Here is a 115,343-nt window from a genome sequence, read left to right on the forward strand (position 1 = left end):
GGCGATAGGACGCCCTAATGTAATATCTCTTGAAATATGCAGTAATTCTAGTGCAGGGTCATTAATCAGAATTATACGTCCTTTGCGATCGGTCGCGATAACGCCATCTGTCATATTAGTCAGAACCGAATCTAGCTTTCGACGTTCGGCTTCTGTTGTCGATTGTGCTTCTTGTAAACGATTGGTTAAATGATTAAAGGTAATGGCTAGCTGTCCTATTTCATCCGTACCGTATACTCGTACTTTCCGAGAATAGTTCCCCTTTGCCATCGCCTGAGCCTGCTTTCGCATATCAGCAATTGGCTGTGTAATCGTTCGTGCAACAAGAATACCTAAGAAGATGGTAATAACTAAGGACATAGCCGTACCACCAAGGAAAATTCGGTTAATGTCATTCATTTGTTCAAAAACGGATTCAATATTAGCTTCAATATAGAGAACACCGATAATTTCATCGTCTGGTCCTGCACCAGCTCTAATCGGATTCGCTAATACCCACACTCGATTTCTCGTTTTATTGTCTAGTTTAATGATGTCAAAGAGTGTTTCAGCAGATATGGCTCGACGCACTAGATCCGTATTAGAACGTTGTCCGATTAAATTTTGATTTTCAAGCTCCGATGTGGCAAGAATTCTTTGTCTATCATCAATAACACGAATTTCTAAAATATCTCCATTCGAAACATCCTTTAAACCAGTAGAAAACTCCATCACAATGGATTTTAGACTTTCTTCTAATTTAGGCATGCTTTCATCGCGTTCCTTTAATATTTCTTCACGAATACTATATTGCATCAAGTCGACACGCTGAAAAATGGAATCTTGGAAGTTGCTCTTCAAATTTCGTTCTAATTCACGAGCGAAATAGATACCGATAATTTGTAAGGCAAGCAATATTAATAAAATATAAATCAGCACTAGTTTGACATGAATGGATTTAAAGAAGCTCACTTTCTGCATTCCTATTACTCCTGTTCAGGATTTCGTAAATAATAACCTACACCACGTCGTGTAACGATCCAAGCGGGATGACTAGGATTATCCTCAATTTTTTCCCGTAAACGACGAATTGTTACGTCAACTGTTCGTACATCACCAAAGTAATCATAGCCCCATACTGTTTGTAGTAAGTGCTCTCGTGTCATGACCTGACCAATATGTTTTCCTAAATAATGAAGTAATTCAAATTCACGATGTGTCAGTTCAATTGCTTCATCACGCTTCATTACTAAATAAGCATCTGGTTGGATAACAAGAGATCCCACAACAATCTCATTAGACTCTTCCTCAGCCTCTTCTGCTGCAGGAGCAACAACTTGTAGACGGCGCATATTAGCCTTCACACGTGCAATCAGCTCTCGTGTACTAAATGGCTTTGTGACATAATCATCTGCGCCCATCTCTAATCCTAATACTTTATCAATCTCAGAGCCCTTAGCAGTTAGCATAATAATAGGGAAATCGTATTTTTTACGTACTTCTCTACACACTTCCATTCCATCGCGCTTTGGTAGCATGATATCTAAAAGCATTAAATCTGGTTGCTCTTCCTCTACTTTTTTTAATGCCTCATCACCATCATAAGCACAAATAACTTTATAGCCTTCTTTTATCAAATTAAATTGCAAAATATCTGCGATTGGTTTTTCATCGTCAACAACTAAAATGGTTTTGTTCATTCATTCTCTCCCTTTCGCTTTTTATCTATTCTTAAACAATGTGTATTTGTAAATTCACTACTCTTAACTCTATCATGCTTTCGAGTTCTATGCATTAATCGATATTCAATCCATCTTATACAGTGACAGAAAATGATATATTCCAACAATTATTTCTCGGGAAATAATTGAAAAAAGACAGCCCACCATTTGGACTGCCTTCTATTCCACATGTTTATCGACCTACATAAGATAACGGATTCTCTAATGAACCGTTCTTTTCAACTTCAAAGTGTAAATGTGTACCTGTCGAATTTCCAGTAGAACCCATTATTCCAATTACAGAACCCTTTTCCACTACTTGGCCCACTTCAACATTAATTGAAGATAGGTGCCCATAAAGTGTCGTATAGCCATTATTGTGATTGATAACAATGCGATTACCATAGCTGCCTGAAGTACCAGCTGCAACAACTACGCCATTATCAGCAGCTAAAATATTGTAGTTACTTGGACGAGCGATATCAATACCTCGATGGAAGGCTCCCCAACGTTCACCCATGCCACTTGAAATATAGCCTCCTACTGCTGGCCATGCAAATTCACCAGTTCCTCGTGAAGAAATTACCTTTGTACCAACTACTTCAATTTGATCTACTGGTTGTTGAATAACTTTTTCTGCTAATGCAACTTTTGAAGTTTGTGCTCCATTTTCAGACGTTAATGCATAGGTTGTTTCTTTTTTTCCATTAGCGCCTTCTTGTTTAATTACTTTTTCGCCTTTATACATTGTAGGGTCTTCTTTGACCACTTTTTTAAATGGAATTTCATCTGCAACTTTCTTTTCTTTTTTCACTTCAAGTGTTACAAACGGTTTTGCCACTGTAACATTTAGTGCTTGTCCAATTTGTAAAACTGTATCCACTGTAATGTCAGGATTCAATGCTAATAGTTCGCTTGTTGTTAAATTGTGTTTTTTAGCAACCGACCCTAACACATCACCTGATTGAATGTTATATGTCTCTTGCTCAAGATAGCCTGTCATTAAATATTTTACCGCTTGCTCAGGCGATACAATTTCAGTCGGTGTAACTTTTTGCGACAATCCCGAAACTCCCTGTTTAAACGAAATATCTAATAGACGAGATTCACCATTTTGTAATTCAGGTAAATTGTTAATAGCTTGCTGGGTTTCAGCAAGTTTATCTAATTCTTGCTGAGAAACATATTGTAGCTTTAACAATTGGACAGTCTTTTCATAAGCCTCTGTATTCTCTAATGATACAACTGGTTTATGATCAACTAATAATGTAAAAGCATCGGATTTTGCTACTAAAGATTGCTCAAGTTTGGATAACGTTTCCGCATCTTTTGTTTCATTCGCAAATACTTGCTCTGGGATTATTTTAACAGCTGAACTAGCATCAATCGATAATCCTTTGAATTGCTGACTCGCTACTTTTTCCTTTGAGGCAATAATTTCTTGAATAGCTTTCTCATCAGATACTGCACCAATATATTCATTTCCCACATAAACGTGGAAAATTTTATTTAAGTTTTCTTTATTATATTCCTTAGCAAAACCCATATTAATCGTTAGGCTGGTCATTAAAACTGCAACGATTGAAGCCTTTTTAAAAGAAGAAAAATTGTAGGTGAATCTATTGTTTTCTTCTTTTCTTTTCCAAAACGAATTCATCAATAAAGCCCCTTCCAACTTTACCCTATAGTAGGATGATTTACCCACAAGGATTTTTTGCACCCTTATAATTTACCATAAAGAAAATGGCGTTTGAATGATTTCACCCTTTTGTAATGTAAATGTATTATTTATCTACTAATTGTTACATAGAATAAATTTTATATAGTTAGTAATTACTGTATTTTTATTCATATATTAGGTTATAAAAAACACCTGCCTATAGAAGGATAAAATAAACTATATTGAGCCATTGGTATATTAATCTCTAAATTTTTTCAAGTGAATTTCGACTTAATACTTTTTACTTTTTTAATATTCCGATAAACTATAAAAGAAAATACATTATTTGATTGGAGCGATTAAATTGAGTGATTCACAAACCTCTGAGATCTCAACAAAAATGTTGAGAATGCAGAAAAATAATATGCGTAAAATTTTTCTTAGGATTATTATGGTTCCGCTAGGTGCAATAATAATGGCATTGGGCTTGGAGCTATTTTTAGTACCTAACCACATCATGGATGGAGGCATCGTAGGCGTTTCCATTATCACATCTCATTTATTAAATTTACCCCTTGGTATTTTCATCTTCATTTTAAACTTACCTTTTATTTTTTTAGGCTATAAACAAATTGGGAAAACCTTTGCTATTTCTACAGGGCTCGGTATTACTGTACTTTCGTTAGCAACACTTGCCTTACATAACATACATCCATTTACGGAAGACACACTATTGGCTACAGTTTTTGGTGGAATGATTTTAGGCGTTGGTGTCGGTATTGTCATTCGTTATGGTGGTTCATTGGATGGAACTGAAATATTAGCCATCTTATTTAATAGCAAGACACCGTTTTCAGTCGGGGAAATCATTATGATCTTCAACGTCATTATTTTTGCAGTGGCAGGTTTTGTTTTTAATTGGGAGCAGGCCATGTACTCCATCATTGCATACTATATTGCCTATAAAATGATTGATATTGTTATTCAAGGATTAGAAGAATCAAAATCGGTTTATATCATAAGTGATGAAATTGATGAAATTGGACAAACGATTATGGATCGACTTGGTCGTGGTGTTACCTTCCTTCATGGGGAGGGGGCTTATACGGGGAACGATAAGAAAGTTATCTTTACCGTTATTACTCGTTTAGAAGAAGCGAAGTTAAAATCAATTGTTGCAGAAATTGATGACAATGCATTTTTAGCCATCGGTAATATCGCCGAGGTAAAAGGCGGTCGCTTTAAGAAAAGGGATATTCACTAAAAATGGGCGTACCTCATATGGCACGCCCATTTCAATTTATTTTACTTTATTAGGCTTCCCAAACATCCACTAAAACATTTGTTTGCTCACGAGCAGGTCCCACTGAGAAAGTAGCAATTTGAATGCCAGTTAACTCACTGATGCGCTCTACATAGCGTCGTGCGTTTTCAGGTAGCTCTTCTAAAGTGCGGCAGCTCGTTACATCCTCTGACCAGCCTGGAAGCTCTTCATAGATCGGCTCACATTGTTCAATAATATGAAGATTTGCTGGATACTCCGTAATTGTTTCACCTTTATAGTTATATGCTGTACAGATTTTTACTGTTTCTAAACCAGATAAAACGTCAATAGAGTTAAGTGCAAGATGTGTAATTCCACTTACACGACGTGAATGACGAACAACGACTGTATCGAACCAACCTACACGACGTGGACGACCTGTTGTTGTACCGTATTCGCGACCAACCTCACGAATTTGTTGACCCACTTCATCAAATAATTCTGTTGGGAAAGGACCATCTCCTACACGAGATGTATAGGCCTTCGATACGCCAATAACACTTGTCACACGTGATGGACCAACACCTGCTCCAATCGCTACACCACCTGCAACTGGATTTGAAGATGTTACATATGGATACGTACCTTGATCGACATCAAGTAAAATTCCTTGTGCACCTTCAAACAACACTTTGCCGCCTTCATCAAGGACATCATTTAAGATTTTAGATGTATCTGCTACATATTTTGCGATTTCTTGTCCATAGCCATAGTATTCCTCGAAAATTTCTTCGAATGTTACGCCTTCAACTTCATAGAATTTCTCAAATAATTTATTTTTAATGGCTAAATTATGACGTAGTTTTTCTTCAAAGATTTCCTTATCAAGTAAATCAGCCATACGGATTCCAATACGCGCTACTTTATCTTGATAGCAAGGTCCAATCCCTTTACAAGTTGTGCCGATTTTATTATCGCCACGACTTTCTTCATCTGCAATATCTTGCTTAATATGATAAGGCAAAATAACATGTGCACGATTAGAAATACGTAGATTATCTGTATTAATGCCGCGCTCCTGTAAACCTTTAAGCTCTGTTACTAATGACTTTGGATTGACAACTAATCCATTACCAATTACTGAAGTTTTTTCTTTATAGAAGATCCCTGATGGAATTAAATGTAGTTTGTATGTTTCACCATCAATTTTAATGGTATGTCCTGCATTATCTCCACCTGCAAAGCGAGCGATTGCATCGGCTTTTTGCGAAAGGAAATCTGTAATTTTACCTTTCCCTTCGTCTCCCCACTGTGTTCCTACAACTACTACTGATGTCATAATCAGCACCTCCGTTAGATACCTTTGTATCTCAATTTTCAAGCCTCAATCATTGTAACAATGATAGAAACGCCCCGTCAATAAAAAATAGTGAAAAAACACGAACATAAAATCAAAAAATCTGATTTAACGTTCGTGTTTAATAACAGAATGATATGAATATTATCGAACATTCAGATTAATTTAATCTATGGGTAATATTGCATTACTTAAGAGGCAACTTATCTGAATAACGACTAATCACGTGGCGGTGGTGGTGGCATTTGAGACCAATCCACATTAATGAACTTATTGAATTCCTTTTTAAAGGCCAGTGTAACGGTTCCTGTTGGACCATTACGCTGTTTTGCAATAATAATTTCGATCATATTTTTACTCTCAGATTCTTTATCGTAATAGTCATCACGATATAAAAAGGCAACAATATCAGCATCTTGCTCAATACTTCCCGATTCACGTAAGTCACTCATCATTGGTCGTTTATCCTGTCGCTGCTCAACCCCACGAGATAGCTGTGATAGTGCAATAACAGGAACCTTTAATTCACGGGCTAGTCCCTTTAAGGAACGTGAAATCTCCGATACTTCTTGCTGACGGTTTTCTCCCGGTTTGCCACTACCTTGAATTAACTGTAAATAATCGATTAAGATCATTCCGAGTCCATTTTCCTGTGCTAAACGTCGACATTTCGCACGAATTTCATTGATTCGTACACCTGGTGTATCATCAATAAAAATTCCTGAATTCGATAAACTACCCATTGCCATAGTTAGTTTACCCCAATCATCCGTAGTTAAAGCACCTGTACGTAAAACTTGTGCATCAATATTGCCTTCTGCGCAAAGCATACGCATGACAAGTTGCTCTGCACCCATCTCTAAAGAAAATATTGCCACATTCTCACGCGCTTGTACGGCGACACTTTGCGCCACATTCAACGCAAAGGCCGTTTTCCCTACAGAAGGACGTGCTGCTACAATAATTAAATCATTGCGCTGGAAGCCCGCCGTAATATTGTCTAAATCACGGAAGCCTGTCGGTATACCCGTTACATCTCCCTTTTGTGATTGAAGTTTCTCAATATTATCGAATGTTTCCACTAGCACATCTTTAACATGCTTAAAGTCACCAGCATTCTTTCGATTGGCAACCTCCATCATTTTCTTCTCTGCTTCGCCTAATAATGCCTCTACCTCGTCCTCACGTGTGTAGCCGTCCTCAACGATTTTCGTAGCTACACGAATCAATCGACGTAATAGCGCCTTTTCCTCAACGATTTTGGCGTAATGTGCGACATTAGCAGCTGTAGGGACAGCATTGGCGAGCTCTAGTAAATAAGATAGCCCGCCAACATCTTCAATCTCTTTTTTAGCTGATAACTCTTCTGTAACTGTTACAACATCTATCGCTTTTCCTTGATCACTCAAGCGTAGCATCGTTTCGAAAATTTTCTTATGGGCATTTAAATAAAAATCATCCACCAATAAAATTTCGGATGCTGTTATTAACGCCTGTGGTTCAAGAAATATTGCACCGATAACCGATTGCTCCGCCTCCCGGTTATGCGGTGGAACGCGGTCCATCATCGGTTCACTCATGGATCGTCGCTCCTTATTCTTCCGTTACATGTACTTTTAACGTTGCTGATACTTCATGGTGCAATTTTACAGGAACATTTGTAAAGCCAAGAGCACGAATGCCATCAGGTAAAGTCATTTTACGTTTATCAATTTTAATGCCATGTACTTTTTGTAATGCATCAGCAATTTGCTTTGTTGATACTGAGCCGAATAAGCGGCCACCTTCACCTGATTTTGCTTTTACCTCAACTGTTAACGCTTCTAATTTCTCTTTTAATGCTTGTGCTTCAGCTAATTCAGCTGCTGCATTTTTAGCTTCTAATTTTTTTTGTCCATCTAATTGACTCAGTGCTTGAGCATTTGCTTCAGCAGCATAGCCATTTTTAATCAGGAAATTTTGTGCATAGCCATCAGCTACATTTTTAATTTCACCTTTTTTTCCTTTTCCTTTAACGTCTTTTAAAAATACTACTTTCATTAGTCAGAACTCCCTTCAAAGACCTCATTTATGGCCTCTTCTAAATGTTTTTTCACACCATCAATGGATTTAGCCTCTATTTGACAGGCAGCATTCGTTAAATGTCCACCGCCGCCAAGCCTTTCCATGATGAGCTGTACATTGACCTCCCCTAGAGATCGTGCACTTATACCAATTTTTCCATCTGCTCGATGTGCAATGACAAAGGATGCACTAACATCCTTCATGGTTAGTAAAATATCTGCTGTTTGTGCAATTAAAACAGAGTCATACACTTTCGATTCCTCTCCTACAGCAATAGCTACTCCAGGTTTTACAAATTGCACGGTTTGCACAATTTTGGAGCGCTCAATATAGGTGTCCACATCTTCTTTTAAAAGACGCTGCACCAATATTGTATCAGCACCATTCGTTCGTAAATAAGAAGCCGCTTCAAATGTACGTGCTCCTGTTCGAAGTGTAAAGCTTTTGGTATCGACAATAATGCCTGCCAGTAACGCAGTAGCCTCTAGCATATTGATCTTTGCACGCTTCGGCTGATATTCTAGTAACTCTGTCACTAACTCAGCCGTCGATGATGCATATGGTTCCATATAAACAAGTGTAGGATTTTCTATAAAGTCCTCACTTCGACGATGGTGGTCGATTACGACAACCTTTTCAGCTAGCTTCAATAAGTGTTCATCGATGACTAAATTCGGTTTATGAGTATCTACGATCACGAGCAATGATTTTTCTGTCATTTTCCCAGCAGCTTCCTCAGGTGTTAGGAAATTTTCATAGAAATCGGATTTACTCTCAATTTCATTCATGAGTCGTGTCACACTACCATTTAATTCATCAAAGTTTATAATGACATAGCCTTTTACATCATTCATCTGAGCCATTTTTCGTACACCGACAGATGCACCTATGGAATCCATATCAGGATTTTTATGTCCCATAACAAACACTTGGTCACTGTCTTGAATTAAATCACGCAATGCGTGTGAAATGACGCGAGCTCTAACTCGTGTACGCTTTTCAACTGGATTCGTTTTCCCACCGTAAAATTTAAGCTTTCCAGTAGGTTGTTTGATCGCCACTTGGTCACCGCCACGTCCTAATACAAGATCTAGACTCGATTGTGCCAATTCACCAAGCTCTACTAGTGATGATGATCCAGCCCCTACACCAATACTTAATGTTAATGATAAATTTTTCTGAGCTGTTTTTTCTCGAATAGTATCTAAAATAGCAAATTTTTTCTTTTCAAGCTCTGTTAAAATAGATTCGTTTAGTACCGCTAAAAAACGATCTGATGATATTCGTTTGACAAATACACCATGCTCAGCAGCCCATTCATTGACAATTGACGTAACCATCGTATTTGTTAAACTTCGTGGTTGGTCGTCCATAGCTTGTGTGATTTCATCATAATTGTCGACAAATAAGATAGCAATAACTGTACGATCTGCATAGTATTGCTTTTCAATGGCAATCTGTTCTGTTATATCAAAGAAGTATAGTAATCGTTCCTCTTTTTTATAATACACACGATATTTCCGATCACTTAGTGTAATCGTAGCCTCGTTTGTTTCCTCGGTCTTCATTAATACATAGATGTCGTCAGATATATCGACAATACCTTCTCCCACTAATGATTCCATATTTAAGATACCTTGCATATATGGATTCGACCATTCGATTTCATATTGCTCGTTAACGAGCAATATCCCGATAGGCATTTCAAGCAATGCCTCTTCGCCTACTTTTTTCATTCGGAAGGAAATGGATTCAATATGCTTTTCAGTTTCTTCAAAAGCAATCTTTTCTACCTTCCATGTGTAGGCCATTAATAAAATAAAACCTACCCCATAACCGATACCTATCCCGATATTCCAAATACATAGAAGCACGAACGTCACAATTCCAAATATGGAAAGAACAAAAAGCGGATAGCGAATTGGTCGTTTTCTAAAAGTCCCCATTACAATCAGCCCCTTATTCTTTAGTTTTCCCCTTTACAAGTGCACGTACGTCAAAACCTAAATCAACAATACCAAGTAAAATCATGAAGGATGATAACGGAATAGCTAATACGGTAGCTACCCATTTTACTCCCGTTGGCATGCCCTTTTTAGAAATGAAATAATGGATAAAAGATATCCCTTGTAGAATGAGTAAAATCCATAAAATATAAGAAACATTTAATACAATTATATCTAACGTGGAACCAGCCTCTGGACGCATAAACAGATTAATGCATAAAACAATCATGTAATACCATAAAATAGAGCGTGGTAATCTCATATTTTGGAACGGAGCAAACTTCGGTACATCTACTCCTAGTCGTTTTAAAGCTGGTAAATTTAACGTGATGATAATAAATGCAGCAAAAAATGCTGATATTGTTATCGTTGCAGGCATCGTCAGCTCGATTGTTTTAAGCATCGCCTCAAGCTGTTCTGGTTGTAAAGCTACTTGCCCCGTTACACTTTTTGCAAATTCATTAGATTGTTCATAATTTTTACGAACCATTTCTAAACTCATGCTAATGAAGTCAATTCCTGCAAGTTTTACATAGGCAAGATAAACCATTGCCATGGAGATTAGATTAGCAATCCCTGTTGACATAAATAAATAGAGCTTACTTTTCTTCAGATAAATTGCATTACCCATAATGACACCTAATAGCCCTAAAATAAAGGCAAACGGTAGCATGGTTATTCCACTCGTGATAGTGGTTAGGATACAGCCTACTATTGCGACGAGTATTGATGAGGAACGCTTGTAATTTGCACTATACCAAGCAATCGGTAGAGGAGCGAATAATAAAGCTACTATAAAGATGAATGGTACATATGCAGAAATCAGCATTAATATTGTAAAAAGTGCAACCATCATTGAGCCTTGTACAAGCGCTTTTGTTTGATTATTCGGCATTGAAAACCTTCCTTTTTTTCAGTCAAACTTACTACCCTTTATTGTACCATTTTTTCATAGTATTGAACAAAAATCACTTAGATCACTATATGCATTGCCATTAATTTTATCATTCTTGTTTAGTATTATTGCGCTTGCTTATAAAATACTTTGGTACATTACTGGTGCAAATTCAATGGTCCATGAAGAGAAAACGTATATTAGGCTTGAAAAAATGACTTTTACCTATAACAAAAAACCAGCATATACTGATTCGAATATCGTAATATGCTGGTTTTTAAGTTGATGTAAGGTCCGTTACCTTAACGTCATCAATCTTATTTATCTTCTGCTACGAATGAAAGTAATCCCATGATACGAGATACTTTGATAGCTGAAGTTAATCTTAGCGCTAGTGCCAGTTACGCGACGTGGTAAAATTTTACCTCACTCAGAGATGGATTTTTTTAATAAATCCACATCTTTATAGTCGATGTGCGTAATATTGTTTGAAGTGCAGTAGCAAACTTTGCGGCCTCCGTGACGTGGTGCCATAGTATGTCTCCTTCTTACCATACAGTATGTAATCCTTGTGTATTCAATTGATAACACTATCAAACAAAAAAACATGTATAATCTGAGTTTTATTATTCTAGACCAATCCCTCCTTTCTTCTTTGTATTTTAAACACAAAAAGCCCTTGAGGGATAGAATCATGTTAGATACAGAATTAGGCAGAGCTATCCTGTATTTGATGCAATCTCAAGGGCTGTTAAGTGTTAATTGCACGAGTTATCAACTCAAAAAAATAATGTCTACTTTTTTGTTGCAGATAAATATATTAATTACCAAAAAGAAGGAAATTTAGATTTGGTGTAGAATCAATAATTTGTAACAAAATACTAAAAATGGGAGGTTTTATTATGTCGATGGCAAAAAAAATGTATTTGCCAGTATTAATGATCTTTACTGTTTTTTGTTTAGGTTTGTCTCCAGCTAAAGATGTTTCTGTGCAAGCTGAGGATGCTCCGAGTATTGTTGTAGTTACCGGCAAACTTGCTAAGGAACTGGTTAATACAACGCTTCGTGCAGTCGAGAAGGGGAAAGTTGAGAATGTAGCTCCTGTGTCTGCATTTGATTTGGAAGGTTCGAGTGTGTACACTGTTGGTGGTGGAGTTACGGCGGTTACAGTTCCTTTGCATGGGGATTATAGCCTTCCTAGTAATATAACGGTATTCTTAGATGAGGATCATAATGTATTGCAGACAAATGAAATGCTGGTTACCCAGAATGAGCTAGGAAACTTCCAGGTTTCGACGTATTTGAATGGAACACTTGTTAAATCTCAGGATACTGGGATTGCTTATATGACGGATGAAGAATTACTTGCAGAAGAGCCATCTATGATTCAACCGATGGGTATAGGAGCAGTGGCAAGTTGTCTTGGAGCAGTACTTGGTGTCGGTGGTACGGTGGCTTATATTATTGCGGTTGCGTGTGGCGGTTCGTGTGCAGCACCGACACCAGTAACTGCTCCAATCTGTGCTGCATGTATTGGAGCATATGCTGTTATTGGTGCAGGGGGTATTGCTGGAGCGGTAGCTTGTTTCAACTACCTGTGAGGTGATTAGATGAATAAGGTTTTGGCAATCTCGATTTTAGGAATGGGTTTAACTGGTGCCGTTTTAATCATCTCGGTCGCCTTGTTGTTCAAATCTCCAATAGGAATTGTGTTACAGATGGTTACGGCTGCTTCAACATTAGCTTTCGTTATTTTCGCTGTCTCGGCTTTAGTATTTCGTCGGCGATTAGATGCAAAAAGAGAGTAATATATTTATCAAATGAATAAAGCCGTGGTATTAAGGAGTAGTCAACTTTGACTGCTCTTTTTTACTGAGGATGATTTTAAACAAGAGGTAAAAGAATACAATTTTATTTTGTCTAAGCGTTCGAAAATAAATTCCGACTTGTTCCTTCTAATTTCAGTTTATAAAACTGCTTAGTAAATATGTCCTCCAGCTATATCTTTTCATAGAAAAATATATTTAGAAAGTTTATACGAGATACATATTCAGATTAACTCACACTTTTAGTGTTTTAACTATAAAAGGAACTAGTTGTTGCTAAGTAACGATTTAATGTTGCAGGAGAAACCTTTTTACTAGCTTGACGATTATCAATAAACTCAATGAAGTTCGGTATATCTGCTGGTTTTACTTCATAGAATTTCAAACTCTCCTATTTAGCCATAAATAAAAAACCTTTAAATCTTCTAAATAACCTTTTACAGTATTTGATGATAACCCTTTTTGTTCTAAAGTATTTATAAAATCTAAGGCCTCTACAATAATCCGTAGCTATTGCTATAATATTTTTACATATATTTGAAATTAAGTACATAAAAAAAGTACAACAAAGGTTCAATAACCAATGTTGTACTTTTTTTAATATTATTTGTCTTCTGCTACGAATGGAAGTAATCCCATGATACGAGATACTTTAATAGCTGAAGTTAATTTACGTTGGTACTTTGCACTTGTGCCAGTTACGCGACGTGGTAAAATTTTACCGCGCTCAGAGATGAATTTTTTTAATAAATCTACATCTTTGTAGTCGATGTGCGTAATATTGTTTGAAGTGAAGTAGCAAACTTTACGGCGTTTGCGGCCTCCGCGACGTGGTGCCATAGTATGTCTCCTCCTTATCTTATTATAATTTTAGAAGCATTAGAATGGAAGATCATCCTCAGATACTTCTATTGGCCCTTTGCTATTCGCAAATGGATCCTCATCTACACGTGTATAATTCGGCTGATTCATAGGTGGTTGATTTTGCTGATAAGCATCGCCGCCATAGGAACCCTGTCCTGGCATTGCGCCGCCACCAAACTGTTGTTGTGGTTGACCACCGCCATATGACGGTTGGTTATTACCGTAAGTTTGTCCACCACCGTATTGAGGAGCAGGTGCACCGCTACCATTACGGGGTTCTAAAAACTGTACGCTATCTGCCACGACATCTGTTGTGTATACTCGCTTACCGTCTTGTCCTTCATAACTGCCTGTTTGAATACGGCCTTCTACCCCAATTAAACTTCCTTTTCGCATGAAGTTCGCTAGGTTTTCAGCCTGTTTTCGCCATGCAACACAGCTAATGAAATCAGCTTCGCGTTCACCTTGTTGATTTGAGAATGCACGGTTTACAGCAACTGTAAATCTTGTAGACGCAATTCCATTTGGTGTATAACGTAGCTCAGGATCTTTTGTTAGTCTTCCGACTAATACGACACGGTTTATCATCAGAATGCAACCTCCTTTTCAGCGTTTTGTTAAAAATTAATTATTAAGCTTCTTGGCGAACTGCAATGTGGCGAATGATGTCTTCGCTGATGTTAGCAAGACGTGTATATTCGTTGATTGCATCTGAAGAAGCGTTTACTTTTACGATTTGGTAGTAACCTTCGCGGAAGTCTTTAATTTCATAAGCTAAGCGGCGTTTGCCCCACTCTTTTGATTCGATGACTTCTGCACCGTTAGAAGTTAAGATTTCGTTGAAACGTTCAACTAAAGCTTTCTTCGCTTCGTCTTCAATGTTCGGACGTACGATGTACATTAATTCGTATTTTCTCATCTGTTTACACCTCCTTATGGACTTAGGCTCTCCTATTGAAGGGAGCAAGGAGCAAGTAATTAATTATTACTCACATCAATGAATTGTAACATATAGATATATTTCTTTCAAGTCACAAACTAATAATTCATTATATAATGACAGTATATTTGAAAGGAGCGCCTTCATGCTAACTAATAATAAAGAGCCTATTGTTATCGAATTAGATTTAAAGAAATTAATGATCGACAATTTTGTGATCACTAGTGGTCTTGTCATATTATTTACAGCTATTCAATATATTTGCTTTAAAGATTTTCATTTCTCTGTTTGGAACATGGTTGGTGGCACAGCACTGTTCGTGGTGTTGTATATTATTTTTATTATCCTACATGAGGTTTTTCATTTAATTGGCTTTATGCTTTTTGGCAAAGTGCCCTTTAAGGCTTTAAAATACGGCATCAATTTAGAGCTTGGCATTGCCTATGCGACGACTGAACAGCCTCTTTTCAATCATGCTATGAAAAAGGCTCTATTACTGCCATTCTGGACAACCGGCATCCTTCCAACCATCGTTGGGTTTTATCTCAATAGTACGGTTTTGATCCTGATTGGGGCTTTTTTAATAGCAGGAGCAGTAGGTGATTTTGCCATGTATAAAGAATTACGAAAATATCCAAGAGATGCTTTGATACGGGATGATCCCAAATTGCCGAAACTTTATGTCTATCTACCACTGGAAAAGGATAGCTCACTAAAGTAACACTTCATCATTCAAAGAATCTGTAGCGTAGAAATGACTAGCTACAGATTCTAATTTAAGGCGTTAAAAATCCGTGCTGGGCCGCTGTGTATAAATTTCTCCAAATACGATTAATAGTGGATGTTTCTGTAATAGCATCCATACCAAGACTGCGTATTAAATTATTCGCTATCTCTAGGCAAGCTGCAGCAATATCCTTACTCATTTGTGTAAATTGTGATAAGTCCTCTTCGGATAATTGATCACCACATTGATGTAATTCCCAATATTTAGATAATGTTGTATAGAATTGTTCCTCGTATTGCTTGTAACGTTTCTGCTGTTGCATTAATAAAAACTGAAGGGATCCAATATGCTCAGCCCAGCTTCTATCATGATTTCGTTGCTTCATTAAAACGGTTGCTTCTTCTAAAAAATTCTCTGTTATCCCAAGACAAACACTTAAAAAGGAAGCTTCCGCAAAAGTGGTAAATGGAAAGCTATGTACTGAATCGCCATAATTATTTCTGATTGTACCTAATTGAAAAGTAGCTTCCTGTGGTACCCAAACATTGTTCACACGGATTGTATGACTTGCTGTTGCCTTCAAGCCCATGGCACACCAATCGTTCAAAATTTCAACATCTTGCGGGTTCACTGAGCAGCTAATAATTTTTTCTGTTTTGACACCATTTTCTTCAATATAGCAGTTCATTGTAAATGTTGACGCATAGTTAGAGCCACTACAATACTTCCACTGCCCCGTTATGTAGTAGCCTCCATCTGTTTTTACAGCTATTCCCGTTGGATAACCACTGCCTGCTATGACTGCTTCTTTAGGCATATAGATTTTCTCACAAATATCCTGGCTGAATGTTGGGATAAATGCATTTCCACCTGTACCAATAGTAATTAGCCAGCCGACATTACCATCGAGTGCAGACATTTGCTGAAATACTTTTACACCCTCTACTAAATCTAAATCCTTACCACCTAATTCTTTTGACGTGAACAATTTAAATAATTGTTGCTCATAAATAAAATCTAAGACGTCCTGTGGTAGCATCCCCAGTTGCTCAAACTCTAAACCACGTTCCTTAATTTGCAAAGCATTCATGCGTTAGTCGCCTCCATACGTTAAAAATTCTGATAATGATACAATCGAAAAAGGGCAACCATTTTCGATTGCCCTTGTCAGTTTTTATACATTAAAGCGGAACAGCATAATATCGCCATCTTGTACTTCATATTCTTTACCTTCAAGACGTACTTTACCAGCTTCCTTCGCTGCTGCTTGAGAACCTGCCTCTAATAGATCAGCATAAGCAACTGTTTCTGCCCGAATAAAGCCACGTTCAAAATCCGTATGGATGATACCTGCACATTGTGGCGCCTTCATCCCTTTACGGAATGTCCATGCACGTACCTCTTGTACGCCTGCAGTGAAGTAAGTAGCTAATCCTAATAAATCATAAGAAGTACGGATTAACTGATCTAAGCCTGATTCTTTAATTCCAAGTTCTTCTAAGAACATAGCTTTTTCTTCATCATCAAGCTCAGAAATTTCTTCTTCGATTTTTGCACAAATTGTAATAACTTGAGCACCTTCTGCTGAAGCATACTCACGTACTTTTTTCACATACTCATTATTGTCAGCATCTGCTACTTCATCTTCTGAAACGTTTGCTACATATAGCATTGGTTTAATTGTTAGTAAATGAAGACCTTTAATTATCTTTAGTTCATCATCAGAAAGCTCAGCCGCACGTGCCGGTTTACCGTTTTCTAATTGCTCTTTAATTTTTAGAAGAACTGGCTCTTCCACCATAGCCTCTTTATCTTTTTGTTTTGCCATTTTGCTAACACGTTGTAAACGTTTATCTACAGATTCTAAGTCAGCAAGTGCAAGCTCCAGATTAATAACCTCTATATCATCAATTGGGTCTACTGCACCAGATACGTGCGTAATGTTTTCGTCTACAAAACAACGTACAACCTGACAAATTGCATCTACTTCACGAATATGAGCAAGGAATTTATTCCCTAATCCTTCACCTTTGGAAGCACCTTTTACAATTCCTGCGATATCTGTGAACTCAAATGCAGTTGGTACAGTTTTTTTCGGTACAACTAATTCTGTTAATTTATCTAAACGTGCATCAGGTACTTCAACGATACCAACGTTTGGATCAATCGTTGCGAATGGATAGTTTGCAGCCAATGCGCCCGCTTTTGTAATTGCGTTAAATAATGTTGATTTTCCAACGTTAGGTAAACCAACGATTCCAGCTGTTAATGCCATGAATGGACACAACCTTTCTATACTCAGTTCAAATTTTTTCTCTCATATAACCTTATCTATTATATTGATTCACTCATAAAAAGTCTAATATGCCTGATGTTACGCCTCATTAGCAGAAATTAAAACCTTTTTCATTTTTTTCTCAAAGTCACGGCGTGGAATCATTACACTATGCTGACATCCTTCGCATTTGATACGTACGTCTGCCCCCATACGAATGATTTTCCATTTATTAGTACCACATGGATGTTGTTTTTTCATTTCAACAATATCATTTAAACCAAATTTTTTCGCTTCCATTATTCACTTCTCCCTTCTTCTTTCCCATAGAACATCATTTTTGGATAGGCCATTGGTATATTATTTTCTTCAAAAAGTTTGGTAACATCACGGCGAATACTACGTGCTACTCCATATTGCTGCTGCGGTAATGTTTCAGCAGCTATTCGTATCGTTACCTCTGTCCCTTTAACATTTTGCACACCTAAAAATACTGGCGTCGCTATTAGCTCCTTATGCATTTTTGGTAATGTTTCTAAATACTTATTAATTATTGCCTCTGCTTTTTCAAAATCAGCCTCAGTAGCCATTTGTAAATCTATAAAAATTTTGGAGTTGTTAACAGAATAATTGACGACCTCACCAATTGCACCATTCGGAATGATGAATTGCTCACCTGTAGCACCATTAATTTTCGTTGTACGTAAACCAATTTCTACAACCGTACCTTCTGCTGCGTTAATTTTTATATAATCCCCTACACCAAACTGATCTTCAAAGATAATAAAGAATCCAGTAATAACATCCTTCACTAAGCTTTGAGCGCCAAAACCAATTGCTAAACCAACAATCCCTGCACCAGCCAATAAACCTGCTACCTTTATTTCTAAGGAAGAAAGAATCCCAATAATTGCAGAGAAATAAACAACATAGGAAATCACACTTTGTAATAATCTTGCAATTGTTCGTTGGCGTCGCTCTGAGTGGTTTAATGGGGAACGCATTCGTATTAAAAACACTTTTTTAATAAATTTTTTACCTAATCTTACTGCAATCCATGATGCTAATAAAATGAGCAATATCTCTAAAGATGCATTAATAACCGATTCCCAAAGGTCCTCAGATGTGAGCTTATCCCAGTATCTCTCCATTAATTTTTTATTCTCTTCCATAATTACCACCTCTTGAATAACTTGCTAAAAATTTGCGTATACTGCATAAAAATTGAGCACTTCTAAAAATAAAAAGAAAGTGAGTTTTTTTATGAATACTATACCAAATTTGTTACTACCTTATTCCCTTCATCACGAGAGTAAAAATGCCGTTTGGCAATTAAGTACATTATTTTTAGAACATATACCGTTTCATCATGAACGACTAATTTTTTGTTGTATTGGCAGTGACCGTTGTACGGGTGATACACTTGGGCCATTAACAGGTAGCTTTTTAAAAAAATCTGTCAGCTTTCCCTATGAAATTGTAGGTTCTTTAGAAGATCCTTTACATGCTCTAAATCTTGATTCTACAATGCAACAGCTACACAATCATACTACAAAACCTTTCATTATTGCGATTGATGCCTGTCTAGGCAGTGAACAAAATGTTGGTCATATTTCAGTGCAAAGCGGACCCATCTTCCCTGGCAAGGCTGTAAAAAAAGAATTACCCCCAATCGGAGACATTTCCGTTAAAGGAATCGTCAATATTGGAGGCTTTATGGAAATGCTTGTTTTACAAAATACAAGACTTCATATTTCTTATGCTATGGCTGAAAAGCTTTCAAGAGCTTTATTATTGGCTGCCCATCGCTATTCATTGAAAAGTGTAGAAGATAGCCACCATAATACCAACAATGACGATACCTGGCAGCAAGTTAGCAGCTTTGATCTTAGCTAAGCCTGCAATATTTAACCCTATTGCCATAATCATAACACCGCCTACAGCTGTCATTTCTGTAATGTACATTTGTAGTGCAGCATCAGGTATAAAGGAACTGATAACGCCTGCAAAAAGTGCGATTAATCCCTGATAAACAAAAACAGGTACGGCGGATAGCAATACACCAATGCCTAAAGTGGATGCTAGAATAATGGATGTAAACCCATCTATTAATCCTTTTGTAATTAATACATTATGATCATTACGAAGACCACTATCGAGTGCACCGATTACAGCCATTGACCCAACAACAAAAATTAAGGAGGCAGTGACAAAGCCCTCTGCTATGCTAATTTGATTTTGGTCATTTCGTTTTGTACGAAATAAACTCTCTACCCATTTCCCTAGACGATTCATTTGTCTATCTAAATCTAACCACTCACCTATTACAGTACCTACTACTAAACTTACTACTAATATAATAAAATTATCACTTTCAAAGCCCATTTTTATCCCTAATAATGTGACTGCTAAGCCAATAATAGATAGTACAGTAGATTTCATAGATTCAGGAATATTTTTAAAAATGCGCCCTACTAATGCACCTGCTACTATTAGCACAGCATTAATCAATGCCCCTAGTAATACCACACTTAAGCCTTCCTTCTCTCTAAAAAATAGAGAGCGCCTGTTTGCTTGGCGCTCTGATTAAGTTATAGAAATGTATTTTATTCTTCCTGTAAATTTAGTATTTCTAAAATACGTTCTAAATCATCTTCAGAATAAAATTCAATTTCAATTTTCCCCTTATTATTTGTTTTTTTGATTTGAACATTTGTTCCAAAGTAGTCTCGTAATTGGGATTCCTTGGCTGATACAAATATATCTTTCTTCTTTGGTGGAATTGTTTCACGTGAAACTTCTTCATTTAAGTTTTGTACTAGCATTTCAACTTGACGTACATTCAACCCTAAATTAATGACCTTATTAGCCACTTCTGAGATTCTTCTTTTATTTTTCAGGCCAAGTAATGCTCGTCCTTGCCCCATCGATAAGGTACCATCATTCATAAATTTACGTACATCTTCTGGTAAAGCAAGCAACCGAACATGATTAGCGATATGTGGTCTACTTTTCCCTAACCGTTTCGATAATTCTTCTTGAGTTAAATGTAAGTTTTCCATTAGACTCTGATAGGCTTCCGCTTCTTCAATAACGGTTAAATCCTCACGTTGAAGATTTTCTAAAATAGCTAACTCCATCATTTGTGCATCTGATAGCTCTTTTATGATGACAGGAATAACCTCTAATTCAGCTAACAGACATGCTCTATAACGACGTTCCCCTGCAACAATTTCAAATTTGCGTCCTTTTTTGCGCACAGCAATTGGCTGCAAAATACCATGTTCTTTAATCGAATCTGCTAACTCTTGTAAACTTTCTTCATCAAAAATTTTACGAGGTTGAAAGGGGTTCGCCACAATTAAATCTAATTGAATTTCTTCCACTTGACCACTTTGTTCTAAAGACTCTCCTGGAAATAGTGCACCAATACCCTTTCCTAAACCTTTAGCCATTTTTAATCACTTCCCTCGCCATCTCCAAATAAACTTCTGCACCTCTCGATTTTGCGTCATAAGTGATGATTGGTTGACCATGACTTGGTGCCTCACTTAATCGCACATTACGAGGAATGATCGTCTTGTATACTTTATCTTGGAAATATTTTTTTACTTCATCAATAACTTGCAAGCCTAAGTTTGTACGTGCATCTAGCATTGTTAATAGAACGCCATCAATATAGAGCTGCTGATTTAAATGCTTTTGAACAAGGCGAACAGTTGAGAGCAATTGACTTAGCCCTTCCAACGCATAATATTCGCATTGTACAGGGATAATGAGCGCATCTGAAGCTGTTAAAGCATTAATAGTTAAAAGCCCTAAAGATGGAGGACAGTCAATAATTATATAATCGAAATCTTCTTTCACATTTTGCAGTGCATGTTTTAAACGCACTTCTCTTGAAATAGTCGAAACCAATTCAATTTCTGCACCTGCAAGTGAGATGGTTGCTGGCACGATTGATAAATTCTCTACGTTTGTTTTTTGAATGACATTTTCAACATCTTCATCATCAATAAGCACATCATAAATACAAGCTTGTATTTCTCCTTTATTAATACCAAGTCCACTTGTTGTATTCCCCTGAGGATCGGTATCAATTAATAGCACTTTCTTACCTAAATATGCTAGGCAAGCGCTCAAATTGACCGAAGTTGTTGTTTTACCTACGCCACCCTTTTGATTGGCGATTGCTATAATTCTACCCATTTAAAAGCACCTGCTTTCATCTATCAAACTTAACTTTGACAAATCATTTGTAAAATCACTATTTAATACGCTATCTAACTTTCATTCTATCAAAAAAATTGAAGAGAGTTGTATAAAATATTAAGAATATATACAAAAAAGGAGATATCTCATTTATTTTTCTGAGATATCTCCTCTGTTCAGTATTGGACATAACAATATATTACTTTTTTAAAATAATTTATTGCACCTTTTTCTTTTTAGGTATCTTCACTGTAATTTGATAGTATTCCTCTGTATCTTCTTCTTCTGTTTTTACTGTAATACCACTTTTCGTTACCATTGTTAGTGATTGTTTAATGGTATTTAAAGCAATGCGCACATCTTTACTTATAGCCTTACGTTTTGGTTTTGCTTTCTTTGGTACTGTTTCTTCTGGCTCGTCTGTGACTGGGTTTAATATGGCTTGAATTTGCTCCTCTAACTGACGTACATTCCATTCATTATCAATCGATAGCTGTAAAATTTCTAATTGTAATGGTTGATCCTTAATAGCAATTAATGCACGTGCGTGTCGTTCAGATATTTTACGCTTCAAAATGGCTTGCTGCACTTCATCCGGCAGCCTTAATAAACGCAATTTATTGGCTACAGTGGATTGTCCTTTTCCAAGTCTTTGGGCCAGAGCTTCTTGTGTTAGCTCATGAAGCTCTAATAATTTTTGATAGGCTACCGCTTCTTCAATTGCGGTTAACTCCTCACGCTGTAAGTTCTCTATTAGCGCAATAGAAGCTGTTTCCTTATCAGTTAAATTACGTACAATAGCAGGGACCTCTGTCCATTGTAGCTTTTTCATCGCTCGGTAACGGCGCTCACCGGCAATGATTTCATATTGATTTTCTGATGTTTTACGTACAACAATTGGCTGAATCACACCATGTGTATGAATGGTTCTTGATAATTCTTCAATTTTTTCATCATCAAAAATAGTACGTGGCTGAAAACGGTTAGGTACAATTTGATCAATAGGCAACTTTATGACTTCTTCCGCTGCATGAACCGCCTCTGCTTGTTCTACTTCATTTTTCACAATAGGCTCCGTTTTACTCCCGCCTCCAAAAAAACGTGAAAAAGGACTTTTCATCCAAGTGGCACCACCTTTAAGTAACTATCTTGCTAAGTGTCATTCTATTATTATTTATTATATTTCATCAAATGTATATAGTTCATAGATGTCTTTTGCGTGAACCATCCATAACTAGTATGTATGCTCAAAATAGAAAAAATATTTTCTACTTTGAGAAGTTTCACATGAAACACTAATTATTGAATTGGTGTTTTATTTGGTACACCTGGCTTACGCGGGTATTTTTTCGGTGTTCCTTTTATTTTATCAAATATATATAAAGTGCGGTCACTTTCTTCAACAGGTAGCTTGAAAGAAAATTCTTCTCTCAGTTTAACACCTAATGTTATTAAAGCTTTTTTAGCATCCTTTAATTCCTCTGCTCCTGCTGCAGCCTTTAAAGCAACAAAATAACCATCTTGTTTTGCTAAAGGTACGCATAGCTCAGATAACACTGATAAACGAGCTACAGCGCGTGCTGTTACCACATCAAATTGTTCACGATATTTTGTATTTTGACCAAACTCTTCTGCTCGTGCATGTACAAAATGCATATTCTCTAATTGTAGCTCATCACTTAAATGATTTAAAAATGTAATTCGTTTATTTAAGGAGTCGACAATTGTGACATGTAAATGCGGGAAACAGATTTTAATAGGGATACTAGGGAAACCAGCACCTGCTCCAACATCACAAACAGTAATTACTTTTGAAAAATCAAAATAAAATGAGGCACTGATCGAATCGAAGAAATGCTTTAAATAAACGCCTTCTAAATCTGTAATAGCGGTTAAATTCATTTTTTCATTCCACTCGACAAGTAATTCAAAATATTTTTTAAATTGAGCGATCTGCTTATCCGAAAGTTCGATGCCTTTCTCTTTCAGAGCCTCAATAAATTGTTGTTCGTTCATGTAAAGTCTCCTTTATCGATCTTACTATACTACTTCACTCAGCAGTATAACCTTAAAAATAGGAAGCGGGCACAAAGGTATGCCCGCCCCTTATTCACTTTACGCTGTTGATTAGCTGCTTACTTTCGCGATTTTACCTTGTTCAATATAAACAAGCAGAATGGAAATATCAGCTGGGTTAACACCCGAAATACGAGAAGCTTGTGCAATAGAAAGTGGTATAACTTGTTTTAACTTTTGACGTGCTTCTGTTGCTAAACCTGAAATCGCATCGTAATCAATATTCTCAGGAATTTTTTTGTTTTCCATTTTGTGTAGCTTCTCTACCTGTTGCAATGCTTTTTCGATATAGCCTTCATATTTAAGCTGAATTTCAATTTGTTCTTTTACTTCATCCGTAAACTCTATTTCTGCAGGAATTAAAGATGCGATTAACTCATAATGCATTTCAGTACGTTTTAATAAATCTGCGCCACGAATACCATCCTTTAATTCACTACCGCCAACAGAACGAATAACAGATTGGGTTGCTTCATTTGGCTTAATAATGATTTCACGAAGACGTGCAATTTCAGTTTCAATCAGTTCCTTTTTCTCAATGAACTTTGTATATCTTTCTTGTGGAATCATGCCCATTTTGTAAGCCAGCTCTATTAAACGTAAATCGGCATTATCGTGACGTAACAATAGACGATACTCTGCACGGGATGTTAATAAACGATATGGCTCATTTGTCCCTTTTGTCACCAAGTCATCGATCAAAACGCCAATATAGGCATCAGAGCGACTTAAAATTAACTCCTCTTTACCAAGTACATTAGCAGCAGCATTCATTCCCGCCATTAAGCCTTGTGCGGCTGCTTCTTCATAACCAGATGTACCGTTAATTTGACCAGCTGTATATAAGCCTTTAATGCGTTTTGTTTCTAATGTCGGCCATAATTGGGTTGGCACAATTGAATCGTATTCAATGGCATAACCAGCGCGCATCATTTCCGCATTTTCTAAGCCAGGAATAGATTTTAGTAAACGTGTTTGGACATGTTCTGGTAAGCTTGTTGACAAACCTTGAACATACACCTCACGCGTATTACGGCCTTCTGGCTCTAAGAAAATTTGGTGTCGAGGCTTATCATTAAAACGCACAACTTTATCCTCAATAGACGGGCAATAGCGTGGCCCTGTCCCTTTAATCATTCCTGAATACATCGGTGAAAGATGTAAATTTGCTTCAATAATTTCATGCGTTTCAGGGCTTGTATAGGTTAACCAGCAAGGTAGCTGGTCCATAATGAACTCAGTTGTTTCAAAACTAAATGCACGTGGAACGTCATCCCCTGGTTGAATCTCTGTTTTGTCATAATCAATTGTACGATTATTTACACGTGGTGGAGTACCTGTTTTGAAACGAACTAGGTCAAAGCCAAGCTCTTTTAAATTATCGGCTAAGCGAATCGAAGGTTGTTGGTTATTAGGACCGCTTGAATACTTCATATCACCAATAATGATTTCACCGCGTAAGAAAGTACCTGTTGTCACAACGACTGTTTTAGCACGATAAACGGCACCAATTTGTGTAATGACTCCTTTAACTTCCCCATCTTCAATAATCAGCTCTTCAACCATTCCTTGATGGATTGTTAAGTTTTCAGTTTCCTCCAACACACGTTTCATCTCTTGTTGGTACAAAACTTTATCCGCTTGTGCGCGCAATGCACGTACTGCTGGACCTTTCCCTGTATTTAACATTCTCATTTGTATATGTGTTTTATCGATAACTTTCCCCATGACGCCACCTAAAGCGTCAATTTCACGTACGACGATTCCTTTGGCAGGGCCACCAATAGATGGATTACATGGCATAAATGCAATCATATCTAAATTGATTGTTAGCATTAATGTGCTAGCGCCCATTTTAGCCGCAGCGTGTGCAGCTTCTGAACCTGCATGACCTGCGCCAATTACAATAACATCAAACGTGCCTGCCTCATATTTTGTTGGCATGCTCGTATCTTCCTTTCTCTTATCAATTTATTTTCCTAAGCAGAACTGTGAAAATAGCTGATTAATTAGGCTTTCTTGTACAGTGTCACCAATGATTTCACCAAGTATTTCCCATGTTCTTGTTACATCGATTTGTACCATATCAACTGGTACACCTTCCTGTGCAGCTGCTATTGCATCTTCAACCGTTGCCTGTGCTTGGTGCAGAAGTGCAATATGTCTTGCATTTGAAACATATGTTAAATCGCCCGCTTCGATTTGTCCTTCAAAGAATAAAGCAGCAATGGCTTCTTCTAGCTCTGTAATGCCTTCTTCCTGTAACAAGGAAGTCGTTACAATACGATGCTCATCAGCTAATTCTTCGACACGTGCTAAATCAATTTTTTGCGGTAAATCTGTTTTATTGACAATAACGATGTAATCCATCGCTTCAATTGTTTTGAATAGACGCTCATCCTCAGCAGTTAATTCATCTGCGTAGTTTAATACAAACAAAATTAAATCTGCTCCACGAAGAGCTTCTCGAGAACGTTCTACTCCAATTCGTTCAACAATATCTTCTGTCTCCCGAATACCTGCTGTATCCACTAAACGAAGTGGAACACCGCGTACATTGACATACTCTTCTATAATATCACGAGTAGTCCCTGCAATATCTGTCACTATGGCCTTATTTTCTTGTACTAAGCTATTTAAAAGAGAAGACTTCCCTACATTTGGACGACCTAAAATAACAGTTGATAAGCCCTCGCGTAAAATTTTTCCTTGAGAAGATGTTTGCAGAAGTTTACTAATTTCATTTCTTACCCATGTACATTTTTCTACTAATACAGGTACTGTCATTTCTTCTACATCATCATACTCCGGATAATCTATATTAACCTCTACTTGTGCCAATGTCTCTAGTAAAGCTTGGCGTAAATCACCAATAAGTCTCGATAATTTTCCATCCATTTGACCCAAAGCAACATTCATCGCACGATCTGTTTTAGCTCTTATCAGATCCATAACCGCTTCAGCCTGAGATAAATCAATACGTCCATTTAAAAACGCTCGTTTTGTGAATTCGCCAGGCTCAGCTAATCTTGCTCCATTCGTTAACGCAAGTTGCAATACACGATTCACTGAAACTAGTCCACCGTGACAATTTATTTCAACTACATCCTCACGTGTAAATGTTTTTGGTCCACGCATCAGTGATAGCATTACTTCCTCTACTACCTCACTTGTTTTAGGATCAACTAAATGACCATAATGAATGGTGTGCGAATCTTTCGTTGTTAAACTTTTCCCACCAGGTGATTTGAATATTTTATCTGCAATTGTCACTGCCTCGTCCCCACTTAAACGAACGATAGCTATGGCACCTTCACCCATAGGTGTGGATATCGCAGCAATTGTATCGAACTCCATTTAATGACCTCCTCAACGTTATCCACATGTGGATAATCGAAACCGACCAATACTTACTAACACCTTAGACTAACATATTTTCAACAAAATCTAAAGTAAGGATCATTTCCAAATGTGGATAATATCAATTTTTTAGGTTATCTTATTTTCGACAAAAATCACTATTCTTTGCCTCACTAAAAAAGGTCATTTTATCACGAAGATAAAATGACCTTTCAATATATAGTGTCTGTATGTTTACAGCAGCAGACTAATTATTATTTACTGGTTCAATCACTAAATAACGATTAGGCTCTGTGCCTTCTGAGTACGTTTCAAGATCTAGACGATTTGCTAATTGATTATGAATTATTTTTCGCTCGTAAGACGGCATTGGTTCAAATGCCACACGTTGATTTAAGCGTAATGCTTTATCCGCCATTCGATCTGCAAGTAATTCTAAAGCTTCTTGTCGACGTTCGCGATAGTTTTCTACATCCAATTTCACCATTAAAAACTGCTTAGCGCTTTTATTCAATACGAGTTGCGTCAATTGCTGTAAGGAATTTAGTGTTTGACCACGTTTTCCTATAAGCAGTGCAGCTTTCTCACTTTTTAGTTGAAATAATACATATTTCCCCTCGCGAGTCGTAGCAATATCAAGATCATCAATAGCCAACTGTTCAGCAATACTTTGTAAATAAGCTTTTGCCTCTTCAATTGGGTTTGCCGTGTCTTCTTCCTCATTTTGCTCTTTTACGATTTGTTGAACTTCTTCGATTTCACTTGGTTGTTCAGAAACTTGTGAACTTATTGTTTCAACATCATCTACTACTAATGGTTCGTCTAATTTAGTCGCATTTTGCGGTTCGGCTTTGTCACTTTCAATTGTCGGAACCTGAACTTCCTTTACTGTTACACGTACCTCTGCAGAACGTGCACCAAAACCTAAAAATCCTTTTTTACCTTCTTGTAAAACTTCAACATCTACTTGTTCACGGGTTTTGCCAAGTTTCTGTAACGCCAATGAGATCGCTTCTTGTGTTGTTGCGCCTATTTGCGTAAGTTGTTTCACTTTTTAGCCCCTCCATTTTGAGCAGGTTGTGTTTTATCTTTATTCCAAGGTTTATAAATATACAGGTTTTGGAAAATCGAAATAATATTCCCGATTACCCAATATAGTGATAATGCAGCTGGTAAGGCCATACCAAAACCAATGATCATGAATGGCATAATATACATCATGATTTTCATTTGAGGATTATCCATTGCTGGTCCTGTACGTAATACGATAAATTGCATTAAACCTGCCGTGATTGCTAATGCAGGTGCAGGATCTGCTAACGGGAAGATAAAGAAATTTCCTAAATCAAATGTAGATGTAGCATTCATACGACTAATTGCATGATAAAAACCAATTAAAATTGGCATTTGAATGATTACTGGTAAACACCCTGCTAGTGGGTTTACTCCAGATTCACTCATTAGCTTCATCATTTCTTGCTGATATTGTTGTTGTGTCTGAGCATCCTTAGAAGCATACTTCTTCTGCAGTTCCTTCAATTTTGGTTGAATTTCTTGCATCTTTTTAGAGCTCTTTGTTTGTTTAATCATCAAAGGTAAAATTGCTAAACGAATAATAATCGTTACGGCAATGATCCCCCATGCATACGTACCGAGCAAATCAGCAAAGTATTTTATCGCTGATACCAACGGCCAAACAATGAATTCATTCCAGAAGCCTGTGCTGTCTTTTGAAATTGGTTCATTGAATTCTGTACAACCAGAAAGTAGTAAGGCTACTGATACTAGTGACAAAATTACCCAATGTTGTTTTTTCAACCTTCTTCCCCCTACAATTACTATTCACTTTTTCTTCATTCTATATGCATTTCTTCATTCACTGGCAGTTTCCTACCTCAAGATCTGCCAGCTACTTTATCATGATTTAGCCAGCGTTTGGGACGTCCTCAATAAAGATAAAGTTATCAGTTATTTTATCACGCCTATAACGTTCACTCTACTAAATATTCTAACTACATATACTTATTCCTAAGTTATGTTGCGAATTTTACATATTTTTTTATGAAATCGCACGCTACAAATACCCCTACGCGTATATTCCTCTATTTATAATTGTATGCAAAACCGCTCTATTTCTACTCCATTACTAACAGTACAGGCGTATTTTCACCACTTGCTTGCATACATTACACTTTCTTCATTACCTTTGCGATTTGTAGTACATGCTGCAAACTTTGTTTCACTTCATGAAAATCCATAGTGGCCGCCGGATGTCTGGCGATAATAACATAATCCATATTCGGCTTTAAATCATCCTTTAATTCTTGAATACTTTGTCGAATATAGCGTTTTATTTTGTTGCGTGTTACCGCATTTCCAAGCTTTTTACTAACCGATAAACCTACACGAAATTCTGTTTGCCCTTCTTTTGCTAAAAAATAAACAACAAACTGACGATTAGCGAAAGATTTACCTTTTTTAAACACCTTTTGAAAATCATCATTTTTTTTCACTCTTTGGCGTTTTTTCATTTCTTTCACCTGCTATTAGATAATATCTTTTGATCCTCATTTCTAGGTTTACCAAAAATAAAGAAAAAAAAGACCACTGATGTGGCTCAGTGGACTTATTTTATGCTGATAAAACTTTTCTTCCTTTACGACGACGAGCAGCAAGAACTTTGCGACCGTTTTTCGTGCTCATACGTGCGCGGAAACCGTGAACTTTGCTGTGCTTACGTTTCTTTGGTTGGTAAGTACGTTTCATTTATATAGACACCTCCTGATATGAGTTGAATTTTTCAACATACAGACTCGAATATTATATAAAGTTTCTAGTTATTTTGTCAATGTATTTCATAAATTTCTTTTAACCAGCTAATCTATGTATCAAAATCAATCTATTGCATCTTCCCTCATTGGGCGTTTGGATCTTTACTAATTCAAAGATTATTTATTGCATGAACATAAAATATTTATCCACAGAGTACTTGTTTTTTTTACACAGAGTTGTGTATAGTATTTTTTGCATTATTTTTTATCCACAACGATTATCTACAGCTTTTTCACATAAGCAGTGCTTGTGGACAACTCTAAAGTGCATAACTACAAGCTATGTGGATAAGTTTCATAAACTATTGAAATAGCTTTGTTTTTCTGATACGATTACTGTGCTTCACTTTGTTGAAAACTGAAATGAACATTTTAATTATCCACAACTGTTAATATGCTGTGGATAATTTTTATCACAGCCTTTGGTTAACTTTTATCCACAGCTTGTGATTATGTGGACGAGTTGTAATATGAACGTATTTACCATTTCTATAAATGCGATTTTTTTTTATGTATTGAACACTGTAAAGGAGATTAGCAGCTTGGAACATTTAGAAGAACTATGGAATAATGTCCTGGCTCAAGTTGAACAAAAAATTTCTAAACCAAGCTTCGAAACGTGGCTAAAGTCTACAAAACTACTATCTTATAATGGTAGTGGTTCCACTGTGACAATAGCTGCGCCTAATTCGTTTGCTCGAGACTGGCTTGAGAATCATTATATTCATTTGATTACAGGTATATTAACGGAGCTTACAGGCGAAGACTTGCTTATTAAATTTGTTGTTCAAAAAAACCAGGATTCGGACGATTTCGATTTGCCGGCGCCGATTATCCAAGCGAAAAATAACGATCACCATGATATTTCACCAGGTATGTTAAATCCGAAATATACTTTTGATACGTTTGTTATTGGCTCTGGTAACCGCTTTGCACACGCTGCCTCGTTAGCTGTCGCTGAAGCCCCTGCAAAGGCATATAATCCTTTCTTTATTTATGGGGGAGTTGGGCTAGGTAAAACACACTTAATGCATGCGATTGGCCATTATGTTTTAGAACATAATCCAAATGCAAAAGTAGTCTACTTATCATCCGAGAAATTTACAAATGAATTTATTAACTCTATTCGTGATAACAAAGCACTTGATTTTCGCAATAAGTACCGCAACGTGGATGTACTGCTAATTGATGATATTCAATTCCTTGCTGGAAAAGAATCAACTCAAGAAGAATTTTTCCACACTTTTAATACTTTACATGAAGAATCAAAACAAATTGTTATATCCAGTGACCGTCCTCCTAAGGAAATTCCAACATTGGAAGATCGGCTACGTTCACGCTTTGAGTGGGGGTTAATAACTGATATTGCGCCGCCTGATTTGGAAACTCGTATAGCTATCTTGCGCAAAAAAGCAAAAGCAGATGGTCTAGAGGTACCAAATGAAGTAATGCTTTATATTGCGAACCAGATTGACTCCAATATTAGGGAGCTTGAAGGTGCGCTTATTCGCGTCGTCGCCTATTCTTCACTGGTGAACAAAGATATTACGGCAACATTAGCAGCTGAGGCATTAAAAGATATAATCCCAAATTCAAAGCCGCGAGCAGTGACAATACTAGATATTCAAAATGCAGTAGGGGAACATTTTAATATACGTTTAGAAGATTTCTCTGCCAAAAAACGTACAAAATTAATTGCTTTCCCACGTCAAATCGCTATGTATTTATCACGCGAATTAACAGATTTTTCGCTGCCGAAAATCGGCGAAGAATTTGGTGGTCGCGACCATACGACTGTCATCCATGCACACGAAAAAATATCTTCTATGTTGAAAGATGACGTTCAACTACAACAAGATGTTAAACAAATTCGTAGTATGTTAGGTAAGTAATTACTGTGGACAAACCAACTATTTAAACACAAACTTATACACAGTCTATCTACATGTGGATAGACTGATTTTATTCATAAAAATACACTTATCCACAAATCCACAGGGCCTATTACTATATCTTTTTATTTTATATAAATAAATAATATAAATATGTGAGGGAAATAGAATGAAATTTGATATTTTACGTGACCGTTTATTAGAGGGTTTAAATGATGTCATGAAAGCAGTAAGTTCAAAAACAACTATTCCGATTTTAACGGGGATTAAAATTGATGTAACAGAGGAAGGTATCCGCTTAACAGGTAGTGATGCTGATATTACAATTCAAACATTTATTCCAGTAGAGGAAGATGGACAACAAATTATTCACATTACTGAAACAGGATCTATTGTTGTACAAGCACGTATGTTTAATGAAATTGTACGTAAATTACCAACAAACGATGTTGAAATCCAAGTAACACCAGGTTTCCAAACGCATATTCGTTCAGGTAAATCTGAGTTCCATCTAATTGGCTCTGATGCAGCAGAGTACCCATTATTACCAGAATTAACGGAAGATCAAAAATTTACTATTCCGGCAGATCTTTTAAAAACAATTATCCGTGAAACAGTATTTGCTGTTGCCACTTCTGAAAGTAGACCAGTGTTGACAGGTGTAAACTGGCAGATCAAAAACGAAACTTTAATCTGTGTTGCAACAGATAGTCATCGATTAGCAAGACGTAAAGTGCAATTGGAAAATTTACCAGAAGTTGAACATAGCGTAGTTATTCCAGGGAAAAGTTTAAATGAATTAAATAAAGTACTAGAAGATTCAACAAATCTAGTGCAAATTGTTATTACAAGCCAGCAAGTATTATTTAAAACTGGTGATGTATTATTCTTCTCTCGTTTACTGGAAGGCAATTACCCAGATACAACGCGTTTAATCCCTGAAGAATATCAAACAAATGTAACGATTAACGGTAAAGCTTTATTACAAGCTATCGATCGTGCGTCACTTGTTGCACGAGGAGATCGTAACAATGTTGTACGTTTTGAAATATTAGATAACCAAGCAGTTGAAGTTTCTTCTAATTCTCCTGAGATCGGTAAAGTGCAAGAAGAAATTCCTGTTGAATCATTAGAAGGAGAAAGCTTGAAAATTTCCTTCAGTGCAAAATATATGATGGAAGCTTTAAAAGCAATTGATGGCCAAGATGTAGTTATTCAATTTACAGGAGCGATGAGACCATTTATTTTACGCTCCGTTCACGATGATGCTATTTTACAATTGATTTTACCTGTACGAACTTATTAAAAATTTCATAACTGCTAAGATAGTCGCTATTGTGACTATCTTTTTTTACTTATGGCGTAATTTTAGGTATGATAGAGAGATAGACAGTCTGTATTCGGAGGGAAACACACTATGCAGGACATTAAAATTGATGAGGAGTTCATCACGTTAGGGCAGCTTTTAAAAATCACTGATGCCATTAGTTCAGGTGGCATGGCCAAGTGGTTTTTACAAGAAAATGCTGTATATGTAAATGGAGAAGTAGACGATCGTCGAGGTCGAAAATTACGTGACGGAGACGTTATAAATATTCCCGGATGTGGTCGCTTCCAAATCGTAGGACCAGCTGGACAATAAATTATGTATATTGAGCAAATAAAACTTACAAATTATCGTAACTATGATGCCTTAGCTTTAAACTTTTCTCCAAAAATTAATGTTTTTATTGGTGAAAATGCTCAAGGAAAAACAAATGTTATGGAGTCCATCTATGTTTTAGCAATGGCTAAATCCCATCGAACAACGAACGATAAAGAATTGATACGTTGGGATTCAGACTATGGTAAAATAGAAGGGGCCGTTAAAAAAAGGCATGGTATTTTACCAATCGAACTTACGATTACAAAGAAAGGTAAAAAGGGCAAGATAAATCATATAGAGCAAAGTCGCCTCAGTCATTATATTGGTCAAATGAACGTTGTTATGTTTGCGCCAGAAGACTTGAACGTTGTAAAGGGGAGTCCTCAAATACGCCGACGTTTTATTGATATGGAGATTGGGCAAATTTCGCCTGTCTATTTACATGATTTATTGACCTTTCAAAAAGTTTTAAAACAACGTAATCATTTCTTAAAGATGAATCAAGGCAAGTCCATGTCAAATGATGTGATGTATGAGGTCTACAATGAACAATATATTCATGCAGCTACCCAAATTATTCGTAAAAGATTTCAATTTATGGATTTATTGCAGGAGTGGGCAGAACCTATACACGCAGGCATATCACAAGGTAAGGAAACACTGGTTATAAAATATCGTACGGTAGCTGGTATTGAAAAAGAACACTCTACCAGTGAAATTGAAAATACTTTACATCAAAAATTGATTGAAGCGAGAGAACGTGAATTTGACAGGGGTGTGACACTTGTTGGCCCACACCGTGATGATTTGCAGTTTTTAGTAAATGGCTATGATGTTCAAACTTATGGCTCTCAAGGACAACAACGTACAACTGCATTGTCTTTAAAGCTTGCTGAAATTGAATTAATTAAACAAGAAACAAAAGAAACACCCATACTACTTTTAGATGATGTTTTGTCGGAACTCGATGATTATCGTCAATCGCATTTATTAAATACCATTCAAGGTGAAGTCCAAACCTTTGTAACAACTACAAGTGTGGATGGAATTCATCATGAAACGATGGAACAGGCTCAACTGTTCCACGTGAAACAAGGTGCGATTGAAAAAAGTTAGCCAGGGTAGTTTTTTAGATTACAAAAGAATGGTAATAGTCAGCTCGGTTGACTGTTCATTCATTTACACACAATGATGTTATGAAGGAGTAGATGAAAGCCGTGGCTATAGAGAACGAAGGTTTACAAAACCAAGCTTATGAAGCCGATCAGATACAGGTACTAGAAGGTTTAGAGGCAGTACGTAAAAGACCAGGGATGTATATCGGTTCAACAAGTTCTAAAGGGCTTCACCATTTAGTATGGGAAATTGTTGATAATAGTATCGATGAAGCTCTTGCAGGATTTTGTACAGATATACAAGTAACAATTGAAAAAGAGAACTGGATTCGCGTAGAAGATAACGGTCGAGGTATTCCAGTTAGCATTCAAGAAAAAATGGGTAAGCCAGCTGTTGAAGTTATTATGACAGTTTTACATGCTGGTGGTAAATTTGGCGGTGGAGGCTATAAAGTTTCTGGTGGTCTTCATGGAGTTGGGGCATCAGTGGTGAATGCACTTTCTGTTGAAACAATTGTTCAGGTTCATCGTGAAGGTCATATTCATGAAATTAAGTTTGAACGTGGGAAAACTGTTCAAGAATTAATGGTGATCGGTGAAACAAACCACAATGGTACAACAACGCGATTTAAAGCTGATCCAGAAATTTTTAAAGAAACGACTGTTTATGAATATGATATTTTAGCTCATCGTATTAGAGAATTGGCTTATTTAAATCGTGGTATTAAGATTACGATTGCTGATGAACGAGAAGAAGAGGTTCGTTCAACTACATATCACTATGAAGGTGGTATTCGATCTTATGTTGAGCATTTAAACCAATCTAAAGAGCCAATCCATGATCCAATTGATGTTCTTGGAGAGAAGGATGGCATCTCAGTGGAAATTGCTATGCAATACAATGCTGGATTCTCCTCTAATATTTTTTCATTTGCTAATAATATTAATACGTATGAAGGCGGTACACATGAGTCTGGTTTTAAAACAGCCCTTACACGTGTTATTAACGACTATGCTCGAAAAAATGGATTGCTTAAAGAATCTGATGCCAATCTTACAGGCGAGGATGTACGTGAAGGGTTAACAGCTATTGTTTCTGTTAAACATCCAGATCCACAATTTGAAGGACAAACGAAAACAAAGCTAGGGAATTCAGAAGTAAGTCAAATTACTAATTCATTATTCTCAGATGGCTTTGAACGTTTTATGTTAGAAAATCCAACTGTTGCTCGTAAGGTAGTAGAAAAAGGTTTAATGGCTGCCCGTGCACGTGTAGCAGCGAAAAAGGCACGTGAATTTACTCGTCGTAAAAATGCACTTGAAGTATCAAGCTTACCGGGTAAATTAGCTGACTGTTCTTCTACTATCCCCGCTGATTGTGAAATTTATATTGTTGAGGGTGATTCAGCCGGCGGTTCGGCTAAATCTGGACGTGACCGTCACTTCCAAGCGATTTTGCCTTTACGTGGTAAGATTCTTAACGTTGAGAAAGCTCGACTAGATAAAATTTTATCGAATGCGGAAATTCGTGCAATGATTACAGCATTCGGCACAGGTATTGGTGAAGAGTTTAATTTAGAAAAAGCTCGTTATCATAAAATCATTATCATGACAGATGCCGATGTCGATGGAGCACATATTCGTACATTACTTTTAACATTCTTCTTCCGTTTCCTTCGACCACTTATAGAAGCAGGCTATATTTATATTGCACAGCCACCACTTTATCAAGTGAAACAAGGTAAGCATATTGAGTACTGCTACGATGAAGAAACATTAAAAGAAATTATAGAACGACTACCAAAAATGCCAAAACCAAATGTGCAGCGTTATAAAGGTCTTGGTGAAATGAACGCTGAGCAACTTTGGGAAACAACAATGGATCCAGAGTACCGCACATTATTACAAGTAGAATTAGATGATGCAATTAAAGCTAACCAAGCATTTGAGCGTTTAATGGGCGATGAAGTTGAACCTCGTCGTCAATTTATCGAGGAAAATGCCGTATACGCTAATTTAGATATCTAATTTTTCTTGAGAGGAGGTCTACACTTTGTCAGAACAAGAACGCTCCGGTGTTAAAGGAGTTAATATCACAGAAGAAATTGAAACATCCTTTCTTGATTATGCAATGAGTGTAATTGTATCGCGTGCATTACCTGATGTACGTGATGGATTAAAACCAGTTCATCGTCGTATTTTATATGGGATGCAGGAATTAGGTAACACCGCAGATAAAGCTTACAAAAAATCAGCACGTATTGTTGGGGATGTAATGGGTAAGTACCATCCACATGGTGACTCATCCATTTATGATGCAATGGTACGTATGGCGCAAGATTTTAGTTATCGTTATATGCTTGTTGATGGTCACGGAAACTTTGGCTCTGTTGATGGTGATGGAGCAGCAGCCATGCGTTATACAGAATCACGTATGTCTAAAATAGCTATGGAAATGCTTCGTGATATCAATAAAGATACAATTGACTACACTGATAACTATGATGGATCAGAAAAAGAACCAATTGTTTTACCAAGTCGCTATCCAAACCTTTTAGTGAACGGTGCTGCGGGAATTGCCGTTGGTATGGCAACGAATATTCCTCCTCACCAGTTAGGAGAAACAATTGATGCTGTTATAGCACTTTCTGAAAATCCAGCCATTACTACTGAGGAGTTAATGGATATTATTCCAGGTCCTGATTTCCCTACTGGAGGATTGATTTTAGGGCGTAGTGGTATTCGCAGAGCTTATGAAACTGGACGTGGTTCCATCATTATTCGCGCGAAGGTGGAAATTGAGCAAAAGTCAAATGGTAAGGAGACCATTCTTATTCATGAATTACCTTACCAAGTGAATAAGGCTAAGCTTATTGAAAAAATCGCAGAGCTTGTACGTGATAAAAAAATAGATGGTATTACAAATTTACGTGATGAATCTGACCGTCGTGGTATGCGAGTAGTCATTGAAGTTCGTAAAGATGCCAACGCTAATGTAGTTTTAAATAATTTATATAAACAAACAGCTATGCAATCAAGCTTTGGTATCAATATGCTGTCATTAGTAAATGGTCAACCAAAAGTATTGGGCTTAAAAGAAATGCTTTACCATTATTTAGAGCATCAAAAGGTAATTATTCGTCGTCGTACAGAATTCGAACTTCGAAAGGCTGAAGATCGTGCTCATATTTTAGAAGGCTTACGAATTGCACTCGATCATATTGATGAAATAATTGCCATCATTCGTGGTTCGCGTAGCGGCGAAGAAGCAAAGCCGCAATTAATGGAGCGTTTTAGCTTATCAGAGCGCCAGGCTCAAGCTATTTTAGATATGCGTTTAGTTCGCTTAAGTGGATTAGAACGTGAAAAAATTGAAGCAGAATACCAAGAGCTTCAAATTCTTATTGCGGATTTAAAAGCAATTTTAGCGGATGAAGAAAAAATTGTGGATATTATTCGTACTGAAATTTTAGAGGTGAAAGAACGTTTTAATGATATACGCCGTACTGAGATTACATCTGGTGGTCTAGAAATGATTGAGGATGAGGATTTAATTCCTGTTGAAAACTCAGTTGTTACTTTAACACATAATGGCTATATCAAGCGTTTAGCTGCGAATACATATCGTAGTCAAAAGCGTGGTGGTCGTGGTGTACAAGGAATGGGGACAAACGAAGATGATTTTGTAGAGCATCTAATGAATACCTCTACCCATGATACAATTTTATTCTTTACGACCAAAGGTAAAGTATTTAGAGCAAAAGGATATGAAATTCCAGAGTTCGGTCGTACCGCTAAAGGATTACCAATTGTAAACCTACTCAACATAGATAAAGGTGAAAAAGTAACAGCCATGATTCGCGTTGGATCGTTTGATGAAGATGCTTACTTTATCTTTACGACGAAAACAGGTATTACGAAACGTACACCTGTCTCACAATTTGCTAACATTCGAACAAATGGTTTAATAGCTATTAGCTTACGAGAAGATGATGATCTTATTTCTGTACGTCTAACAGATGGAGATAAGCAAGTGATTATTGGTACACGCGATGGTATGCTCGTTCGTTTCCAAGAAGATGACATTCGTTCTATGGGTCGTACAGCTGGTGGAGTGCGAGGCATTAAGCTACGTGATGGTGACGAAGTAGTAGGCATGGAGATTGTTGAACCAGGGCAAGAAATTTTAGTAGTTACTGAAAAAGGTTACGGTAAACGTACTTCTGAAGATGAATATCGTTTACAAAGTCGCGGTGGTGTAGGTCTGAAAACCATCCAGATTACAGATAAAAATGGACCTATGGTAGCTGTGAAAACAGTTGATGGTTCTGAAGATCTCATGCTTATTACAATCAACGGTATGTTGATCCGTATGGATATCAATGATATTTCATTAATTGGACGTAGTACGCAAGGAGTTCGTTTAATTCGATTAGGAGACGACGAATTAGTTGCGACTGTAGCTAAAGTTGAAAAAGCTGAAGAGTCTCCAGAAGACGAAGAAGATGAAATAGAGGAATAATTTCAACCGATGACGACAGAATTACATGTCGTTCATCGGTTTTTTTTACGTAAATAATGAAAAATAAGTAATTATTTAGAATTCCATGATAAAATGAAGATACCTTATTTGAAGCAAGAAACAGTGGAGAGGTGTTCATTTCGTGGAAACTATATATGTTCCGATTTCAGAGTTAGGCGTTGGTAAAGTAATTTCTGAAGATATTTTTGCTAATACACAGTATCCAATCATTTTTAAAGATACGATGATTTCCTACGTACATTTGCAAGTATTTCATGCGTTTAATATTTTCAACGTCCCCGTTTATAAAAATGAAAACGATACTCGAGTAGAGAAGAAAGAAAATGATGTTGAGGTTGTGATAGAAGAAATACCGACTTTTAGAAAAGTCTATAATAATTCTGTTGAACAATTCAAAAAAGAATTTAAAAATTGGGAAGCCGGAGCAAAAGTAGATATTGCCAAGGCAAGGACAATTATTTTACCTCTAGTAGAGATGGTCCTAGATGATCGTACAATTATATTTGATTTAAATGAGTATTCAAATGCGAAAGACTACTTGTATCACCATTGTGTTGCAACTGGTTTGATTTCCGCAGTGATTGCTCAAAAGCTTGGTTATGATAGAGGGATTACCATTCAAGTTGCAATAGGTGGTTTATTAGCTGATTGTGGTATGGCTAAAGTACACCCACGTATTAGAGATAAGAAGACACCTTTAACAGAGCAAGAGTATGATGAAATTTATAAACATCCAATTTATAGCTATAATATGGTAAAAGATTTAACGATTTTAAAGGAGACAATGAAAGAGGCAATTTTCCAACACCATGAACGTTTAAATGGAAGTGGTTATCCGAAAGGTGAAAAGATCGCTAATATCTCAATTTTTGCTCAAATTATAGCTGTGGCAGATGTCTTTCATGCTATGACATGTGAACGAGTATATAGATCAAAACAATCTTCATTTAAAGTTATAGAAATGATTAATGAATCTGAGTTTGGGAAGTTCGATATTAAAGTAGTACGTGCTTTAATCGATATTGTTGCAGATCTTCCTATAGGTACGATTGTTGAACTGTCTAATTTGGAACGTGGTGAAGTAATGTTTGTAAATAAATTTGCACCAACACGTCCACTCATTAAATTAATCCATTCAGGAGAAATTTTCGATTTAGGAAAAAATCGTAGTTTTTATATTTCACGAATTATAACAAGTCTTTAAAAATATTAGGGCAAACCATATATTATGGCTTGCCATTTTTTGACCCTTAATGCCATTAGTAAAGTATGTGTCCATGTTGAGTATAGTTTGCATCTTCTTTACTAAGTGTCTGGATAGTATATTTCTATAAAATAACAGACAATATTAATCCATTAGGTAGTAGTCTTATTTGCTATGATGGTGTTTAAACGCATTTAATTATATTGCATTTAAATATTTTCGGAGAAAGTGTTGACATAGTTTTAGAATCTTGATATTATAAATGAGTCGCCAAGAGGTGACAGTGAAATAATGAACATGAACCTTGAAAACTGAACAAGCAAAACGTAATCAATAAAGTTTTTAGTAACTAACCTTGGTTAGTGAACAAAACAAAATTTTGGACATCAAAATGATGCCAGCAAAACAATTTGAGCTATTCAAATTTCTTTTATGGAGAGTTTGATCCTGGCTCAGGACGAACGCTGGCGGCGTGCCTAATACATGCAAGTCGAGCGAACAGAGAAGGAGCTTGCTCCTTTGACGTTAGCGGCGGACGGGTGAGTAACACGTGGGCAACCTACCTTATAGTTTGGGATAACTCCGGGAAACCGGGGCTAATACCGAATAATCTGTTTCACCTCATGGTGAAATACTGAAAGACGGTTTCGGCTGTCGCTATAGGATGGGCCCGCGGCGCATTAGCTAGTTGGTGAGGTAACGGCTCACCAAGGCGACGATGCGTAGCCGACCTGAGAGGGTGATCGGCCACACTGGGACTGAGACACGGCCCAGACTCCTACGGGAGGCAGCAGTAGGGAATCTTCCACAATGGGCGAAAGCCTGATGGAGCAACGCCGCGTGAGTGAAGAAGGATTTCGGTTCGTAAAACTCTGTTGTAAGGGAAGAACAAGTACAGTAGTAACTGGCTGTACCTTGACGGTACCTTATTAGAAAGCCACGGCTAACTACGTGCCAGCAGCCGCGGTAATACGTAGGTGGCAAGCGTTGTCCGGAATTATTGGGCGTAAAGCGCGCGCAGGTGGTTTCTTAAGTCTGATGTGAAAGCCCACGGCTCAACCGTGGAGGGTCATTGGAAACTGGGAGACTTGAGTGCAGAAGAGGATAGTGGAATTCCAAGTGTAGCGGTGAAATGCGTAGAGATTTGGAGGAACACCAGTGGCGAAGGCGACTATCTGGTCTGTAACTGACACTGAGGCGCGAAAGCGTGGGGAGCAAACAGGATTAGATACCCTGGTAGTCCACGCCGTAAACGATGAGTGCTAAGTGTTAGGGGGTTTCCGCCCCTTAGTGCTGCAGCTAACGCATTAAGCACTCCGCCTGGGGAGTACGGTCGCAAGACTGAAACTCAAAGGAATTGACGGGGGCCCGCACAAGCGGTGGAGCATGTGGTTTAATTCGAAGCAACGCGAAGAACCTTACCAGGTCTTGACATCCCGTTGACCACTGTAGAGATATAGTTTCCCCTTCGGGGGCAACGGTGACAGGTGGTGCATGGTTGTCGTCAGCTCGTGTCGTGAGATGTTGGGTTAAGTCCCGCAACGAGCGCAACCCTTGATCTTAGTTGCCATCATTTAGTTGGGCACTCTAAGGTGACTGCCGGTGACAAACCGGAGGAAGGTGGGGATGACGTCAAATCATCATGCCCCTTATGACCTGGGCTACACACGTGCTACAATGGACGATACAAACGGTTGCCAACTCGCGAGAGGGAGCTAATCCGATAAAGTCGTTCTCAGTTCGGATTGTAGGCTGCAACTCGCCTACATGAAGCCGGAATCGCTAGTAATCGCGGATCAGCATGCCGCGGTGAATACGTTCCCGGGCCTTGTACACACCGCCCGTCACACCACGAGAGTTTGTAACACCCGAAGTCGGTGAGGTAACCTTTTGGAGCCAGCCGCCGAAGGTGGGATAGATGATTGGGGTGAAGTCGTAACAAGGTAGCCGTATCGGAAGGTGCGGCTGGATCACCTCCTTTCTAAGGATTATTTCGGAATACAAACCTAGGGTTTGTAAGATTACGTTTTGCGTTCAGTTTTGAAGGTTTATTAAATAATATAAAACTTCCAAGAGGGCCTATAGCTCAGCTGGTTAGAGCGCACGCCTGATAAGCGTGAGGTCGATGGTTCGAGTCCATTTAGGCCCACCATATATACCTCTTGGGGCCTTAGCTCAGCTGGGAGAGCGCCTGCCTTGCACGCAGGAGGTCAGCGGTTCGATCCCGCTAGGCTCCACCAATCTTTGTTCTTTGAAAATTTGTTCTTTGAAAACTGGATAAAACGACATTGAAATTGTAACAAACACATTTATTTTTTAAGTTTTTTTATAGGCTTAATAACTTGGTTAAGTTATTAAGGGCGCACGGCGAATGCCTTGGCACTAGGAGCCGAAGAAGGACGGCACTAACACCGATATGCTTCGGGGAGCTGTAAGTGAGCTTTGATCCGGAGATTTCCGAATGGGGGAACCCACTACGTTTAATCGCGTAGTATCTTGACGTGAATACATAGCGTCTTGAAGGCAGACCCAGGGAACTGAAACATCTAAGTACCTGGAGGAAGAGAAAGAAAAATCGATTCCCTGAGTAGCGGCGAGCGAAACGGGAAGAGCCCAAACCAAGAGGCTTGCCTCTTGGGGTTGTAGGACACTCAATACGGAGTTACAAAAGAGCGAGTTAGATGAAGCGACTTGGAAAGGTCCGCCAGAGCAGGTAAAAGCCCTGTAGTCGAAAGTTCGTTCTCTCCTGAGTGGATCCTGAGTACGGCGGAACACGTGAAATTCCGTCGGAATCCGGGAGGACCATCTCCCAAGGCTAAATACTACCTAGTGACCGATAGTGAACCAGTACCGTGAGGGAAAGGTGAAAAGCACCCCGGAAGGGGAGTGAAAGAGATCCTGAAACCGTGTGCCTACAAGTAGTTAGAGCCCGTTAATGGGTGATAGCGTGCCTTTTGTAGAATGAACCGGCGAGTTACGATTACGTGCGAGGTTAAGCTTTAGAAGGCGGAGCCGCAGCGAAAGCGAGTCTGAATAGGGCGAAATAGTACGTGGTCGTAGACCCGAAACCAGGTGATCTACCCATGTCCAGGGTGAAGGTAAGGTAACACTTACTGGAGGCCCGAACCCACGCACGTTGAAAAGTGCGGGGATGAGGTGTGGGTAGCGGAGAAATTCCAATCGAACTTGGAGATAGCTGGTTCTCTCCGAAATAGCTTTAGGGCTAGCCTCGTGATGAGAATACTGGAGGTAGAGCACTGTTTGGACTAGGGGGCCATCCCGGTTTACCGAATTCAGACAAACTCCGAATGCCAGATATTTATACACGGGAGTCAGACTGCGAGTGATAAGATCCGTAGTCAAAAGGGAAACAGCCCAGACCACCAGCTAAGGTCCCAAAGTAATCGTTAAGTGGAAAAGGATGTGGCGTTGCACAGACAACCAGGATGTTGGCTTAGAAGCAGCCATCATTTAAAGAGTGCGTAATAGCTCACTGGTCGAGTGACGCTGCGCCGAAAATGTATCGGGGCTAAACGATTCACCGAAGCTGTGGATTGACATCTACGATGTCAGTGGTAGGAGAGCGTTCTAAGTGCGTTGAAGTCAGACCGGAAGGACTGGTGGAGCGCTTAGAAGTGAGAATGCCGGTATGAGTAGCGAAAGACGGGTGAGAATCCCGTCCACCGTATGACTAAGGTTTCCTGAGGAAGGCTCGTCCGCTCAGGGTTAGTCGGGACCTAAGCCGAGGCCGATAGGCGTAGGCGATGGACAACAGGTTGATATTCCTGTACCACCTCCTCACCGTTTGAGAAATGGGGGGACGCAGTAGGATAGGGTAAGCGCGCTGTTGGTTATGCGCGTCCAAGCAGTAAGGCGTGTGTGTAGGCAAATCCGCACACTGTAACGTTGAGCTGTGATGGCGAGTCCGTATGGACGAAGTTCCTGATTTCACACTGCCAAGAAAAGCCTCTATCGAGGTGAGAGGTGCCCGTACCGCAAACCGACACAGGTAGTCGAGGAGAGAATCCTAAGGTGTGCGAGAGAACTCTCGTTAAGGAACTCGGCAAAATGACCCCGTAACTTCGGGAGAAGGGGTGCTCTTGAGCGTGCAAGCGCATGAGAGCCGCAGTGAATAGGCCCAGGCGACTGTTTAGCAAAAACACAGGTCTCTGCAAAACCGTAAGGTGACGTATAGGGGCTGACGCCTGCCCGGTGCTGGAAGGTTAAGAGGAGTGGTTAGCGCAAGCGAAGCTGCGAATTGAAGCCCCAGTAAACGGCGGCCGTAACTATAACGGTCCTAAGGTAGCGAAATTCCTTGTCGGGTAAGTTCCGACCCGCACGAAAGGCGTAACGATCTGGGCACTGTCTCAACGAGAGACTCGGTGAAATTATAGTACCTGTGAAGATGCAGGTTACCCGCGACAGGACGGAAAGACCCCGTGGAGCTTTACTGTAGCCTGATATTGAATTTTGGTACAACTTGTACAGGATAGGTAGGAGCCAGAGATCTCGGAGCGCCAGCTTCGAAGGAGGCGTCGGTGGGATACTACCCTGGTTGTATTGAAATTCTAACCCATGCCCCTTAGCGGGGCAGGAGACAGTGTCAGGCGGACAGTTTGACTGGGGCGGTCGCCTCCTAAAAGGTAACGGAGGCGCCCAAAGGTTCCCTCAGAATGGTTGGAAATCATTCGTAGAGTGTAAAGGCACAAGGGAGCTTGACTGCGAGACCTACAAGTCGAGCAGGGTCGAAAGACGGGCTTAGTGATCCGGTGGTTCCGCATGGAAGGGCCATCGCTCAACGGATAAAAGCTACCCCGGGGATAACAGGCTTATCTCCCCCAAGAGTCCACATCGACGGGGAGGTTTGGCACCTCGATGTCGGCTCATCGCATCCTGGGGCTGTAGTCGGTCCCAAGGGTTGGGCTGTTCGCCCATTAAAGCGGTACGCGAGCTGGGTTCAGAACGTCGTGAGACAGTTCGGTCCCTATCCGTCGTGGGCGTAGGAAATTTGAGAGGAGCTGTCCTTAGTACGAGAGGACCGGGATGGACACACCGCTGGTGTACCAGTTGTCTTGCCAAAGGCATCGCTGGGTAGCTATGTGTGGACGGGATAAGTGCTGAAAGCATCTAAGCATGAAGCCCCCCTCAAGATGAGATTTCCCATTACGCAAGTAAGTAAGATCCCTCAAAGACGATGAGGTAGATAGGTTCGAGGTGGAAGTGTGGTGACACATGGAGCTGACGAATACTAATCGATCGAGGACTTAACCAAAAACGTTTGAACCATTCAATGAACCGTTTATCCAGTTTTGAAAGAACAAAACTTTCAATAAAAAAAGAGCTTCAAGACACAAGTAGAACAAGGAAGCAAACGAGTGATTGAAGGAGCGTACTTCTGTACGTGACTGATTGAACGAGAGCAGCTGACGCAGTAATACGCCGTGTATTGAAGGTCGACCATAGTCTAGTGATGATGGCAAAGAGGTCACACCCGTTCCCATACCGAACACGGAAGTTAAGCTCTTTAGCGCCGATGGTAGTTGGGGGCTTCCCCCTGTGAGAGTAGGACGTCGCTAGGCAATAGAAACAGTCAGCTGTGTGCTGGCTGTTTTTTTATTTTTGTATCTTTTGAAAACCCCTTGCTATGCGAGGGGTTCTAAAGAGCTTCTAGCTATGGACAAGAAAAAATCCCCAATCGTATAATGAATTCTGGTCTGGTCAACCGACTTCGTACGAAAGGGGATCCAAATAGATAACAAGAGTTTAGCACACACAACATGGAATTGTAAGTATCACATTGTCTTTGCGCCAAAATATAGAAGGCAGATTATTTGTGTACAAATTAAAGTTAATATAGGGAGAATCCTTTGCTAGTTAGGTGAAAGAAAAGGAGCAGAAATTATCGAAGCAACAGCCTGCCCTGATTATATTCATATGTTGGTGAGTAATTCTCCAAAATTAAGTGTTTCATATGGGTTATTTGAAAGGGAAAGGTAGTTTAATGAAATTTGATTGACAGGCGAATCTGAAATACAAATATATTAACAGGGAGTTTTGATGTCGTGGATATTATGTAGATACAGTAGGAAGAAACAAAAAACATTCAGAAATATATAGTCAATGACAACAGTATTCTTGAGGATCAAATGATCATGAAGGGTTGTTCGTGCATAAAAATCTTGACTAATTTAAATTTATTTTCAGCTATATGTATGGAATGTCCTGTGCGCTTCCTTTCTCTACTATGACATAATAAGACCAATTATATTTTTGCATAAATCGTTACACTATTTTTTTGTTGGTAGATTTCTGAAAAATGTAGTGATTTCACCTTAACCATAACGAAATGTATGGCCTGCCCTTACCTTACCTGACTGTTTCGCCTCTTTCTCCTCTACGAATTGTTTCAATAGCATTTTAACTGTGTATGTTTTATATTCAGTTCCTCTAGTACTTGTTTTACTGGTATACAAGCAACTTCATTTCATTTGTCCTCATTTTACTTCAAATGGGTAACTTACTCTTAATAGCCATAGAAAAAACGTCTCTCTTAATTAATAGGTCAGTATGTACTAATTACCTTCCTTTTGTGAAATCCCTTTTATTCCGTATATTAGAAAAAATCCAATTTGATCATAAACAAAAGTTGTTAACCATGTTTTAGGTTTCGACAATAAAGTATAAATTTTAGTTCTAATCATCATTACCCTCTCTTATACTGTAAAGATTACATCAAAAAGGAGAGGAAATTTTGTGGATTGATGGCGTTTTTTCTGGTGGTGGTTTGAAGGGATTTGCCCTGGTTGGGGCATATCAAGTACTAGAAGCTGAACATTTTCGTTTTAAACGTGTAGCTGGTACAAGTGCAGGTGCAATTTTAGCTGCGTTTATTGCTGCGGGATATAGCGGTAAAGAGATCGAAGCTATGCTAGAAGAATTGGATGTACCTTCATTACTGGATCCTAGAAGAACAATATTACCTTTCCCTTTTATGAAATGGATAAATGTTTATAATCATTTAGGTCTTTATAAAGGAAAGGCATTAGAAAAATGGTTTTTTCAAAAATTAGCTGCAAAAGGTGTATATACTTTTGGAGATTTGCCTAAAGATTCACTAAAATTAGTAGCTTCAGATTTGACCAATGGTAGAATGATTGTTTTACCAGATGATCTACACAAATATCAGATTGATGCGAAGAACTTTTCAGTTGCTTGTGCACTACGTATGAGTTGTGGTATACCATTTTTCTTTGAACCAGTTACCTTAAAAACTGGCAAAGGAGAATCAGTAATCGTGGATGGTGGGGTTTTAAGTAATTTCCCATTATGGATATTTGATGATAAAGAAGGTCGAAAAGTACGACCAATTTTGGGTTTGAAGCTAAGCAGAAGGAGAGAAGAACAATGTCCGCAAGAAATTAAAAATGGCCTAAACTTATTTGAAGCATTATTTTCAACTATGAAAGACGCACATGATGAGAGGTATATATCAAGGCGACATGAAAGAGATATTATCTTTATTCCTGTAGAAGATTATAGTGCAACTCAATTTGATTTAAATGAGGAGACAAAAGAAACTCTTTTAGAAATAGGAAGAAATCGTACAATTCAATTTTTACGGAATTGGCCAAGGTTGAAATTTTAGTTCGTTTAAAATTATTTATATAAAACTATTGACCAATAATAAATGAGGTGTTATTATATAAAAGTTGCTGTTGAGATAAGCAACTACTAAAATATAAAAATAAAATAACTGTTGACATTAAATATTAAACATGTTATTATATAAAAGTTAGCTCTTAACAAAGAGAAAACATAAAATGAACCTTGAAAACTGAACAAGCAAAACGTAATCAATAAAGTTTTTAGTAACTAACCTTGGTTAGTGAACAAAACAAAATTTTGGACATCAAAATGATGCCAGCAAAACAATTTGAGCTATTCAAATTTCTTTTATGGAGAGTTTGATCCTGGCTCAGGACGAACGCTGGCGGCGTGCCTAATACATGCAAGTCGAGCGAACAGAGAAGGAGCTTGCTCCTTTGACGTTAGCGGCGGACGGGTGAGTAACACGTGGGCAACCTACCTTATAGTTTGGGATAACTCCGGGAAACCGGGGCTAATACCGAATAATCTGTTTCACCTCATGGTGAAATACTGAAAGACGGTTTCGGCTGTCGCTATAGGATGGGCCCGCGGCGCATTAGCTAGTTGGTGAGGTAACGGCTCACCAAGGCGACGATGCGTAGCCGACCTGAGAGGGTGATCGGCCACACTGGGACTGAGACACGGCCCAGACTCCTACGGGAGGCAGCAGTAGGGAATCTTCCACAATGGGCGAAAGCCTGATGGAGCAACGCCGCGTGAGTGAAGAAGGATTTCGGTTCGTAAAACTCTGTTGTAAGGGAAGAACAAGTACAGTAGTAACTGGCTGTACCTTGACGGTACCTTATTAGAAAGCCACGGCTAACTACGTGCCAGCAGCCGCGGTAATACGTAGGTGGCAAGCGTTGTCCGGAATTATTGGGCGTAAAGCGCGCGCAGGTGGTTTCTTAAGTCTGATGTGAAAGCCCACGGCTCAACCGTGGAGGGTCATTGGAAACTGGGAGACTTGAGTGCAGAAGAGGATAGTGGAATTCCAAGTGTAGCGGTGAAATGCGTAGAGATTTGGAGGAACACCAGTGGCGAAGGCGACTATCTGGTCTGTAACTGACACTGAGGCGCGAAAGCGTGGGGAGCAAACAGGATTAGATACCCTGGTAGTCCACGCCGTAAACGATGAGTGCTAAGTGTTAGGGGGTTTCCGCCCCTTAGTGCTGCAGCTAACGCATTAAGCACTCCGCCTGGGGAGTACGGTCGCAAGACTGAAACTCAAAGGAATTGACGGGGGCCCGCACAAGCGGTGGAGCATGTGGTTTAATTCGAAGCAACGCGAAGAACCTTACCAGGTCTTGACATCCCGTTGACCACTGTAGAGATATAGTTTCCCCTTCGGGGGCAACGGTGACAGGTGGTGCATGGTTGTCGTCAGCTCGTGTCGTGAGATGTTGGGTTAAGTCCCGCAACGAGCGCAACCCTTGATCTTAGTTGCCATCATTTAGTTGGGCACTCTAAGGTGACTGCCGGTGACAAACCGGAGGAAGGTGGGGATGACGTCAAATCATCATGCCCCTTATGACCTGGGCTACACACGTGCTACAATGGACGATACAAACGGTTGCCAACTCGCGAGAGGGAGCTAATCCGATAAAGTCGTTCTCAGTTCGGATTGTAGGCTGCAACTCGCCTACATGAAGCCGGAATCGCTAGTAATCGCGGATCAGCATGCCGCGGTGAATACGTTCCCGGGCCTTGTACACACCGCCCGTCACACCACGAGAGTTTGTAACACCCGAAGTCGGTGAGGTAACCTTTTGGAGCCAGCCGCCGAAGGTGGGATAGATGATTGGGGTGAAGTCGTAACAAGGTAGCCGTATCGGAAGGTGCGGCTGGATCACCTCCTTTCTAAGGATTATTTCGGAATACAAACCTAGGGTTTGTAAGATTACGTTTTGCGTTCAGTTTTGAAGGTTCATTCTTTCTTGAATGAAAATCTTCAAAACTTGTTCTTTGAAAACTGGATAAAACGACATTGAAATTGTAACAAACACATTTATTTTTTAAGTTTTTTATAGGCTTAATAACTTGGTTAAGTTATTAAGGGCGCACGGCGAATGCCTTGGCACTAGGAGCCGAAGAAGGACGGCACTAACACCGATATGCTTCGGGGAGCTGTAAGTGAGCTTTGATCCGGAGATTTCCGAATGGGGGAACCCACTACGTTTAATCGCGTAGTATCTTGACGTGAATACATAGCGTCTTGAAGGCAGACCCAGGGAACTGAAACATCTAAGTACCTGGAGGAAGAGAAAGAAAAATCGATTCCCTGAGTAGCGGCGAGCGAAACGGGAAGAGCCCAAACCAAGAGGCTTGCCTCTTGGGGTTGTAGGACACTCAATACGGAGTTACAAAAGAGCGAGTTAGATGAAGCGACTTGGAAAGGTCCGCCAGAGCAGGTAAAAGCCCTGTAGTCGAAAGTTCGTTCTCTCCTGAGTGGATCCTGAGTACGGCGGAACACGTGAAATTCCGTCGGAATCCGGGAGGACCATCTCCCAAGGCTAAATACTACCTAGTGACCGATAGTGAACCAGTACCGTGAGGGAAAGGTGAAAAGCACCCCGGAAGGGGAGTGAAAGAGATCCTGAAACCGTGTGCCTACAAGTAGTTAGAGCCCGTTAATGGGTGATAGCGTGCCTTTTGTAGAATGAACCGGCGAGTTACGATTACGTGCGAGGTTAAGCTTTAGAAGGCGGAGCCGCAGCGAAAGCGAGTCTGAATAGGGCGAAATAGTACGTGGTCGTAGACCCGAAACCAGGTGATCTACCCATGTCCAGGGTGAAGGTAAGGTAACACTTACTGGAGGCCCGAACCCACGCACGTTGAAAAGTGCGGGGATGAGGTGTGGGTAGCGGAGAAATTCCAATCGAACTTGGAGATAGCTGGTTCTCTCCGAAATAGCTTTAGGGCTAGCCTCGTGATGAGAATACTGGAGGTAGAGCACTGTTTGGACTAGGGGGCCATCCCGGTTTACCGAATTCAGACAAACTCCGAATGCCAGATATTTATACACGGGAGTCAGACTGCGAGTGATAAGATCCGTAGTCAAAAGGGAAACAGCCCAGACCACCAGCTAAGGTCCCAAAGTAATCGTTAAGTGGAAAAGGATGTGGCGTTGCACAGACAACCAGGATGTTGGCTTAGAAGCAGCCATCATTTAAAGAGTGCGTAATAGCTCACTGGTCGAGTGACGCTGCGCCGAAAATGTATCGGGGCTAAACGATTCACCGAAGCTGTGGATTGACATCTACGATGTCAGTGGTAGGAGAGCGTTCTAAGTGCGTTGAAGTCAGACCGGAAGGACTGGTGGAGCGCTTAGAAGTGAGAATGCCGGTATGAGTAGCGAAAGACGGGTGAGAATCCCGTCCACCGTATGACTAAGGTTTCCTGAGGAAGGCTCGTCCGCTCAGGGTTAGTCGGGACCTAAGCCGAGGCCGATAGGCGTAGGCGATGGACAACAGGTTGATATTCCTGTACCACCTCCTCACCGTTTGAGAAATGGGGGGACGCAGTAGGATAGGGTAAGCGCGCTGTTGGTTATGCGCGTCCAAGCAGTAAGGCGTGTGTGTAGGCAAATCCGCACACTGTAACGTTGAGCTGTGATGGCGAGTCCGTATGGACGAAGTTCCTGATTTCACACTGCCAAGAAAAGCCTCTATCGAGGTGAGAGGTGCCCGTACCGCAAACCGACACAGGTAGTCGAGGAGAGAATCCTAAGGTGTGCGAGAGAACTCTCGTTAAGGAACTCGGCAAAATGACCCCGTAACTTCGGGAGAAGGGGTGCTCTTGAGCGTGCAAGCGCATGAGAGCCGCAGTGAATAGGCCCAGGCGACTGTTTAGCAAAAACACAGGTCTCTGCAAAACCGTAAGGTGACGTATAGGGGCTGACGCCTGCCCGGTGCTGGAAGGTTAAGAGGAGTGGTTAGCGCAAGCGAAGCTGCGAATTGAAGCCCCAGTAAACGGCGGCCGTAACTATAACGGTCCTAAGGTAGCGAAATTCCTTGTCGGGTAAGTTCCGACCCGCACGAAAGGCGTAACGATCTGGGCACTGTCTCAACGAGAGACTCGGTGAAATTATAGTACCTGTGAAGATGCAGGTTACCCGCGACAGGACGGAAAGACCCCGTGGAGCTTTACTGTAGCCTGATATTGAATTTTGGTACAACTTGTACAGGATAGGTAGGAGCCAGAGATCTCGGAGCGCCAGCTTCGAAGGAGGCGTCGGTGGGATACTACCCTGGTTGTATTGAAATTCTAACCCATGCCCCTTAGCGGGGCAGGAGACAGTGTCAGGCGGACAGTTTGACTGGGGCGGTCGCCTCCTAAAAGGTAACGGAGGCGCCCAAAGGTTCCCTCAGAATGGTTGGAAATCATTCGTAGAGTGTAAAGGCACAAGGGAGCTTGACTGCGAGACCTACAAGTCGAGCAGGGTCGAAAGACGGGCTTAGTGATCCGGTGGTTCCGCATGGAAGGGCCATCGCTCAACGGATAAAAGCTACCCCGGGGATAACAGGCTTATCTCCCCCAAGAGTCCACATCGACGGGGAGGTTTGGCACCTCGATGTCGGCTCATCGCATCCTGGGGCTGTAGTCGGTCCCAAGGGTTGGGCTGTTCGCCCATTAAAGCGGTACGCGAGCTGGGTTCAGAACGTCGTGAGACAGTTCGGTCCCTATCCGTCGTGGGCGTAGGAAATTTGAGAGGAGCTGTCCTTAGTACGAGAGGACCGGGATGGACACACCGCTGGTGTACCAGTTGTCTTGCCAAAGGCATCGCTGGGTAGCTATGTGTGGACGGGATAAGTGCTGAAAGCATCTAAGCATGAAGCCCCCCTCAAGATGAGATTTCCCATTACGCAAGTAAGTAAGATCCCTCAAAGACGATGAGGTAGATAGGTTCGAGGTGGAAGTGTGGTGACACATGGAGCTGACGAATACTAATCGATCGAGGACTTAACCAAAAATGTTTGAACCATTCAATGAACCGTTTATCCAGTTTTGAAAGAATAATTTCTTTTATGAAGGGTTTCAAGATACGAGTAGTTCGAGGAAGCAATGGAGAGAGGGAAGGAGCGTACTCAAGTACGTGACTGACTGAACGACAGAAGCTGACGAAGAAATGCGATGTATATTGAAAGCCGACTATAGTCTAGTGATGATGGCAAAGAGGTCACACCCGTTCCCATACCGAACACGGAAGTTAAGCTCTTTAGCGCCGATGGTAGTTGGGGGCTTCCCCCTGTGAGAGTAGGACGTCGCTAGGCAAAAAAACAGTCAGCTGTGTGCTGGCTGTTTTTTTATTTCCTAATGAAATTCTTTAATAATTTAAAGGATTTTCTACAAAAAACAATTACTTTCTAAGAAATATTATGAAAAAATTAAATATCTCTAACTCATTCTATATTTTTACTGTAGCTATTTATTTGGATTTTTAATTAAAATTTGCTATCATTAAAAATCTGAATTGTCTTTCTTTTATAAGTTTCTTGACAGTAGCAGTCCACGTTGTTAATCTTACAATTAATATTCTTTTAACTATAGGAGGAAGTTACGAAAATGTGGGAGACTAAATTTGCCAAAGAAGGTTTAACTTTTGATGATGTATTATTAGTACCAGCTCATTCCGAAGTATTACCGAAAGATGTTGATCTATCTGTTCAATTAACACCAAAGATTAAATTAAACATTCCAATGGTCAGTGCAGGTATGGATACAGTTACAGAGTCTAAAATGGCGATTGCTATGGCACGTCAAGGCGGTATCGGTATTATTCATAAAAACATGGGGATCGATGAGCAAGCTGAACAAGTAGAAAAAGTAAAACGTTCTGAAAATGGTGTTATTACAAACCCATTCTTCTTAACTCCGACACATCAAGTTTTCGATGCTGAGCATCTAATGGGTAAATACCGAATCTCTGGTGTACCTATTGTTGATAGTATGGAAAATCAAAAGCTAGTAGGGATTATTACAAACCGTGACTTACGTTTTATCTCTGATTACTCTTTAAAAATTGAAGATGTAATGACAAAAGAAGATTTGATTACAGCACCTGTAGGAACGACTTTAGAGGATGCTGAAAAAATTCTTCAACAATATAAAATCGAAAAACTTCCAATTGTAGATGAAGAAGGTAGATTAACTGGCCTTATTACAATTAAAGATATCGAGAAAGTAATTGAGTTCCCGAATGCTGCTAAAGATACACATGGTCGTTTACTAGTAGGAGCAGCAGTCGGTGTATCAAAAGATACAATGGTGCGTATTGAGAAACTTGTAGAAGCACAAGTTGACATTGTAGTAATCGATACAGCCCATGGGCATTCAGAAGGCGTTTTACAAACAATCCGTTCAATCCGAGAAACCTACCCAGAGTTAGAGATCATTGCTGGTAACGTAGCAACAGGAGAAGGTGCACGTGCATTATTTGAAGCTGGTGCAGATGTTGTTAAAGTAGGTATTGGTCCAGGTTCTATTTGTACTACACGTGTTGTAGCTGGTGTGGGTGTACCACAAATTACAGCAGTATATGATTGTGCTACAGTAGCTCGTGAGCTTGGTAAAACAATTATTGCTGATGGTGGTATTAAATACTCTGGTGATATCGTAAAAGCTCTAGCAGCTGGAGGTAATGTTGTAATGCTTGGTTCACTTCTTGCAGGTACATCTGAATCTCCTGGAGAAACAGAAATCTTCCAAGGACGTCGTTTCAAAGTTTACCGTGGTATGGGTTCTATCGGAGCAATGGAAAAAGGTTCTAAAGATCGTTACTTCCAAGAGGATGCGAAAAAATTAGTACCTGAGGGTATTGAGGGTCGCCTTCCATATAAGGGACCATTAGCTGATACAATTTACCAACTGATTGGTGGTATTCGCGCTGGTATGGGTTATTGTGGAGCACCACATCTTGAGCACCTACGAGATAATGCACAATTTGTTAGAATGACAGGTGCTGGTCTACGGGAATCACATCCACATGATGTACAGATTACAAAAGAATCACCAAACTATTCCATGTAATAAATTACTTGCAACTTTTATGCTTTCGCATCGTCTACAAAGATGGCGCGAGAGCATTTTTTTTATGGTAGAGAGTCAACACGGTTGTTGTTATCTATGATAAAATGTCGAGGACAAGATTATTTTTTTGGAGGGCTTTAAAGGTGAAAAAGAAAATGAACACCGTATTACGTTTACTCCTAATCCCTGTTTTATTATTTAGTATTTTTGCGGGTATTCCTGCAAAGGCAAATGCGGAAACAGATTTGGGATTAACAGTGGATGCTGCGATTTTAATTGACGCAGATTCAGGGAAAATTTTATATGAACAAAACGCAGATACTTCACTAGGTATTGCAAGTATGACGAAAATGATGACTGAATACCTGTTACTGGACGCGATTGATGCAGGGACAGTTAAGTGGGAACAGGAATATCAAGTAACAGATTATACGTATCGTATGTCTCAAAATCGTGCATTAAGTAATGTACCTTTACGTAGAGATGGCTCTTACACGATCCGTGAGTTATACGAAGCCATGGCCATTTATTCGGCAAATGCGGCAACCGTAGCTATTGCCGAAACGATTGCGGGTTCTGAGACTGAATTTTTAAAGTTAATGAATAAAAAAGCAGAGGAACTTGGCTTAGAGGGCTATAAATTTGTCAATTCTACGGGTCTTAATAACGCTGATTTATTTGGTATGCATCCATCAGGTACAGGTCCAGAAGACGAAAATGTAATGCCTGCTAAATCTGTAGCTAAATTGGCGTATCATCTATTAAAAGACCACCCGAAGGTTTTAGAAACATCTCAAATTACAAAGAAAACGTTCCGTGAAGGCACAGATGATGCCATTGAAATGTCTAACTGGAACTTTATGTTACCTGGATTAGTGTATGAATATCAAGGGGTAGATGGATTAAAAACAGGTACAACAAACTTTGCAGGTCACTGCTTCACAGGTACTGCAGAGCGCAATGGTACTCGTTTGATTGCGGTGGTTATGAAAGCTGTTGATGCAAATGGACAAGGATCATATGCAGCTCGCTTTGATGCCACAGCAAAATTATTTAATTATGGTTTTTCACAATTCTCTAAACAAGAAATTTTACCAGCGAACTATACATTCAAAGATCAAAAAACGGTAAAAGTGACAAAAGGTAAAGAAGACAAAGTAGCGATTGCAGTAAAAGAACCAATTTCATTTATGATTAAGTCTTCTGATAAAGATTTATATAAACCTACATTGGTTTTAGATAAAAAGAGTTTAGAGGCAGATGTTAAGAAAGACACTGTTGTAGGAAAGGTCGTTATTGAGCGCACAGAAGGCACTGATTACGGCTTTATCGATGGCAAGGATATTTCATCCGATGTTGTCACAACAGAGGCTGTAGAGCGTGCTAGCGGTATTTCATTGTTCTTCCAAGGTATAGGTAACTTCTTCGGCAATTTATGGGGAGGCATTACAGACTTTGTTGGGGGACTATTTTAATCTATAGTTAATAAGCACATGAATGTTATAAAGCATTCATGTGCTTTTTCACATTTTAGCATAGTCCTGCATAAGCTAATAGGCGAAAGGATGTGGCTAAATGTGTGGAATTACAGGATGGGCTAGTTTTCAAAGGGATTTAAGAACAAGTGACACAATTTTAAAATCGATGACACAAACATTAAATAAAAGAGGGCCGGATGATGAAAATATTTGGTGTAGTGAGCATATTGCATTTGGCCATCGACGATTGGCAGTTATCGATCTAATTGGCGGCAAACAGCCAATGAAAAAAATACATGATGGCGTAAACTATGTCATTACATACAATGGCGAACTTTATAATACGGAAGAGTTACGTAAAGAACTTTTAAAAAGAGGCCACAGCTTTACAACACATTCAGATACGGAAGTGTTATTAACTGCCTATATTGAATGGAAAGAAAAATGTGTAGATTTTTTAAATGGCATTTTTGCCTTCGGTGTTTGGGATGAGCAAACACAATCACTATTTTTATGCCGAGATCGATTAGGTGTGAAACCTTTGTATTATACAGAGCAACAAGGCGGTGTGCTTTTTGCATCTGAAGTGAAGGCCTTGTTGGCACATCCCATGGTTCAAGCAAGTGTAAATGTGGAAGGATTGGCAAGTATGATGGCTGTAGGGCCCTCTAGAGCACCAGGCAAGACACTTTTTCAAAATATCGAGGAATTAAGACCGGGATATGCTATGCGGTTTTCCAGAGAAGGCTTGAAAAAGTGGCCATATTGGCAGCTACAAAGCCAAAGGCATGAAGAAACATTAGAGGAAACTACTGAGCATGTTCGTTTTTTATTGACGGATGCGATTGAACGTCAGCTTATTTCAGATGTACCTATTTGTACATTTCTTTCAGGTGGACTTGATTCCAGTATCATTACCGGTATTGCAGCAAATAGATTTCAACAACAAAATCATAAATTGCATACATTTTCTATCGATTACGAAGATAATGAACGTTTCTTTAATCCACATGCTTTCCAAACATCAACGGATACGTATTGGATTCAAAAAATGACGGATACTTTCCAGACAACACATCATGCAGAGGAAATCACGCAACAGCAGTTAATTGATTTATTAGTAGAGTCAGTGATCGTCCGGGATTCTCCTGGAATGGCAGATGTCGACTCATCGTTATTATGGTTTTGTCGAGAAATAAAAAAAGATTTTACTGTAGCATTATCAGGAGAGTGTGCAGATGAAATTTTTGGTGGATACCCATGGTTTCAAGAAAAAACTTCAGGTTTTCCTTGGATTCGTTCATTGTCTGAAAGAGGTGGATTACTTCAAGAGAAGTGGGATAAAAAATTAAAAATTGAGTCCTATGCACATCAACTCTACACACAAACAATGGCTGAAGTACCGTTGTTAGATGGAGAAAGTCCGGCAGAAGCAAGACATCGAGAAATGTTTTATTTAAATATGCTCTGGTTCATGCAAACATTGTTAGAAAGAAAAGATCGTATGAGCATGGGGGCAAGTTTAGAGGTGCGTGTTCCTTTTGCAGATCATAGGCTTGTGGAATATGCTTGGAATATTCCGTGGGAAATGAAGAATTTGGATGGAATAGAAAAAGGATTACTTCGAAAATCGATGGCACACTTATTACCTGATGAAGTGTTGTATCGTAAAAAGAATCCTTATCCTAAAACGTACCACCCTGTTTATACAGCAGGTGTTCAAAAATGGTTGAGAGAAATCCTTCACGATAAAAATTCAATTTTACATGAACTATTTGAACGACAAAAGCTTGCAGAGTTAATTGAATCGGGAGGTAGCTCTTTTAAAATTCCATGGTATGGGCAATTAATGGCAGGGCCTCAGCTTTTAGCATATTTAGGGCAAATTCATACATGGTTTGAACACTATCAGATTCAATTGATTGAAACGTAAAAGAAAATGACCTATCTACTAACTAGTAGACGGGTCATTTTTTTCTATTTCCCAACAATCCATCAGCTGTTCAATGGATTGTTCAATTGTTTGAACAGGTATTCCACCAAAGCCAAGTAAAAATTGAGCATGTGAAGATTCATAATGGTCTAGTCTATAAGCAGATAACGGATAAATACCAATCTCCGCTTGAGAAGCAAGTTGCTGTAATTGTTTTTCTGATAAAATGTGCTGTACTTCTAATAAAATATGCATTCCAGCTTGTTCACCAGTTATTTTAATCGCTGAAGAATATTTTTCTAAAAAGGAGGTTAGCTTATCATGTTTTTTTCGATAAACTTTACGCATTCGATTAAGGTGCTTTGCAAAATGCCCGTCTCGCATAAAATTTGCCACGATATGCTGATCGAAGCGAGGTACAGTAGATGAATAATAATTAAAGACATCGTTATATGTGGCAAGTAGTTTAGGTGGAAGTACAAAATAAGCTACTCGCAAGGATGGCATTAATGACTTTGTAAAAGTACTCATGTAAATCACTGTATCATTTCGATCTAAGGCATGTAGTGCAGGAATTGGTTTTCCAGCATAACGAAATTCCGAATCATAATCATCTTCAATAATATAACGTGAGGAGCTCTGAGCAGCCCAGTTTAAAGCTTGTGCCCGTCTAGTGGCAGATAATACCGCACCGGTAGGAAATTGGTGTGAGGGTGTAATATAAACGACATTAGCGCTCGTTTTTTCAAGCTCATGAATAATAATTCCCTCTTCATCCACTGCAATCGGATAGACTTTTCGTTTATGCTGCGAAAACATACGATGCACGGCTGGGTACCCTGGGTTTTCTAGGGCAAAGCAGGTATCGTCGTTAAAAAGACGTAGGATCATAGGCAGAAGCTGTTCAGTACCAGAGCCAATTACGATTTGCTCTGGATGACAGACAACACCGCGTGATTGATATAGATAATTTGCAATCTCTGTACGTAAAGAAAGTTCACCTTGAGGTTCACCTGTTAATAATAATTCTTTTGAGGTATCGTCAAAAAGCTCTTTCGCATACTTTCTCCATGTTTGAAACGGAAAGGCATCGATATCAATAGAACCAGGATTAAAATCAATTTTGTATGTTTTTTTCTTAGGATGCTCATTGACGGAGGTTACATTGTCTTGCTGAATGTAGGGTAGTTCATCTATTTCTTCAACAAAGTAGCCAACCCGTGTTTTAGACATAATATAACCTTCAGCTAATAGCTGTGCATAAGCAATTTCAATTGTTGTTTGAGAAATATTTAAAAAATCGGATAATTTTCTTTTTGACGGTAATTTTTCTCCTACCATTATTTTCTTGGAAATAATAGCATCCTTAATACCGTTATAAAGCTGATCATAAAGCGGTTTATCACTATCTCTTTCAAGCTGAAATAAAAGCATATCCATGTTGTATAACCTCCTGACCTTATGATTATTTTAAAAACTGGATATTTTTATATGGTCAATTTCTATTATACTAAACTTCATCATAAAGGTGGAGGTTAGAAAATGAAACAAACAGGTACAGAGTTAGTAAAACGTGGAATGGCAGAAATGCAAAAGGGCGGCGTTATTATGGACGTCATTAATGCAGAGCAAGCAAAAATAGCAGAAGCAGCAGGCGCTGTAGCCGTTATGGCATTAGAAAGGGTACCTTCAGATATTCGTAAGGCAGGTGGCGTTGCACGTATGGCTGATCCTCGTATTGTGGAGGAAGTAATGGCGGCTGTAACCATTCCTGTTATGGCAAAGGCACGTATAGGGCATATCGTTGAAGCACGCGTTTTAGAGGCAATGGGGGTTGATTATATTGATGAAAGTGAAGTTTTAACACCAGCAGATGAAGAATACCATTTATTAAAAAGTGATTACACAGTACCGTTTGTGTGCGGCTGTCGTGATTTAGGTGAAGCAGCCCGTCGTATCGGAGAAGGCGCGTCAATGCTACGAACAAAAGGTGAACCAGGAACAGGGAATATAGTGGAGGCAGTTCGACATATTCGCAAAGTAAATGCTCAGGTACGTAAAGTAGTGGGTATGACAGAAGATGAATTAATGACGGAGGCAAAATTACTGGGGGCTCCTTTCGAATTATTAAGAGAAATTAAACGTCTTGGTCGTTTACCAGTAGTAAATTTTGCGGCAGGTGGTGTTGCTACGCCAGCCGATGCTGCATTAATGATGGAGCTTGGAGCTGATGGCGTTTTCGTGGGCTCTGGTATTTTCAAATCCGAAAATCCAGAAAAATTTGCACGTGCTATTGTGGAGGCGACTACCCACTATAAAGACTATAAGCTAATTGCTGAAATATCTAAAGAGCTCGGTGTACCAATGAAGGGTATTGATATTGCACAGCTTGGGCAAAACGAGCGTATGCAAGAGCGAGGCTGGTAAAATGAAACGAATTGGTGTTTTAGCATTACAAGGAGCAGTCCGTGAGCATGTCCAAATGTTAGAAGGGCTTGATTGTGAAGCGATTTTAGTAAAACAGAAGAAGGATTTAGTGAATCTCGATGGACTTGTACTACCTGGTGGGGAAAGTACGACAATGCGAAAATTGCTGGACCGTTTTGACCTACTAGAGCCAATCCGTGAACTTGCACAGCAAGGTTTACCGGTATTTGGGACATGCGCAGGATTAATTTTATTAGCCAATCAATTAGTGGATGACGAACCGCATTTAGCAGTTATGGATGTGACGGTAGCAAGAAATTCATTTGGACGTCAGATAGATAGCTTCGAAGTTCAACTGGATATTCCTAAAATAGGTGCACGTATTCCAGCAGTTTTTATTCGTGCACCTCATATTGAAGCGGTAGGTAAAGATGTTGATGTTCTCGCTCAGCATGACGGAAAAATAATTTTGGCGCAAGATGGTCATTTATTAGGTTGTTCGTTTCATCCTGAATTAACAGCAGATAAGCGAATTCTTGAATATTTTGTCTCCTCTATGGTATGACTTGCAAAATTTGTTTTCATATAGTACAGTATGGTTAAAATTTAAATAATTGAACACGATGATGGGAAGTAGTAACAAGCACGTTTTTTTTAGAGAGTCAGCGGTTGGTGGAAGCTGATAAAAGCACTTGTGAATCCGTCCTGGAGTTGCACAGTCGAAGTGATTGAAGTAGACTGTAGCCGGCTGAAATGCCGTTATAAAATAAGTGGATTAGGCATACGCCTAGTCAATTAGGGTGGCAACGCGGGTAGCTCTCGTCCCTTTCCAGGGATGAGGGCTTTTTTGTGTTTATTTTGGTGCAACAATTTCCCATCATTAAAGAAACTATTGGAGGTATGAATATGTTAGATATTAAACGTGTACGCGATAATTTCGCGGAAATTAAAGAAATGCTATTAACACGTAATGAAGATTTAGGTAACTTAGATGACTTTGAAGGCTTAGATGCAAAGCGTCGTGAATTAATTGCTAAAACGGAAGAATTAAAAGCAGAACGTAATAAAGTATCTGAACAAATTTCACTTATGAAGCGCAATAAGGAAAACGCAGATGAAGTCATTGCTCGTATGCGTCAGGTAGGCGATGAAATTAAAGAATTAGACAATCAATTAAATGATGTAGAAGAGCGCTTTAAAGATATGATGATGCGTTTACCAAACATTCCTCATGAATCTGTCCCAGTAGGTACAACAGAGGACGACAATGTTGAGGAATATACTTGGGGCGAAATTCCAGCATTTGATTTTGATATTAAAGCACACTGGGATCTAGCGACAGATTTGAAAATTGTGGATTTTGAACGTGGCGCAAAAGTAACAGGTAGCCGTTTCTTATTCTACCGTGGTCTTGGAGCTCGTTTAGAACGTGCATTAATGACGTTCATGATGGATTTACATGCAGAAGAGCATGGCTATGAGGAAATGCTACCACCTGTCATTGTAAATCGTGATAGCTTAACAGGTACTGGACAGCTTCCAAAATTCGAGGAAGATGTATTCAAATTAGAAGAAACTGATTATTTCATGATTCCAACAGCAGAGGTTCCAGTAACGAACTTCTATCGTGATGAAATATTACCAGATGAGGCTTTACCACAAGGCTTTGCTGCATACAGTGCATGCTTCCGCTCAGAGGCAGGTTCTGCAGGACGTGATACACGTGGTTTAATCCGTCAACACCAATTCAATAAAGTAGAACTAGTTCGTTTTGTAAAACCAGAGGAATCATACGAACAGTTAGAGCTATTAACAGGTCATGCTGAAAAAGTACTGCAATTATTAGGATTACCATATCGTAAACTAAAAATGTGTACAGCCGATTTAGGCTTTACTGCAGCGAAGAAATATGATTTAGAAGTGTGGATTCCAGCACAAAACATGTACCGTGAAATTTCTTCTTGTTCTAACTTTGAGGATTTCCAAGCACGACGTGCAAATATCCGCTTCCGTCGTGAACCAAATGCAAAACCAGAGTATGTTCACACATTAAATGGTTCAGGTCTTGCCATTGGTCGTACAGTTGCGGCTATCCTGGAAAACTATCAACAAGCTGATGGAAGCGTAGTGATTCCTGAAGTTTTAAGACCTTATATGGGTGGTAAAGAGGTAATCGCACCAAAATAAAAAACAAATAAAAGCTATTTTAGACCATCCTTTAGGGGAGAATCTAAAATGGCTTTTTTGCTTTTCCAAAATTGAAATCTCCCATGAAAGGTTTTGTAATTTTTTATAATCTAGCAAATTTAAATATATTAATTAGAAATTGGCTTAACACCTGAAACAAGTACCGTTTTTGAAGTCATGCAATCAGGGAAATCCGTTTTAACCTATGGGCAATAGCTTACAACATTAGATGGTTTTAGTTATTTATCGCTAAACTTATCCCATTATGGAGCAATGGAAAGCTATGGAGGCAATTGAATTCTCAGAACATTTTTATGAAAGTAAGCATTAAAATGCTTAAATAATTTCCTGGGACATAATCTATCTCGAGATAATCATACGGCCAATCGTCTAGAGGATTTCATTACGATAAACACTGAAATGAAGTCTCAACTTGAAAAGGCCAGTCTGAGCGCAAAGAAAAATGCTCCGATTTTATTAACAGAGGAAACTAGAACAGAGACAGATTTTCTAGCACAAGTTCTTCATAATGAAAGTGGACGCTATACTAAGTAAATGAAGAAAGAAAAGGACAGTTACAGGAAGCTAATGGTGGAACGTTACTCATTGACCACCAGATGTATCTTTACAAGCAAAGTTATATCGAAGGTGAATGTGTTTTCAGACGATTAACTATTTAACCTTAATGTTCATTACCTATGAAGATGCTGTTGCTGCTACGACACAGTTCGTATATATTGCTATTACTCTGAGGATGAAAAAGAAGGTGTCTCATTAGGAGGCACCTTCTTTAATTGATAGTCTCATTTTTCGAAGCTATACGTGCTTTTTTCTCAGCTTTTTTACGCTCTCGTAAGGCTTTAAAAAAATCGGTTAAAATTTGTCCACATTCATCTGCTAAGATTCCTTCAGATACTTCACATTCATGGTTAAAGCGTGCATCGTTTAATAAACGATAGAGTGAATCTACACAGCCTGCTTTGATATCTCTTGCACCATAGACAACACGTGGTACACGAGATTGCAAAATTGCACCTGCGCACATTGGGCAAGGTTCAAGCGTAACATAGAGTGTTGTTTTTTCGAGACGCCAGCTGCCGATTTTTTTACAAGCCTCTTGAATAACCATTAGCTCAGCATGTGTTGTTGCATTTTGTGTTGTTTCTCGTAAATTATGAGCTTTTGCAATAATTTCCCCATTGTAAACAAGTACAGCACCTATAGGCACTTCCCCAAGTATAGCTGCTTTTTTGGCTTCTTTTAATGCTTGTTTCATAAATAGACGATCTGTTTCAAAAATATCCACTAAAAATCTCTCCTTATAAAGTAGTTTATCCTGCTTAATTGGTAATTGCTACTTTTAACTTTCTTTCAGCGGGTGTCAAGGAATCAGAAAGGAACGCTTTGTGTAAGCACAAAGCTAAATCTGAATGCAACTAGGCTTCGGTATAGTTGATTATTGACATTCCTAAAATAACCATATATATTTATACATGAACACATGCTCATATATAAATATTTAAGAATGGGGTAAACTTTTATGGATGAAACAATAAAAAGTTCAAAAACACAAAAAATTGCAATTCAGCATTTAGATGAAGAGACATTATTTGTAGTATCTCAAACCTTTAAGGCATTGAGTGATCCGACTCGAATTCGCATTTTAAACTTACTATGTACAGATGAACATTCAGTCAACGACATTGCTGAAATTTTAGATTTAGGCCAATCGACTGTTTCTCATCAATTACGTTTTTTAAAAAATTTACGCTTAGTGAAATTTCGAAGAGAGGGAACAACCTTGTATTATTCTAAGGATGACGATCACATTATGAATTTATTGAAGCAAGCTATTGAGCATGCGACACATAATTAAATGAAATGGAGGAATACAAATGGGACATCAACACGATCACGGTCATGATCATACACATGGTGCAAATAAAAAGGTGTTATTACTGTCGTTTATTATTATTACAGGCTATATGATAGTAGAGGCAATTGGTGGTTTTTTAACGAATAGCTTAGCTCTTTTATCAGACGCAGGTCATATGTTAAGTGACTCTATCTCTTTAGGTATTGCGATGTTAGCCTTTATGTTTGGAGAAAAGGCGGCTAGCTATAGTAAAACGTATGGTTATAAACGATTTGAAATTTTAGCTGCTGTATTAAATGGTATTACATTAATAGGTATAGCATTATTTATTTTCTATGAAGCGTTTAAACGCTTTGCCAATCCGCCTGAAGTAGCTACTTCAGGAATGCTTATTATTAGTACGATTGGTTTGTTCATTAATATTTTAGTGGCTTGGATTATGCTGCGTGGCAGTGACACAAAAGATAATTTAAATATGCGTGGCGCTTTTTTACATGTACTTAGCGATATGCTAGGGTCTGTAGGGGCAATTGTTGCGGCTTTATTAATTATGTTTTTTGGCTGGGGCTGGGCAGATCCACTTGCGAGCGTAATTGTTGCTTTATTAGTAGTAAGAAGTGGCTACTATGTCACAAAGGCTTCAATCCATGTTTTAATGGAAGGAACACCTTCAAATGTAGATGTTCAGGAGATTATTCAACTAATAGAACAGACGGATGGAATAAACAGTATCCATGATCTACACATCTGGACAATTACTAGTGGAACGAATGCATTGTCCTGTCATGCAGTTGTCAATGAACAGTTAAAAATAGCTGATGGTGAGCATATTCTACGAAAAATTGAACATAATCTTGAGCATAAGGGTATTAAGCATGTAACCATTCAATTAGAAACGGCATCACATCAACATGGAAATACAATTTTATGCCAATTAAAAAATGATCATGAGCATCATCATGAATAAAAAAATTTTTATCGCTTGCATACCCTTCTTGGGTATAGTATTATGAGGTTGAGGTAGGAGGGGTAGAATGGAAGACACAGTAAAAGATGATGTTTGTCATACAGAGGGAGCTACGTCTTGTCGAAAAAGTCATCACCCTGAGCGTGTGAAAAAGGATTTAACAACGCGCTTAAATCGTATTGAAGGCCAGATTCGCGGCATTAAAGGAATGATTGATAAAGACGTTTACTGTGATGATATTATTACGCAACTATCTGCTACACAGTCCGCATTAAATAGTGTGGCAAAAATATTATTAGAAGGTCACTTAAAGGGTTGTGTTGTAGATCGTTTATCAGAGGGCGATGAAGCGGTTTTAGATGAGTTAGTAGTAACGATTCAAAAGTTAATGAAAAAATAAATATAAACCATATTAAAAGGAGAGATTTTATTATGCAAAACGTAACGTTAAATGTACAAGGAATGTCATGTGGTCATTGTGTAAGTGCAGTTGAAAAAAATGTTGGTGCTTTAGCTGGTGTTGAACAAGTAAAAGTTAATTTAGCAGATGGTTTAGTTGATGTTGCATTTGATGATGCACAAGTATCCATTGATCAAATTAAAGAGACAATTGATGATCAAGGCTATGATGTAAAATAGTAGTTGCAGAGTGCTCCTGTAGCACTCTCTTATTTTCAAAAATATATACCCCCTGTTGGTATAAGGAGAGGTGAAAGGTAAATGAGTTCTGATATAAAAGAAGCGAATTTGCAAATTACAGGCATGACATGTGCAGCCTGTGCCACTCGTATAGAAAAAGGCTTAAATAAAATGGATGGGGTAGAACAAGCGACGGTTAATTTAGCGCTAGAAAAATCATCTATTAAGTATGACTCAAAAAAGCTAACTGAAGAAGATTTTGAAAAGAAAATAGAAGCACTAGGTTATGGTGTTGTTAAACAAAAGACTGAGCTTGATATTACGGGTATGACATGTGCAGCTTGTGCGACTCGCATTGAAAAAGGGTTAAATAAGCTAAGTGGTATTTCTTCTGCCAATGTTAACCTAGCACTGGAAAAAGCGGTGATTGAGTTTAATCCATCAGAAGTGTCCATGGCAGATATCATTGCAAAGGTAGAGAAGTTAGGCTATGGTGCTCATCAAAAGGCAGATGAGCAGGAAACAGTGGATTACCGTGAAAAAGCCATTAAACAGCAACAACGGAAATTTATTTTTTCGGCTATTCTTTCTTTACCATTGCTTTGGACGATGGTCGGCCATTTTTCCTTTACGTCATTTTTATATGTGCCAGAATTCCTTATGAATCCATGGGTCCAAATGCTATTGGCTACTCCTGTGCAATTTATTATTGGTAAGCAATTTTATGTAGGTGCCTATAAAGCATTACGCAATGGCAGTGCAAATATGGATGTACTTGTGGTCATGGGGACATCAGCTGCTTATTTCTATAGTGTCTATCAAGCAATTGTGACGATAGGATTACATCATGGTCCACATCTTTATTTTGAAACGAGTGCAGTTTTAATTACATTAATTTTATTAGGTAAATTATTTGAAGCAAAAGCAAAAGGACGCTCATCTGAAGCCATAAAAAAACTAATGGGACTTCAAGCCAAAACTGCTATTGTTGTACGTGATGGTGTAGAAAAAGAGATTCCTTTAGAAGAAGTGATCATTGGCGATGTAATGTTAGTGAAACCAGGGGAAAAGATTCCAGTTGATGGCGAGGTAATAGAGGGAATAACAGCCGTTGACGAATCAATGTTAACAGGGGAAAGTCTACCAGTTGATAAAAAACAAGGCGATCCATTATTTGGTTCTACGATTAATAAAAATGGTTTTATTAAAATGATAGCGACAAAGGTTGGTCGTGATACAGCATTAGCGCAAATCATAAAAGTGGTAGAAGATGCTCAAGGATCAAAAGCACCGATTCAACGTTTGGCAGACCGAATTTCAGGGATTTTCGTACCAATCGTTGTTGGCATTGCAATTGTCACATTTTTAATTTGGATTATATGGGTTCGACCTGGTGAATTTACACCTGCTTTAGAGGTTTTAATTGCAGTACTTGTCATTGCTTGTCCATGTGCTCTTGGATTAGCAACGCCAACGTCAATAATGGCAGGCTCAGGACGTGCAGCTGAATTTGGTATTTTATTTAAAGGTGGAGAACATTTAGAACAAACACAAAGTATTGATACAGTAGTTGTAGATAAAACTGGTACAGTGACACATGGTAAACCTGAGCTTACAGATGTTTTATTAGCATCAGAGCAGGATGAAGTACGCTTTTTATCTTTAATTGGGGCAGCTGAGAAACAATCAGAGCACCCTCTAGCAGAAGCCATTGTACACGGTATAGAAGATCGTGGTATCGCTTTAGGTGAAGTTCAATTCTTCGAAGCAATACCTGGTTATGGTGTGCAGGCAACTGTCTCAGGTCAAGGTATTGTCATTGGTACACGTAAATTAATGCAACAATATGGAATTTATATTGATGATATATTACCAACCATGGAGCAACTAGAACGCAACGGCAAAACAGCGATGCTTGCTGCCATTAATGGTCGATATGCAGGCTTAGTAGCGGTCGCTGATACAGTGAAAGATACATCAAAAGAGGCTATTCATCGTTTACAGGATATGGGCATTACGGTCATTATGATGACTGGTGATAATGAACGGACTGCTCAAGCCATAGGAACAGAGGTAGGCGTAAATCATGTAATTGCTGAAGTATTACCTGAAGGCAAAGCAGATGAAGTGAAAAAGCTTCAAGCTCAAGGGAAAAAAGTAGCGATGGTAGGTGACGGTATTAATGATGCACCTGCACTGGCAACCGCAAATATTGGTATGGCAATCGGTACAGGAACAGACGTTGCGATGGAAGCGGCAGACATTACGCTAATTCGTGGTGACTTAAATAGTATCGCAGATGCCATTCTAATGAGTCGAAAAACAATGCGTAATATTAAACAAAATCTATTTTGGGCATTTGCCTATAATACATTAGGTATTCCTATTGCTGCAATCGGTCTACTTGCTCCGTGGGTGGCAGGGGCGGCAATGGCTTTCAGTTCGGTATCGGTAGTATTGAATGCACTACGATTACAGCGAGTGAAATTATAAGAATTGTAAGGGCATTGGGAAGTATATTCTCGATGTCTTTTTTCTATGAATTAGAGAAAAATCGCGCAGAGAAATTTACTAGAACAATCAATAGGTTGATTCTGTTTTTCATTTTCCTACTATGATAGAATGAAAAGTACTGATTTATTTAATGAATGAGGTGCCAAAGTAGGGCACAACGTGATAATCCATCGAACAAAAAGGAGGAACTTCTGGTGACGGTTCCATTTGTTACGGTAGAAGGTCCGATTGGTGTTGGTAAAACCTCTTTATCAAAAGAGATAGCAGCGACATTTAATTACCATCTATTAAAAGAAATTGTAGACGAAAACCCTTTTTTAAATAAGTTTTATGAAAACATTGAGGAGTGGAGTTTCCAAACGGAAATGTTCTTCCTTTGTAATCGCTATAAGCAATTAACGGATATTAAAAAATTTCGATTAGCGCATGCCAAACCGGTTGTAGCAGACTATCATATTTTTAAAAATTTAATATTTGCGAAACGTACATTGGCGCCAACTGAGTACGACAAGTACGAGGAAATCTATAGAATTTTAACGAAGGATATGCCTGTTCCAAATGTAGTGGTTTATTTACATGCCAGCGTTGAAACATTAATGAAGCGTATCGCCATGCGTGGTCGAGAATTTGAAAAGATGATTTCACGAGATTACATGGAGCAGCTTGTGGCTGATTATCATTCCTTTATCCAGCATTTTGAGAACATGCATCCTGAAATTCCAGTTATTCGATTTAATGGAGATCAGCTTGATTTTGTAAAAAATCCAAATGATTTAGAACATGTTTTAAAAATAATTAAAGATACGTTACAACAAAGGAGTTTGCAATAATGAATTTAAGAGAGAAGTATGATATTCCACCACAAACAGTCATCACTATTGCAGGAACTGTTGGTGTAGGAAAATCAACGATGACAAAGGCGTTGGCAGAGGCACTAAACTTTCGTACATCATTCGAGAAAGTAGATACGAATCCATACCTTGATAAATTTTATGATGACTTTGAAAAATGGAGCTTTCATTTACAGGTTTACTTTTTAGCAGAGCGATTTAAAGAACAGAAGCGTATTTTTGAATATGGCGGAGGATTTGTACAAGATCGATCCATTTACGAAGATACTGGGATTTTTGCTAAGATGCACTATGATAAAGGAACAATGAGTCCGACAGATTATGAAACATATACAAATTTGTTTGATGCGATGGTGATGACACCCTATTTCCCGCATCCAGATTTGCTTGTCTATCTTGAAGGACCAATTGATGCAGTTATTGGTCGTATTCAAGAGCGTGGACGTGCCATGGAGCAACAGACACCGAATGATTATTGGGTAGAAATGCATGAACGCTACGAAAACTGGATTAATAACTTTAATTCCTGTCCAGTTCTTCGTTTAGATATTAACGATTATGATTTATTAAAAAATCCTGATGCCATTGAATCAATTGTGAGCCGCATCAGTCATATGCTAAAACAAACAAGCCATTTACGAAAGTAAAAGTAAATGACCAAAAAACGTGGGACAATATATAGCTGATTGTTGCACGTTTTTTGAATAGGAGGGATTACTATAAGAATTGCAGTGTATTGCGGATCTGGTTTAGGTAAAAATCCTATTTATGCTGAGAAGGCGGCGGAGCTAGGTACAGCACTAGCTAACAGCGGTCATGGTGTGGTCTATGGTGGTTCTAAAACAGGGTTAATGGGGAAGGTGGCCGATGCTGTTTTAGCAGCGGGTGGAGAAGTAATTGGTGTGATGCCCACTCATTTACAGAAGAGAGAATTGGCACATGCCTCATTAACAGAGATTCATTTTGTAGACTCTATGCATATTCGTAAGGCTAAAATGGCAGAGTTAGCCGATGCCTTTATTGCTCTTCCTGGTGGCGCAGGAACTTTAGATGAATATTTTGAGGTATTTACTTGGGCACAGATTGGACTGCATGAAAAACCTGTCATTTTATATAATGTAAATGGATTCTATAATGCAATTTTGAAGCATTTTAAAATAATGTTAGAGGAAGACTTTATACGTGCAGAACAAAAGGCGCTCTTTCATGTGGCAACGACTTCGAAAGGTGTTTTACGTTTATTAAAAAAACATGGGTGAGCATTCCCATGTTTTTTATGTAAGATAAAAGTTAAATAATTATATTTTAAGTAAAAAAATAGAAATAAATGAGGTGTTGTATATGCACAGTGTAGATGCTCAAGTAACCGATGATTTAGTAGTACAAGCCATTGAACGTAATATAGCAATTATCCGCTTTAATATGGACAGAAGAGTAGCATACGTCAATGAGCTATTTGCTCAAACATTAGGTTATACCGTACAGGAGATGTTAGGAAAGCACCATAAAGAACTTTGCTTGCCTGATTTTACGAATAGTAGCGAGTACGATAAATTTTGGCGTAATCTAACAGCTGGAAATAGCTATCAGGATAAAGTTGAGCGAATCGATGCTAACGGTCAAAGAATTTGGTTGGAAGCGACATATATGCCTGTTTTCGCAAATAATACAAGAAAAGTAATAGGTGTTTCTAAAATAGCTGCTAATATTACTGAACGTCAAAATGAGATAATGAGCGTAGCCGACAAATTAAAGAGTATGTCTAAAGAGCTTTATCAGCGTTCAGAAGCTGGTATTCAAAATAGCCAGGACCTACTGGAAACCATTCAAGTAGTGTCACAGGAATCAAATGAAAATGTAAGTAATCTTGCACAGCTTCAAAAACAAGCGGATTCTATAAAAGGCATTGTCAAAACGATTCAAGAGATTGCCTCACAAACTAATTTATTGGCTTTAAATGCGGCCATTGAAGCAGCTAGAGCTGGCGAATATGGTAGAGGTTTTGATGTAGTAGCCAAAGAGGTTCGAAAGCTTTCTGTAAGAGTTGAGCAATCCATTTCAGAAGTGAAAGATAATGTTGAAGGGATTGAACGAGAAATTAGTCAGGTGACAGACAGTATTACAAGGATAGCTGAAAAAGCGGATAAAACGAATGAACAAATTACCGTCACTACAAATGATTTTAGTGAAATTGCATCTGCTGCTGAAGCATTAGATGAACAATCCAAGCAGTTTATCGAAATTATTTAATCTTAAACATGGCACTATCCTTTAAATAGATGATGCCATTTTAATATCAATACACATATTTCATAAAAAATAATGGTGAAATACTGTTGTCATTTTTTCCACTTGTTTTCGATATATATTGAAATAGTCTATATTTTTTATTTACAATAATAGTGTAAGGCTTTCATCAATCATAATAGGGGTGTTATGTATGACAAAAGTGGAAGTAAGCTTTCAGCATCTACCAACTACAGCTATATCAGATGCGACAGGTGGGCATACCAATTTGCGTAGTGATATCAAGCCGTTAGCAGATCATTTTAAAATTGCAGGGCGAGCTGTGACTGTACGTTTACCAGATGGTGAAAACGGGGCAGTATTGGAAGCAATTAGAGCAGCGAATGAAGGGGATATTTTAGTAATTGATGCAAAAGGAAATACGAATAGAGCGGTAGCTGGAGATTTTGTGATTTCCTTAGCAAAGGGCATTGGTGTACAAGGTTTTGTTGTAGATGGCGTAATCCGTGATATTGAAGCAATTCGGGAGCTAAATTTCCCTATATTCTCGTTAGGTACTACCGTAGCTGCAGGCAATAAAAATGGTGGTGGTCAAGTAAATGTGCCCATTGCCATAGGGGGAGTAACAGTTCTCCCTGGTGATTATATAATTGGGGATGTAGACGGTGTGATTGTCGTGCCACAGCAAGAGGCTGAAAAAATTGTAGCAGCAGCAGAAGCCAAACTCGAAAAAGATGAAAAGCGTGCACAGGAAGCACATGTCAATGGAAAAGAATCCATTATAGCTTATTTAGATAAAATATTAGCAAAATAAAAAAACCCTCACGATGCCATCCAACATCGTGAGGATTTTTTTAACTTACGCTAGATTTTCATTATCATTAAAGTAATTTTTCATCTTTTCGCGATCGAAACGACCTTCCCATTTTGCCATTACTAATGACGCTAATGAGTTACCAATTACGTTAACAACTGTACGTCCCATATCAAGAATACGGTCAATACCAGCGATAAATGCTAGTCCTTCAAGTGGAATACCGACAGTACCTAAAGTTGCTAGAAGTACTACGAATGATACTCCTGGAACACCTGCAATCCCTTTAGATGTAACCATTAGTACAAGCATTAACGTAATTTGTTCACCAATGCTTAGGTGAATACCGTACATTTGAGCAATAAATAATGCTGCAATGGCTTGGTAGAGTGTTGATCCATCTAAGTTAAAGGAGTAACCAGTTGGTATAACAAAGGAAACAATATCCTTTGGCGCACCTAATTTCTCCATTTTCATCATAACACGTGGTAATACAGCTTCAGAACTTGCTGTAGAGAACGCTAAAATTAGTTCATCTTTTAATACTTTAATTAAATAGAAGATGCTAATTCCTGCGAATTTTGCCACAAGGCCAAGAACGACAAAGATAAAGAATAGCATTGTTGCATATACAAGAATGGCCAATTTGGCAAGTGGAACCAGGGAGGCAAACCCATATTTGGAAACGGTTACACCAATTAAACCAAATACCCCAAGTGGAGCGAATTTCATTACGAGGTTTGTTACCCAGAACATAGCATCTGCTACCCCTTGGAAGAAGTCTAAGACTGGTTTTCCTCGATCACCAACTGCAGCAACCCCTAAACCAAAAAGAACTGAGAAGAAGATAATCGCAAGCATATCACCTTCAGCCATTGACTGAATGATATTTGTTGGGACAATGCCTACAATGATATCAAATGGCCCCTCATGCTGTACTTCTTCAGTTGTTGATACATACTTTGAAATATCACCTTGAGATAGTTCATTCATATTTATACCTGCACCAGGTTGGAAAATGTTCGCAGAAAGTAATCCAACTACGATGGCAACAGTTGTAATAATTTCAAAGTAAATAATAGATTTCCCGCCTAATCGTCCAAGTTGCTTCATATCTCCAGTACCAGCAACACCAACGATTAAAGTCGAAATTATAATCGGTACAACAATCATCTTAATTAGATGTAAAAATATATCCCCTAATGGTTGTAAATATGTCTCAATTTTGGGGTTTCCGTAAAAGATACCACCAATAATGATCCCTAAAATCAAACCGATTAAAATTTGAGCGGCTAAACTGATTTTAAATTTCTTTTTCAAATCCTTTGTACCTCCCCTAGTATTAAATTTTCAGGACACGCCTTACTTTAATAATACAGAGGACTTACGGAATCCGACAAAATCCGAGAAAATTAATTTACTTTTGTTAAAATGTCTGAATATAAAACTTGAATAAACTTCTTAATATTAACCTTTGCTTTACGATTATCGTGGTCTTCAATTTGTGTCATGAGCTGGCGAATCTCTTTAAAATCAAAGTAGCGTGGGGCATAGTACTCGAATTCAGAGTTTGTATAATCAACAACCCCTAAATTAGCAAGATTAATCATTGCAGCTAATATTGTTCGGCGCACACGCTGTTCAATGGCTTTACTTTCCTTTAATATGTCATCGGGTGTAGCCTTTGTCACAGCTGCAATTTCTTCATACAGCTCTTTTAATGGAGGAAGAGGTGCAATCTTATGCTGATGAGCAAGTAATGTTTCTATAATGGCAATTATATCCTCACTACCAATTTCACCGACAATGCCCATATCATTTAAAATAGATTGAATATGATCTCGTGATGTTGCTTTATGAGCCTTTTGTTCAGTTAATTCAATGTTTGTAAGTGATTGACGTATAACTAACAGTGAATTTTTAAGTCGAAATTGTTCAGTTGTTTTTTTCAAAACATTTTCTACTTCGATACGGTTGATTGGTTTATGAATGAAGAAATCAATTCCTTGTTCATAGGCCTCACCAACCATTTCCTTATTCACAACTTGTGAAATCATAATAAATTGTCCCTCAAAACGATTTTGCATAAGTTGCTCAACTGTTGCTATACCATCGAGCTTGGGCATCAGTAAATCAATTAACACAAATTCTGGCTGCGTCATTAAAATCTGTGGTATGGCATCCTCACCATTACGTGCCTCACCAATAACTGTACCTAGCCCGCTATCTTCAATAATTTGTTTTAACATAACACGACTTGCACGATCATCGTCTACAATAAAATACCTCATTTAAGTCTCTCCCGTTTGAATAGTTTGCGTAGGAATTATGATTTTAAACGTTGTATATTGATCGTCTGAATCAACGGTTATTGAGCCTTTTAATTTTTCTACTAATTCAGCAACGTGTGAAAGCCCAATGCCAGTTGCCGCTACACCATCAATATTGAACTTGGTTGTGTATCCAGGTTCAAAGATAACAGAAATATCTGCTTGTGAAATTCCTTGCCCATTATCACATACTGTTATTACAGTATTATCTTCTTGGCGCCCAATAGCAATAGAAATGATACCTTGTTCTTCAATAGCCTCAACAGCATTGGCAGATAAGTTATTTAAAAGAGCAAGGAGTGCAATATGTTCCTTTGTTTGAAAATCGAAGTCTATACATGTATTAAATTGTATATCCTTCCCAAGTAATTCAGCGTATTTCCTATTGCCTTCTTCAATATAATGCAATAATTCAGATAATACGAAAGGGCCGAAGCTTCTTTCGCCCACAATCTTCGAAATACCAGCATATATACGTTGAGAATCTTTCTTCACTTCATGGATTTCCTGGGCAATATGAAGTGCCTGTAAACTTTCAGCTCGATAACCTAGCACTTTTAACTGTCGATATAATTCATAACCGCTGGCTGTAATAGTTTCAATATGGTTCATTGATTTTTTTAAGTATAGGGTCTCAACATAGAGGTCAGAACCGATATTGAGCATTTCTTGTACTCGTTTTTTTTGCTCAGCAATCAAAATGGAGCTATAAATACCTACTACAAAAAAACTACGTAATATAGCTACGGCTAATAGGATCAGAAGGTCATGAAGAAATAAAAAAGTATAATTTTGGACAAAAAATCGAAAAATTTGTTCTGCTAAATTACTAATGACCTCACTAAAGGCGACGAGTAAACCAAGTTTTAAAGGTTTTTCTCTATATTGTTGAATATCTAAAATTTGTAGGCACACTGCAAACAATACATAAAATAACGCGGCTGGTAAATGGTTAAATAGACTCTCAGAAATTGGAACGTTGTGTAACGTGGAATTAATAACACGAAAAATTGTTGTCACTATACTTGTTGCAATACCAGCTAAAATAATCGGTGTAGGTTTAAGTAGTGTGCATAAAAAGAAGATGATCGTACCTAAACCAAAACGGAATGTTGTATTAGCAAATGGCATAATTTTAATTTCACTACCAATTGCGGTCAGGACAGCAATAATGAAAATCCAAGTAAGGGAAGCACGTGTCATAGATAATTTCGATTGCAATATTACAACCTCCCATCATTCATATAATAAAAAATACCACAACCGAGGCGGAAGTGGTATCTAACAAGTAATACATACAATTTTGGCAAAAAAAAAACGGCTACAATTGTAGTCGGAAATTTTAAAAATGGAGGAGGTAGAGGGATTCGAACCCCCGCGCGGTGTTACCCGCCTGTCGGTTTTCAAGACCGATCCCTTCAGCCAGACTTGGGTATACCTCCATGTTATATTGCTCTGCTGTCTTATCGACAAAAATAAATTTATCATAACTAGAAACACTCGTCAATATTTTTTTTGAAAAAAATTTAAGTAGTTTATTCAGGGCTTGGAAATAAATAATTTGTGCATTAAGTTGCAATTTATACAAACTGTCAGTATACTAGTTATTGCCGTGCTAGGTGGGAAGGTAGCGGTGTCCTGTAACTCGCAATCCGCTCTAGCGAGACTGAATTCCTTTTTCGAGGCTGTCCGTATTGTTTGGTCTGCCTTTTGCACGTAGTGTTGACGATTGGGTCCTGCGCAATGGATACCCATGAACCATGTCAGGTCCGGAAGGAAGCAGCATTAAGTGGTCTTATCCATGTGCCGCGGGGTTGCCTAATCCGAGCTAACGACAAGAGTAACGCTTATGTGCGGCTGTCAAGGAAAGGTGCACGGCATTAACTTGCCAATTCAAAGCATCCGTCTACTATAAGGCGGGTGCTTTTTTATTTTTAAATTTAGTAACTTCATTTTCTATATAAGAAGGCAAATGCTATAATATAACTATTCAATTAAATGGAGAAGGAGAGAGGAAATCAGTGACGTATCAAGCATTTTATCGTGTGTATCGACCGCAATCTTTTCGAGAAATGTCTGGCCAAGCACATGTCAAAAGAACGCTACAAAATGCTCTCCTAGCAAATAAAACAACGCATGCTTACTTATTTTCTGGGCCGCGTGGTACAGGGAAAACAAGTACAGCCAAAATCTTTGCGAAGGCTTTAAATTGTGAACATGCACCATCGAAAGAACCGTGTAATGAATGCGCTACATGCATAAGTATTACGGATGGCTCCCATCCTGATGTCATTGAATTTGACGCGGCTTCGAATTCACGTGTTGAAGAGATTAGGGATATTATAGAAAAGGTTCGCTTTGCTCCTGCAAGCAGTAGATATAAGGTGTACATCATAGACGAAGTGCATATGCTTTCTACAAGTGCCTTTAACGCTCTTTTAAAAACTTTGGAAGAGCCACCTCCTCATGCTGTATTTATTTTAGCAACGACAGAGCCTCACAAATTGCCTGCAACGATTATTTCTCGTTGTCAGCGCTTTGATTTTAAGCGACTTTCTACCAATGATATTATTGAACGTATGAAGGTCGTCCTAGAAGATATTGATTTACCATATGAAGAACAAGGTTTAAAGGTGATCGCACAATCAGCCGCAGGAGGAATGCGTGATGCTTTAAGTTTGCTAGACCAAGTTGTGTCATTTAGTGGGGAAAAATTAAAGCTTGAGGACACATTATTAGTTACAGGTTCAATTAGTCAGGATGTTTTTTATGACTTAGCTGAAGCATTGAAAGTAAAAGATGTTGCTCAAATGCTAGCTCTTTTAGAGCAACTTATAGCTGATGGCAAGGATCCCTTGCGCCTTTCAGAAGATTTAATTACTTTTTTCCGCGATTTACTATTACTTCAAACAAGTGATAATTTAGCTGAACTTTTAGAACTAGTGTCCCCTGAAGAGCGTGTATTTACTTTAGCACACGAATTTGCTCCAGATATGCTTTATGGCTATATTGATATACTCGCAAAAATACAGCAGGAGATGCGTTTCTCTCACCATACGAAAATTTACTTAGAAACAGCATTGCTTAAAATGGCACAATTTTCGGGAGGGTTAGCGCATCAAACAGTGGCTATGAACGAAACTGTACAAAGCTCAGAACTCACGCAAAAGGTGGTAGCGCTTGAGCAGATGATTCAACAATTATCCTTGCAACTGCAAACAGGAACTACTGTGCAAACGCCGTCAACGCAAAAAGAGCAAAGACCTCGTGCTAAAAACCCGAATGGCTATAAAGCACCCACTGGTCGTATTCAGGAAGTGTTGAAAGATGCTACAAAGCAAGATGTGCAACGTATCAAGTCAGTTTGGGCACAAGCATTAAATCAAATGCAAAAATCTCAATCGGCTCTTTTAGCAGAGGCTGAACCTGTTGCGGCATCTTCGAGTGCTTTTGTGTTAAAATTCAAGTATGATATTCATTGTCAGATGGTTGCCGATAACCAATCTTTAAAGGCTCACTTTACACAATTAATTGCTGGGCAAACTGGTACAATGTACGAGATGCTATGTATACCAGAAGAATCTTGGTTGAAAATGCGTGAAGAGTTTATCCGTGATCACAGTCTACAGCAAAAGAAATCACAGGCTGTCTCAGAGCATGGAGAAGAATTATTAGAGCCACCACCGGCAGAAATGCCAGATGAACCATTTATCGATGATGCCCAACCTCTTGCTTCACAAGATCCACTTGTGACAGAGGCTGAAAAGCTCTTTGGTAAAGATTTTGTTGAAATTATTGAAGATTAAATTTTTAGGAGGAAGACATTTATGCGTGGAATGGGAAATATGCAAGGTATGATGAAAAAGATGCAAAAAATGCAAAAGGAAATGATGGAGGCTCAAGAGGCTTTAAATGCTGAGCAATTTGAAGGTGTTGCAGGCGGCGGCATGGTAAAAGTAACAGTTTCTGGTCAGCGTGAAGTAGTGTCAGTAAATCTAGATGAAGCTGTAGTAGACCCAGAAGACATCGAAATGTTACAAGACCTAATTGTTATTGCAACAAACGAAGCGTTGAAAAAGGTAGAAGAAAAAACAAACTCAACGATGGGTAAATTCACTCAAGGCTTAAACCTTCCATTCTAGGAGGTAATCATATGTACTACCCAGAACCAATATCTAAATTGATCGATAGTTTTATGAAATTGCCAGGTATCGGGCCGAAAACCGCGGCTCGTCTGGCGTTTTTTGTGTTATCTATGAAAGAAGACGATGTATTATCTTTCTCTAAAGCATTGATTGATGCTAAACGAAACCTGAGTTACTGTTCTGTCTGTGGCAATATAACAGATGTAGACCCATGTCACATTTGTGCAGACAAGCAGCGAGATCATTCTATTATTTGTGTTGTGCAAGATACAAAGGATGTTATTGCAATGGAAAAAATGCGTGACTACAACGGCATGTATCATGTACTTCAAGGTGCAATTTCTCCAATGGATGGTATCGGTCCAGAGGATATTAATGTTGCTTCCTTGTTAGTGCGTTTGCAAGATGAAAGTGTACAAGAGCTTATTTTAGCTACGAATTCAACAATTGAAGGTGAGGCAACAGCTATGTACATATCTCGCCTTGTCAAACCTTCAGGGATTCGTACGACTCGTATTGCGCATGGATTGCCAGTAGGGGGAGATTTAGAATACGCAGATGAGGTTACGCTATCTAAGGCAATGGAAGGCCGACGCGAATTATGAGTGAGGGATTAATATGTTCTTCCGTAGTAAAGGAAAGTTAAAAAAAGAATTCGATGATAGGCTTGTGAATCTTATAAAAGAAACAAAAGAGGATTTACAGCAGGCGAAGATAATAGAAGAATTAATGGATGACTATGATCTCGGGGTAATTGCTCAACGCAAAACAGCAGAAAGTATTCATTTCTATTTATTTAAGGAAGCTAGAATTCGCAAGGTATTAATAAAATAGTTCTTATTTAAATATTCATAGAAGCGATACAGGAAACATAAACTTTCATAATTATTTAATTGAGGGGGCAACCATATTGTCTTGGTTAGTAATTATGAGTATTAGTATTCCTGTAGGGCTTCTTTTTCTTTATGTAATAATAAGACATGCTAAACTAGGTAAGATTTTAGAAGGGTTATCGGTGTTTTGGTTTAGATTTGCATTTGCTTTTCTATTATTATTTATAATCCATTTAGGTATTGGTTATATAGGATATAATGTACCCATCAATCTATTTTCAGTCTTAACTATTGCCGTCTTAGGTATTCCGGGTGTATTAGGAATAACAGCTTTAATATTTTTTTTATAAAAAGCTTGCAATATGAAAAGAATATGATATAGTTATAAAAGTCGCTAATATAACTGATTGAAACGAAAATAAATTAAAAATTTATGTTGACACATTATATACGACATGGTATTATATAAGAGTTGCTGCTAAAACAGCAGTTAACGAAATGAACCTTGAAAACTGAACAAGCAAAACGTAATCAATAAAGTTTTCAGTAACTAACTTCTGTTAGTGAACGAAACAAAATTTTGGACATCAAAATTGATGCCAGCAAAACAATTTGAGCTATTCAAATTTCTTTTATGGAGAGTTTGATCCTGGCTCAGGACGAACGCTGGCGGCGTGCCTAATACATGCAAGTCGAGCGAACAGAGAAGGAGCTTGCTCCTTTGACGTTAGCGGCGGACGGGTGAGTAACACGTGGGCAACCTACCTTATAGTTTGGGATAACTCCGGGAAACCGGGGCTAATACCGAATAATCTGTTTCACCTCATGGTGAAACACTAAAAGACGGTTTCGGCTGTCGCTATAGGATGGGCCCGCGGCGCATTAGCTAGTTGGTGAGGTAACGGCTCACCAAGGCGACGATGCGTAGCCGACCTGAGAGGGTGATCGGCCACACTGGGACTGAGACACGGCCCAGACTCCTACGGGAGGCAGCAGTAGGGAATCTTCCACAATGGGCGAAAGCCTGATGGAGCAACGCCGCGTGAGTGAAGAAGGATTTCGGTTCGTAAAACTCTGTTGTAAGGGAAGAACAAGTACAGTAGTAACTGGCTGTACCTTGACGGTACCTTATTAGAAAGCCACGGCTAACTACGTGCCAGCAGCCGCGGTAATACGTAGGTGGCAAGCGTTGTCCGGAATTATTGGGCGTAAAGCGCGCGCAGGTGGTTTCTTAAGTCTGATGTGAAAGCCCACGGCTCAACCGTGGAGGGTCATTGGAAACTGGGAGACTTGAGTGCAGAAGAGGATAGTGGAATTCCAAGTGTAGCGGTGAAATGCGTAGAGATTTGGAGGAACACCAGTGGCGAAGGCGACTATCTGGTCTGTAACTGACACTGAGGCGCGAAAGCGTGGGGAGCAAACAGGATTAGATACCCTGGTAGTCCACGCCGTAAACGATGAGTGCTAAGTGTTAGGGGGTTTCCGCCCCTTAGTGCTGCAGCTAACGCATTAAGCACTCCGCCTGGGGAGTACGGTCGCAAGACTGAAACTCAAAGGAATTGACGGGGGCCCGCACAAGCGGTGGAGCATGTGGTTTAATTCGAAGCAACGCGAAGAACCTTACCAGGTCTTGACATCCCGTTGACCACTGTAGAGATATAGTTTCCCCTTCGGGGGCAACGGTGACAGGTGGTGCATGGTTGTCGTCAGCTCGTGTCGTGAGATGTTGGGTTAAGTCCCGCAACGAGCGCAACCCTTGATCTTAGTTGCCATCATTTAGTTGGGCACTCTAAGGTGACTGCCGGTGACAAACCGGAGGAAGGTGGGGATGACGTCAAATCATCATGCCCCTTATGACCTGGGCTACACACGTGCTACAATGGACGATACAAACGGTTGCCAACTCGCGAGAGGGAGCTAATCCGATAAAGTCGTTCTCAGTTCGGATTGTAGGCTGCAACTCGCCTACATGAAGCCGGAATCGCTAGTAATCGCGGATCAGCATGCCGCGGTGAATACGTTCCCGGGCCTTGTACACACCGCCCGTCACACCACGAGAGTTTGTAACACCCGAAGTCGGTGAGGTAACCTTTTGGAGCCAGCCGCCGAAGGTGGGATAGATGATTGGGGTGAAGTCGTAACAAGGTAGCCGTATCGGAAGGTGCGGCTGGATCACCTCCTTTCTAAGGATTATTTCGGAATACAAACCTAGGGTTTGTAAGATTACGTTTTGCGTTCAGTTTTGAAGGTTCATTCTTTCTTGAATGAAAAGCTTCAAAACTTGTTCTTTGAAAACTGGATAAAACGACATTGAAATTGTAACAAACACATTTATTTTTTAAGTTTTTTTATAGGCTTAATAACATTAGAAGGTTTCAAGACACGAGCAGTTCTAGGAAGCAATCGAGTGAATGAAGGAGCGTACTTGAGTACGTGACTGATTGAACGAGTGAAGCTGACAACGAAATGTGATGTGTATTGAAAGCCGTTAGGTTAAGTTATTAAGGGCGCACGGCGAATGCCTTGGCACTAGGAGCCGAAGAAGGACGGCACTAACACCGATATGCTTCGGGGAGCTGTAAGTGAGCTTTGATCCGGAGATTTCCGAATGGGGGAACCCACTACGTTTAATCGCGTAGTATCTTGACGTGAATACATAGCGTCTTGAAGGCAGACCCAGGGAACTGAAACATCTAAGTACCTGGAGGAAGAGAAAGAAAAATCGATTCCCTGAGTAGCGGCGAGCGAAACGGGAAGAGCCCAAACCAAGAGGCTTGCCTCTTGGGGTTGTAGGACACTCAATACGGAGTTACAAAAGAGCGAGTTAGATGAAGCGACTTGGAAAGGTCCGCCAGAGCAGGTAAAAGCCCTGTAGTCGAAAGTTCGTTCTCTCCTGAGTGGATCCTGAGTACGGCGGAACACGTGAAATTCCGTCGGAATCCGGGAGGACCATCTCCCAAGGCTAAATACTACCTAGTGACCGATAGTGAACCAGTACCGTGAGGGAAAGGTGAAAAGCACCCCGGAAGGGGAGTGAAAGAGATCCTGAAACCGTGTGCCTACAAGTAGTTAGAGCCCGTTAATGGGTGATAGCGTGCCTTTTGTAGAATGAACCGGCGAGTTACGATTACGTGCGAGGTTAAGCTTTAGAAGGCGGAGCCGCAGCGAAAGCGAGTCTGAATAGGGCGAAATAGTACGTGGTCGTAGACCCGAAACCAGGTGATCTACCCATGTCCAGGGTGAAGGTAAGGTAACACTTACTGGAGGCCCGAACCCACGCACGTTGAAAAGTGCGGGGATGAGGTGTGGGTAGCGGAGAAATTCCAATCGAACTTGGAGATAGCTGGTTCTCTCCGAAATAGCTTTAGGGCTAGCCTCGTGATGAGAATACTGGAGGTAGAGCACTGTTTGGACTAGGGGGCCATCCCGGTTTACCGAATTCAGACAAACTCCGAATGCCAGATATTTATACACGGGAGTCAGACTGCGAGTGATAAGATCCGTAGTCAAAAGGGAAACAGCCCAGACCACCAGCTAAGGTCCCAAAGTAATCGTTAAGTGGAAAAGGATGTGGCGTTGCACAGACAACCAGGATGTTGGCTTAGAAGCAGCCATCATTTAAAGAGTGCGTAATAGCTCACTGGTCGAGTGACGCTGCGCCGAAAATGTATCGGGGCTAAACGATTCACCGAAGCTGTGGATTGACATCTACGATGTCAGTGGTAGGAGAGCGTTCTAAGTGCGTTGAAGTCAGACCGGAAGGACTGGTGGAGCGCTTAGAAGTGAGAATGCCGGTATGAGTAGCGAAAGACGGGTGAGAATCCCGTCCACCGTATGACTAAGGTTTCCTGAGGAAGGCTCGTCCGCTCAGGGTTAGTCGGGACCTAAGCCGAGGCCGATAGGCGTAGGCGATGGACAACAGGTTGATATTCCTGTACCACCTCCTCACCGTTTGAGAAATGGGGGGACGCAGTAGGATAGGGTAAGCGCGCTGTTGGTTATGCGCGTCCAAGCAGTAAGGCGTGTGTGTAGGCAAATCCGCACACTGTAACGTTGAGCTGTGATGGCGAGTCCGTATGGACGAAGTTCCTGATTTCACACTGCCAAGAAAAGCCTCTATCGAGGTGAGAGGTGCCCGTACCGCAAACCGACACAGGTAGTCGAGGAGAGAATCCTAAGGTGTGCGAGAGAACTCTCGTTAAGGAACTCGGCAAAATGACCCCGTAACTTCGGGAGAAGGGGTGCTCTTGAGCGTGCAAGCGCATGAGAGCCGCAGTGAATAGGCCCAGGCGACTGTTTAGCAAAAACACAGGTCTCTGCAAAACCGTAAGGTGACGTATAGGGGCTGACGCCTGCCCGGTGCTGGAAGGTTAAGAGGAGTGGTTAGCGCAAGCGAAGCTGCGAATTGAAGCCCCAGTAAACGGCGGCCGTAACTATAACGGTCCTAAGGTAGCGAAATTCCTTGTCGGGTAAGTTCCGACCCGCACGAAAGGCGTAACGATCTGGGCACTGTCTCAACGAGAGACTCGGTGAAATTATAGTACCTGTGAAGATGCAGGTTACCCGCGACAGGACGGAAAGACCCCGTGGAGCTTTACTGTAGCCTGATATTGAATTTTGGTACAACTTGTACAGGATAGGTAGGAGCCAGAGATCTCGGAGCGCCAGCTTCGAAGGAGGCGTCGGTGGGATACTACCCTGGTTGTATTGAAATTCTAACCCATGCCCCTTAGCGGGGCAGGAGACAGTGTCAGGCGGACAGTTTGACTGGGGCGGTCGCCTCCTAAAAGGTAACGGAGGCGCCCAAAGGTTCCCTCAGAATGGTTGGAAATCATTCGTAGAGTGTAAAGGCACAAGGGAGCTTGACTGCGAGACCTACAAGTCGAGCAGGGTCGAAAGACGGGCTTAGTGATCCGGTGGTTCCGCATGGAAGGGCCATCGCTCAACGGATAAAAGCTACCCCGGGGATAACAGGCTTATCTCCCCCAAGAGTCCACATCGACGGGGAGGTTTGGCACCTCGATGTCGGCTCATCGCATCCTGGGGCTGTAGTCGGTCCCAAGGGTTGGGCTGTTCGCCCATTAAAGCGGTACGCGAGCTGGGTTCAGAACGTCGTGAGACAGTTCGGTCCCTATCCGTCGTGGGCGTAGGAAATTTGAGAGGAGCTGTCCTTAGTACGAGAGGACCGGGATGGACACACCGCTGGTGTACCAGTTGTCTTGCCAAAGGCATCGCTGGGTAGCTATGTGTGGACGGGATAAGTGCTGAAAGCATCTAAGCATGAAGCCCCCCTCAAGATGAGATTTCCCATTACGCAAGTAAGTAAGATCCCTCAAAGACGATGAGGTAGATAGGTTCGAGGTGGAAGTGTGGTGACACATGGAGCTGACGAATACTAATCGATCGAGGACTTAACCAAAAATGTTTGAACCATTCAATGAACCGTTTATCCAGTTTTGAAAGAATAATTTCTTTTATGAAGGGTTTCAAGATACGAGTAGTTCGAGGAAGCAATGGAGAGAGGGAAGGAGCGTACTCAAGTACGTGACTGACTGAACGACAGAAGCTGACGAAGAAATGCGATGTATATTGAAAGCCGACTATAGTCTAGTGATGATGGCAAAGAGGTCACACCCGTTCCCATACCGAACACGGAAGTTAAGCTCTTTAGCGCCGATGGTAGTTGGGGGCTTCCCCCTGTGAGAGTAGGACGTCGCTAGGCAACAAAGTAACCACTGAGAAATCAGTGGTTTTTTTTATTTATTTAGAGACCTATAAAATGTTAAAGTTTAATGGAGTGATTAAAACACACAAAGGGGTGCAATGTAATGGCAACTGGACAATATAGTAAGAATATCAGTATGCAGAAAGAAAGGTTAGAGGAATTTATTCAAAATAAAGAACAATGGGCTGTTTTAATACCAGGTTACTTACACCACGAATTACTGAATGAAAATGATATGATTTGGGTCTTTCAAGGAGATTTTGGCATTATTCAAAAAGCTGTTAAAGTGGAGCTGAAGGTGAAAAAATCAGATGCTCATCAGATACTTTTTGATTTGGAGGGCTTATCCGATCCGATAAATGGCGATGGTTCATTTGAAATAAAACAAAATCAAGATCAATCATTGCAACTTACTGGTAAGTTAACAATGAAGGCTAGCGGCTTTTTAGCAGGAATGATGAATCCAGTTTTAGATAATTTTGTCCCAAGACTAGTGGAGCAATTAGTAAAGGAAATGGCCGTTAAAGTGGTGAAAGAGTAGTTTTGTGGAAAAGGGTGGGAGAACCGGTTATTGCAGATAACGGCAATAATCGGTTTTTATATGGAATGAGCCAATGTTTTTTTACTAAATGTTCTCTCTTCGATAATGAGGTAAAGAATGTCTGCTTTTTAGTAGCTATTCAAATATCTATTGAAATAGAATGCCGCGTGACTAAATTATGTTGTCACATAGCCTCTAAACGATGATTCCTTTGGAGTAAACTCAAAGTAATCTAGATGCAATGGAAACAGAGATAATAAGACGTTTTGTTGAAAAATTATAGTTCAACAGATAAATATGGAGAACCTTGTTGAGGGATAGCTTTTTTATCTCGTTATAATTTCGTATAATTAAATAAGAATCTAACGAAAATGGGTGCTTGTTTTGCAAAAGAAAAAGCCAATTATAGAGGGATTAGAACGTTTTAGACAACAACAAAATATTTCTTTTCATGTCCCAGGTCATAAGCATGGCGAACTGTCCCATCTTCCGCAAGCATTTAAAGATGTTATGCGTTATGATGTAACTGAATTAACAGGTTTAGATGATTTGCATTACCCTGAGGAAATGATATTAGAAGCAGAAAATTTACTAGCAGATACATATGGAGCAATGAAGAGTTTCTTTCTAGTGGGCGGTTCTACTGTTGGGAATTTAACGATGATTTATGCTACATGTGATAAAGGTGATACCATTATTGTCCAACGTAATGCCCATAAATCAATTTTCCACGCCATTGAACTTGTGGGGGCTAAGCCTATTTTTGTCTCACCAATCTGGGATGAGCGAACGTTAACGGCAACGCATGTCACTTATAAAGATCTTAAAGAAGCAGTGAAAAATTATCCAGAGGCGAAAGCGGTCGTTTTAACATATCCTACTTATTATGGGATGACATCGAATGAAATACAGCAACAAATTGCTTATTGTCATGAAAAAGAAATCCCTGTCTTAGTGGATGAGGCACATGGCGCTCATTTTAATGCGTGTACATTATTTCAACCATCCGCTTTGTCATTAGGAGCAGATGTCGTTGTACAATCAGCACATAAGACATTACCTGCAATGACGATGGCATCCTTTATGCATGTTAAGTCGAAATTAATTGATGCTGACAAAATACATCACTATCTACGTATGCTGCAATCTAGTAGCCCATCCTATGTATTATTAGCCTCATTAGATGATGCTCGCTATTATGTACAGACATATATGGAGAGTGATGGGGCATATATAATAGAAAAAAAGAAACAATGGATTGAAGCATTACGATCAATTGGTTCCTTAGAAGTAATTGAAGTAGATGATCCACTTAAGGTATTGTTACGTGTCAATGGTTATAGTGGTTTTCAATTACAGGAGGTACTGGAGGCCAAGCATGTCTATGGAGAGCTAGCTGATGCGAATCAAGTATTATTTGTGTTACCTTTGCTGAAGCAAGGACATCCTTACCCATTTGCTGAAATAAGAGTCCGCATAAAAGAAGCTATAACAATGCTATTAAACACAACTAAAACGGATAGCATAGCTGCTTCTCAAACAGCCTATCATTTTGTACCTATTACTGAACCTATTTATACCTTTAATGAAATTGCATCATTAAGTAAAGAATGGTTACCATATATGCGTACAATGGGAAGGGTTTCAGCAAGTATGATTATTCCTTATCCGCCTGGTATTCCATTACTTGTTCCAGGAGAAAGAATAACCGTAGCAAAATTAAGTCAACTGGAAGAGCTATTAGCAGCAGGAGCGACATTCCAAGGAAATCATCGATTAGCAGAAAAAATGATTCAGGTCATTAGATAGTTGGAGGCAATAACAGCATGAAAAGCAATATATTTATTACATTCGAAGGCCCAGAGGGAGCAGGGAAAACAACAATCATTCAAATGATAGCTGAGCGACTAGCAGAAAAAAATATTGACGTTCTAGCAACAAGAGAACCAGGCGGCATCGAAATTGCAGAAAAGATAAGAACCATTATTTTAAATCCTGCACATACAGCTATGGACGAGCGAACAGAAGCATTGTTATATGCTGCAGCAAGAAGTCAGCATTATTTTGAAAAAGTACAACCAGCTTTAGATGCTGGTCAGTTGGTAATATGTGATCGTTTTATCGACTCATCTTTAGCTTATCAAGGTTATGCAAGAGGAATAGGTGTTGATGAGGTACTTTCTATTAACGAATTTGCTATCGGTAAGAAATTACCTGACGTAACTATATTATTTGATCTTCCACCAGAGGTTGGATTAGCACGTATTCATGCAACTGACAAGAGAGAAGTAAATCGTTTAGATGTTGAAAGTTTGCCGTTTCATCAGAAGGTACGTGAAGGATATTTACAACTAGTCGATCGGTACCCAGAACGTATACGTGTAGTGAATGCAGACCAACATATTGAGCATGTTGTTGAAGATGTATGGTTATTATTATTGGAAGCAATGCACTAAAAGCATGAAGTTGTCCACAACATTGTGATATAATGATACTATCCATTATTTTATCTAATTCAGCAGATACCTACTGAATTACGAGCAAGCTTGATAAAATATGGACGTAATTATGCCGAGGTGTAATTAATTTCACATGGATAATAGTCGAAGTATTAATGTTTATAAATGCTTAGGAATAGTATGAAAACCTATTTAGGTGAATTTTATAAAAGGGGTGAGTGCGAATGAAGTTAGTCGTAGCTGTAGTGCAAGATCAGGATAGCAGTCGCTTATCAAATGCTTTAACGAAAAATCAGTTTCGCGCAACTAAATTAGCGAGCACAGGAGGATTTTTACGTTCAGGAAATACGACATTTCTTATAGGAACTGAAGACTCTCTCATACCCAAACTTTTAGATATTATTCGGGATAATTGTCGAGCACGGGAGCAAATGGTTGCGCCAGTTTCTCCATTAGGAGGAAATGCCGATTCCTATATACCTTACCCTGTGGAGGTAGAGGTAGGAGGAGCTACTGTATTTGTTTTACCAATTGAACAATTCCATCATTTTTAATAAGTAGCCTCCATTCGTAAGAGGTCACTGATATTAGGCTTATCTAATGATCCTGATATTTATCCCAATGCAGGGAGAAATTGATAAAGATAGTGGGGCGAAACCAGCTTGAAGATTAATCAAGATATACGTGTCGGGTTAAATACAAATCGCAATGAGCCACTACAAAATAATAATCAAAATAACCGATTTGGAGATATGGTCGTTAAGCAAGGTAACAAGCTGCAAACAGAGCAACTAACACGTTTATTAGGAGATATTTCGAGTGCTGGTGATCGTGTTGCAAGGTCACGTAATTTACGGGAACTTGCTAAGTTTAAAATGCTTGTAAAACGATTTCTACAAGAGACAGTAGAACATGGAATGGATTTAAAACAATCACATACATGGAATCGTTTTGGCGAAGGCAGACGATTAAAAATCATTGAAACTATTGATACACGTCTTGTCGAACTTGCCCAAGATCTCTTAGACGAGGAAAAAGAAGCGATAGACCTCCTTGATAAAATCGGTGAGATTAAAGGCTTACTAATTAATTTATATATGTAAAACCCGTGTCTCATTCTCATTTAGGCGCGGGCTTTTTTCAAATTTTGATTTGGCAGCTTGCCACTAAACTAGGAAGCACTGTAATGTTTCTTTTCAAAAAGTAAAAATTGGAGACAGTTACACTTTTTGTTGTAGATACAGGAAGGAATTAAAATGTATGGCCAAGAATGTTGAAGAGCTATTCACGCTACAGCCAGTCGTAATGAAGCAACTTCAAACGATTTTTGACAAAAATAGATTAGCACATGCATATATTTTTGATGGCGAAAAAGGGACAGGCAAGGCAGATATTATGACCTTTTTTGTAAAATTAATGCTATGTGAGCAACCAAATGGAAATGTTCCATGTGAAACATGTCGAAATTGCAGACGTGTGGATTCGGGAAATCACCCAAATATTCATCAAATTTATCCAGATGGTCAATTTATAAAAATTGATCAAATGCGAGAACTTATTGGCGAGATGAAAATGATGGGTGTAGAAGAAGGGCGTAAAATCTATGTGCTTCATCATGCAGACCGTCTGAATACAGCATCAGCCAATATGATACTTAAATTTTTAGAGGAGCCGGATGGAGAAGTAACTGCCATATTATTAACAGAGCAAATGCAGTCAATACTTCCAACAATCCGTTCTCGTTGCCAACATATCAAATTTCAAAAAATGCCACGTCATGTTTTGTTGAAGCACTTACAGGACAATAATATTTCGGATTCGATGGCTTCAACAGTAAGCATGATGACAAACGAGCTCGAAATGGCTATATTTTTGGCAAATGATGAGCAGTTTGCACTCGCTCGAAAAACAGTGTTAAAATTAGTGGAGGCCATTCGGCAAAACGTACATGAGGCAATGCTTATTGCACATGAAGAGTGGTTACCACATTTTAAAGAAAAGGGCGAGATGGAGCAAGCATTGGATTTACTACTATTTGCTTACCGTGATATAGTGTCAATAAAAGCTAATCCCGAGGCAGCTTGTACTTATCCAGACATGTTACCACTATTTAAAGAAGTTGCGTTACATTCCACCTATGAGCGACTATCAAGTCAGATGGAATCTATTTTACAAGCGCGCGCCTCTTTACAACGTAACATGAATAGGACGTTATTGATTGAGCAGTTAATGCTAAATCTGCAGGAGGGATATACATTTGTATAATGTAGTAGGAGTCCGCTTTAAAAAGGCGGGTAAAATATATTATTTTGATCCGGCATCATTTCTACTAGAAGATAGTCAATATGTTATTGTAGAGACAGCTCGCGGAGTAGAGTATGGAAAAGTAGTTGTCCCTCAAAAAGTAGTAGGTGATAATGATGTTGTATTACCACTAAAACAAGTACTTAGACCAGCAGATGATCGTGATCGTATACAAGTAGAGGAAAATGCAGCTGAGTCGAAACGTGCATTTGAACTCGCTAGTACTAAAATTATAGAGCATAATTTAGAAATGAAACTTGTAGATGTTGAATATACATTTGATCGTAATAAAATTATTTTTTATTTTACAGCTGAAGGACGTGTTGACTTCAGGGATCTTGTAAAAGATTTAGCTTCGGTTTTTAGAACACGTATCGAACTTCGCCAAATTGGTGTGCGTGATGAAGCAAAATTATTAGGTGGTATCGGCCCATGTGGAAGAATGCTTTGTTGCTCCACATTTTTAGGTGATTTTGAGCCAGTTTCTATTAAAATGGCTAAAGATCAAAACTTATCTTTAAATCCTTCAAAAATATCAGGTCTTTGCGGACGTTTAATGTGCTGCTTAAAGTATGAAAATGATGAATATGAAGAGGCAAAAGAGGGCATGCCAGATATAGGTGAGGTAGCGATGACACCAGATGGTCGCGGGAAAGTTGTAGGGTTAAATGTGCTGGAAAGACTTATTCAAGTATATTTACATGAGCAGGAACGCACAGTTGAGTATACACTAGAAGAACTGCTAGCATGCGAAAAAAATCTTATTTAAGATAGAGAATTTAACGAGGTGGCTTGGGTGAAGGACCGTAATTTCTTGGATACCGTTATGGAGTTCGAACAACAGCTCGAAGCAATGCAGGAGCAATTTGGTGCATTGAAACAATTTGTAGCGTTAATGATGGAAGAGCATAAGGCGCTTGAAACAGAAAATCATCATCTTCGTACACGTCTGGAAGAACTACTTTCTAATACAAACTCCGTACAAGCTGCTGAAGTAAAGAAAGAGAGTCCTCTAGATATAGGTGAAGGTTATGATAACCTAGCTCGCTTATACCAGGAAGGCTTCCACGTTTGTCATGTTCATTTTGGAAGTTCACGTAAAGGTGAAGATTGTCTGTTTTGTCTATCATTTTTAAATAAACAAAATGTGTAATAGAAGGCTGATTCCCACTACGGTGGTATCAGTCTTTTGTTTTGTAGCGTAGGAGGAATAAGCATGGAAAAATGGTTAAAGGATGATGAGCGATTAGACTATTTATTGGCGGAGAATTTGCGTATTATTCAAAGTCCCTCCGTCTTTTCGTTTTCGTTAGACGCAGTGTTGCTTTCAAAGTTTGTCAATATTCCCTATCATAAGGGAAAAATTGTTGATTTATGCTCAGGAAATGGCGTAATTCCTCTCTTTTTAAGTGCACGTACAAAAGGGGAAATTACGGGAGTTGAGATTCAGCCCCGTTTATTTGATATGGCAGAGAGAAGCATCCATTACAATCAACTGGAAAACCAAATTCAAATGATTCTTGGTGATGTAAAAGAAATACCAAAACACTTAGGCATAGAACAGTATGATGTTGTTACCTGCAATCCTCCCTATTTTTTAGCACATGAAGCAAGTGATAAAAATCTCAGTGAACATCATGCCATTGCACGACATGAATTATATTTAACATTAGAAGAAGCCATCCAATCTGCAAGTAAATTATTAAAGCAAGGTGGCAAGGCGGCATTTGTCCATCGTCCAGGTCGATTATTAGATATTGTTACAGCTATGCGAGCAAATCGCTTAGAGCCCAAACGGATGCAACTCATTTATCCGAAAGAAGGCAAAGAAGCCAATACATTATTAATAGAAGGAATAAAAGATGGAAAACCAGATTTAAAAATCTTGCCACCCTTGTATGTCTATGATGGCAATAACGAATATACAGCAGAAGTGAGAGACATTCTTTATGGAAAAGAGCAGTAATCACTACTTTTATGTGCTAGAGTGTGCGGATCAAACCCTTTATGCAGGGTATACAAATAATATAGAAAAGCGTGTTGCTGTACATAACGCTGGTAAAGGGGCAAAATATACAAGAGCTAGAGGCCCAGTGAAATGTATTTATAAAGAAATGTTTGAGACAAAGCAAGAAGCAATGCGTGCTGAATATGCTTTTAAGCAATTAACAAGAATGCAGAAAATAAACTATATAAGGAGGGGTGAATCGTGAAATCACAAAAAAGTACAATACACGATCTGACAGGTTGTTTATATCTGGTAGGAACGCCTATTGGAAATCTAGAGGATATGAGTGTACGTGCACTTCGCATTTTAAAAGAAGCCGATATTATTGCGGCAGAAGATACTAGAAATACAAAGAAGCTATGTAATTACTTTGATATCGAAACACCATTAATCAGTTACCATGAACATAATTTAGCAGTAGGTGGCGAAAAATTATTATCTATGCTTCACGAAGGGAAAACAATTGCATTAGTAAGTGATGCAGGTTTACCTTGTATTTCTGATCCAGGTGCGGACATAGTTGAAAAAGCAATTGCTCAAAACTTTCCAGTTGTACCAGTGCCAGGTCCCAATGCTGCGATTTCAGCATTAATTGCCTCTGGATTAACACCACAGCCATTTTTCTTTTATGGGTTTTTGAATCGTGGAAAAAAAGATCGACGCCAGCAGTTAGAGCAATTAAAAAGACGTCAAGAAACTATCTTATTATATGAGGCACCTCATCGCTTAAAAGATACATTAAAGGATATGGAAGCAATACTCGGAAACCGTCGCGTTGTCCTCGCGCGTGAGCTGACAAAGAAATTTGAAGAATTTTTACGCGGCACATTGGCTGAAGCTGTAGAATGGTCGCAAACCCAGGAGATTCGTGGAGAGTTTTGTATTGTTCTTGAAGGCAATAGCTCTGCCGAAGAGGAAGATGAACATGCAAAAGCCTATTGGGAGACAATGTCCATTATTGAACATGTTGATTTCATCATGGATCAATCGAATATAACATCAAAAGAAGCCATTAAGGAAGTAGCCAAGTTGAGACAAGTAGCTAAAAGAGATGTTTATAATGAATATCATAGTCAATAATAGTAAAGAGTTACCTTACTAAGGTAGCTCTTTATTTGATTTTAAATTGATAATAACTGTAAATAATAGTACCCTTAAATAGAAAGGTCTGACATGGACATTATAAGGGGTTTAGAAATTGGGTATAGTAAATTATATAAATAGAAACACCTAAATCATTGTATTTGATTTAGGTGAGCAATCAATTATTTTTTTAAATTAGATTGGATTTCTTTTACTAACATTTCAGCGCCTTCTGGACTTAAAATTAATTTGCCTCCAACTAGACGGAAGTTATCATCGGAAACTTCACCAGTAACAGCACATGTCATATTAGGCATATATTTTTTTAAGATGATTTTATCGTCATCCACATAGATTTCTAAAGCGTCCTTTTCAGCAATACCTAGCGTACGGCGTAACTCGATAGGAATTACTACACGACCTAACTCATCGACTTTACGAACAATCCCTGTTGATTTCATAATAGATTTCCTCCTAATTATTAAAAGTTATATTGGTATTTCGTCAAATTTCGACATAATTTCCTTGTCTGATAGTTATCATACCAAGTAATGCCATAAACGTCAATTAATTAATACACTAATATTATGCTTTCTAAAAAATTTTTTTGAGAAGAATGCAGTTATTTTATTCATTTTAAAAGGTTTTTAATAAATATTTTCAACAATAGTAAAAAAGATTCTTATTTAAGTCATTTAATGGATTCAATATATTATTCGACAATTTTCGCATATGATAAACTTTCATTGAAACGAATTTGGTACTTCGTTAGAATAGAAAGTATATTGTAAAACAATGGAGGCAGTTCTTGTGAGTGAAAAACAAAAAACATTCTATATAACAACACCCATTTACTATCCAAGTGGGAAATTTCATATTGGTACGGCATATACAACCGTTGCATCTGATACTATTGCACGCTATAAACGTTTACGTGGTTATGATGTTCGTTTTTTAACAGGAATGGACGAACATGGGCAAAAAATACAAGAAAAAGCAGCTGAAGCGGGGAAACACCCTCAAGATTATGTAAATGAAATTGCAGATGCTGCGAAAAAGCTTTGGTCTTTAATGGATATTTCTTATGATGATTTTATACAGACGACGCAAGAGCGACATACGAAAGCTGTCGAAAAGATTTTCCAAAAGTTTTTAGATAATGGTGATATTTATAAAGGCCAATATGAAGGCTGGTATTGTACACCATGTGAGTCATTCTTTACAGAAACTCAATTAGTTGATGGGAACTGTCCCGACTGTGGTCGACCAGTACACAAAGTAAAAGAAGAATCGTACTTCTTTAATATGAAGAAGTACGCAGATCGTTTATTAACTTATTATGAAGAAAACCTAGAATTCATTGAGCCAGAATCACGAAAAAATGAAATGATTAATAACTTCATTAAACCAGGGCTAGAAGATTTATCAGTATCAAGAACGTCCTTCGATTGGGGAATTAAAGTACCTGGGGATCCAAAGCATGTCATTTATGTATGGGTGGATGCATTAACGAATTATATTACAGCTCTAGGGTACCTGTCTGACGATGAAACACTATTCAACAAGTACTGGCCAGCAGACGTACATGTAGTAGGGAAAGATATTGTGCGCTTCCATACAATTTATTGGCCAATTTTCTTAATGGCGTTAGATTTACCATTACCGAAAAAAGTATTTGCACATGGTTTTATTATGATGAAAGACGGTAAAATGTCTAAATCAAAAGGCAATGTCATTTATCCAGAAATGTTAATCGAACGTTATGGCCTAGATGCAACACGTTACTTCCTTTTACGTGAATTACCATTCGGCTCTGATGGTGTATTTTCGCCAGAATCATTTATTGAACGTACAAACTTTGATTTGGCGAACGATTTAGGAAATTTACTAAATCGAACTATTTCAATGATTAATAAATATTTTGATGGTATTATTCCTACAGAAAATCTTCAATCGACAGAATTTGATGCAGCATTAAAAGAGCAAGCTGAGTCGGTGCGTATTAAATATGAAGAAAGTATGGAAAAAATGCAATTTAGTGTTGTTCTTGCTGACTTATGGACACTGGTGTCGCGTACTAATAAATATATAGATGAGACACAGCCTTGGGTGTTAGCAAAAGAAGAGTCAGATAAGCCAAAATTAGGAGCCGTTATGCGAAATTTGGCAGAGAGCTTACACCAAATTGCTGTCATGTTACAACCATTTATGACAACAACACCGAAACGTATGATCGATCAGTTAGGTTTAGATGACAAATTCTTAGCATGGGATACAATTGAAACATTCGGCAATACTATTCCAACAAACATTAAAGTGGTAGAAAAAGGGATACCAATTTTCCCACGCTTGGAAAATGAAGTTGAAATTGCTTATATTCGTGAGGAAATGCGTGGCTCTGTGAAAACAACACAAGAAGAAGAGACTAAAAAGACTCCAGAGACTGATGAAAACCCAGAAATTCCTGAAATTACCATTGATGATTTTATGAAAATTGATTTGCGTGTGGCGACTGTTACGGCATGTGAAACTGTTCCAAAAGCAGATAAATTATTAAAGCTTCAAGTGGATCTTGGATATGAGCAACGCCAAGTAGTTTCAGGTATTGCAAAATTCTATACACCTGATGAATTAATCGGTCAAAAAGTGATTGTCGTAGCAAACTTGAAGCCAGTTAAACTACGTGGTGAATTATCACAAGGAATGATTCTAGCTGGTGAAAAAGATGGAATTTTAAAATTAGCATCAGTTGATCCAAAACTAGAAAATGGTGCAAAAGTAAAGTAACAATCTAAGAAAGGCCTGCTGAATACATATTATTCAGCAGGCTTTTCAAATCTGTTAGAGAAATTAGGTTATTGTTATTTTGAAATAATTTATATGGTGTGAAAAATGTGATTTTATGGGTATATAGAATTATTGCAAGTATTGTCGATTAAGTGGAATGTCACAATACCGAATGGTTTGTAACAAAATTGTAATGCTTACGAAAAATATGAAATAATAAATTTTAATAAAATCGATGTTAGGAGAATGAAGATGTTTATTGATACACATGTACATTTGAATGCAGATCAGTATGAGGAAGACCTTCAAGAGGTAATTGATAGAGCCCTTGAAGCTAGAGTAGAGAAAATGGTTGTTATTGGTTTTGACCGTAAAACCATTAATAGAACAATGCAATTAATAGAGCAATATGATTTTGTTTATGGTGTCATTGGCTGGCATCCAGTAGACGCTATTGATTGTACGCAACAAGATTTAGATTGGATTGAGGAATTAGCTGCACATCCAAAAATAGTTGGCATTGGTGAAACAGGTTTGGACTATTATTGGGATAAGTCACCAAAAGAAGTTCAACAAGCACTTTTCCGCAAACAAATTCAATTAGCGCAAAAGTTAGGTTTGCCAATCATTATTCATAACAGGGATGCAACAGGGGATGTTGTACAAATTTTGCGTGAAGAAAACGCAGCATCCGTAGGGGGTGTTATGCACTGCTTTAGTGGGAGTGTAGAAACAGCACGTGAATGTATAGCTATGAATTTTATGATTAGTCTTGGTGGACCAGTGACATTCAAAAATGCACGTCTGCCAAAGGAAGTGGCTACGGAAATACCTCTAGAGCACTTGATGATTGAAACAGATGCACCATATTTGGCGCCACATCCACATCGAGGTAAGCGTAATGAACCAAGCTTTGTGCCCTTAGTTGCGGAGGAAATTGCGCGATTGAAGGGGTTAACAATTGAGGAAATTGCACAAGCAACTACCGCCAATGCGAAAATTTTTTTTGGGATTGACAATTAACTAGCTTAGATGCCTCCAATACAGGGTTTGTGGTTGGCAAAAACATAGAAGTCAATTTTCAGAGAAATACTTTCGGGTTGACAGTGCCAAAACTAGTCCGTATAATCCAACCTTGTATTAAGGAGGCGTTTTTTCATGTCAAATAATTCCATGAAAAACTTGTTCTTAGGATCATTGAGGAGTAAGCAAGCAGTGATAAGAATTATTTCACTTGTCCTGTTTGTATCTGTAATCTCTTTCGTACTTTATCAAGGTACGAAAAAAGCCGTAACGCTTGAAGCAAACGGAGAAACAATCGAAGTTTCAACACATGCCAAAACTGTAGAACAATTATTACAAGATCGAAATATAGATGTAGCAGCGCATGATAAAATATCACCCTCTCTGAACACCAAAATTGTTAATGGATTAGCAATTCAATGGGAACAGGCAAAAGAAGTAACTATTTCAGTTGATGGAAATCAGTCAAAAGTTTGGACAACTGAAACACTAGTGAAAGACATTTTGAAGGAAGCAAATATTGAAGTATCTGAACACGACTCTTTAGCACAAGGTCTAGATACTGAACTAGGAGCAGAGAACAAAATCGATATTCAAAAAGCGTTTCAAGTAGCGCTTGTCGATGGCGTAAACAAAAGACAAGTATGGTCCACTTCGACTACGGTCGCTAACTTTTTAAAACAACAAGGAATTCAGTTAAATGAATTCGATCGTGTCGAAAATAACCTGGAGGACGTTATTACTCCACAGAGTAAAATCGCAGTAGTTCGCGTAGAAAAGGTTATCGATGTAGTGGAAGACTCTTTAGATTTCGCAGTTGAAAAGAAGCAGGATGCTTCATTGCAAAAGGGGAAACAAAAGGTAGTGGCAACGGGCGAGAAGGGCTCAATTTCTCGTACGTATGAAGTTGTCAAAGAAAATGGCAAGGTTGTAGCTAAAAACCTACAAGCAGAGGCAGTTTTAAAAGAGCCAAAAAAACAAGTCGTTGCAGTTGGCACAAAAACAGTCGTTGCAAGTGCAGCAACTGTGTCACGTGGTTCAGCAGAGCCAGCTAGTGGTAAAGAATTCTATGTAACGGCAACAGCTTATACACCATATTGCAACGGTTGTACTGGTACATCAGCAACTGGTATAAACTTGCGTTCAAATTCTGGTATGAAGGTAATCGCAGTTGACCCTTCTGTTATTAAATTAGGCTCAAAAGTATGGGTTGAAGGCTATGGTACAGCTATCGCTGGAGATACTGGTGGCTCAATTAAGGGTAATAAGATCGATATACTTGTACAAACAGATGCTCAGGCACGTAACTGGGGACGTAAGAAAGTGCGTATTAAAGTATTAAATTAAAAAAATTGTAAAATTAATCAAAATGTTATTTCACTAATGGAGCTTTCCTGTTTTGACTGGCAGGGAGGCTTTTTTTTGTTTTAACAACTGTTTAAACAGTAAGTACAACAAACGCCCCTTGAAAGAAGGCGTTGGAATGCTAATTATTAGCAATGTTTGACGGTACGTTCGCTAGAAGGCTCGTTCAAACCCTGTATTTCTGTACAAACGGTATCTTGCAGTTGTAAAATGGTCAGAAGATAAGGTAGATAGAAAAGAGGAGTCTTTTTGCAAATAAAAGAAATCATTGTCGTTGAAGGAAAAGATGATACGACAGCTATTAAGCGTGCCGTACAAGCAGATACTATAGAAACAAATGGATCTGCTATCTCTGAAGAAACATTGAAGCGAATCCAACATGCTCAAGAAAAGCGTGGTGTTATTGTATTTACGGATCCTGACTACCCAGGACGTCGAATACGTGCCATTATTGAAGAGCGTGTTCAAGGAGTGAAACATGCCTTTTTACCAAAAGCCAAAACAATTGCGAAGAATGGTAAAGGCTTGGGGATTGAGCATGCAGCTGACGATGATATACGTGAAGCATTACGACATGTCTATACCCCTAAACAAGATGTGCCAAACGAAGATGATATTACACTGGAAGATTTAATGACAGCGCGTTTGATTGGCTATCCACAATCAAAACAGCGACGTGATCGACTGGGAGAAATTTTAAATATCGGTGCTACAAACGGTAAACAGCTTCATAAAAGGTTAAAAATGTTTCAGATTACAGAACAGCAATTTGGTGCGGCGGTCGCACAGTTAGATCAGGAGGAAAATGATGCATAAGGATATTGCAACACCAATTCGTACACAGGAAATTTTAAAAAAGTATGGATTTTCATTTAAAAAAAGCTTAGGACAAAACTTTTTAATTGATCCTAATATTTTACGAAATATTGTAAGTCACGCAAATTTAACAGAAAATAGTGGCGCAATTGAAGTTGGTCCTGGTATTGGTGCCCTAACAGAGCATTTGGCGAGAAGTGCCAAAAAGGTTGTTTCCTTTGAAATTGATCAACGTTTATTACCTGTGCTAGAAGACACACTTAGTCCATATAATAATGTGTCTATTATCCACTCTGACATTCTTAAGGCAGATGTTGCAAAGATTATTGCGGAGGAAATGCCAGGTATTGAAGATATTATGGTCGTTGCCAATCTACCGTATTATGTTACTACCCCAATCTTAATGAAATTGCTAAATGACCGATTACCAATCCGAGGTTTTGTTGTCATGATGCAAAAAGAGGTGGCTGATCGTATAACGGCTAAGCCTGGAACGAAGGAATATGGTTCATTATCTATTGCGATTCAGTATTATGTTAAGGCTGATATTGCTATGACTGTACCAAAAACAGTGTTTATGCCACAACCAAATGTCGATTCAGCGGTTATTCGGCTCATCAAGCATGACGAGCCACCAGTAAAAGTAATAGATGAGGATTTTTTATTTGTTGTGACTCGAGCATCTTTTGTTCAAAGAAGAAAAACAATCTACAATAATCTGCAAGCTGGTTTACCAAATGGGAAGGCACAAAAGGAACAAATTTTACAGGCATTAGAGGCAGCTACAATTGAGCCAACTCGTCGAGGAGAAACACTTACTATTCAAGAGTTTGGAAAATTAGCCGATGCACTATATCCTGTGTTTGCAAAGTAAGAATTTTTGTTAACATTTTTTCATGGATGTAAAAAAATATATGCTTTTTATAAAAAATAAGTTGACAAGATTTATAATGGGCTGATAAAATATTATATTTTGTTGACATTTTTGGGCGATTCGCTTATACTAGTTAGTAGTGAGGTGTAAGCGAAAATGCCAAAAACTTTAGCGGACATTAAAAAGTCGTTGGATTGTCATTTGGGTAAACGTTTGCAATTAAAAGCAAATGGTGGTCGCAAGAAAACGGTTGAGTGTGCAGGGATATTACGTGAGACATATCGCGCTATCTTTGTAGTAGAGCTCGATCAAGAAGACAATACGTGCAAGCGCGTATCGTATAGCTACACAGATATTTTAACTGAAGCAGTAGAGATTACATTTTTAGACGAAGCAAAAGCTGCTGTCGCAAAATAGTTTCTAGTACTTATTTCTATATTTTAGAAACACTCATGTATGTTAAAAACTACATGAGTGTTTTGCGTTTTCACGGGCATACTAAATTCGTCAGTTGTTAAAGGAGGAGTTTATATGCCTAGAAAAGGTATCATGTCACCTCGATTAAAAGAAGAGATCGCAAAAGAGCTTGGATTTTATGATGTTGTGCAAAAGGAAGGCTGGGGCGGCATAAAAGCTCGAGATGCTGGTAATATGGTCAAACGTGCCATAGAAATGGCTGAACGGGCAAGTAATGAGCAAGAGCATAAGTAGGCTATTTTTATTAAAGTAGTCATCTTATAAAGTTTCATTCAGCAAGGATGAAAATCCTTACTGACACAACAAATACAACTGACGAGAGAGAGCCGTTACTCCGAACAGGGTAAACGGTTCTTTTTTTCCATTTTCGCATTCTCATTATGGTAAAATAAAATGAATAATCTTGCGCGAAAAAAAGAACTGTTTATACGTGTAGCTATAAGGGAGGAAGAAAGATGCTTTATGTAAAGGCGCCTGCAAAAATCAATTTAACATTAGATGTACTTTATAAAAGGCCAGATAATTTTCACGAAGTAGAGATGGTTATGACAACTGTCGATTTAGCTGATCGTATCAGTCTTGAATCTCGAGAAGACGGTGTTATTCAAATTATTTCAACAGATAATTTTGTACCAAATGATCATCGTAATTTTGCGTATCAGGCAGCGCGTCTCATTAAAGATACATACGGCATTAGGCAAGGTGTATCCATTACTATTGAAAAGGAAATACCCATTGCGGCTGGACTTGCAGGTGGCAGTAGTGATGCAGCAGCTACATTAAAGGGACTAAATGAGCTTTGGGATTTAGGGTTATCGATAGATGAATTAGCGGAGCTGGGTGCTAAAATTGGCTCGGATGTTTCGTTTTGTGTCTATGGTGGCACAGCACTCGCTACAGGCCGTGGAGAAAAAATAGCTGAATTACCAGCCCCTCCAAACTGTTGGGTTGTATTAGCAAAGCCTAAAATTGGCGTGTCAACGGCTGAGGTATATGGGGGTCTTAAGGTTGAAGGGTTGAAACATCCAAATACCAAGCAAATGATACAAGCGATAGAAACAAAAGATTATGAGCTATTATGTTCTTCATTAGGAAATGTTTTGGAAACTGTAACATTTAACTTACATCCAGAAGTTGTGATGTTAAAAGAACAAATGAAACGCTTTGGTGCAGATGCTACGTTAATGAGTGGAAGCGGCCCGACTGTGTTTGGACTAGTTGATAGTGAAGCTCGTGTTAGTCGCATTTATAATGGTTTACGTGGTTTTTGTGAGGAAGTTTATGCAGTGCGAATTTTAGGTGAGCGGAATACGCTTGCTTAGAAACGCAAATTTGTGTTAATTTTACCTATAAATATTCGTGTTTAGGAGAGGGTCGCATGAAATGGAAGCGTAGTGAACGACTAGTTGATATGACGTACTACTTACTAGAACATCCACATCAGCTGATCCCGCTAACTTATTTTTCAGAACTATATCAATCTGCGAAGTCATCCATTAGTGAGGATTTAACGATTGTAAAGGAAACATTCGAAGAAAAAGGAATCGGGTTATTGATGACAGTGCCAGGTGCTGCTGGAGGAGTAAAGTATATTCCGAAGATGTCCGAGGCAGAAGTACGTTTAGTCATTCAGGATTTAAAGGCAGAGCTTGAACATTCAGATCGATTGTTACCAGGCGGTTACTTATTTATGACAGATTTGCTAGGAAACCCAGATTTAATAAATCGTGTAGGGAAGGTCTTTGCTTCTGCCTTTGCAGATCAACAAATTGATGTCATAATGACTGTAGCAACTAAGGGGATATCCATTGCCCATGCCATTGCAAGACATTTAAATGTACCAGTAGTAGTTGTGAGAAGAGACAGTAAAGTAACTGAGGGCTCTACAGTTAGCATTAACTATGTGTCTGGTTCTTCCAGAAGAATTCAGACAATGGTATTATCAAAAAGAAGCATGAAGAGTGGACAACGTGTGTTAATTACTGACGACTTTATGAAGGTCGGTGGTACTATGAACGGCATGAAAAATCTATTAGAGGAATTTGACTGTCAGCTAGCAGGCATCGCGGTGCTTGTGGAGGCTGAGCATGCCGACGAAACTTTAGTAGATGATTATTATTCACTTGTAAAGCTTCATGAAGTGAACGAAAAAGATCGTACAATTGCATTAAGTGAAGGTAACTATTTTTCTAAAAGGGGACATGACAAATGAAAGTAGTAGCAACAACAAATGCGCCAGCAGCCATCGGACCATATTCACAGGGGATTATTGTTAACGGTATGTTTTATAGCTCTGGTCAAATTCCATTAACAGCTACAGGTGAATTAGTGGAAGGCGATATTACTGCTCAAACAAATCAAGTGTTCGCTAATTTAAAAGCAGTTTTAGCGGAAGCTGGAACTTCTTTAGATCATGTTGTGAAAACAACGGTCTTTATGAAAGATATGAACGACTTTGTCGCAATGAATGAGGTTTATGCAGGCCATTTTGGTGACCATAAACCAGCACGTTCAGCTGTAGAGGTAGCTCGTCTTCCGAAAGATGTAAAAGTAGAAATCGAAGTTATCGCAATCGTAAAATAAAATAATTCGTTAAGTTCCCTAAAGAGAAACGCTCTTCTTTTTAGGGAATTTTTTTAAGCTGACAAACAATTGTCAAAAATTCCGTATATAAGAAAAAATATTATTCTAATAAGTATTCAAATTTTTTAGAAAATTTGATAGACTATTAAAAGGAAAATATTCGGTAATTGAGGATATGATATTTTCATGAAGGCATCTAAGAAGAGAGGTGGTGAGAAAATGGAAGTTACTGATGTGAGATTACGTCGAGTACAGACGGATGGTCGCATGCGTGCGATTGCTTCCATTACACTTGACAATGAGTTTGTTGTTCATGATATTCGTGTAATTGATGGAAATACTGGTTTATTCGTAGCTATGCCAAGTAAACGAACACCGGATGGGGAGTTTAGAGATATTGCCCATCCAATTAATTCTGACACTCGAAATAAAATTCAAGAGATCATTTTAAACGCCTATCATAACTCTAGCGAAATAGAGGAAACGGGCAAAGAGGAAGAATTAGAGGGTATTGGTGTGTAATAAAAAGGGAATAAATACCTATTAAAGGATTTGCTACAAATTAATGTGTAGAAAATGAGGAAGAACTCTTCTAGTAGGAAGGGTTCTTTTTATTTTGATAAAAAGAGAATATGAGTAATTTTAGGATATACTTCATGACAATCGAGCATAAGGTGCAATGGATTTTGTAATTCATCTTTTTGTCAACTCTACATGCCTTGAAAATAGATGAATTTTGCTATATAGTCATAAGAGAAAATGAGCGTATTGGAGGACTTACAGATGAGCAATATTTTTGCTGTCATTTTGGCTGCAGGTCAAGGTACACGTATGAAGTCCAAATTATATAAAGTGCTCCATCCAGTATGTGGGAAACCAATGGTGCAACATGTGGTGGATCATATTCAAACGTTAGATGTAAATCGCATTGTAACGGTTGTTGGACATGGTGCAGAGAAAGTGCAACAACAGCTTGGAGATAAAAGCGAGTATGTTCTGCAGGCCGAACAGTTAGGTACAGCTCATGCTGTTCAACAAGCTGAGGCTATTTTAGGTAACGAAGAAGGAACTACATTAGTTGTATGTGGGGATACACCACTAATTCGTCCTGAAACAATGCAGGCTTTATTCGAACATCACCAAGCAAAGAATGCTAAAGCAACTATTTTAACAGCGATTGCGGAAAATCCAACTGGCTATGGTCGTATTTTACGTGGCGATAACGGACAGGTTGAGCAAATTGTTGAGCAAAAGGACGCTTCAGCAGAACAGCAATTAGTAAAAGAAATAAACACGGGCACATACTGCTTTGATAACAAATTGTTATTTGAAACATTGAAGCTTGTGAAAAATGACAATGCACAAGGTGAATATTATTTACCGGATGTCATTGAAATTTTACAAAAGCAAGGTGATATTGTTGAAGCTTATGTCACTGATGATTTTGAAGAAACATTAGGTGTCAATGATCGTGTAGCTTTGTCACAAGCTGAGACATTAATGCGTACGAGAATCAATGAAAAACATATGCGTAATGGTGTCACAATTATACATCCTGAAACAACGCATATTAGCGCAGACGCAGTTATTGGGCGCGATACGGTTATTCAACCAGGCTCAATGATTGAAGGTGCCACTGTTATCGGTGAAGATTGCATAATTGGACCAAATACTCAAATTGTAGATAGTCGCATTGGTGACCGCACAACTGTACATTCTTCTGTTGTACGTGAAAGCGCTATTGCGGATGATACAGCTATTGGGCCATTTGCTCATATTCGACCACTTTCAGACATCGGTAGCCATGTGAAAATTGGTAACTTTGTAGAAGTGAAGAAAAGCAAGCTAGATAATGACACGAAAGTATCACATTTAAGCTATATTGGTGATGCAGAAATAGGCAGTAACGTCAATATTGGCTGTGGTTCCATTACAGTAAATTATGATGGAAAAAACAAGTTCAAAACAATTATTGAAGATGATGTATTTGTAGGATGTAATACTAACTTAGTAGCACCAGTGAAAGTTGGAAAAGGTTCATTTATTGCAGCAGGTTCTACAATTACTAAAGAAGTTCCTGAAGACGCACTAGCAATAGCTCGTGCACGACAAGAAAACAAACCGAATTATGTAAGCAAATTAAATTCAAAATAATTATCAACTAAACAGGAGGCCATCATGCCGTATCATTATGCAAACTCACAATTAAAAATATTTTCACTTAATTCCAATAATCCATTAGCTCAAGAAATTGCGCAGGAAATGGGCGTTGAATTAGGTAAATCTTCTGTTAAGCACTTCAGCGATGGAGAAGTTCAAATTAGCATTGAAGAAAGTATTCGTGGTTGTGATGTGTTTATCGTGCAGTCTACTTCTGCACCAGTAAACGAACATTTAATGGAGCTTTTAATTATGGTAGATGCAGTTAAACGTGCGTCTGCTCGTACAGTAAACGTTGTAATGCCTTATTATGGTTATGCACGCCAAGACCGTAAAGCAAAGGCGCGTGAGCCAATTACAGCTAAATTAGTGGCTAACCTACTTGAGACTGCTGGTGCAACACGTGTTATCGTATTAGATTTACACGCACCTCAAATCCAAGGTTTCTTCGATATCTTAATTGACCACTTAATGGCGGTACCATTACTATCTGATTACTTCAAATCTAAAGGTATTCCAGATGATGAAATCGTGATTGTTTCACCAGACCATGGTGGGGTAACACGTGCTCGTAAAATGGCTGAACGATTAAAAGCACCGATTGCAATTATTGACAAACGTCGTCCGAAACCAAATGTTGCGGAAGTTATGAACATTGTTGGTAATGTTGATGGTAAAGTGGCAATCTTGATTGATGATATTATTGATACAGCAGGTACAATTACAATTGGTGCCGATGCTTTACGTGCTGCTGGCGCTAAAGAAGTTTATGCTTGCTGCTCACACCCTGTATTATCTGGCCCAGCGATTGAACGTATTGAAAACTCTTCTATTAAAGAATTAGTTGTGACAAATACAATTCAGTTGCCAGCAGAGAAAAAATCGCCTAAAATTACGGAGCTTTCTGTAGCTAAATTAATGGCTGATGCTATTTCTCGTGTTTATGAAAACAAATCTGTAAGTACTCTATTTGATTAATAAATATGGCGAGTTAAAGACAAATCTACCTTTTTGGGTGGATTTGTCTTTTTTATATTCATTTTTGTGAAGGTGACGTAATAGATGAGTGCTTTTGGTGTGAATCATCTCACAAAGGGGTATAATAGATAATGTGTCTTAATAATATTTACTCTAAGTTAAAAAATAGAGCTAAATATTATCATAGCCTTCAACAAATACATTGTTGATAAGGCGTAAATAATTTTCTTGGAAGGGGAATAAAGAGGTATGAGTACAGTATTAAGTGTTACAAGGCGCGAAACTGGGCATCGTTCGACATTAACCCAACTTAGAAAAGGGGGAGCCATTCCTGCAGTTATTTACGGCTATAAGTTAGATTCAACCCCAATTTCTATTGCTGCGAAAGATTTTAAAAAATCCATTCAAAAAAATGGGCAAAATAGTGTGTTTTCACTAGAGTTAGAGGGGGAAAAAGTGAATGCTGTTGTGTCAGAGGTACAGCAATGTTCATTGAAAGATGAAGTAAATCATGTCGACTTTTTAGCTATTAATATGGCTGAAGAGTTAGAAGCTGATGTTCCGATTAAATTACTTGGTCAGTCAGTTGGAGTAAGTGAGGGCGGTATTTTAATGCAGCCTAACTTAGAATTGAAAGTGAAAGTAAAACCTGCGGCGTTACCTGAATCAATTGATGTTGATATTTCAGCATTGAAAATCGGGGAAACCCTAACGGTAGCAGATATTCGTGAAAAAATACCTGTTGAAATCATCAGTGAAGATGACTATATATTAGTAACCGTTGTGGCGCCTCCTTCTGTAGGGGAAGAGACTACAGAAAGTGTGGAAGAGCAAGTATAAAAGTAAATAATAGGTAAGGCTAATAAGGAGGCTACGGCTTTCTTATTAGCCTTTTTTTATGTCAGTAGGATTGTACAAAATGCTTTCTAGGTGTGCTATATGGTAAAATAATGACTATTAGATTGGAAAGAAGAGAGAGGTACTTATGAAAATTATCGTTGGATTAGGAAATCCAGGTAAACCTTATGAACATACAAGACATAATATTGGCTTTGATGTTATTGATGCATTAGCAGAAAAATGGGGGACACCTTTAACAAACTCGAAATTTAATGGGATGTATACAACTGTACATCGACCTGAGGGAAAGGTTCTACTTGTTAAACCTTTAACATATATGAATTTATCAGGGGAATGTGTCGGTCCCCTTATGGATTATTTTGATATTGATGTAGAAGATTTGATTGTTATTTATGATGACTTAGATTTAGAAACAGGTAAATTACGTCTGCGACAAAAAGGAAGTGCAGGTGGTCATAACGGCATTAAATCCTTAATTCAGCATCTTGGTACTCAGGAATTTAATCGTATCCGAGTAGGGATTAGCCGCCCACCAGCTGGTATGAAGGTAGCAGACTATGTATTAGCAAGATTTTCAAAGGACGATCAAGGTCTTATTGAAGAAGCCATTGAAAATTCTGTAAATGCTGTTGAAGCATCTCTTTCAAAGCCATTTCTTGATGTGATGAATCACTTTAACGCTAGCAAATAGATGGAATGCCACTAATAAATTTCCGTTAAAGTCTTTGGATAATTGGACTGGTTTAAGGTGAATGACTACAGACCTTTTACTATCATGACAGCTGATGTTTGTAGTGATTAGTCTTCACTACAAGCAAAAATCAATTCTCTAATTTTCAAGTTATTGCAATGCGGATGACATTGGAAAGTGCATAATCCGTTTTATAAATGTCTATACTTTAAGTAGAAAGCTGCTTAAAGGAGGATGATTTGGAGATGTCAGTTCGCTACCGATGTCGGCATTGTGAAGTAGAAATAGGGACACTACCATTTGATGCAGATGATACAATTCGAAAATTGCATATTTTTGAATTGGGAGAAGCAGATGATTATGTTGAGAAAGATCAACATGGACAAACGACTGTGCACTGCATTTGTGAGCAATGTGAGGATTCGCTGAAACAATATCCAGATTATCACGCACTCAATAAATGGATTCAATAATTGGAAGGATGCTTTGACGCACTTCATGTGTGTTCAAGGCTTTTTCCATTTTATAAAATAGCTGATAAGAAAGATAAATAAAATAGTACTAGAATAATAGCATTGAAAATTTAGAATTTTATGCTGAAAGGAGCTTTTGACTGTGGAGGTTTTACGACAGCTTGTGTCGCAGGATAAACATATTACATCATTTTTACAGGAGATTCAGAGCGGTCAAACTGCATCACAGCTTATTACTGGTTTAACAGGAAGCGCACGCCCCGTAATGGTCGATGCGTTATTTGAGCATGTGAAGAAGCCAATCTACATTGTTTCTCCTAATCTACTGCAGGCACAAAAGATGGTTGATGAGCTTGCTGGATTATTAGGTGAAGAGCATGTTCATTATTATCCAGCGGATGAATTCATTGCAGCAGACCTTTCTGTTGCTTCACCAGAACTACGTGCGGAGCGAATCGCAACACTCGATTGCTTAGCTAGAGGTGAGAAGGCTGTCTACGTCATACCAGTGGCAGGTTTACGGAAAATAATGCAGCCTAAGGAACATTGGCTACAATATTTTTTACAAACAGCTGTAGGCGATGAGATTGAAATAGATACTTGGTTACAAACATTAGTTGAAATGGGCTATGTGCGTAATTCAATGGTAACGACACCTGGAGAATTTGCGTTGCGCGGAGGCATACTAGATATTTATCCACCTTATTTGGAAGCACCTATTCGAATTGAATTATTTGATACTGAGGTTGATTCCATACGAACATTTTCAGCAGATGATCAACGTTCGATTGATAAATTACAAAAGATTCGTATTCTTCCTGCTTCAGAGGTCATTCTAACTAAATTAGAAAGGCAGGCATTAGCAGGCCGTTTAGAAGCGGCATTGGCTGCAAGCCTAAAGAAGGTTAAAAAGCAGGAGACAAAGGAACTTCTGTATCAATATATTCAATATGATATAGAATTGTTACAGCAAGGGAATTTACCCGACTACGTAAATAAATATGGCTCATTATTATACGATAAAACAGCTTATTTAGGAGATTATTTTGCACAAGATGGTATTGTGCTCTTTGACGAGCTTGGACGCATTCAGGAAGTGATGGATGCATGGGAACGTGAAGAGGATGAATGGTTTTTATCTTTAATTGAAGAAGGAAAAATGGTTCATGATGTCAAACCTGCCTTTACATTAAAAGAAATACAAGCAATGTTGTCACAACAGAAGCTATCATTTTCATTATTTTCAAGAACATTTGCTGGAATAACGTTTAATAAGACAACTAATTTCTCTTGTAAGCCAATGCAGCAATTTCACGGACAAATGTCATTGCTTCAAACTGAAGTCGAACGTTGGTTACTTGGTAAATTTACCGTACTGATTGTTGCAAGAGATAAAGAACGTGTTAAACGGGTTCAGCACATGCTTGGAGAATACGATATTCATACGGCTATTGGTGAACCAACAGAACCTGGTATTTATATAGTAGATGGTGGCTTGTCGAGTGGCTTTGAGTTGCCACTGCAACGTTTAGCAATTGTGACAGAAGACGAGCTTTTTAAACAGCAGGCAAAGAAAAAAGCACGTACACAAAAAATGACTAATGCTGAACGTATTAAAAGCTATACGGAAATTAAACCAGGTGATTATGTTGTACATGTTCATCATGGGATTGGTAAATATATTGGTGTAGAAACATTAGAGGTCAATGGTACACATAAGGATTATTTGCATATTCGCTATCGTGCAGACGATAAACTATACGTACCTGTAGAACAAATAGACTTAATCCAAAAATATGTGGCGTCAGAGGATCGTGAACCGAAGCTACATAAATTAGGTGGCGCTGAATGGAAAAAGGCTAAAGCGAAGGTATCTTCTGCTGTACAGGATATTGCCGATGATTTAATTAAGCTATATGCGAAGCGTGAAGCTGAGAAGGGGCATGCTTTTACACCTGATAATGATGACCAGCGTAATTTCGAGTCATTGTTCCCTTATGAGGAAACAGAGGATCAGCTACGTTCTATTGTAGAAGTGAAACGAGATATGGAGCGAGAACGCCCTATGGACCGTTTAGTGTGCGGTGATGTAGGCTATGGTAAAACCGAGGTAGCCATTCGTGCAGCATTTAAAGCTATTCAAGATGGTAAACAGGTTGCATTCCTCGTTCCTACAACGATTTTAGCCCAGCAGCATTATGAAACCATCCGTGAGCGCTTTCAGGATTTTGCCATTAATGTTGGCCTGTTATCTCGTTTCCGAACGAAAAAGGAGCAGTCTGCCACATTAAAGGGCTTAAAAGAGGGGCGCGTTGATATAGTTATAGGAACACATCGAATTTTATCTAAAGATTTAATTTTCCAAGATCTTGGTTTGTTAATTGTTGACGAAGAACAACGCTTTGGTGTGACACATAAGGAAAAAATTAAACAGCTAAAGACAAATGTTGATGTTTTAACTTTAACGGCAACTCCAATCCCGAGGACACTTCACATGTCAATGGTAGGAGTCCGAGATTTATCTGTTATTGAAACGCCACCAGCTAACCGATTCCCGGTTCAAACGTATGTGATGGAGCACAGTGGCGCATTAGTGCGAGAAGCCATTGAGCGGGAAATGGCGCGTGGCGGACAAGTGTTTTATTTATATAACCGAGTAGAAGATATGGCTCGAAAGGTTGAGGAGATTCAAGTGCTTGTCCCTGAAGCACGTATAGGCTTTGCGCATGGAAAAATGACAGAGTCAGAGCTGGAATCTGTGATTTTAGCCTTTTTAGAGGGTGACTATGATGTGCTTGTTACAACAACCATTATTGAGACAGGCGTCGATATACCAAATGTGAATACATTAATTGTTCATGATGCTGATCGCATGGGCTTAGCGCAGCTCTATCAATTACGTGGACGTGTTGGTCGCTCTAACAGGGTAGCCTATGCGTACTTTATGTACCAGCGTGACAAAGTATTGACAGATGTAGCAGAACAACGATTGCAGGCAATTAAAGAATTTACTGAGCTAGGCTCCGGCTTTAAAATTGCTATGCGTGATTTATCTATTCGGGGAGCAGGTAACTTACTTGGTGCGCAGCAGCATGGCTTTATCGATTCAGTCGGCTTTGATTTATACTCACAAATGCTTCAGGATGCCATTGCTGAACGTCAAACAGGTGTGAAAAAAGAAGAAAAGCCAGATATAGAAATATTGCTAAGTGTTGATGCTTATATCCCTGATGCCTATATTCCAGATGGGTATCAAAAAATCCAAATGTATAAACGTATTAAGGCAATGGATCAGGTGGAGGAGTACGAAGAAATCATGGAGGAATTGGAGGATCGATTTGGCGATCTTCCAATAGAAACAGAGCGTCTACTACGAATAGCAAGAATGAAGGTTTGGGGCTTAGGTGCTGGAGTAGTATCTGTAAAGGAAAAGCAAAAAATTATTACTATCCTATTATCCGAACAGGGGACAGCCAATGTCGATGGCAGTAAGATTATTGAAGCGTCAATGAAGTTTGAGCGTGCTGTTGGCTTTGGTATGGATGGCATGCAGTTGAAATTAACAATCGATGAGCGTAAGAGCGGAAAATATCAACCCTTTGATATTTTGGAAGAGCTAATGCAAATTATCGATAAGGCAAAAAAATAGCAAAAGGCTAATCTTATCTTTTTATGGAAGAGATAAGATAGCCTTTTTATTTTTCCAGTTTTTTTTATGAATTGATTATAGAAATTTGTTCCTTGGGTAATCTAATAAGGAGTTGATTGATGTAAGTAATAAAGTTTTTTGAAAAAATTTGATGGTTGTGAAATCCTTTTTCTTCAGTTTTTGCATAGATTGTTTAAAAAAAAACCATACTATAGTTGAATAAAAATTTCATTGTAGCGAAAGCGAGGCATTAGAATGAAGGCAACAGGAATTGTTCGTCGTATTGATGATTTAGGGCGTGTGGTTATTCCGAAAGAAATTCGTAGGACGCTACGTATTCGTGAAGGCGACCCGCTTGAAATTTATACGGACCGTGAAGGTGAAGTCATATTAAAAAAATATTCGCCCATCAATGATTTGGGTGAATTTGCAAGAGAATATGTTGAAACACTTTATGAAACATTAGGAACACCAGCATTTGTCACTGACCGCGATGAGGTAATCGCAGTTGCAGGGATTGGTAAAAAGGAATATATTAACCGTCGCATTACATCCTTTGCGGAGAGCTTCATGGAAGAGCGCTCAACAAAAATAGAAAAAATGGAGACAACGATTGAAATTGTCCCTGGGCAATATGAGCAAGTGAAATCGTATTGTGCGACACCTATTATGGTGAACGGTGATCCGATAGGTTGCATTATTGCCTTATCTAAAGTACATTTTGTCGGTGAAGTAGAGGTAAAAGTAGTGGAAACAGCTGCAAACTTCTTAGCTAAACAAATGAATAGTTGATGCATGGAAAAGTTATTGCGATGACCTTTAAGGCTGAACAATAACTTTTTTTGCGTACATAAAGATTGGTCAATATAGGAACAGTATAGCTCCTTAGCGCGTCAAACTTTTGAGATATGCTATACTATTGGCATTGTTAAGAAGGAAAGAGGGCAATTTATGTCGCAACGTTTTGGCATGAAAAGCTACATGAAAGGTGCCGCCTTATTGACAATAGCGGCTCTTATTGTAAAGGTTCTTAGTGCAATTTATCGTGTACCTTTTCAAAATCTAGTTGGAGATGAAGGCTTTTATATCTATCAACAGGTATATCCAGTTATATCGATTTTCGTTGTTTGGACATCTAGTGGCTTTGCTATAGCCATTTCTAAAATGCTTGCAGATAATGATTGCATTGTTGATACAATAGAACGTAATGAAAGACGAAGCACTATTATGCGTGTGGTTTTCCGGTATTTGACGGTGTTATCGCTACTGTTTTTTGCTGTTTTATTTGGAGGAGCTGAAAAAATTGCCCAATTGATGGGAGATGCTCAATTAGCACCATTGATTCGCTCAGGCTCATTTGTAGTACTGGTTATGCCAGCATTGGCTATTTTAAAAGGTGGCTTCCAATCTAGAGGCATTATGGAGCCGATTGCTTATGCCCAAGTCCTCGAACAAGCGGTAAGAGTTACTGTTATTTTAGCAGGAACATTTATCATTATGACGACTACTAAATCCCTTTATGGTGCAGGTGAAATGGCTGTTATTGGTACTGTAATTGGTGAAATTACGGCCTTGTTATTACTTGCCTATATCTCATATAAACGTTTTGGGCTAAAGCTAACTAAACTACAACTACATCCTATTTCAAGTTTGCCCATTGTTAAAGAGGTGACATGGCTAAGCTTAAGTGTCAGTATGAGCGGTCTTCTACTACTTGGATATCAGCTTGTCGATTCGTTTACGATATATTCAGCATTAATTGATAATGGCATGAATCCTACAATGGCGAAGGAAACAAAAGGTATTTATGATCGTGGACAACCTTTAGTTCAACTAGGTGTTGTCATTGCATCCTCATTGTCGCTTGCTATTGTTCCACTTGTTGCTCATTTATCTAAAAAACAAGAGGGGCGCAGTGCAGTTCCATTTATACAATTAACGTACAAAGCGTCCATACTATTCGGCTGGTCTGCAGCCTTGGGTTTAATGCTAGTTATGCCGTATTTAAATGAAATGCTTTTCAAAACGAATACGTTATCCGAAGTATTAATCGTCTATGTATTCCAAATTGTACCATTATCGATTATTCTTACATTTACAGCGATCTTACAAGGCT

General features: G+C 38.8%; 98 protein-coding genes, 3 tRNA genes, 9 rRNA genes, 1 other RNA gene, 2 pseudogenes and 1 other annotated feature (2 of these 114 running past the window's edge). Of the genes and pseudogenes, 78 read left to right on the forward strand and 35 right to left on the reverse strand.

Going from position 1 to position 115,343, the window contains the following annotated elements; genetic code table 11:
- The 3 genes from walK to MHI22_RS16040 all read right to left on the reverse strand — a co-directional run.
- Nucleotides 1-960: the 5' portion of a cell wall metabolism sensor histidine kinase WalK gene (gene walK, locus MHI22_RS16030; protein ID WP_058844079.1), read on the reverse strand. 906 nt of this gene lie to the left of the window's left edge; the window shows 960 of its 1,866 coding nt (coding positions 1-960); the start codon lies at nucleotides 958-960; its stop codon lies off the left edge, out of view.
- Between the two features lie 5 nt (nucleotides 961-965).
- A complete protein-coding gene (gene yycF / locus MHI22_RS16035) occupies nucleotides 966-1,679 on the reverse strand; it encodes a response regulator YycF (protein WP_036077923.1) in 714 nt (237 codons plus the stop codon).
- A 214-nt stretch (nucleotides 1,680-1,893) separates the two neighbouring features.
- Nucleotides 1,894-3,357: a M23 family metallopeptidase gene (locus MHI22_RS16040; RefSeq protein ID WP_058844077.1), complete on the reverse strand. Its 1,464-nt coding sequence runs from the start codon at nucleotides 3,355-3,357 to the stop codon at nucleotides 1,894-1,896.
- Between the two features lie 427 nt (nucleotides 3,358-3,784).
- On the opposite strand from MHI22_RS16040, the gene MHI22_RS16045 reads away from it, so the two are divergent.
- Nucleotides 3,785-4,624, forward strand: a complete 840-nt coding sequence (locus MHI22_RS16045) for a YitT family protein (RefSeq protein WP_423791722.1) — start codon at nucleotides 3,785-3,787, stop codon at nucleotides 4,622-4,624.
- Nucleotides 4,625-4,673: 49 nt separating this feature from the next.
- Here MHI22_RS16045 and MHI22_RS16050 read toward each other — a convergent pair whose 3' ends face one another.
- The 6 genes and pseudogenes from MHI22_RS16050 to rpsR (MHI22_RS16075) form a co-directional block, all read right to left on the reverse strand.
- Nucleotides 4,674-5,963: an adenylosuccinate synthase gene (locus MHI22_RS16050; RefSeq protein WP_036119360.1), complete on the reverse strand. Its 1,290-nt coding sequence runs from the start codon at nucleotides 5,961-5,963 to the stop codon at nucleotides 4,674-4,676.
- A 236-nt stretch (nucleotides 5,964-6,199) separates the two neighbouring features.
- Complete coding sequence (gene dnaB / locus MHI22_RS16055; RefSeq protein WP_036119357.1) at nucleotides 6,200-7,561, reverse strand: replicative DNA helicase; 1,362 nt, start codon at nucleotides 7,559-7,561, stop codon at nucleotides 6,200-6,202.
- Between the two features lie 13 nt (nucleotides 7,562-7,574).
- Nucleotides 7,575-8,021 carry a 50S ribosomal protein L9 gene (gene rplI, locus MHI22_RS16060; RefSeq protein WP_036119355.1) on the reverse strand — a complete coding sequence of 149 codons (447 nt, stop codon included), beginning with the start codon at nucleotides 8,019-8,021 and terminating at the stop codon, nucleotides 7,575-7,577.
- Entirely contained in the window at nucleotides 8,021-9,991 is a 1,971-nt protein-coding gene (locus MHI22_RS16065) for a DHH family phosphoesterase (RefSeq protein WP_036119352.1), read from the reverse strand. Before MHI22_RS16065 ends, rplI begins: the two co-directional genes overlap by 1 nt.
- 13 nt (nucleotides 9,992-10,004) lie before the next feature.
- The gene (locus tag MHI22_RS16070) at nucleotides 10,005-10,946 is read right to left on the reverse strand and encodes a YybS family protein (RefSeq protein ID WP_271911969.1); all 942 of its coding nucleotides are present in this window, start codon (nucleotides 10,944-10,946) and stop codon (nucleotides 10,005-10,007) included.
- A gap of 317 nt (nucleotides 10,947-11,263) precedes the next feature.
- Nucleotides 11,264-11,480, reverse strand: a pseudogene (gene rpsR, locus MHI22_RS16075) (30S ribosomal protein S18).
- A 368-nt stretch (nucleotides 11,481-11,848) separates the two neighbouring features.
- Between rpsR (MHI22_RS16075) and MHI22_RS16080 the strand changes: the two are divergent.
- Nucleotides 11,849-12,547 (forward strand): hypothetical protein, encoded by a 699-nt coding sequence (locus tag MHI22_RS16080; RefSeq protein ID WP_271911971.1) that lies wholly within the window; start codon nucleotides 11,849-11,851, stop codon nucleotides 12,545-12,547.
- A 9-nt stretch (nucleotides 12,548-12,556) separates the two neighbouring features.
- Complete coding sequence (locus MHI22_RS16085; RefSeq protein ID WP_036119346.1) at nucleotides 12,557-12,754, forward strand: hypothetical protein; 198 nt, start codon at nucleotides 12,557-12,559, stop codon at nucleotides 12,752-12,754.
- A 268-nt stretch (nucleotides 12,755-13,022) separates the two neighbouring features.
- Here the strand turns inward: MHI22_RS16085 and MHI22_RS16090 are convergent, their stop codons facing one another.
- From MHI22_RS16090 to rpsF, 4 genes are all read right to left on the reverse strand, one after another.
- Complete coding sequence (locus MHI22_RS16090; RefSeq protein WP_340809633.1) at nucleotides 13,023-13,157, reverse strand: hypothetical protein; 135 nt, start codon at nucleotides 13,155-13,157, stop codon at nucleotides 13,023-13,025.
- Nucleotides 13,158-13,375: 218 nt separating this feature from the next.
- Entirely contained in the window at nucleotides 13,376-13,612 is a 237-nt protein-coding gene (gene rpsR / locus MHI22_RS16095) for a 30S ribosomal protein S18 (RefSeq protein WP_004233359.1), read from the reverse strand.
- A gap of 39 nt (nucleotides 13,613-13,651) precedes the next feature.
- Nucleotides 13,652-14,224: a single-stranded DNA-binding protein gene (gene ssb, locus MHI22_RS16100; RefSeq protein ID WP_058844074.1), complete on the reverse strand. Its 573-nt coding sequence runs from the start codon at nucleotides 14,222-14,224 to the stop codon at nucleotides 13,652-13,654.
- Between the two features lie 43 nt (nucleotides 14,225-14,267).
- On the reverse strand, nucleotides 14,268-14,555 hold the full coding sequence (gene rpsF, locus MHI22_RS16105; RefSeq protein WP_036119511.1) for a 30S ribosomal protein S6: 288 nt from the start codon (nucleotides 14,553-14,555) through the stop codon (nucleotides 14,268-14,270).
- A gap of 166 nt (nucleotides 14,556-14,721) precedes the next feature.
- On the opposite strand from rpsF, the gene MHI22_RS16110 reads away from it, so the two are divergent.
- Nucleotides 14,722-15,297 (forward strand): DUF3267 domain-containing protein, encoded by a 576-nt coding sequence (locus tag MHI22_RS16110; protein WP_330493819.1) that lies wholly within the window; start codon nucleotides 14,722-14,724, stop codon nucleotides 15,295-15,297.
- Nucleotides 15,298-15,352: 55 nt separating this feature from the next.
- Here the strand turns inward: MHI22_RS16110 and MHI22_RS16115 are convergent, their stop codons facing one another.
- From MHI22_RS16115 to MHI22_RS16130, 4 genes are all read right to left on the reverse strand, one after another.
- Nucleotides 15,353-16,393 carry an acyl-CoA dehydrogenase gene (locus MHI22_RS16115; protein WP_340812380.1) on the reverse strand — a complete coding sequence of 347 codons (1,041 nt, stop codon included), beginning with the start codon at nucleotides 16,391-16,393 and terminating at the stop codon, nucleotides 15,353-15,355.
- Between the two features lie 84 nt (nucleotides 16,394-16,477).
- The gene (ychF, locus tag MHI22_RS16120; RefSeq protein WP_101966853.1) at nucleotides 16,478-17,578 is read right to left on the reverse strand and encodes a redox-regulated ATPase YchF; all 1,101 of its coding nucleotides are present in this window, start codon (nucleotides 17,576-17,578) and stop codon (nucleotides 16,478-16,480) included.
- Nucleotides 17,579-17,677: 99 nt separating this feature from the next.
- Nucleotides 17,678-17,878 (reverse strand): DUF951 domain-containing protein, encoded by a 201-nt coding sequence (locus MHI22_RS16125; protein WP_036119522.1) that lies wholly within the window; start codon nucleotides 17,876-17,878, stop codon nucleotides 17,678-17,680.
- A complete protein-coding gene (locus MHI22_RS16130) occupies nucleotides 17,878-18,750 on the reverse strand; it encodes a mechanosensitive ion channel family protein (protein WP_036119525.1) in 873 nt (290 codons plus the stop codon). Before MHI22_RS16130 ends, MHI22_RS16125 begins: the two co-directional genes overlap by 1 nt.
- A gap of 91 nt (nucleotides 18,751-18,841) precedes the next feature.
- Between MHI22_RS16130 and yyaC the strand changes: the two genes are divergently transcribed.
- A complete protein-coding gene (yyaC, locus tag MHI22_RS16135; RefSeq protein WP_338652191.1) occupies nucleotides 18,842-19,474 on the forward strand; it encodes a spore protease YyaC in 633 nt (210 codons plus the stop codon).
- On the opposite strand, the gene MHI22_RS16140 is transcribed toward yyaC, so the two are convergent.
- The 11 genes from MHI22_RS16140 to rpmH form a co-directional block, all read right to left on the reverse strand.
- Nucleotides 19,391-20,107, reverse strand: a complete 717-nt coding sequence (locus MHI22_RS16140; protein WP_036119532.1) for a DUF554 domain-containing protein — start codon at nucleotides 20,105-20,107, stop codon at nucleotides 19,391-19,393. The two genes, yyaC and MHI22_RS16140, sit on opposite strands and share 84 nt — an antisense overlap.
- A 77-nt stretch (nucleotides 20,108-20,184) precedes the next feature.
- Nucleotides 20,185-21,033, reverse strand: a complete 849-nt coding sequence (locus MHI22_RS16145) for a ParB/RepB/Spo0J family partition protein (RefSeq protein ID WP_036119535.1) — start codon at nucleotides 21,031-21,033, stop codon at nucleotides 20,185-20,187.
- Entirely contained in the window at nucleotides 21,026-21,787 is a 762-nt protein-coding gene (locus tag MHI22_RS16150; RefSeq protein ID WP_036119537.1) for a ParA family protein, read from the reverse strand. Before MHI22_RS16150 ends, MHI22_RS16145 begins: the two co-directional genes overlap by 8 nt.
- Nucleotides 21,788-22,007: 220 nt before the next feature.
- A complete protein-coding gene (gene noc / locus MHI22_RS16155; RefSeq protein WP_036119540.1) occupies nucleotides 22,008-22,910 on the reverse strand; it encodes a nucleoid occlusion protein in 903 nt (300 codons plus the stop codon).
- A 179-nt stretch (nucleotides 22,911-23,089) separates the two neighbouring features.
- A complete protein-coding gene (gene rsmG / locus MHI22_RS16160) occupies nucleotides 23,090-23,806 on the reverse strand; it encodes a 16S rRNA (guanine(527)-N(7))-methyltransferase RsmG (protein WP_036119543.1) in 717 nt (238 codons plus the stop codon).
- A 111-nt stretch (nucleotides 23,807-23,917) separates the two neighbouring features.
- Nucleotides 23,918-25,810 carry a tRNA uridine-5-carboxymethylaminomethyl(34) synthesis enzyme MnmG gene (gene mnmG, locus MHI22_RS16165; protein WP_036119546.1) on the reverse strand — a complete coding sequence of 631 codons (1,893 nt, stop codon included), beginning with the start codon at nucleotides 25,808-25,810 and terminating at the stop codon, nucleotides 23,918-23,920.
- A 27-nt stretch (nucleotides 25,811-25,837) separates the two neighbouring features.
- The gene (mnmE, locus tag MHI22_RS16170) at nucleotides 25,838-27,223 is read right to left on the reverse strand and encodes a tRNA uridine-5-carboxymethylaminomethyl(34) synthesis GTPase MnmE (protein ID WP_036119549.1); all 1,386 of its coding nucleotides are present in this window, start codon (nucleotides 27,221-27,223) and stop codon (nucleotides 25,838-25,840) included.
- A 250-nt stretch (nucleotides 27,224-27,473) separates the two neighbouring features.
- On the reverse strand, nucleotides 27,474-28,277 hold the full coding sequence (gene jag, locus MHI22_RS16175; protein WP_058844070.1) for an RNA-binding cell elongation regulator Jag/EloR: 804 nt from the start codon (nucleotides 28,275-28,277) through the stop codon (nucleotides 27,474-27,476).
- On the reverse strand, nucleotides 28,274-29,044 hold the full coding sequence (yidC, locus tag MHI22_RS16180) for a membrane protein insertase YidC (RefSeq protein ID WP_025115704.1): 771 nt from the start codon (nucleotides 29,042-29,044) through the stop codon (nucleotides 28,274-28,276). Before yidC ends, jag begins: the two co-directional genes overlap by 4 nt.
- Before the next feature lie 368 nt (nucleotides 29,045-29,412).
- On the reverse strand, nucleotides 29,413-29,757 hold the full coding sequence (gene rnpA, locus MHI22_RS16185) for a ribonuclease P protein component (RefSeq protein ID WP_036119559.1): 345 nt from the start codon (nucleotides 29,755-29,757) through the stop codon (nucleotides 29,413-29,415).
- Between the two features lie 100 nt (nucleotides 29,758-29,857).
- Nucleotides 29,858-29,992 carry a 50S ribosomal protein L34 gene (gene rpmH / locus MHI22_RS16190; protein ID WP_004233310.1) on the reverse strand — a complete coding sequence of 45 codons (135 nt, stop codon included), beginning with the start codon at nucleotides 29,990-29,992 and terminating at the stop codon, nucleotides 29,858-29,860.
- Nucleotides 29,993-30,599: 607 nt separating this feature from the next.
- Between rpmH and dnaA the strand changes: the two genes are divergently transcribed.
- The 20 genes and pseudogenes from dnaA to asnB all read left to right on the forward strand — a co-directional run bounded on the left by dnaA (nucleotide 30,600) and on the right by asnB (nucleotide 58,540).
- Nucleotides 30,600-31,949 (forward strand): chromosomal replication initiator protein DnaA, encoded by a 1,350-nt coding sequence (dnaA, locus tag MHI22_RS16195; RefSeq protein WP_036119568.1) that lies wholly within the window; start codon nucleotides 30,600-30,602, stop codon nucleotides 31,947-31,949.
- 169 nt (nucleotides 31,950-32,118) lie between these two features.
- The gene (gene dnaN, locus MHI22_RS16200; RefSeq protein WP_036119570.1) at nucleotides 32,119-33,255 is read left to right on the forward strand and encodes a DNA polymerase III subunit beta; all 1,137 of its coding nucleotides are present in this window, start codon (nucleotides 32,119-32,121) and stop codon (nucleotides 33,253-33,255) included.
- A 111-nt stretch (nucleotides 33,256-33,366) separates the two neighbouring features.
- On the forward strand, nucleotides 33,367-33,591 hold the full coding sequence (yaaA, locus tag MHI22_RS16205; RefSeq protein WP_036119572.1) for a S4 domain-containing protein YaaA: 225 nt from the start codon (nucleotides 33,367-33,369) through the stop codon (nucleotides 33,589-33,591).
- A 3-nt stretch (nucleotides 33,592-33,594) separates the two neighbouring features.
- Nucleotides 33,595-34,710: a DNA replication/repair protein RecF gene (recF, locus tag MHI22_RS16210; protein WP_036119574.1), complete on the forward strand. Its 1,116-nt coding sequence runs from the start codon at nucleotides 33,595-33,597 to the stop codon at nucleotides 34,708-34,710.
- A gap of 92 nt (nucleotides 34,711-34,802) precedes the next feature.
- On the forward strand, nucleotides 34,803-36,737 hold the full coding sequence (gyrB, locus tag MHI22_RS16215; RefSeq protein ID WP_051891598.1) for a DNA topoisomerase (ATP-hydrolyzing) subunit B: 1,935 nt from the start codon (nucleotides 34,803-34,805) through the stop codon (nucleotides 36,735-36,737).
- 25 nt (nucleotides 36,738-36,762) lie between these two features.
- Entirely contained in the window at nucleotides 36,763-39,231 is a 2,469-nt protein-coding gene (gene gyrA / locus MHI22_RS16220; protein ID WP_036119576.1) for a DNA gyrase subunit A, read from the forward strand.
- Between the two features lie 142 nt (nucleotides 39,232-39,373).
- A complete protein-coding gene (locus tag MHI22_RS16225; RefSeq protein ID WP_036119578.1) occupies nucleotides 39,374-40,456 on the forward strand; it encodes an HD-GYP domain-containing protein in 1,083 nt (360 codons plus the stop codon).
- A 429-nt stretch (nucleotides 40,457-40,885) separates the two neighbouring features.
- Nucleotides 40,886-42,437, forward strand: a 16S ribosomal RNA gene (locus MHI22_RS16230).
- 94 nt (nucleotides 42,438-42,531) lie between these two features.
- Nucleotides 42,532-42,608, forward strand: a tRNA-Ile gene (locus MHI22_RS16235).
- 12 nt (nucleotides 42,609-42,620) lie between these two features.
- Nucleotides 42,621-42,696, forward strand: a tRNA-Ala gene (locus MHI22_RS16240).
- A 104-nt stretch (nucleotides 42,697-42,800) separates the two neighbouring features.
- A 23S ribosomal RNA gene (locus tag MHI22_RS16245) occupies nucleotides 42,801-45,728 on the forward strand.
- 191 nt (nucleotides 45,729-45,919) lie between these two features.
- A 5S ribosomal RNA gene (gene rrf / locus MHI22_RS16250) occupies nucleotides 45,920-46,035 on the forward strand.
- The 16S, 23S and 5S rRNA genes sit together here with 2 tRNA genes alongside, the layout of an rRNA operon.
- A gap of 169 nt (nucleotides 46,036-46,204) precedes the next feature.
- A pseudogene (gene tnpA / locus MHI22_RS16255) lies at nucleotides 46,205-46,511 on the forward strand (IS200/IS605 family transposase); the annotation flags it as partial.
- A gap of 696 nt (nucleotides 46,512-47,207) precedes the next feature.
- Nucleotides 47,208-48,101, forward strand: coding sequence for a patatin-like phospholipase family protein (locus MHI22_RS16260; RefSeq protein ID WP_036124545.1), 894 nt, complete (start codon nucleotides 47,208-47,210; stop codon nucleotides 48,099-48,101).
- Nucleotides 48,102-48,408: 307 nt separating this feature from the next.
- Nucleotides 48,409-49,960 (forward strand): 16S ribosomal RNA (locus tag MHI22_RS16265).
- 182 nt (nucleotides 49,961-50,142) lie between these two features.
- Nucleotides 50,143-53,070, forward strand: a 23S ribosomal RNA gene (locus MHI22_RS16270).
- Nucleotides 53,071-53,257: 187 nt separating this feature from the next.
- Nucleotides 53,258-53,373: ribosomal RNA gene (gene rrf, locus MHI22_RS16275) — 5S ribosomal RNA — on the forward strand.
- Nucleotides 53,374-53,665: 292 nt separating this feature from the next.
- Entirely contained in the window at nucleotides 53,666-55,129 is a 1,464-nt protein-coding gene (gene guaB / locus MHI22_RS16280; RefSeq protein WP_036122042.1) for an IMP dehydrogenase, read from the forward strand.
- Nucleotides 55,130-55,272: 143 nt separating this feature from the next.
- On the forward strand, nucleotides 55,273-56,604 hold the full coding sequence (locus tag MHI22_RS16285) for a D-alanyl-D-alanine carboxypeptidase family protein (RefSeq protein WP_080717062.1): 1,332 nt from the start codon (nucleotides 55,273-55,275) through the stop codon (nucleotides 56,602-56,604).
- 100 nt (nucleotides 56,605-56,704) lie between these two features.
- Nucleotides 56,705-58,540, forward strand: a complete 1,836-nt coding sequence (gene asnB, locus MHI22_RS16290; protein ID WP_101966300.1) for an asparagine synthase (glutamine-hydrolyzing) — start codon at nucleotides 56,705-56,707, stop codon at nucleotides 58,538-58,540.
- An 18-nt stretch (nucleotides 58,541-58,558) separates the two neighbouring features.
- Here asnB and pdxR read toward each other — a convergent pair whose 3' ends face one another.
- A complete protein-coding gene (pdxR, locus tag MHI22_RS16295; RefSeq protein ID WP_340812381.1) occupies nucleotides 58,559-59,980 on the reverse strand; it encodes a MocR-like pyridoxine biosynthesis transcription factor PdxR in 1,422 nt (473 codons plus the stop codon).
- Nucleotides 59,981-60,082: 102 nt separating this feature from the next.
- Between pdxR and pdxS the strand changes: the two genes are divergently transcribed.
- The 4 genes from pdxS to MHI22_RS16315 all read left to right on the forward strand — a co-directional run bounded on the left by pdxS (nucleotide 60,083) and on the right by MHI22_RS16315 (nucleotide 63,709).
- The gene (pdxS, locus tag MHI22_RS16300) at nucleotides 60,083-60,967 is read left to right on the forward strand and encodes a pyridoxal 5'-phosphate synthase lyase subunit PdxS (RefSeq protein ID WP_058843219.1); all 885 of its coding nucleotides are present in this window, start codon (nucleotides 60,083-60,085) and stop codon (nucleotides 60,965-60,967) included.
- Nucleotide 60,968: 1 nt separating this feature from the next.
- Entirely contained in the window at nucleotides 60,969-61,532 is a 564-nt protein-coding gene (gene pdxT / locus MHI22_RS16305; protein ID WP_036122068.1) for a pyridoxal 5'-phosphate synthase glutaminase subunit PdxT, read from the forward strand.
- 49 nt (nucleotides 61,533-61,581) lie between these two features.
- Nucleotides 61,582-61,797, forward strand: a binding site (T-box leader).
- Between the two features lie 76 nt (nucleotides 61,798-61,873).
- Entirely contained in the window at nucleotides 61,874-63,154 is a 1,281-nt protein-coding gene (gene serS / locus MHI22_RS16310; protein WP_340812720.1) for a serine--tRNA ligase, read from the forward strand.
- 420 nt (nucleotides 63,155-63,574) lie between these two features.
- Nucleotides 63,575-63,709, forward strand: coding sequence for a hypothetical protein (locus MHI22_RS16315; RefSeq protein ID WP_340812382.1), 135 nt, complete (start codon nucleotides 63,575-63,577; stop codon nucleotides 63,707-63,709).
- A 235-nt stretch (nucleotides 63,710-63,944) separates the two neighbouring features.
- On the opposite strand, the gene tadA is transcribed toward MHI22_RS16315, so the two are convergent.
- Nucleotides 63,945-64,460, reverse strand: coding sequence for a tRNA adenosine(34) deaminase TadA (tadA, locus tag MHI22_RS16320; protein ID WP_196243739.1), 516 nt, complete (start codon nucleotides 64,458-64,460; stop codon nucleotides 63,945-63,947).
- 234 nt (nucleotides 64,461-64,694) lie between these two features.
- Here tadA and MHI22_RS16325 point away from each other — a divergent pair, with 234 nt between their 5' ends.
- The 10 genes from MHI22_RS16325 to MHI22_RS16370 all read left to right on the forward strand — a co-directional run bounded on the left by MHI22_RS16325 (nucleotide 64,695) and on the right by MHI22_RS16370 (nucleotide 73,062).
- Nucleotides 64,695-65,030, forward strand: a complete 336-nt coding sequence (locus tag MHI22_RS16325; protein WP_340812383.1) for an ArsR/SmtB family transcription factor — start codon at nucleotides 64,695-64,697, stop codon at nucleotides 65,028-65,030.
- Between the two features lie 19 nt (nucleotides 65,031-65,049).
- The gene (locus tag MHI22_RS16330) at nucleotides 65,050-65,997 is read left to right on the forward strand and encodes a cation diffusion facilitator family transporter (protein WP_340812384.1); all 948 of its coding nucleotides are present in this window, start codon (nucleotides 65,050-65,052) and stop codon (nucleotides 65,995-65,997) included.
- Between the two features lie 67 nt (nucleotides 65,998-66,064).
- Nucleotides 66,065-66,397: a metal-sensitive transcriptional regulator gene (locus MHI22_RS16335; protein WP_036122075.1), complete on the forward strand. Its 333-nt coding sequence runs from the start codon at nucleotides 66,065-66,067 to the stop codon at nucleotides 66,395-66,397.
- A gap of 32 nt (nucleotides 66,398-66,429) precedes the next feature.
- A complete protein-coding gene (gene copZ / locus MHI22_RS16340; protein ID WP_058843215.1) occupies nucleotides 66,430-66,636 on the forward strand; it encodes a copper chaperone CopZ in 207 nt (68 codons plus the stop codon).
- Between the two features lie 81 nt (nucleotides 66,637-66,717).
- Nucleotides 66,718-69,129, forward strand: coding sequence for a heavy metal translocating P-type ATPase (locus tag MHI22_RS16345; RefSeq protein WP_340812385.1), 2,412 nt, complete (start codon nucleotides 66,718-66,720; stop codon nucleotides 69,127-69,129).
- 215 nt (nucleotides 69,130-69,344) lie between these two features.
- Nucleotides 69,345-69,980: a deoxynucleoside kinase gene (locus MHI22_RS16350; protein ID WP_036122083.1), complete on the forward strand. Its 636-nt coding sequence runs from the start codon at nucleotides 69,345-69,347 to the stop codon at nucleotides 69,978-69,980.
- Entirely contained in the window at nucleotides 69,980-70,648 is a 669-nt protein-coding gene (locus MHI22_RS16355) for a deoxynucleoside kinase (RefSeq protein WP_036122086.1), read from the forward strand. Before MHI22_RS16350 ends, MHI22_RS16355 begins: the two co-directional genes overlap by 1 nt.
- A gap of 84 nt (nucleotides 70,649-70,732) precedes the next feature.
- Nucleotides 70,733-71,260, forward strand: a complete 528-nt coding sequence (locus MHI22_RS16360; protein ID WP_058843213.1) for an LOG family protein — start codon at nucleotides 70,733-70,735, stop codon at nucleotides 71,258-71,260.
- Nucleotides 71,261-71,342: 82 nt separating this feature from the next.
- Nucleotides 71,343-72,251 (forward strand): methyl-accepting chemotaxis protein, encoded by a 909-nt coding sequence (locus MHI22_RS16365; RefSeq protein WP_036122113.1) that lies wholly within the window; start codon nucleotides 71,343-71,345, stop codon nucleotides 72,249-72,251.
- Nucleotides 72,252-72,441: 190 nt separating this feature from the next.
- A complete protein-coding gene (locus MHI22_RS16370; protein ID WP_058843212.1) occupies nucleotides 72,442-73,062 on the forward strand; it encodes an RraA family protein in 621 nt (206 codons plus the stop codon).
- A 45-nt stretch (nucleotides 73,063-73,107) separates the two neighbouring features.
- On the opposite strand, the gene MHI22_RS16375 is transcribed toward MHI22_RS16370, so the two are convergent.
- From MHI22_RS16375 to MHI22_RS16390, 4 genes are all read right to left on the reverse strand, one after another.
- Complete coding sequence (locus tag MHI22_RS16375; RefSeq protein ID WP_036122120.1) at nucleotides 73,108-74,382, reverse strand: cation:dicarboxylate symporter family transporter; 1,275 nt, start codon at nucleotides 74,380-74,382, stop codon at nucleotides 73,108-73,110.
- 92 nt (nucleotides 74,383-74,474) lie between these two features.
- Nucleotides 74,475-75,353, reverse strand: coding sequence for a response regulator (locus MHI22_RS16380; protein ID WP_036122124.1), 879 nt, complete (start codon nucleotides 75,351-75,353; stop codon nucleotides 74,475-74,477).
- The gene (locus MHI22_RS16385) at nucleotides 75,354-76,613 is read right to left on the reverse strand and encodes a sensor histidine kinase (RefSeq protein WP_051891648.1); all 1,260 of its coding nucleotides are present in this window, start codon (nucleotides 76,611-76,613) and stop codon (nucleotides 75,354-75,356) included.
- 128 nt (nucleotides 76,614-76,741) lie between these two features.
- Nucleotides 76,742-76,834, reverse strand: a tRNA-Ser gene (locus tag MHI22_RS16390).
- A 168-nt stretch (nucleotides 76,835-77,002) separates the two neighbouring features.
- On the opposite strand from MHI22_RS16390, the gene ffs reads away from it, so the two are divergent.
- The 20 genes from ffs to rsmI all read left to right on the forward strand — a co-directional run bounded on the left by ffs (nucleotide 77,003) and on the right by rsmI (nucleotide 94,487).
- Nucleotides 77,003-77,270, forward strand: an RNA gene (gene ffs / locus MHI22_RS16395) — signal recognition particle sRNA large type.
- A 143-nt stretch (nucleotides 77,271-77,413) separates the two neighbouring features.
- Nucleotides 77,414-79,198: a DNA polymerase III subunit gamma/tau gene (gene dnaX, locus MHI22_RS16400; RefSeq protein ID WP_340812386.1), complete on the forward strand. Its 1,785-nt coding sequence runs from the start codon at nucleotides 77,414-77,416 to the stop codon at nucleotides 79,196-79,198.
- 21 nt (nucleotides 79,199-79,219) lie between these two features.
- Entirely contained in the window at nucleotides 79,220-79,534 is a 315-nt protein-coding gene (locus MHI22_RS16405; protein WP_036122138.1) for a YbaB/EbfC family nucleoid-associated protein, read from the forward strand.
- Nucleotides 79,535-79,545: 11 nt separating this feature from the next.
- Nucleotides 79,546-80,142, forward strand: coding sequence for a recombination mediator RecR (gene recR, locus MHI22_RS16410; protein WP_036122141.1), 597 nt, complete (start codon nucleotides 79,546-79,548; stop codon nucleotides 80,140-80,142).
- 13 nt (nucleotides 80,143-80,155) lie between these two features.
- Entirely contained in the window at nucleotides 80,156-80,371 is a 216-nt protein-coding gene (locus tag MHI22_RS16415; protein WP_036122143.1) for a YaaL family protein, read from the forward strand.
- A gap of 76 nt (nucleotides 80,372-80,447) precedes the next feature.
- Nucleotides 80,448-80,720 carry a pro-sigmaK processing inhibitor BofA family protein gene (locus MHI22_RS16420; RefSeq protein ID WP_036122146.1) on the forward strand — a complete coding sequence of 91 codons (273 nt, stop codon included), beginning with the start codon at nucleotides 80,448-80,450 and terminating at the stop codon, nucleotides 80,718-80,720.
- Between the two features lie 281 nt (nucleotides 80,721-81,001).
- Nucleotides 81,002-82,553: ribosomal RNA gene (locus MHI22_RS16425) — 16S ribosomal RNA — on the forward strand.
- Nucleotides 82,554-82,861: 308 nt separating this feature from the next.
- A 23S ribosomal RNA gene (locus MHI22_RS16430) occupies nucleotides 82,862-85,789 on the forward strand.
- A gap of 187 nt (nucleotides 85,790-85,976) precedes the next feature.
- Nucleotides 85,977-86,092 (forward strand): 5S ribosomal RNA (rrf, locus tag MHI22_RS16435).
- 106 nt (nucleotides 86,093-86,198) lie between these two features.
- Nucleotides 86,199-86,636 (forward strand): SRPBCC family protein, encoded by a 438-nt coding sequence (locus tag MHI22_RS16440; protein ID WP_271911998.1) that lies wholly within the window; start codon nucleotides 86,199-86,201, stop codon nucleotides 86,634-86,636.
- 384 nt (nucleotides 86,637-87,020) lie between these two features.
- Nucleotides 87,021-88,445, forward strand: coding sequence for an aminotransferase class I/II-fold pyridoxal phosphate-dependent enzyme (locus tag MHI22_RS16445; RefSeq protein WP_283778268.1), 1,425 nt, complete (start codon nucleotides 87,021-87,023; stop codon nucleotides 88,443-88,445).
- A gap of 17 nt (nucleotides 88,446-88,462) precedes the next feature.
- Nucleotides 88,463-89,092, forward strand: a complete 630-nt coding sequence (gene tmk, locus MHI22_RS16450) for a dTMP kinase (RefSeq protein WP_058844483.1) — start codon at nucleotides 88,463-88,465, stop codon at nucleotides 89,090-89,092.
- Between the two features lie 227 nt (nucleotides 89,093-89,319).
- Nucleotides 89,320-89,649 (forward strand): cyclic-di-AMP receptor, encoded by a 330-nt coding sequence (locus tag MHI22_RS16455; RefSeq protein ID WP_004229230.1) that lies wholly within the window; start codon nucleotides 89,320-89,322, stop codon nucleotides 89,647-89,649.
- A 108-nt stretch (nucleotides 89,650-89,757) separates the two neighbouring features.
- Nucleotides 89,758-90,198, forward strand: coding sequence for a YaaR family protein (locus tag MHI22_RS16460; protein WP_036122373.1), 441 nt, complete (start codon nucleotides 89,758-89,760; stop codon nucleotides 90,196-90,198).
- A gap of 157 nt (nucleotides 90,199-90,355) precedes the next feature.
- On the forward strand, nucleotides 90,356-91,360 hold the full coding sequence (gene holB, locus MHI22_RS16465; RefSeq protein ID WP_036122279.1) for a DNA polymerase III subunit delta': 1,005 nt from the start codon (nucleotides 90,356-90,358) through the stop codon (nucleotides 91,358-91,360).
- On the forward strand, nucleotides 91,353-92,168 hold the full coding sequence (locus MHI22_RS16470; protein WP_141905706.1) for a PSP1 domain-containing protein: 816 nt from the start codon (nucleotides 91,353-91,355) through the stop codon (nucleotides 92,166-92,168). Before holB ends, MHI22_RS16470 begins: the two co-directional genes overlap by 8 nt.
- A gap of 27 nt (nucleotides 92,169-92,195) precedes the next feature.
- A complete protein-coding gene (gene yabA, locus MHI22_RS16475; protein WP_004229222.1) occupies nucleotides 92,196-92,552 on the forward strand; it encodes a DNA replication initiation control protein YabA in 357 nt (118 codons plus the stop codon).
- Nucleotides 92,553-92,615: 63 nt separating this feature from the next.
- Nucleotides 92,616-93,365: a tRNA1(Val) (adenine(37)-N6)-methyltransferase gene (locus tag MHI22_RS16480; protein WP_036122296.1), complete on the forward strand. Its 750-nt coding sequence runs from the start codon at nucleotides 92,616-92,618 to the stop codon at nucleotides 93,363-93,365.
- Nucleotides 93,349-93,612 carry a GIY-YIG nuclease family protein gene (locus MHI22_RS16485; RefSeq protein WP_036122300.1) on the forward strand — a complete coding sequence of 88 codons (264 nt, stop codon included), beginning with the start codon at nucleotides 93,349-93,351 and terminating at the stop codon, nucleotides 93,610-93,612. Before MHI22_RS16480 ends, MHI22_RS16485 begins: the two co-directional genes overlap by 17 nt.
- Nucleotides 93,609-94,487 carry a 16S rRNA (cytidine(1402)-2'-O)-methyltransferase gene (gene rsmI, locus MHI22_RS16490; RefSeq protein WP_058844484.1) on the forward strand — a complete coding sequence of 293 codons (879 nt, stop codon included), beginning with the start codon at nucleotides 93,609-93,611 and terminating at the stop codon, nucleotides 94,485-94,487. Before MHI22_RS16485 ends, rsmI begins: the two co-directional genes overlap by 4 nt.
- A 185-nt stretch (nucleotides 94,488-94,672) precedes the next feature.
- Here rsmI and MHI22_RS16495 read toward each other — a convergent pair whose 3' ends face one another.
- Entirely contained in the window at nucleotides 94,673-94,951 is a 279-nt protein-coding gene (locus tag MHI22_RS16495; RefSeq protein WP_004229214.1) for an AbrB/MazE/SpoVT family DNA-binding domain-containing protein, read from the reverse strand.
- A 334-nt stretch (nucleotides 94,952-95,285) separates the two neighbouring features.
- Here MHI22_RS16495 and metG point away from each other — a divergent pair, with 334 nt between their 5' ends.
- From metG to MHI22_RS16590, 19 genes are all read left to right on the forward strand, one after another.
- Nucleotides 95,286-97,277, forward strand: coding sequence for a methionine--tRNA ligase (metG, locus tag MHI22_RS16500; protein ID WP_036122305.1), 1,992 nt, complete (start codon nucleotides 95,286-95,288; stop codon nucleotides 97,275-97,277).
- Nucleotides 97,278-97,529: 252 nt separating this feature from the next.
- Entirely contained in the window at nucleotides 97,530-98,300 is a 771-nt protein-coding gene (locus MHI22_RS16505; protein ID WP_271912007.1) for a TatD family hydrolase, read from the forward strand.
- Nucleotides 98,301-98,435: 135 nt separating this feature from the next.
- Nucleotides 98,436-99,647, forward strand: a complete 1,212-nt coding sequence (locus tag MHI22_RS16510) for a G5 and 3D domain-containing protein (protein ID WP_036122310.1) — start codon at nucleotides 98,436-98,438, stop codon at nucleotides 99,645-99,647.
- Between the two features lie 267 nt (nucleotides 99,648-99,914).
- Nucleotides 99,915-100,481, forward strand: a complete 567-nt coding sequence (gene rnmV / locus MHI22_RS16515) for a ribonuclease M5 (protein WP_036122312.1) — start codon at nucleotides 99,915-99,917, stop codon at nucleotides 100,479-100,481.
- A complete protein-coding gene (gene rsmA / locus MHI22_RS16520; RefSeq protein ID WP_036122314.1) occupies nucleotides 100,474-101,355 on the forward strand; it encodes a 16S rRNA (adenine(1518)-N(6)/adenine(1519)-N(6))-dimethyltransferase RsmA in 882 nt (293 codons plus the stop codon). Before rnmV ends, rsmA begins: the two co-directional genes overlap by 8 nt.
- 156 nt (nucleotides 101,356-101,511) lie before the next feature.
- Nucleotides 101,512-101,772, forward strand: coding sequence for a biofilm formation stimulator Veg (veg, locus tag MHI22_RS16525; RefSeq protein WP_004229199.1), 261 nt, complete (start codon nucleotides 101,512-101,514; stop codon nucleotides 101,770-101,772).
- A 114-nt stretch (nucleotides 101,773-101,886) separates the two neighbouring features.
- On the forward strand, nucleotides 101,887-102,066 hold the full coding sequence (locus MHI22_RS16530) for a small, acid-soluble spore protein, alpha/beta type (RefSeq protein WP_036122317.1): 180 nt from the start codon (nucleotides 101,887-101,889) through the stop codon (nucleotides 102,064-102,066).
- Nucleotides 102,067-102,287: 221 nt separating this feature from the next.
- Entirely contained in the window at nucleotides 102,288-103,154 is an 867-nt protein-coding gene (gene ispE, locus MHI22_RS16535; RefSeq protein WP_036122319.1) for a 4-(cytidine 5'-diphospho)-2-C-methyl-D-erythritol kinase, read from the forward strand.
- 56 nt (nucleotides 103,155-103,210) lie between these two features.
- The gene (gene purR / locus MHI22_RS16540; RefSeq protein ID WP_004229190.1) at nucleotides 103,211-104,044 is read left to right on the forward strand and encodes a pur operon repressor; all 834 of its coding nucleotides are present in this window, start codon (nucleotides 103,211-103,213) and stop codon (nucleotides 104,042-104,044) included.
- Nucleotides 104,041-104,415 (forward strand): Rid family detoxifying hydrolase, encoded by a 375-nt coding sequence (locus MHI22_RS16545; RefSeq protein WP_141905713.1) that lies wholly within the window; start codon nucleotides 104,041-104,043, stop codon nucleotides 104,413-104,415. Before purR ends, MHI22_RS16545 begins: the two co-directional genes overlap by 4 nt.
- Nucleotides 104,416-104,634: 219 nt before the next feature.
- Entirely contained in the window at nucleotides 104,635-104,937 is a 303-nt protein-coding gene (gene spoVG / locus MHI22_RS16550; RefSeq protein ID WP_036122325.1) for a septation regulator SpoVG, read from the forward strand.
- A gap of 261 nt (nucleotides 104,938-105,198) precedes the next feature.
- A complete protein-coding gene (gene glmU, locus MHI22_RS16555) occupies nucleotides 105,199-106,569 on the forward strand; it encodes a bifunctional UDP-N-acetylglucosamine diphosphorylase/glucosamine-1-phosphate N-acetyltransferase GlmU (RefSeq protein WP_141905714.1) in 1,371 nt (456 codons plus the stop codon).
- 24 nt (nucleotides 106,570-106,593) lie between these two features.
- The gene (locus MHI22_RS16560; RefSeq protein WP_036122331.1) at nucleotides 106,594-107,553 is read left to right on the forward strand and encodes a ribose-phosphate diphosphokinase; all 960 of its coding nucleotides are present in this window, start codon (nucleotides 106,594-106,596) and stop codon (nucleotides 107,551-107,553) included.
- Between the two features lie 249 nt (nucleotides 107,554-107,802).
- Nucleotides 107,803-108,393, forward strand: coding sequence for a 50S ribosomal protein L25/general stress protein Ctc (locus MHI22_RS16565; protein WP_340812388.1), 591 nt, complete (start codon nucleotides 107,803-107,805; stop codon nucleotides 108,391-108,393).
- 145 nt (nucleotides 108,394-108,538) lie between these two features.
- Nucleotides 108,539-109,105 (forward strand): aminoacyl-tRNA hydrolase, encoded by a 567-nt coding sequence (gene pth / locus MHI22_RS16570; protein WP_036122336.1) that lies wholly within the window; start codon nucleotides 108,539-108,541, stop codon nucleotides 109,103-109,105.
- A 245-nt stretch (nucleotides 109,106-109,350) separates the two neighbouring features.
- Nucleotides 109,351-109,578 carry an anti-sigma-F factor Fin gene (locus tag MHI22_RS16575; protein ID WP_004229176.1) on the forward strand — a complete coding sequence of 76 codons (228 nt, stop codon included), beginning with the start codon at nucleotides 109,351-109,353 and terminating at the stop codon, nucleotides 109,576-109,578.
- A gap of 142 nt (nucleotides 109,579-109,720) precedes the next feature.
- Complete coding sequence (gene mfd, locus MHI22_RS16580; protein ID WP_036122341.1) at nucleotides 109,721-113,227, forward strand: transcription-repair coupling factor; 3,507 nt, start codon at nucleotides 109,721-109,723, stop codon at nucleotides 113,225-113,227.
- A 255-nt stretch (nucleotides 113,228-113,482) separates the two neighbouring features.
- Complete coding sequence (gene spoVT, locus MHI22_RS16585) at nucleotides 113,483-114,019, forward strand: stage V sporulation protein T (RefSeq protein ID WP_036122344.1); 537 nt, start codon at nucleotides 113,483-113,485, stop codon at nucleotides 114,017-114,019.
- A gap of 159 nt (nucleotides 114,020-114,178) precedes the next feature.
- Nucleotides 114,179-115,343: the 5' portion of a putative polysaccharide biosynthesis protein gene (locus MHI22_RS16590; RefSeq protein WP_271912013.1), read on the forward strand. It continues 458 nt past the right edge of the window; the window shows 1,165 of its 1,623 coding nt (coding positions 1-1,165); it begins with the start codon at nucleotides 114,179-114,181; its stop codon lies beyond the right edge, outside the window.

The organism is Lysinibacillus sp. FSL L8-0312 (genome assembly GCF_038003285.1).
Taxonomy (GTDB): Bacteria; Bacillota; Bacilli; order Bacillales_A; family Planococcaceae; genus Lysinibacillus; species Lysinibacillus fusiformis_D.

Excerpts from the sequence above, each read along its gene's own strand:
- yycF (WP_036077923.1), bottom strand. The coding sequence starts at position 1,679 with ATGAACAAAACCATTTTAGTTGTTGACGATGAAAAACCAATCGCAGAT.
- MHI22_RS16040 (WP_058844077.1), bottom strand. The coding sequence starts at position 3,357 with ATGAATTCGTTTTGGAAAAGAAAAGAAGAAAACAATAGATTCACCTAC.
- MHI22_RS16045 (WP_423791722.1), top strand. The coding sequence starts at position 3,785 with ATGCGTAAAATTTTTCTTAGGATTATTATGGTTCCGCTAGGTGCAATA.
- MHI22_RS16050 (WP_036119360.1), bottom strand. The coding sequence starts at position 5,963 with ATGACATCAGTAGTAGTTGTAGGAACACAGTGGGGAGACGAAGGGAAA.
- dnaB (WP_036119357.1), bottom strand. The coding sequence starts at position 7,561 with ATGAGTGAACCGATGATGGACCGCGTTCCACCGCATAACCGGGAGGCG.
- rplI (WP_036119355.1), bottom strand. The coding sequence starts at position 8,021 with ATGAAAGTAGTATTTTTAAAAGACGTTAAAGGAAAAGGAAAAAAAGGT.
- MHI22_RS16065 (WP_036119352.1), bottom strand. The coding sequence starts at position 9,991 with ATGGGGACTTTTAGAAAACGACCAATTCGCTATCCGCTTTTTGTTCTT.
- MHI22_RS16070 (WP_271911969.1), bottom strand. The coding sequence starts at position 10,946 with ATGCCGAATAATCAAACAAAAGCGCTTGTACAAGGCTCAATGATGGTT.
- MHI22_RS16080 (WP_271911971.1), top strand. The coding sequence starts at position 11,849 with ATGTCGATGGCAAAAAAAATGTATTTGCCAGTATTAATGATCTTTACT.
- MHI22_RS16085 (WP_036119346.1), top strand. The coding sequence starts at position 12,557 with ATGAATAAGGTTTTGGCAATCTCGATTTTAGGAATGGGTTTAACTGGT.
- rpsR (WP_004233359.1), bottom strand. The coding sequence starts at position 13,612 with ATGGCACCACGTCGCGGAGGCCGCAAACGCCGTAAAGTTTGCTACTTC.
- ssb (WP_058844074.1), bottom strand. The coding sequence starts at position 14,224 with ATGATAAACCGTGTCGTATTAGTCGGAAGACTAACAAAAGATCCTGAG.
- rpsF (WP_036119511.1), bottom strand. The coding sequence starts at position 14,555 with ATGAGAAAATACGAATTAATGTACATCGTACGTCCGAACATTGAAGAC.
- MHI22_RS16110 (WP_330493819.1), top strand. The coding sequence starts at position 14,722 with ATGCTAACTAATAATAAAGAGCCTATTGTTATCGAATTAGATTTAAAG.
- MHI22_RS16115 (WP_340812380.1), bottom strand. The coding sequence starts at position 16,393 with ATGAATGCTTTGCAAATTAAGGAACGTGGTTTAGAGTTTGAGCAACTG.
- ychF (WP_101966853.1), bottom strand. The coding sequence starts at position 17,578 with ATGGCATTAACAGCTGGAATCGTTGGTTTACCTAACGTTGGAAAATCA.
- MHI22_RS16125 (WP_036119522.1), bottom strand. The coding sequence starts at position 17,878 with ATGGAAGCGAAAAAATTTGGTTTAAATGATATTGTTGAAATGAAAAAA.
- MHI22_RS16130 (WP_036119525.1), bottom strand. The coding sequence starts at position 18,750 with ATGGAAGAGAATAAAAAATTAATGGAGAGATACTGGGATAAGCTCACA.
- yyaC (WP_338652191.1), top strand. The coding sequence starts at position 18,842 with ATGAATACTATACCAAATTTGTTACTACCTTATTCCCTTCATCACGAG.
- MHI22_RS16145 (WP_036119535.1), bottom strand. The coding sequence starts at position 21,033 with ATGGCTAAAGGTTTAGGAAAGGGTATTGGTGCACTATTTCCAGGAGAG.
- MHI22_RS16150 (WP_036119537.1), bottom strand. The coding sequence starts at position 21,787 with ATGGGTAGAATTATAGCAATCGCCAATCAAAAGGGTGGCGTAGGTAAA.
- noc (WP_036119540.1), bottom strand. The coding sequence starts at position 22,910 with ATGAAAAGTCCTTTTTCACGTTTTTTTGGAGGCGGGAGTAAAACGGAG.
- rsmG (WP_036119543.1), bottom strand. The coding sequence starts at position 23,806 with ATGAACGAACAACAATTTATTGAGGCTCTGAAAGAGAAAGGCATCGAA.
- mnmG (WP_036119546.1), bottom strand. The coding sequence starts at position 25,810 with ATGCCAACAAAATATGAGGCAGGCACGTTTGATGTTATTGTAATTGGC.
- mnmE (WP_036119549.1), bottom strand. The coding sequence starts at position 27,223 with ATGGAGTTCGATACAATTGCTGCGATATCCACACCTATGGGTGAAGGT.
- rnpA (WP_036119559.1), bottom strand. The coding sequence starts at position 29,757 with ATGAAAAAACGCCAAAGAGTGAAAAAAAATGATGATTTTCAAAAGGTG.
- rpmH (WP_004233310.1), bottom strand. The coding sequence starts at position 29,992 with ATGAAACGTACTTACCAACCAAAGAAACGTAAGCACAGCAAAGTTCAC.
- dnaN (WP_036119570.1), top strand. The coding sequence starts at position 32,119 with ATGAAATTTGATATTTTACGTGACCGTTTATTAGAGGGTTTAAATGAT.
- yaaA (WP_036119572.1), top strand. The coding sequence starts at position 33,367 with ATGCAGGACATTAAAATTGATGAGGAGTTCATCACGTTAGGGCAGCTT.
- recF (WP_036119574.1), top strand. The coding sequence starts at position 33,595 with ATGTATATTGAGCAAATAAAACTTACAAATTATCGTAACTATGATGCC.
- gyrB (WP_051891598.1), top strand. The coding sequence starts at position 34,803 with ATGAAAGCCGTGGCTATAGAGAACGAAGGTTTACAAAACCAAGCTTAT.
- guaB (WP_036122042.1), top strand. The coding sequence starts at position 53,666 with ATGTGGGAGACTAAATTTGCCAAAGAAGGTTTAACTTTTGATGATGTA.
- asnB (WP_101966300.1), top strand. The coding sequence starts at position 56,705 with ATGTGTGGAATTACAGGATGGGCTAGTTTTCAAAGGGATTTAAGAACA.
- pdxR (WP_340812381.1), bottom strand. The coding sequence starts at position 59,980 with ATGGATATGCTTTTATTTCAGCTTGAAAGAGATAGTGATAAACCGCTT.
- pdxS (WP_058843219.1), top strand. The coding sequence starts at position 60,083 with ATGAAACAAACAGGTACAGAGTTAGTAAAACGTGGAATGGCAGAAATG.
- pdxT (WP_036122068.1), top strand. The coding sequence starts at position 60,969 with ATGAAACGAATTGGTGTTTTAGCATTACAAGGAGCAGTCCGTGAGCAT.
- serS (WP_340812720.1), top strand. The coding sequence starts at position 61,874 with ATGTTAGATATTAAACGTGTACGCGATAATTTCGCGGAAATTAAAGAA.
- MHI22_RS16315 (WP_340812382.1), top strand. The coding sequence starts at position 63,575 with ATGAAGTCTCAACTTGAAAAGGCCAGTCTGAGCGCAAAGAAAAATGCT.
- MHI22_RS16325 (WP_340812383.1), top strand. The coding sequence starts at position 64,695 with ATGGATGAAACAATAAAAAGTTCAAAAACACAAAAAATTGCAATTCAG.
- MHI22_RS16330 (WP_340812384.1), top strand. The coding sequence starts at position 65,050 with ATGGGACATCAACACGATCACGGTCATGATCATACACATGGTGCAAAT.
- MHI22_RS16335 (WP_036122075.1), top strand. The coding sequence starts at position 66,065 with ATGGAAGACACAGTAAAAGATGATGTTTGTCATACAGAGGGAGCTACG.
- copZ (WP_058843215.1), top strand. The coding sequence starts at position 66,430 with ATGCAAAACGTAACGTTAAATGTACAAGGAATGTCATGTGGTCATTGT.
- MHI22_RS16345 (WP_340812385.1), top strand. The coding sequence starts at position 66,718 with ATGAGTTCTGATATAAAAGAAGCGAATTTGCAAATTACAGGCATGACA.
- MHI22_RS16355 (WP_036122086.1), top strand. The coding sequence starts at position 69,980 with ATGAATTTAAGAGAGAAGTATGATATTCCACCACAAACAGTCATCACT.
- MHI22_RS16365 (WP_036122113.1), top strand. The coding sequence starts at position 71,343 with ATGCACAGTGTAGATGCTCAAGTAACCGATGATTTAGTAGTACAAGCC.
- MHI22_RS16370 (WP_058843212.1), top strand. The coding sequence starts at position 72,442 with ATGACAAAAGTGGAAGTAAGCTTTCAGCATCTACCAACTACAGCTATA.
- MHI22_RS16380 (WP_036122124.1), bottom strand. The coding sequence starts at position 75,353 with ATGAGGTATTTTATTGTAGACGATGATCGTGCAAGTCGTGTTATGTTA.
- MHI22_RS16405 (WP_036122138.1), top strand. The coding sequence starts at position 79,220 with ATGCGTGGAATGGGAAATATGCAAGGTATGATGAAAAAGATGCAAAAA.
- recR (WP_036122141.1), top strand. The coding sequence starts at position 79,546 with ATGTACTACCCAGAACCAATATCTAAATTGATCGATAGTTTTATGAAA.
- MHI22_RS16415 (WP_036122143.1), top strand. The coding sequence starts at position 80,156 with ATGTTCTTCCGTAGTAAAGGAAAGTTAAAAAAAGAATTCGATGATAGG.
- MHI22_RS16440 (WP_271911998.1), top strand. The coding sequence starts at position 86,199 with ATGGCAACTGGACAATATAGTAAGAATATCAGTATGCAGAAAGAAAGG.
- tmk (WP_058844483.1), top strand. The coding sequence starts at position 88,463 with ATGAAAAGCAATATATTTATTACATTCGAAGGCCCAGAGGGAGCAGGG.
- MHI22_RS16455 (WP_004229230.1), top strand. The coding sequence starts at position 89,320 with ATGAAGTTAGTCGTAGCTGTAGTGCAAGATCAGGATAGCAGTCGCTTA.
- holB (WP_036122279.1), top strand. The coding sequence starts at position 90,356 with ATGGCCAAGAATGTTGAAGAGCTATTCACGCTACAGCCAGTCGTAATG.
- MHI22_RS16480 (WP_036122296.1), top strand. The coding sequence starts at position 92,616 with ATGGAAAAATGGTTAAAGGATGATGAGCGATTAGACTATTTATTGGCG.
- MHI22_RS16485 (WP_036122300.1), top strand. The coding sequence starts at position 93,349 with ATGGAAAAGAGCAGTAATCACTACTTTTATGTGCTAGAGTGTGCGGAT.
- MHI22_RS16495 (WP_004229214.1), bottom strand. The coding sequence starts at position 94,951 with ATGAAATCAACAGGGATTGTTCGTAAAGTCGATGAGTTAGGTCGTGTA.
- metG (WP_036122305.1), top strand. The coding sequence starts at position 95,286 with ATGGAGGCAGTTCTTGTGAGTGAAAAACAAAAAACATTCTATATAACA.
- MHI22_RS16505 (WP_271912007.1), top strand. The coding sequence starts at position 97,530 with ATGTTTATTGATACACATGTACATTTGAATGCAGATCAGTATGAGGAA.
- MHI22_RS16510 (WP_036122310.1), top strand. The coding sequence starts at position 98,436 with ATGTCAAATAATTCCATGAAAAACTTGTTCTTAGGATCATTGAGGAGT.
- rsmA (WP_036122314.1), top strand. The coding sequence starts at position 100,474 with ATGCATAAGGATATTGCAACACCAATTCGTACACAGGAAATTTTAAAA.
- veg (WP_004229199.1), top strand. The coding sequence starts at position 101,512 with ATGCCAAAAACTTTAGCGGACATTAAAAAGTCGTTGGATTGTCATTTG.
- MHI22_RS16530 (WP_036122317.1), top strand. The coding sequence starts at position 101,887 with ATGCCTAGAAAAGGTATCATGTCACCTCGATTAAAAGAAGAGATCGCA.
- ispE (WP_036122319.1), top strand. The coding sequence starts at position 102,288 with ATGCTTTATGTAAAGGCGCCTGCAAAAATCAATTTAACATTAGATGTA.
- purR (WP_004229190.1), top strand. The coding sequence starts at position 103,211 with ATGAAATGGAAGCGTAGTGAACGACTAGTTGATATGACGTACTACTTA.
- MHI22_RS16545 (WP_141905713.1), top strand. The coding sequence starts at position 104,041 with ATGAAAGTAGTAGCAACAACAAATGCGCCAGCAGCCATCGGACCATAT.
- spoVG (WP_036122325.1), top strand. The coding sequence starts at position 104,635 with ATGGAAGTTACTGATGTGAGATTACGTCGAGTACAGACGGATGGTCGC.
- glmU (WP_141905714.1), top strand. The coding sequence starts at position 105,199 with ATGAGCAATATTTTTGCTGTCATTTTGGCTGCAGGTCAAGGTACACGT.
- MHI22_RS16560 (WP_036122331.1), top strand. The coding sequence starts at position 106,594 with ATGCCGTATCATTATGCAAACTCACAATTAAAAATATTTTCACTTAAT.
- MHI22_RS16565 (WP_340812388.1), top strand. The coding sequence starts at position 107,803 with ATGAGTACAGTATTAAGTGTTACAAGGCGCGAAACTGGGCATCGTTCG.
- pth (WP_036122336.1), top strand. The coding sequence starts at position 108,539 with ATGAAAATTATCGTTGGATTAGGAAATCCAGGTAAACCTTATGAACAT.
- MHI22_RS16575 (WP_004229176.1), top strand. The coding sequence starts at position 109,351 with ATGTCAGTTCGCTACCGATGTCGGCATTGTGAAGTAGAAATAGGGACA.
- spoVT (WP_036122344.1), top strand. The coding sequence starts at position 113,483 with ATGAAGGCAACAGGAATTGTTCGTCGTATTGATGATTTAGGGCGTGTG.